This is a genomic window from Chitinophaga terrae (ex Kim and Jung 2007), assembly GCF_900107795.1.
Lineage (GTDB): Bacteria > Bacteroidota > Bacteroidia > Chitinophagales > Chitinophagaceae > Chitinophaga > Chitinophaga terrae.
On sequence record NZ_FNRL01000006.1, the window covers coordinates 1 to 115343 of the forward strand.

At 46.7% G+C, this 115343-nt stretch carries 81 protein-coding genes and 1 pseudogene (1 of these 82 running past the window's edge); 20 read left to right on the plus strand and 62 right to left on the minus strand.

Annotated elements, in window-relative coordinates; genetic code table 11:
- On the plus strand, positions 1 to 223 hold a 223-nt coding region (locus BLV62_RS28525), incomplete at its 5' end, for a hypothetical protein (RefSeq protein ID WP_457851309.1).
- Positions 224 to 312: 89 nt separating this feature from the next.
- Here BLV62_RS28525 and BLV62_RS07900 read toward each other — a convergent pair.
- The 6 genes from BLV62_RS07900 to BLV62_RS07925 all read right to left on the minus strand — a co-directional run bounded on the left by BLV62_RS07900 (position 313) and on the right by BLV62_RS07925 (position 5708).
- The gene (locus tag BLV62_RS07900) at positions 313 to 1068 is read right to left on the minus strand and encodes a glycosyltransferase family 2 protein (RefSeq protein WP_089760386.1); all 756 of its coding nucleotides are present in this window, start codon (positions 1066 to 1068) and stop codon (positions 313 to 315) included.
- Between the two features lie 3 nt (positions 1069 to 1071).
- Positions 1072 to 2319: a glycosyltransferase gene (locus BLV62_RS07905; protein WP_089760388.1), complete on the minus strand. Its 1248-nt coding sequence runs from the start codon at positions 2317 to 2319 to the stop codon at positions 1072 to 1074.
- Positions 2320 to 2322: 3 nt separating this feature from the next.
- Positions 2323 to 3318, minus strand: a complete 996-nt coding sequence (locus BLV62_RS07910) for a polysaccharide deacetylase family protein (RefSeq protein WP_089760390.1) — start codon at positions 3316 to 3318, stop codon at positions 2323 to 2325.
- A 10-nt stretch (positions 3319 to 3328) separates the two neighbouring features.
- Positions 3329 to 4021, minus strand: coding sequence for a methyltransferase domain-containing protein (locus tag BLV62_RS07915; protein ID WP_139170008.1), 693 nt, complete (start codon positions 4019 to 4021; stop codon positions 3329 to 3331).
- A complete protein-coding gene (locus BLV62_RS07920; RefSeq protein WP_089760391.1) occupies positions 4018 to 4953 on the minus strand; it encodes a glycosyltransferase family 2 protein in 936 nt (311 codons plus the stop codon). Before BLV62_RS07920 ends, BLV62_RS07915 begins: the two co-directional genes overlap by 4 nt.
- Before the next feature lie 77 nt (positions 4954 to 5030).
- A complete protein-coding gene (locus tag BLV62_RS07925) occupies positions 5031 to 5708 on the minus strand; it encodes a C40 family peptidase (RefSeq protein ID WP_168927774.1) in 678 nt (225 codons plus the stop codon).
- 160 nt (positions 5709 to 5868) lie between these two features.
- On the opposite strand from BLV62_RS07925, the gene dnaE reads away from it, so the two are divergent.
- The 6 genes from dnaE to BLV62_RS07955 all read left to right on the plus strand — a co-directional run bounded on the left by dnaE (position 5869) and on the right by BLV62_RS07955 (position 16062).
- On the plus strand, positions 5869 to 9513 hold the full coding sequence (gene dnaE / locus BLV62_RS07930) for a DNA polymerase III subunit alpha (RefSeq protein ID WP_089760394.1): 3645 nt from the start codon (positions 5869 to 5871) through the stop codon (positions 9511 to 9513).
- Positions 9514 to 9608: 95 nt separating this feature from the next.
- Entirely contained in the window at positions 9609 to 9926 is a 318-nt protein-coding gene (gene trxA / locus BLV62_RS07935) for a thioredoxin (RefSeq protein WP_089760396.1), read from the plus strand.
- Positions 9927 to 10025: 99 nt separating this feature from the next.
- Positions 10026 to 12170 carry a M43 family zinc metalloprotease gene (locus BLV62_RS07940; protein ID WP_089760399.1) on the plus strand — a complete coding sequence of 715 codons (2145 nt, stop codon included), beginning with the start codon at positions 10026 to 10028 and terminating at the stop codon, positions 12168 to 12170.
- A gap of 2 nt (positions 12171 to 12172) precedes the next feature.
- The gene (gene mqnE / locus BLV62_RS07945; RefSeq protein WP_225889543.1) at positions 12173 to 13348 is read left to right on the plus strand and encodes an aminofutalosine synthase MqnE; all 1176 of its coding nucleotides are present in this window, start codon (positions 12173 to 12175) and stop codon (positions 13346 to 13348) included.
- Positions 13349 to 13362: 14 nt separating this feature from the next.
- Positions 13363 to 13896: a DUF192 domain-containing protein gene (locus BLV62_RS07950; RefSeq protein WP_089760403.1), complete on the plus strand. Its 534-nt coding sequence runs from the start codon at positions 13363 to 13365 to the stop codon at positions 13894 to 13896.
- 258 nt (positions 13897 to 14154) lie between these two features.
- Complete coding sequence (locus BLV62_RS07955; protein ID WP_168927773.1) at positions 14155 to 16062, plus strand: DUF4139 domain-containing protein; 1908 nt, start codon at positions 14155 to 14157, stop codon at positions 16060 to 16062.
- 71 nt (positions 16063 to 16133) lie between these two features.
- On the opposite strand, the gene BLV62_RS07960 is transcribed toward BLV62_RS07955, so the two are convergent.
- From BLV62_RS07960 to BLV62_RS07970, 3 genes are all read right to left on the minus strand, one after another.
- A complete protein-coding gene (locus BLV62_RS07960) occupies positions 16134 to 16517 on the minus strand; it encodes a GreA/GreB family elongation factor (protein WP_089760406.1) in 384 nt (127 codons plus the stop codon).
- 15 nt (positions 16518 to 16532) lie between these two features.
- Positions 16533 to 18098 carry an FMN-binding glutamate synthase family protein gene (locus BLV62_RS07965; RefSeq protein ID WP_211117695.1) on the minus strand — a complete coding sequence of 522 codons (1566 nt, stop codon included), beginning with the start codon at positions 18096 to 18098 and terminating at the stop codon, positions 16533 to 16535.
- 276 nt (positions 18099 to 18374) lie between these two features.
- Complete coding sequence (locus tag BLV62_RS07970; RefSeq protein WP_089760411.1) at positions 18375 to 20654, minus strand: DUF7133 domain-containing protein; 2280 nt, start codon at positions 20652 to 20654, stop codon at positions 18375 to 18377.
- 166 nt (positions 20655 to 20820) lie between these two features.
- Between BLV62_RS07970 and BLV62_RS07975 the strand changes: the two genes are divergently transcribed.
- Entirely contained in the window at positions 20821 to 22083 is a 1263-nt protein-coding gene (locus BLV62_RS07975; RefSeq protein ID WP_089760413.1) for a NupC/NupG family nucleoside CNT transporter, read from the plus strand.
- An 84-nt stretch (positions 22084 to 22167) separates the two neighbouring features.
- Here BLV62_RS07975 and BLV62_RS07980 read toward each other — a convergent pair whose 3' ends face one another.
- The 8 genes and pseudogenes from BLV62_RS07980 to BLV62_RS08020 all read right to left on the minus strand — a co-directional run bounded on the left by BLV62_RS07980 (position 22168) and on the right by BLV62_RS08020 (position 27846).
- The gene (locus tag BLV62_RS07980) at positions 22168 to 22668 is read right to left on the minus strand and encodes a hypothetical protein (RefSeq protein WP_139170010.1); all 501 of its coding nucleotides are present in this window, start codon (positions 22666 to 22668) and stop codon (positions 22168 to 22170) included.
- Positions 22669 to 22999: 331 nt separating this feature from the next.
- Positions 23000 to 23455: a hypothetical protein gene (locus BLV62_RS07990; RefSeq protein ID WP_139170012.1), complete on the minus strand. Its 456-nt coding sequence runs from the start codon at positions 23453 to 23455 to the stop codon at positions 23000 to 23002.
- Positions 23456 to 23502: 47 nt separating this feature from the next.
- Positions 23503 to 24144, minus strand: coding sequence for a polymorphic toxin type 44 domain-containing protein (locus tag BLV62_RS07995; RefSeq protein WP_089760421.1), 642 nt, complete (start codon positions 24142 to 24144; stop codon positions 23503 to 23505).
- A 265-nt stretch (positions 24145 to 24409) separates the two neighbouring features.
- Positions 24410 to 24709, minus strand: coding sequence for a hypothetical protein (locus BLV62_RS08000; RefSeq protein ID WP_139170013.1), 300 nt, complete (start codon positions 24707 to 24709; stop codon positions 24410 to 24412).
- 2 nt (positions 24710 to 24711) lie between these two features.
- Positions 24712 to 25731, minus strand: a complete 1020-nt coding sequence (locus tag BLV62_RS08005) for an RHS repeat-associated core domain-containing protein (protein ID WP_089760425.1) — start codon at positions 25729 to 25731, stop codon at positions 24712 to 24714.
- 776 nt (positions 25732 to 26507) lie between these two features.
- Positions 26508 to 26957, minus strand: a pseudogene (locus BLV62_RS08015) (tyrosine-type recombinase/integrase); the annotation flags it as partial.
- A 31-nt stretch (positions 26958 to 26988) separates the two neighbouring features.
- The gene (locus BLV62_RS28280; RefSeq protein WP_168927772.1) at positions 26989 to 27165 is read right to left on the minus strand and encodes a hypothetical protein; all 177 of its coding nucleotides are present in this window, start codon (positions 27163 to 27165) and stop codon (positions 26989 to 26991) included.
- Positions 27166 to 27246: 81 nt separating this feature from the next.
- Positions 27247 to 27846, minus strand: a complete 600-nt coding sequence (locus BLV62_RS08020) for a tyrosine-type recombinase/integrase (RefSeq protein ID WP_089760432.1) — start codon at positions 27844 to 27846, stop codon at positions 27247 to 27249.
- Here BLV62_RS08020 and BLV62_RS08025 point away from each other — a divergent pair.
- Entirely contained in the window at positions 27747 to 28115 is a 369-nt protein-coding gene (locus BLV62_RS08025) for a helix-turn-helix domain-containing protein (RefSeq protein WP_089760434.1), read from the plus strand. The two genes, BLV62_RS08020 and BLV62_RS08025, sit on opposite strands and share 100 nt — an antisense overlap.
- A gap of 86 nt (positions 28116 to 28201) precedes the next feature.
- Here the strand turns inward: BLV62_RS08025 and BLV62_RS08030 are convergent, their stop codons facing one another.
- From BLV62_RS08030 to smc, 12 genes are all read right to left on the minus strand, one after another.
- Positions 28202 to 28477 (minus strand): hypothetical protein, encoded by a 276-nt coding sequence (locus BLV62_RS08030; protein WP_139170015.1) that lies wholly within the window; start codon positions 28475 to 28477, stop codon positions 28202 to 28204.
- Positions 28478 to 28485: 8 nt separating this feature from the next.
- Positions 28486 to 29427: an RHS repeat-associated core domain-containing protein gene (locus BLV62_RS08035; protein ID WP_089760438.1), complete on the minus strand. Its 942-nt coding sequence runs from the start codon at positions 29425 to 29427 to the stop codon at positions 28486 to 28488.
- A gap of 359 nt (positions 29428 to 29786) precedes the next feature.
- A complete protein-coding gene (locus BLV62_RS28075) occupies positions 29787 to 30257 on the minus strand; it encodes a hypothetical protein (RefSeq protein ID WP_139170016.1) in 471 nt (156 codons plus the stop codon).
- A gap of 7 nt (positions 30258 to 30264) precedes the next feature.
- Complete coding sequence (locus tag BLV62_RS08040; RefSeq protein ID WP_089760440.1) at positions 30265 to 38499, minus strand: RHS repeat-associated core domain-containing protein; 8235 nt, start codon at positions 38497 to 38499, stop codon at positions 30265 to 30267.
- Positions 38500 to 38504: 5 nt separating this feature from the next.
- Positions 38505 to 39311, minus strand: a complete 807-nt coding sequence (locus BLV62_RS08045) for a hypothetical protein (protein ID WP_089760442.1) — start codon at positions 39309 to 39311, stop codon at positions 38505 to 38507.
- Positions 39312 to 39321: 10 nt separating this feature from the next.
- Complete coding sequence (locus BLV62_RS08050) at positions 39322 to 46062, minus strand: hypothetical protein (protein WP_089760444.1); 6741 nt, start codon at positions 46060 to 46062, stop codon at positions 39322 to 39324.
- Positions 46059 to 46586: a hypothetical protein gene (locus BLV62_RS08055; protein ID WP_089760447.1), complete on the minus strand. Its 528-nt coding sequence runs from the start codon at positions 46584 to 46586 to the stop codon at positions 46059 to 46061. Before BLV62_RS08055 ends, BLV62_RS08050 begins: the two co-directional genes overlap by 4 nt.
- Positions 46583 to 47680 (minus strand): DUF928 domain-containing protein, encoded by a 1098-nt coding sequence (locus BLV62_RS08060; protein WP_139170018.1) that lies wholly within the window; start codon positions 47678 to 47680, stop codon positions 46583 to 46585. Before BLV62_RS08060 ends, BLV62_RS08055 begins: the two co-directional genes overlap by 4 nt.
- A 3-nt stretch (positions 47681 to 47683) precedes the next feature.
- Entirely contained in the window at positions 47684 to 50125 is a 2442-nt protein-coding gene (locus BLV62_RS08065; RefSeq protein WP_139170020.1) for a hypothetical protein, read from the minus strand.
- A gap of 751 nt (positions 50126 to 50876) precedes the next feature.
- On the minus strand, positions 50877 to 52151 hold the full coding sequence (locus BLV62_RS08070; protein ID WP_089760850.1) for a TCR/Tet family MFS transporter: 1275 nt from the start codon (positions 52149 to 52151) through the stop codon (positions 50877 to 50879).
- A 579-nt stretch (positions 52152 to 52730) separates the two neighbouring features.
- Positions 52731 to 53126, minus strand: a complete 396-nt coding sequence (locus tag BLV62_RS08075) for a DUF4259 domain-containing protein (protein ID WP_089760454.1) — start codon at positions 53124 to 53126, stop codon at positions 52731 to 52733.
- A 73-nt stretch (positions 53127 to 53199) separates the two neighbouring features.
- Positions 53200 to 56730 carry a chromosome segregation protein SMC gene (smc, locus tag BLV62_RS08080; RefSeq protein WP_089760456.1) on the minus strand — a complete coding sequence of 1177 codons (3531 nt, stop codon included), beginning with the start codon at positions 56728 to 56730 and terminating at the stop codon, positions 53200 to 53202.
- Positions 56731 to 56945: 215 nt separating this feature from the next.
- On the opposite strand from smc, the gene BLV62_RS08085 reads away from it, so the two are divergent.
- Positions 56946 to 59195 carry an FUSC family protein gene (locus BLV62_RS08085; protein WP_089760458.1) on the plus strand — a complete coding sequence of 750 codons (2250 nt, stop codon included), beginning with the start codon at positions 56946 to 56948 and terminating at the stop codon, positions 59193 to 59195.
- 44 nt (positions 59196 to 59239) lie between these two features.
- On the opposite strand, the gene bshC is transcribed toward BLV62_RS08085, so the two are convergent.
- On the minus strand, positions 59240 to 60823 hold the full coding sequence (gene bshC / locus BLV62_RS08090) for a bacillithiol biosynthesis cysteine-adding enzyme BshC (protein ID WP_089760460.1): 1584 nt from the start codon (positions 60821 to 60823) through the stop codon (positions 59240 to 59242).
- 222 nt (positions 60824 to 61045) lie between these two features.
- On the opposite strand from bshC, the gene BLV62_RS08095 reads away from it, so the two are divergent.
- On the plus strand, positions 61046 to 62047 hold the full coding sequence (locus tag BLV62_RS08095) for a glycosyltransferase family 4 protein (protein ID WP_089760462.1): 1002 nt from the start codon (positions 61046 to 61048) through the stop codon (positions 62045 to 62047).
- Here the strand turns inward: BLV62_RS08095 and BLV62_RS08100 are convergent, their stop codons facing one another.
- From BLV62_RS08100 to BLV62_RS08110, 3 genes are read right to left on the minus strand one after another with little or no spacing between them, the layout of a single operon-like run.
- Complete coding sequence (locus BLV62_RS08100) at positions 62048 to 63517, minus strand: glycoside hydrolase family 130 protein (RefSeq protein WP_089760464.1); 1470 nt, start codon at positions 63515 to 63517, stop codon at positions 62048 to 62050.
- Between the two features lie 13 nt (positions 63518 to 63530).
- Positions 63531 to 64802 (minus strand): glucose-1-phosphate adenylyltransferase, encoded by a 1272-nt coding sequence (locus BLV62_RS08105; RefSeq protein ID WP_089760466.1) that lies wholly within the window; start codon positions 64800 to 64802, stop codon positions 63531 to 63533.
- A gap of 21 nt (positions 64803 to 64823) precedes the next feature.
- Positions 64824 to 66239: a glycogen synthase gene (locus BLV62_RS08110; RefSeq protein WP_089760468.1), complete on the minus strand. Its 1416-nt coding sequence runs from the start codon at positions 66237 to 66239 to the stop codon at positions 64824 to 64826.
- 122 nt (positions 66240 to 66361) lie between these two features.
- On the opposite strand from BLV62_RS08110, the gene BLV62_RS08115 reads away from it, so the two are divergent.
- Entirely contained in the window at positions 66362 to 67231 is an 870-nt protein-coding gene (locus BLV62_RS08115) for a DUF72 domain-containing protein (protein WP_089760471.1), read from the plus strand.
- A 123-nt stretch (positions 67232 to 67354) separates the two neighbouring features.
- Complete coding sequence (locus BLV62_RS08120; protein WP_225889542.1) at positions 67355 to 70282, plus strand: FAD-binding and (Fe-S)-binding domain-containing protein; 2928 nt, start codon at positions 67355 to 67357, stop codon at positions 70280 to 70282.
- 16 nt (positions 70283 to 70298) lie between these two features.
- On the opposite strand, the gene BLV62_RS08125 is transcribed toward BLV62_RS08120, so the two are convergent.
- The 4 genes from BLV62_RS08125 to BLV62_RS08140 are packed head-to-tail and all read right to left on the minus strand — an operon-like array spanning position 70299 to position 76809.
- Positions 70299 to 71051, minus strand: coding sequence for a class I SAM-dependent methyltransferase (locus tag BLV62_RS08125; RefSeq protein ID WP_089760474.1), 753 nt, complete (start codon positions 71049 to 71051; stop codon positions 70299 to 70301).
- A 16-nt stretch (positions 71052 to 71067) separates the two neighbouring features.
- Entirely contained in the window at positions 71068 to 74250 is a 3183-nt protein-coding gene (locus BLV62_RS08130; protein WP_089760477.1) for an efflux RND transporter permease subunit, read from the minus strand.
- Positions 74251 to 74274: 24 nt separating this feature from the next.
- The gene (locus BLV62_RS08135; RefSeq protein ID WP_089760479.1) at positions 74275 to 75423 is read right to left on the minus strand and encodes an efflux RND transporter periplasmic adaptor subunit; all 1149 of its coding nucleotides are present in this window, start codon (positions 75421 to 75423) and stop codon (positions 74275 to 74277) included.
- A 36-nt stretch (positions 75424 to 75459) separates the two neighbouring features.
- Entirely contained in the window at positions 75460 to 76809 is a 1350-nt protein-coding gene (locus BLV62_RS08140; protein ID WP_089760481.1) for a TolC family protein, read from the minus strand.
- A gap of 140 nt (positions 76810 to 76949) precedes the next feature.
- Here BLV62_RS08140 and BLV62_RS08145 point away from each other — a divergent pair, with 140 nt between their 5' ends.
- Positions 76950 to 77654: a TMEM175 family protein gene (locus BLV62_RS08145; protein WP_168927769.1), complete on the plus strand. Its 705-nt coding sequence runs from the start codon at positions 76950 to 76952 to the stop codon at positions 77652 to 77654.
- 19 nt (positions 77655 to 77673) lie between these two features.
- The gene (locus BLV62_RS08150; RefSeq protein ID WP_089760485.1) at positions 77674 to 78705 is read left to right on the plus strand and encodes a hypothetical protein; all 1032 of its coding nucleotides are present in this window, start codon (positions 77674 to 77676) and stop codon (positions 78703 to 78705) included.
- On the opposite strand, the gene BLV62_RS08155 is transcribed toward BLV62_RS08150, so the two are convergent.
- Together BLV62_RS08155 and idi are read right to left on the minus strand one after the other, a co-directional pair.
- Complete coding sequence (locus tag BLV62_RS08155; RefSeq protein ID WP_089760487.1) at positions 78673 to 79662, minus strand: terpene synthase family protein; 990 nt, start codon at positions 79660 to 79662, stop codon at positions 78673 to 78675. The two genes, BLV62_RS08150 and BLV62_RS08155, sit on opposite strands and share 33 nt — an antisense overlap.
- Positions 79663 to 79834: 172 nt before the next feature.
- Positions 79835 to 80374, minus strand: a complete 540-nt coding sequence (idi, locus tag BLV62_RS08160; protein WP_089760489.1) for an isopentenyl-diphosphate Delta-isomerase — start codon at positions 80372 to 80374, stop codon at positions 79835 to 79837.
- A 138-nt stretch (positions 80375 to 80512) separates the two neighbouring features.
- Here idi and BLV62_RS08165 point away from each other — a divergent pair, with 138 nt between their 5' ends.
- Together BLV62_RS08165 and BLV62_RS08170 are read left to right on the plus strand one after the other, a co-directional pair.
- On the plus strand, positions 80513 to 80989 hold the full coding sequence (locus tag BLV62_RS08165; protein WP_089760854.1) for a GAF domain-containing protein: 477 nt from the start codon (positions 80513 to 80515) through the stop codon (positions 80987 to 80989).
- Between the two features lie 55 nt (positions 80990 to 81044).
- Positions 81045 to 81794, plus strand: a complete 750-nt coding sequence (locus BLV62_RS08170) for a tyrosine-protein phosphatase (protein WP_089760491.1) — start codon at positions 81045 to 81047, stop codon at positions 81792 to 81794.
- On the opposite strand, the gene BLV62_RS08175 is transcribed toward BLV62_RS08170, so the two are convergent.
- The 22 genes from BLV62_RS08175 to BLV62_RS08280 all read right to left on the minus strand — a co-directional run bounded on the left by BLV62_RS08175 (position 81780) and on the right by BLV62_RS08280 (position 111151).
- Positions 81780 to 83318 (minus strand): T9SS type B sorting domain-containing protein, encoded by a 1539-nt coding sequence (locus BLV62_RS08175; protein WP_089760493.1) that lies wholly within the window; start codon positions 83316 to 83318, stop codon positions 81780 to 81782. The genes BLV62_RS08170 and BLV62_RS08175 overlap by 15 nt on opposite strands.
- 39 nt (positions 83319 to 83357) lie before the next feature.
- Positions 83358 to 84488 (minus strand): DegT/DnrJ/EryC1/StrS family aminotransferase, encoded by a 1131-nt coding sequence (locus tag BLV62_RS08180; RefSeq protein ID WP_089760496.1) that lies wholly within the window; start codon positions 84486 to 84488, stop codon positions 83358 to 83360.
- A gap of 18 nt (positions 84489 to 84506) precedes the next feature.
- The gene (locus tag BLV62_RS08185; protein WP_089760498.1) at positions 84507 to 85100 is read right to left on the minus strand and encodes an acetyltransferase; all 594 of its coding nucleotides are present in this window, start codon (positions 85098 to 85100) and stop codon (positions 84507 to 84509) included.
- Positions 85093 to 85707 (minus strand): sugar transferase, encoded by a 615-nt coding sequence (locus tag BLV62_RS08190; RefSeq protein WP_089760500.1) that lies wholly within the window; start codon positions 85705 to 85707, stop codon positions 85093 to 85095. Before BLV62_RS08190 ends, BLV62_RS08185 begins: the two co-directional genes overlap by 8 nt.
- On the minus strand, positions 85682 to 86959 hold the full coding sequence (locus BLV62_RS08195) for a glycosyltransferase family 4 protein (RefSeq protein WP_089760502.1): 1278 nt from the start codon (positions 86957 to 86959) through the stop codon (positions 85682 to 85684). Before BLV62_RS08195 ends, BLV62_RS08190 begins: the two co-directional genes overlap by 26 nt.
- Before the next feature lie 2 nt (positions 86960 to 86961).
- Complete coding sequence (locus BLV62_RS08200) at positions 86962 to 88848, minus strand: alginate lyase family protein (RefSeq protein ID WP_089760504.1); 1887 nt, start codon at positions 88846 to 88848, stop codon at positions 86962 to 86964.
- Positions 88841 to 89962, minus strand: coding sequence for a non-hydrolyzing UDP-N-acetylglucosamine 2-epimerase (gene wecB, locus BLV62_RS08205; RefSeq protein ID WP_089760507.1), 1122 nt, complete (start codon positions 89960 to 89962; stop codon positions 88841 to 88843). Before wecB ends, BLV62_RS08200 begins: the two co-directional genes overlap by 8 nt.
- A 59-nt stretch (positions 89963 to 90021) precedes the next feature.
- The gene (locus tag BLV62_RS08210; protein ID WP_089760509.1) at positions 90022 to 90987 is read right to left on the minus strand and encodes a glycosyltransferase; all 966 of its coding nucleotides are present in this window, start codon (positions 90985 to 90987) and stop codon (positions 90022 to 90024) included.
- Positions 90988 to 90993: 6 nt separating this feature from the next.
- The gene (locus tag BLV62_RS08215) at positions 90994 to 93009 is read right to left on the minus strand and encodes a hypothetical protein (RefSeq protein ID WP_139170022.1); all 2016 of its coding nucleotides are present in this window, start codon (positions 93007 to 93009) and stop codon (positions 90994 to 90996) included.
- A gap of 10 nt (positions 93010 to 93019) precedes the next feature.
- Complete coding sequence (locus tag BLV62_RS08220) at positions 93020 to 94390, minus strand: hypothetical protein (protein WP_089760514.1); 1371 nt, start codon at positions 94388 to 94390, stop codon at positions 93020 to 93022.
- A gap of 7 nt (positions 94391 to 94397) precedes the next feature.
- Positions 94398 to 95543, minus strand: a complete 1146-nt coding sequence (locus BLV62_RS08225; protein ID WP_089760516.1) for a glycosyltransferase family 4 protein — start codon at positions 95541 to 95543, stop codon at positions 94398 to 94400.
- A 16-nt stretch (positions 95544 to 95559) separates the two neighbouring features.
- Positions 95560 to 96639 carry a polysaccharide pyruvyl transferase family protein gene (locus BLV62_RS08230; RefSeq protein WP_089760518.1) on the minus strand — a complete coding sequence of 360 codons (1080 nt, stop codon included), beginning with the start codon at positions 96637 to 96639 and terminating at the stop codon, positions 95560 to 95562.
- The gene (locus BLV62_RS08235) at positions 96636 to 98156 is read right to left on the minus strand and encodes an oligosaccharide flippase family protein (protein WP_089760521.1); all 1521 of its coding nucleotides are present in this window, start codon (positions 98154 to 98156) and stop codon (positions 96636 to 96638) included. Before BLV62_RS08235 ends, BLV62_RS08230 begins: the two co-directional genes overlap by 4 nt.
- A gap of 42 nt (positions 98157 to 98198) precedes the next feature.
- Complete coding sequence (locus BLV62_RS08240) at positions 98199 to 99515, minus strand: nucleotide sugar dehydrogenase (RefSeq protein ID WP_089760523.1); 1317 nt, start codon at positions 99513 to 99515, stop codon at positions 98199 to 98201.
- Positions 99516 to 99624: 109 nt separating this feature from the next.
- Positions 99625 to 102000 (minus strand): GumC family protein, encoded by a 2376-nt coding sequence (locus BLV62_RS08245; protein WP_089760524.1) that lies wholly within the window; start codon positions 101998 to 102000, stop codon positions 99625 to 99627.
- 17 nt (positions 102001 to 102017) lie between these two features.
- Positions 102018 to 102833, minus strand: a complete 816-nt coding sequence (locus BLV62_RS08250; protein WP_089760526.1) for a polysaccharide biosynthesis/export family protein — start codon at positions 102831 to 102833, stop codon at positions 102018 to 102020.
- Between the two features lie 14 nt (positions 102834 to 102847).
- Complete coding sequence (locus BLV62_RS08255; RefSeq protein ID WP_225889541.1) at positions 102848 to 104596, minus strand: polysaccharide biosynthesis protein; 1749 nt, start codon at positions 104594 to 104596, stop codon at positions 102848 to 102850.
- 941 nt (positions 104597 to 105537) lie between these two features.
- Complete coding sequence (locus BLV62_RS08260) at positions 105538 to 106104, minus strand: LutC/YkgG family protein (RefSeq protein WP_089760529.1); 567 nt, start codon at positions 106102 to 106104, stop codon at positions 105538 to 105540.
- Positions 106104 to 107483 (minus strand): lactate utilization protein B, encoded by a 1380-nt coding sequence (locus tag BLV62_RS08265; RefSeq protein WP_089760530.1) that lies wholly within the window; start codon positions 107481 to 107483, stop codon positions 106104 to 106106. The genes BLV62_RS08260 and BLV62_RS08265 overlap by 1 nt, the downstream gene beginning before the upstream one ends.
- Complete coding sequence (locus BLV62_RS08270) at positions 107464 to 108219, minus strand: (Fe-S)-binding protein (protein WP_089760532.1); 756 nt, start codon at positions 108217 to 108219, stop codon at positions 107464 to 107466. Before BLV62_RS08270 ends, BLV62_RS08265 begins: the two co-directional genes overlap by 20 nt.
- 171 nt (positions 108220 to 108390) lie before the next feature.
- A complete protein-coding gene (locus tag BLV62_RS28905; RefSeq protein WP_089760534.1) occupies positions 108391 to 110619 on the minus strand; it encodes a helix-turn-helix domain-containing protein in 2229 nt (742 codons plus the stop codon).
- A 340-nt stretch (positions 110620 to 110959) separates the two neighbouring features.
- Positions 110960 to 111151: a cold-shock protein gene (locus BLV62_RS08280; RefSeq protein ID WP_089760857.1), complete on the minus strand. Its 192-nt coding sequence runs from the start codon at positions 111149 to 111151 to the stop codon at positions 110960 to 110962.
- 261 nt (positions 111152 to 111412) lie between these two features.
- Here BLV62_RS08280 and BLV62_RS08285 point away from each other — a divergent pair, with 261 nt between their 5' ends.
- Positions 111413 to 112696 carry an MFS transporter gene (locus tag BLV62_RS08285; protein ID WP_089760537.1) on the plus strand — a complete coding sequence of 428 codons (1284 nt, stop codon included), beginning with the start codon at positions 111413 to 111415 and terminating at the stop codon, positions 112694 to 112696.
- Here the strand turns inward: BLV62_RS08285 and rpiA are convergent.
- Positions 112662 to 113363 (minus strand): ribose-5-phosphate isomerase RpiA, encoded by a 702-nt coding sequence (gene rpiA, locus BLV62_RS08290; protein WP_089760539.1) that lies wholly within the window; start codon positions 113361 to 113363, stop codon positions 112662 to 112664. The genes BLV62_RS08285 and rpiA overlap by 35 nt on opposite strands.
- Positions 113364 to 113519: 156 nt before the next feature.
- On the opposite strand from rpiA, the gene BLV62_RS08295 reads away from it, so the two are divergent.
- Together BLV62_RS08295 and BLV62_RS08300 are read left to right on the plus strand one after the other, a co-directional pair.
- Positions 113520 to 115145 (plus strand): M28 family metallopeptidase, encoded by a 1626-nt coding sequence (locus BLV62_RS08295; protein WP_089760541.1) that lies wholly within the window; start codon positions 113520 to 113522, stop codon positions 115143 to 115145.
- Positions 115145 to 115343, plus strand: the beginning of a protein-coding gene (locus BLV62_RS08300) for a M90 family metallopeptidase (RefSeq protein ID WP_089760543.1). The gene runs 590 nt beyond the window's last position; the window shows 199 of its 789 coding nt (coding positions 1-199); it begins with the start codon at positions 115145 to 115147; the stop codon falls past the right edge of the window. Before BLV62_RS08295 ends, BLV62_RS08300 begins: the two co-directional genes overlap by 1 nt.

Here is a 115343-nt window from a genome sequence, read left to right on the forward strand (position 1 = left end):
ACGAAAGGCCTTTTACCTACCCGCTTTATCCGTTATCAGAAGTGATGATCACTTTAAAGATATATTTAATAAACTAGTTGCAAGACATGGTATAAAAAAGAAAGCTATTGCTGCTATACAAAGGAAATTGTTGGAGATGACCTTTATTATCTTTAAAAAGCAAGTTCCCTACGATAAACTATACTATAAAAAATTAGAGAGCTGTACAAGTACAACTCTCTAAACAGGCTAACTTAGGTTGCCTTATAGACTACTAAGTTAAATATTATTTGGTTTTAAACACAGAATCTTTGCGTGAAACTCCGCGTGAAACTAGTATCGCTTGGAGAAGAAGTAGCGCATGCCGATAAACAGGTGATGCATGAAGTTCGGCAAGTGCCCGTAAAAATGGCTCAATATCCTGTACCGCTCCTTCCATGCCAGTTGCTGGCGTTGTTTGGAGGTGCCGCCCACCCTGAAACGCGCTACTACGATGTGCGTATTGCAGATATCTTCCGCATTTTTAAGGCACCTGATCATCCAGTCGATATCCGCGCATACTTTGTATTGCAGGTCATATAAAGGACTCAGGCTTCTTCTTACAATAAAAGCCTGGTGCGAAACCACCATACCATATTTCAGGCTTTTCCAGGTAAGTTGCTCAGGAACTTTATGAGGGGTTTGTTCAGACCTTAACCCGATGTCTTTTCCTTCTTCATCCATAAACATCGCTTCTCCATAGTATACATCGGCATTATGACAGGTTTGCATCATGTTGCTGATCACATTTTCATCTGCCAGTACATCATCTGCATTCAGGAACAGGAGGTATTCGCCGGTTGCAGCTTTCATGCCTTTGTTCATAGCGTCGTACAGGCCTTTATCCTTTTCGGAGATCAGTGTATGGATCTTTGACCGGTAAGGTGCAATCACTTCCAGGGTATTATCTTTAGACGCGCCATCTACGATCACATACTCGATATGCGGGTAGGTTTGCGCCAGTACGCTTTTAATTGTTGCTTCAATATATTTCCCGGCGTTGTAGCATACTGTAATAATGCTGACCACCGGATTGGCAGAATGAGACACAGATCAGTTGTTTTTAGGTTGAATGACTGATTGAAACAATTCGTAATACTGTTGTGCTACCACCGGCATACCAAAATGCCTGATGACATGCGCACGGGCTGCTTTGCCGAACTGCTCGCAAAGCGCCGGGTTCCGCAGCAATGATAAGGTTTGCCGGGCAAATTGTTTATGGTCACCGGGTGCGATCACATACCCCGTCTGCTGGTCCAGCACAATTTCCTTACATCCTCCCACGTCAAAAGTGATACAGGCAGTTTCGCAGCTTCCGGCTTCTATCAACACGTTAGGCAGGTTATCGGCCCGGGTAGGATAAAAGAAAATATCGCTGGCGCTGTAACACTTCATCATTTTTACAGTATCCTTCACATATCCCGTGTAAACCGGTTGCAGGTGTTTAAAAGAAACGGGCAACTCGTCCCTTCCTATCATCAGCAGGTGTACGGTGCTATCGAGCTGCTCGTCGATCAATTGCAGGATGGTTAGCAGGTCTTTCCCTCCTTTGAACTCGCTCTGGAACAGGCGTTCAGAAACAAAGGTGATCACCGCCGCATCCGCGGGCAATCCTAGTTCCTGCCGGGCCTGCAGTTTATCCTGCGGCTGGAAGTAATTGGTGTCTATCGGGTTGGGTATATGATATAAAGGTTTGTCTTTGGTGAGCGGGCTTTCCGTTGTCATCCTGTACAGCCATTCGGATGGCGATACAATGGTAAGATTGCTGGCTTTGTAAAGCTTTTGTTTTCGTTTGATGAGGAAATTACCGGTAGGCAAACCCATTTTGGGGGCATGCTTATGCTCCTGCTTCCCTACCCTGGCATTTTTCCATGAGGTATCCCCGAAGGTATGCGCGGCATTGCCTGTAATGGCCCACATGTCGTGCAGGGTCCACACGATGGGGGCAATTGCCGAGAGGCGCGGTAACAGCGCCGCATCGAAATACCCGCCATGGATGTTGTGCAGGCTGATCACATCCGGCTGGAAGTATTGCGTATGTCTTAATATCGATCCTGTCGAAAAGGGAAAGTAAAGATATTGCAAGCCAAGGCGGTTACTCAGTACATTGATCCCTCTTTCAATTACATTCCTCACTACGCCGGGGCGTGTAGACGTTACGTTTACACCGCTTACCCGGTGAACGCCGGCAAGGAAATGATTATGTGTATGATAATATTCTGCCAGTCCTTCCGCTATACGCTGCGCCGCAATTGCTGCGCCGCCGCTGTTCTCATATTTATTGATAAAAAGTACTTTCACCGCTTAATATTTAAAGAACTGTTCCATTTTGTTTTTAAATACCGGTAACTCCCAATCCCGTACCAGGATGCGGGGCAAAGCATAGGGATTGCTCCAGGTATGTACCTGTCCGTGGTAGTTGGCGCAAACCATTTTCAAATCCAGCGCTTTGGCGGCTTTAATACTATCGGCATTATAATAACGTTTGGCGCCCAGGAATTTCCGGCTTCCAAACGGGTAGGAAAAATGATCGATAGGCAAATGAAGGTGCTGTTCGAGCAGGGTTTTCGAGGTTGCTATTTCCTTGTACTGCTCATCGTAGCTCAGCACTCCTACTGCCGGGTGCCGGTGGGTATGGCAGCCGATGGTTACATAGGGCGACTGGCTCATTACTTTCAGTTCTTCCCAGGTCATTAAACGGTGAGACGACCGGCCTTCGGCGGTCACTCCCGCCCAGTCGTGCAATTGGGCCATTACGGCATCTATAACGTCCGGGGTACTGAATCGCAGCACCTGTTGCAAAGCAAAATATGTTTTGCGGGCGGCGGCAAAAGAATCTGTTGGGTATTCCCATGCCTGCCCGTTGATATTCACTTTCAGGGCAAGCGGCAGCGGGTCGGTCGCCAGCAGTATCCTCTCCAGGTCGTCCCACCACAGTTCCTGGCTTGTTCCCAGTTTGGAAGTAGTGATATAGAACAGGCCGGGTAATTCATGTTTTGCATGAACGGGCAATGCTTCATGGTAGTTGTCTGCATACCCATCGTCGAATGTGATGAACACCGACCGTTCCGGGAAGGGCTTTTTATGTTTTACATGGTACATGAAGCGGGCTGCATCCAGCACGCTATATTCGGCGGCGAGGTGGCCCAGTTGCGCATCATAGTTGGCAGGTGAAACGGCCAGCTCCTGCGGGTCCTGCTCCAGGTCCGTAACCCGGTGATACAGCAGGATCACGGCAGGCCGCTGCACTTTATTGGCAACGTAATGAACAACATTGAATATTTTTCCGGCCAGGCTCATGTAATTTCATTTATCTTTTAACAGCTCTCACAGCAATAATGATAGGATATACAGGGTCCTGGTATTCCAGTTCTTCCTTTGTCAGGTCTTCTACCGCCATCCCCTGCAAAATTGCTGTACAGGTTAATACATTACCGTAAGAGGTAATGGTTATATTATCTTCCCCAAATACTTCACCAAAAACTTTGGCAGCCGATTGGGAAGTAAATCGCCAGTAGTCGCCCCATCGTTGTGCATCGTAGGCCGATATCTGTGTGGCGCCGGCCAGGGTAGCCAGCAGCACTCCGCCCGGTTTCAGCAAATGGTAAGCGCCTTCAATGGCTGTTTTGAAATCGTATATGAAATTGAAAGTCTGTGTGCAGATAAAACAATCAATATTATCAGCCGGCAGCGAGGCTTTGTTAGTTAGGTCGCCCACGATGGTGACCTGCCTGCCTTCCTGCACATGCAGGACTTCAAAACTGGTTACATTGGTACCAAAATGTTTGGAATAACTGCTTTCCGCGATCTCCAGTACGCTTCCTTTTATGTCAGCGCGGTTCTTTTCAAGAAAGCTTTCTATGTAGTACCTGTCAACAGGCGTTCCCCTGTCGAACCCGAAAGAGGTTGAAAGAGGTTTCAGCCTCCTGAGGTTATCCCAGGGCGCGGGCGACAGTACATCCCGTTTTGCTTTCTTTAATATCTTCCGGAGCAGTTTGATCATGATCCAACGATTTTTTTCCAGTATTGCTTAAGTCTGTTCCTGATCTTTGCAGGGATGGTCATCCCGGCATGGTACCGTAAAAACCTGGCAAACACTTTTTCCATGGCCAGGTTATTTGTTACGGGAATATCTTCTACCGGTACGGGATGCTGGTAGATCTCTGTGTACAGCCAGTCTTCTTCCTTGAAATGGTGAGTGGCGGCAGCAACGTTTCCATCGTGGCGTACCAGCGATTTTACCGGGTAGAGGGTAAGCATATCGTGAATATAGGCGGTACCTCTCCACCTGATAGCCCAGGAGCTGACCTTCCCGTTCTTATGCTGATGCAGCATCCTGAAAAAAGGGTAAGCGCCCCAGAAATCGAAGGCCCTCTTCAGTTTTTTTTCCTTTATCTGTGCGATCACCTTTTCGGTATCCGGTTCAAATTTATTCCAGGCCCTTGCCCAGGTGCCCCAGCCCAGGCTTCCCGGATCATGGATCAGGAAAGTGGAGGCTGTCTGGCTGGCGGGTAAGGGAGCAGGATATAAATAACCATGTACGGCCATCACTTTTTCTTCGTTGACATATTTCTCTAATCCATCATTCATAAAACGGAGGAAATATGGGGAAACAGTGAGGTCATCCTCCAGCACGATCACACGGCCATGTTTGGCAATCACCTCTGTTACGCCATCTATAACCGCAGTGGCCAGTCCTTTATTCTTTTCTGCAGCCAGCACAATTACTTCCTTGCACCATTTCCGGCTTCTTACTATTTCACGCACTTTGTCTACCTGGGCCCGTTGTTCGGGTGTGGCGCCGGCTTTGGGTCCATCGCAATAGACATACAAAGTACTTTCTTCCGCTTCTTTATTCTGACTGAGATGTTCCAGCGTACTGAGGGTCAACTCAGGCCTGTTGTATACAAATAATACAATGGGAGCAAATTCCATGATAGGTCCGAGCAGAGCTAATGTTAAAACGGTAAAAATCGGATAAAATTAACAATAAAACAAATGTATAATAGGGGTTAAAGCCTGCCTCCTCCTGCGAAATATTTCTTCCAGTAAGGCTCGTTCAGGTCACTGATAATAACGCCTGCACTGGTGGAAGCATGTACGAATTTATCATTCTCCAGGTAGATGCCAACATGGGAGATACGGCGATGATGTATTTTGAAAAATACCAGGTCTCCTTCCTGGAGCTCTTTTATGCTTTTTCTTTTTACCTGTGTGTACAGGTCGGCCGAATTACCGCTTAAACCTAACTGGTACACGGTGTTCATCAGGGTATTTACAAACCCTGAGCAATCGATACCGGATTTTGTTTTGCCGCCCAAACGATAAGGAGTTCCCCACCATTCCTCAATAAAATTATAGAGGCGCTGGTTAGATATATCTTCGACGGCTACATCCAGCAGTTGCGCATATTTGAACTGCCAGCTTTGCGCAGCTTCCAGGTTAGCGCTGTTCCTGGTGATGTTCCTGCTGATGGAAATATCCCGCTTCTCAACAGGCTTCGAAGTATTGGTACGGGAATGATGGGTAGAGATACCATCAATAAATTCCACCCGTTTTTGCTGAGTGGATACGGTAGTTGAAGGCGTATTGTTTTTCTTACCGGATGTGGTTTTCTTCAGTGAAGCGCAAGAGCTAAGTGACAGTGCACATATCGATAACTTCACAAGATGTCCCTTTACTCTGATCATAAGCGGTCTGGCAAAATTTTCGCTAAAATACATGTCATTTATCAAACTTTTGATTTTTAATCAGTTGAAATTTATCAACATAACGCAAGGCATCTATTTACATTCATTCAAAATCGAAAATAAACCCCTACTTTTGTCGCTTGACGAAACAGATTAGCCGATGATATTTTCTCACTTACACGTTCACACCCAATTCTCTTTACTCGACGGGGCTGCCGATATCAAATCGCTCTACAAAAAAGCGATGGCCTCCAATCAACCTGCCCTGGCTATCACCGATCACGGGAATATGTTTGGCGCGTTCCAGTTTGTGGCGGAAGCGTACAACAACAAACTGAATCCTGCCGATCCGAAAGATAAACGTCTGAAAGTAAAGCCTATTGTAGGATGTGAATTCTATGTAGTGGAAAACAGGCATAAACGCACCTTCACCCGCGATGAGAAAGATATCCGTTACCACCAGGTACTGCTGGCGAAAGACGATGAAGGATACCGTAATCTCATCAAACTTTGTTCTCTTGGGTATATAGAAGGATTATACGGTAAATATCCCCGTATCGATAAGGAGCTGGTACTTCAGTACCATAAAGGCCTGATCGCTACCACCTGCTGCCTGGGCGCTTCGGTTCCCAAAACCATCCTGAAACACGGTGAAGAAGCAGGTGAAAAAGAATTCCGCTGGTGGCTGGATATTTTCGGGGAAGATTTTTACGTGGAACTGCAACGCCACGGGATCCCGGAACAGGACCAGGTAAACGTCGTACTGTTAAGGTTTGCAGAGAAATATAATGTAAAAGTGATCGCATCCAACGACTCTCACTACGTCGACCAATCGGATGCCAATGCACACGACATCCTGCTCTGTATCAACACCGGCGAAAAGAAGAGCACTCCTACCAATAAAGAATTTTCGGACGACGAATCTTCCATGAAGAACCGGAGGTTCGCTTTCTATAACGACCAGTTCTATTTCAAGACCACGGAAGAAATGACGCAATTGTTCCATGATCTTCCGCAAGCTATCGACAATACGAACGAAATCGTTGACAAGGTGCAGTTGCTGGACCTGAAAAGGGACATCCTTCTCCCTAACTTCCCTATTCCAAAAGAATTCCTCACTCAGGATCAGTATTTAAGACACCTCACCTTTGAAGGAGCCCATAAGCGTTACGCGGAAATGACCGCCGATATTGAAGAGCGGCTCAACTTCGAACTCCAGGTGATCGAAAACATGGGATTTGCCGGCTACTTCCTCATTGTGGCCGACTTCATCAAGGCAGGACGCGATCTTGGCGTATTCATAGGCCCGGGCCGCGGATCGGCCGCCGGTTCGGCAGTTGCTTATTGTATTGGCATCACCAATATAGACCCGATCAAGTACAACCTCCTGTTTGAGCGTTTCCTTAACCCGGAACGTAAGAGCATGCCCGATATTGATACGGACTTCGATGATGAAGGCCGTCAGAAAGTGATAGATTACGTAGTACAGAAATATGGTAAGAACCAGGTAGCACAGATCATCACCTACGGTACCATGGCCGCCAAAATGAGTATCAAAGACGTAGCCAGGGTAATGGACCTCCCGCTGCAGGAATCGAACAGCCTCGCGAAACTGGTGCCGGATAAACCGGGCATACAGCTCGACAGGATCTTCAACGCCCCGCTGGAAGGAGAAAAAAGCCTGGCAGATAAAGAAGGATTGGCAGGAGAAGATATAGAAAATGTAAAACGCCTGAGAGAACTGATCAAAGGCGATGACCTGCAGGGAGAAGTATTGAGAGAAGCCTGCGTACTGGAAGGTTCTGTAAGGAACACCGGTATACACGCCGCAGGTATCATCATTGCCCCGCAGGACCTCTACGACCTGATACCCGTTTCTACCGCCAAAGACTCCGACCTGCTGGTCACCCAGTTTGAAGGAAGTATTATTGAGTCGGCCGGCGTAATCAAGATGGACTTCCTGGGCCTGAAAACCCTTACCATTATTAAGGGCGCCCTTGAAATGATCCGCCAGAACCACGGCGTTGATATCGAAATAGATTATATACCGCTGGATGATGCGAAAACATATGAACTGTACCAAAGGGGTGAAACCAATGCTACGTTCCAGTTCGAGTCGCCCGGAATGCAAAAGTACCTGCGGGAGCTGAAGCCCGACAGGTTCGAGGATCTTATTGCTATGAACGCCCTGTATCGTCCGGGGCCGCTGGAGTATATCCCTTCGTTCATCCGGCGTAAGCACGGTTTGGAACCGGTGCAATACGATATCGCGGAAATGGAGGAATACCTGAACGATACCTATGGTATCACGGTATACCAGGAGCAGGTGATGTTGCTCAGCCAGAAACTGGCCGGCTTCTCCAAAGGAGATGCCGACGTACTGCGTAAAGCGATGGGTAAAAAGCAGATCGCGGTACTGAATAAGATGAAGGAACAGTTCATGCAGGGTTGCGCAGAACGGGGACATGATCCTAAGATCTGCGAAAAAGTATGGACCGACTGGGAAGCGTTTGCATCCTACGCCTTCAACAAATCCCACTCTACCTGTTACGCATTTGTGGCGTACCAGACTGCTTACCTGAAAGCCCACTACCCGGCCGAATACATGGCGTCCGTACTGAACTGCGCCAGCAACATAGAAAAGATCACCTTCTTCATGGAAGAGTGTAAGCGTATGGGCATCGACGTATTGCCGCCAGATGTGAACGAGTCGTTCAAAGGCTTCGCGGTGAACAAGCAAGGCCAGATCCGTTTTGGCCTGGGCGGTCTGAAAGGCGTTGGTGAAGCGGCTATTGAGAATTTATTGGAAGAAAGGAAGAAAGAAGGACCATTTACTTCCGTCTTCAATTTCATTAAACGGGTCAATCAACGTGCGGTAAACAAAAAATCGCTGGAGGCCCTGGTAATGTCGGGAGCTTTCGACTGCTTCCCTGAACTGCACCGCGCCCAGTATTTCCATAAGCCGGAAACTGAGCAGATGACAGGGCTCGATAAGATAGTGAAGTTCGGCCAGCAGGTTTCTGCCGGCGGCGCCTCAGCTATGGGCAGTTTGTTTGGAGATGAAGATATGCCGGATGTGGAACCGCCAAAGATCCCGAACTGCGATCCATGGCCGTTGATCATGAAACTGAACAACGAACGCGATATCACGGGTATCTATATTTCGGGGCATCCGCTGGATGATTACCGGTTTGAACTGAAGCATTACCAGATGAACACCATCCAGGAGCTGCTGGATTACCAGGCTGAAATATCGACCCCGGGCTCTACCGGCGGCCGGGCCAGGGAACGCAACTTCAGGCTGGCCGTATATATCACCAGCGCGCAGGAAAGGATCTCCAGGAATAACCGCCAGTTTGGGGTAATGACCATAGAAGATTACACAGGGAAGTTCGAGTTTGCTTTGTGGAGCGAAGACTTTATCCGTTTTGGCCCATACCTGAAGCCTGGGTTATGCCTGTTCATTAACGGCGGGTTTAAATCGAAGCGCTTTAACGACAATGAATACGAGTTCAAGGTGAACAGTATACAATTGCTGCAGGAAGTGAAGAAAACGCATACGAAACAGATCTATCTGAACACTATGCCACAGTTCATTACCAGGGAAACGGTTGATTTCCTGGTTGAGAATGTGAACAGGTACCCGGGTACTACAACCCTGCATTTAACATTGACAGACAGAGACTTACAAATGCAGGCTAAGCTACATACTTTCAATAAGAATATTGAAATGAATGACGAGTTGGCGGGTTTCCTGCATAAACAGCCGGATATTGATGTGTATATAGATTTAAACAATAAGTAAGATGCCAAAAATGCAGTAATTTGCATCCGGATCACTTATTGATCTGGTAAGGGAAAATCAAAAACAATCATTATAATAACATTAAATAACAGTATATGGCTTTAGAATTCACTGACTCGAACTTTGAAACGGAAGTACTCAAATCCGATAAATTATCAATTGTAGACTTCTGGGCAGAGTGGTGTGGTCCTTGTCGCGCAATCGGACCAGTAATTGAAGATCTCTCTAAAGATTACGCAGGTAAAGTAAACGTTGGTAAAGTAAACGTTGATCAGAATCCTCAGCTTTCTATAAACTACGGTATCACCAGCATCCCGGCCATCCTTTTCGTTAAAGGAGAGAAAGTGGTTGACAAAGTTGTAGGTGCGGTACCTAAATCAGTTTTAGAGAAAAAGATCCAGCAACACCTTTAATCATCGGGTAAAATAAAGAAATGAAAAGCGTCTCAAAATTTTGAGGCGCTTTTTTTATGCGCAGATTTTTCTCGTATCTTCAACATCAAATCTACTTTTTTGCGTCGTTATTTACTTATCCTACTTATCTCTTTCCTGGGCGTAAAAACGGTTACTGCCCAACGTAAATGCGGTACCGTTGTAGCGCTGCAGAACAGGATCAAAGAGACCCCATCTTTAAAAAAACTGGTGTTGGAAACCGAACAACGCCTGCTTTCAGGTCAGCAACAGCGTAAACTGTTACGCGCGGATGCCCTGCCCCAGCAGGTCACTATCCCGGTTGTTGTACATGTGGTGCTGGATGATACGGCCGCGGTGACCGCCGAACAGGTTATTTCACAGATAGAGGTATTGAACAGGGATTATAACGCCGCCAACCCGGATGTTTCACAGGTTCCGGCGGTCTGGAAATCGCTCGTTGGCAATACCCGGATCAACTTTTGCCTGGCCCAACGTACTCCCTCCGGCGAGCCGACCAATGGCATCGTTAAAGTAAAAACACCGGCGGGGCAAAGCTATTCTGTTACCAATGGCGCCCCCGATGTAAAATATAACAGTACCGGCGGCTCCAACGCCTGGGATACGCGCAAATACCTTAACATCTGGGTGACCCGCATTTCAAACAGTTACCTGGGCATTGCCGCACCTAAAGGATTCGGGTATCCTGCAGAACAGGAAGGGGTGGTGATACAGTATACCGCCTTCGGCACCACGGGAAGCGTAGGAAAAGTATATGATCTCGGACGCACCACTACACATGAAATCGGCCATTTCTTCGGGCTGAAACATATATGGGGAGATGATAACGGCGATTGCTCGGATGATGATGGAATAAAAGATACCCCCTTGCAGGGAGCCAATACTTTCGGATGCCCCACTTTCCCCGTAACGGATCAATGCACGCCTGCGGCCCCTGGTATTATGTTCATGAATTACATGGACTATACAGATGATGCCTGCATGCACCTCTTTACCAACGGACAGGTAGACAGGATGCGATATTTCCTTGAAAACCTGGTGGGCACACTGGCTACTTCAGATGGTTGCGTACCTCCCAACCTCTCGGACCTGGATGCCTCGCTTACATCGGTAACAGCGCCTGCCGGGAAGATCTGCGACCCTGCATTTACGCCTGTGGTGACGTTGCGCAACAGGGGCATCCAGCCGCTTACCAGTGTAACCATCGCTTACCGGCTGAATAACGGACCATTAACTTCAGTTAAATGGACGGGCAACCTAAAAACCTTCTCTGATACAGTGATCAGCCTACCCGCAGGCAATGTACCTATCGGCAGTTACCAGTTGACGGCATTCACACAGTTGCCTAACGGCCAGGCCGACCAGGATGCCAGTAACGATACCGCCTACTCGCTTTTCCGGTATGATGCAGAGGCATTGCTACCGCTGGAACAGGGATTTGAAGACGACAGCTTCCCGCCGCCGGGTTGGGATATCTATAATCCGGATAAGAGCTTTACATGGGAAAGAGTGCGGGACGTTGGACATAACAGTAACGCATCAGCCCTGATCAGGAACCTGGGTTATAATACCAACGACCAGGTAGACGACCTGCTTACGCCGGTGATCGATCCTCAGAACGCCGATTCTGTTTTCCTCTTCTTTGATGTGGCGGCAGCCGTTTATTCTGATCCGAATTCGACACAGGGCAATAAATGGGATACTTTGCAAATACTGGCGACCACCGATTGCCGTAAAACCGGCGAGGTACTCTATACAAAATGGGGCGCTAACCTGATCACAAGGAAGACGCCGGTACAAACAGAATTTGTGCCCACAGCGCAGGAATGGCGGAGAGATTCAGTAGATATTACGGCTATAGCACATAAAGGGAAGTTTCAATTAGCCTTCAGAAACACTTCAAATTCAGAAAATAACATTTATATTGACAATATAAATATTGTGGCCAGGCCGGTTAACCAACAGCTAAGGGAGAAGGGGGTTTTACTGAATCCAAATCCATCTGCCGGTATTGTTTGGCTCACTTTCTACCAGGTGCCGCAGGATCTCTTGCAGGTATCTATCTACAATGTCAGCGGGCAGCTGATCACCACTAAACCGGCATCGGCTATTGGCGCTGGTAACAGGATGACCTTTAATTTGGTAAATGAGCCAAATGGTGTTTATTTTGTAAAGTTAATTTACAGGAACGGGGCTAACACCATCAAATTATTGAAAGTAAGATGACGATGAGAAACGACACCACGGCTGTTCAAGTGCTCCTTCAGCAACCAAACCTGGACTCGGAGCTGAAACGCATTGCAGAGAAAATTCTCCAACGGGAAAGAATTACGCCCGCAGAAGGGCTCACCTTATTTGAGAAAGGTGAAATCGGTTACCTAGGCGCTTTAGCCAATCATGTCAGGGAACGACTGCATGGTGACAAAACCTACTTCAATCGAAATTTCCATATTGAACCAACGAACGTTTGCGTATTTACCTGTCATTTCTGTTCGTATTCCCGCTTGTACAAGAACCGTGAAGATGGCTGGGAACTGAGCATAGACCAGATGATGGATATCGTGAAAAGCTACGACGGGCAACCGGTTACGGAAGTGCATATCGTTGGCGGCGTTCACCCTAAAATGCAGCTGGACTTCTTCGTTGAACTCATTAAGAAGATCAAAGCGCACCGCCCCGATCTGCATATCAAAGGATTTACGGCCGTAGAACTGGATTACATGTTCCGCAAAGCCAAGGTAAGCATAGAAGAAGGTATGCGCATCCTGAATGAAGCAGGCTTGCAATCTATGCCTGGCGGTGGCGCCGAAATCTTTGCGCCGGAAGTAAGGGCCAAGATCTGCCATGATAAAGTGGATGCGGAAGGCTGGCTGGCCATTCATAGGGCCGCACACCAAAGAGGAATGCACACAAATGCTACCATGCTGTACGGGCATATCGAATCCTTCGCGGATCGTATAGATCATATGGAACGCCTGCGCAACCTGCAGGATGAAACCGGGGGCTTCAATACCTTTATCCCGCTGAAATTCAGGAACAAAGGCAATGATATGTCACATATTCCTGAAACCTCCATCGTGGAAGACCTGAAGCTCTACGCTGTAGCCCGGTTATATATGGATAACTTCCCTCACCTGAAAGCCTACTGGCCAATGCTGGGCAGGAACAATGCCCAACTGACATTATCTTTCGGCGTAAACGACCTGGATGGCACCATCGACGATACCACCAAGATCTATTCTATGGCTGGTTCGGAAGAGCAGTCGCCGTCTATGAACACCGCCCAACTGGCCATGCTTATTAAACAAGCGGGAAGAAGACCTGTGGAAAGGGATACCGTGTATAATGAAATTAAAGACTATACCGACTTCGTGTTCTCGGACGAAGAATTGGCTCATAATTAATTTTGTCACTATCTATGCAATTACATCTGAAATGTATCCTGATCGCAGGTTTGTACGCCGCCAGCTGCAATAATTCAAACAATAACAGCAACGACAGCACCACATCGTCGTCTGCTGCCACTACCACTGAAACAGGGGTTGAAACGTCCAACGGCAGTACTTTCCGGAAAGAAGGAACACTCGCATTCATTGCAAAATCAGGCGCCGATACGCTGCGGAAGATCGATATACAGTTAGCGCAAACTGATGAGCAAAGAGCAGATGGATTGATGTACCGCAAGTCCATGAGCGACGACCAGGGTATGTTGTTCATTTTTCCTGACATGGAAGAAAGGTCTTTTTGGATGAAGAACACTTATATCTCCCTTGATATTATTTATATCGACGATAATTTCGAGATCGTATCCGTTCAGAAATACGCTACTCCCCTCTCTGAAGAAGGGCTGCCATCGTTCAAGAAAGCCAAATATGTGCTGGAAGTGAACGGGGGCTTCTGCGACAAATACCACATCGCGTACGGAGATAAGATCACCTTTCAAAAAGGGTAGTTCACGCAGAGGTTTCACGCAAAGGGGCATAAGAAGCAAAGAAGCATAAGAATTTTTGACCAGAGGGAATATTAAGAAAGCAAAGAAGTAGAATTGCAATACAATCTTCTTCTTTGCTTTCTTATTTTCTTAAAAAAATATCTTATGCTTCTTTGCTTCTTATGCCCCTCTGCGTGAAACCTTTGCGTGAAACCTTTGCGTTAAACTTCGATTATGGAATTCGGGGTACTTCATGCATCATCACTGAAAATGCTACTTATGAAACGGATATTTCTTTTACCAACATTGTCATTGTTACTCTCATTTTTGACACCGGCTTTAATCTTTGCCCAGGCAAAGAAACAGACTATCAATACTACCATCAGCAAGGTGACGGTATTTACCAAAGGCGCCCAGATCACCCGTACCGGCAATATTAACCTGGGGGCAGGCAACAGCCAGGTGATCATCCCTGACGTGTCGCCCGACCTGGAAGAAAAAAGCATACAGGTGAACGGACAGGGGGACTTTACGTTGCTCGCGGTATCCAGGCAATCCAATTTCCTCCGGCAACAAACAAAGCGTACGGAGATCACTGCGCTTGAAACGCAGCAGGAAAAGCTGAAACAGCAACTGAAAAAAGAGCAAAGCAACCTGGAAGTATATACGGAGGAAAAAAATATGCTGATCAAAAACCAGTCGGTCAGCGGCACTAACGGGTTAAAAGCTGCCGACCTCAAAGAATCGCTGGACCTCCAACGGGCCCGCCTGAGCGACATCCTGGCAAAGATGCTGGAGATCAACGAAACCATCGAAAAGATCAGCAAAGACATCCGGCTGAATAAACAACAGCTTGCTGCATTACACAAACAGGATAATACCGCCACCAGCGATATTATACTCGATGTTCAGTCAAAAGGCCCTGTAACCGGTAAAATAACCGTTAGCTACCTTGTTAAGAATGCTGGCTGGTTCCCGTTATACGATATACGGGTGAAAGACATCAACAACCCGCTTTCCCTGCTTTATAAAGCAAGCGTATACCAGCAATGCGGGGAAGACTGGAAAGATGTAAAGCTATCTCTCAGCACCGGCTCGCCCGACGACGGCAGTACCAAACCGACATTGCAACCCTGGTATATCAGGTATTACAGCTCGATAGAAGAACGGAATAGCGCCAGCAGGAATGCTTCTGCAATGGGGCCAAGGGAAATTACCGGTACGGTACAGGACGAACAAGGAAACCCTGTCACCGGCGCCACTGTAAAGGTGAAGGGAAAAACCTACGGTACCGTAACAGATGCAAACGGCAACTATAAACTGCAAATACCCGCCGGTATCAATAACCTGGAATTTTCCTATATAGGATATGACAGGAAGGAACTCAACGCCAATGATAACATGACGGTGAGGTTATCTCCTTCCAAAACCGCGTTGAGCGAAGTAGTGGTTGTAGGGTATGCAAGCGAAGCATCTGCCAGCGTTGCTCCGGTATTGGAGGGAAGAGTAGCTGGTTTGGCGGCTAAACCGAATGTAAAATCTTTCAACGCAGCCATTGATATCCCAGAGGCCTATACGCCTACTACCGTCACTTTCGATATACCTACCCCCTATTCCATTCCCCCTGATGGCAAAACCTATAATGTAGGTATCAAGGAAATGGAAATACCGGCCAATTACCAGTATTACGCCATTCCTAAACTGGAAAAAGCCGCTTTCCTTACTGCAGCCATTACAGACTGGGAATCACTGAACCTGCTGGAAGGGGAAGCCAGCATCTTTTATGAAGGGACTTATATCGGCAAAACATTGTTAGACCTGCAATCAGGTTCCGATACCCTGCAAATTTCCCTGGGCAAAGACAAACAGGTGATCGTAAACCGGGCGCTGTTAAAGGATGAAAGCAAAAAACACTTCATGGCTAGCAAAACCACTTTCTCAAAAGGCTGGGAGATCAGTATACGGAATAACAAACAGGTACCTATCAATATCACCGTCCAGGACCAGTTACCGATCAAAACCAGTTCTGATATGGAGGTAACGAAAACAGAGTATGGAGATGCCCTGCTGGATAACGACACAAAGATCCTTAGCTGGAAGCTAAACCTGCCGCCGGCTACAGAACAGAAGAAACAGTTAAAGTACGCTATCACCTATCCAAAAGGCGCAATTGTGAACGCAGAGTAAGGTTATAAGATAAAAGAAGGCTGTATCAAAAGTAATTATCTTCATTACTTCCGGTACAGCCTTCAGTCATTTTATGCCTCTTTCTTTACGGCCATTTCCGCCTGGTCTACACGTAAAATATGGAGCTTGGTTTTGCCGGCGGGTACTTCCCAATCTATTACGTCGCCGGCGCTGTAGCCCAGGAGGGCAGTACCGATGGGCGACAGGATAGAGAGTTTACCCAATTGTATATTGCTTGCTGCAGGCAGCACGAGTTGCACACTCCTGACAGCGCCGGTTCTTTCGTCTTTGAACTGCAGGGTAGAATTTACCTGCACTACTTCATCAGGAACTTTTCCTTTCCTGATCACTGCCCGATCCAGTTCTTCCCTCAGCTTTTCGCTGCCGGGAGAATGGTAGCATAACGTTTTCAGAATGTCGTAATCGTGTTGCGATACTATGATTTTCTTTTTCATGATATGCGGGTTTTATCAGTTGTTAACAGATGGCCCCGGGAACAGTGCCGCGCCCCGGGCGCTTGACTGATCCGGTGCATATATTTCTTCATACGATCTTATTTCAGTTCTTGTGATACGCCTGAATAAAGCGGAAGGCTTCACCTGCGCCGTGGTCTGGAATCCGCATGCCCCCATCAGTTCTGCCAATGCAGCAATGGTGTTGCGGTGATAGTTGGCTACCCGTACACGTTTGTCGGCTACGTTCACACCCTGGTACAAGTGCGGGTCTTGCGTTGCCACGCCAACAGGACAACTGCCGCTGTCGCATTGCAAAGCCTGGATACAACCCAGCGCCAGCATCATTCCTCTTGCGCTATACGTGGCATCGGCGCCCATAGCCAGGAGTTTCAGGATATCGAACCCGGTGATCACCTTGCCGCTTGCCAGGATGCGTATATGCTGGCGTAGACGGTGATGTTTCAGCAGGTTCACAACCAAAGCCAGGGCATCGTACAGGGGCATGCCCACTGCATCGGTAAATTCCAATGGCGCCGCACCGGTACCACCTTCCGCTCCATCTACCGTAATAAAATCCGGGTAGATCCCTGTATTCACCATGGCAATACAGATCCGCTCAAATTCATCTGCCCGGCCAATACAAAGCTTGAACCCCACAGGCTTGCCGCCTGAAAGTTTTCTCAACTGTTGTAAAAAAGCCAGCATGCCATATTCGTCTGAGAAGGCGGTGTGCCCGGCTGGCGACAAAACATTCGTATATGGTTCAATTTTCCTGATGGCAGCAATTTCAGGAGTATTCTTCGCTGCCGGCAATACGCCTCCCTTGCCGGGTTTAGCGCCCTGGCTCAGTTTCACTTCAATCATTTTTACGGCAGGCTCCTGTGCTGCGGCAGCAAACAGGGAAGGTGAAAAATTCCCTTTCTCGTCCCGGCACCCGAAATAGCCGGTGCCTATCTGCCAGATCAGGTGTCCGCCTTGTTGCAGGTGATAAGGGCTAATGCCTCCTTCGCCGGTGTTATGGGCAAAACCGCCCAGTTGTGCGCCTCCATTCAGCGAAGCGATGGCCGTTTTACTGAGCGCGCCGTAACTCATAGCACTGATGTTCAGCAAACTGGCATTATAAGGTTTATCGCATTGTTCGTTCCCGATGGTGACACGGAGGTCTTCCGGCTTTACTTTCACGGGGAAGGCAGAATGGGCAACCCATTCATAACCCGGCTCGTACATGTTTTCCAGCGCCCCGAAGGCAACCGTTTGTTTTACATCCTTGGCGCGTTGATACACAACAGCGCGTTGGCGACGGTTAAACGGCCTGCCGTCGGTATCCGATTCAAAGAAATATTGCCGCATCTCCGGCCGGATCTGTTCCAGGAGATAACGCGCCCGCCCCAACAACGGGTAATTGCGCAACAGTGCATGTTTACGCTGTAAGCGGTCGTATATTGTCAGCAGGGTTAAACCAACAGCTACCGGCAATAGGAACCAACCACTTAAATAACCTCTTGAAATGCTTGCAGCAACACCTGCGTCCAGCAAAAGGCAAAGAAAATAGATTGCCCATCGTGCCATACGATGATTCATAAAAAATTGATTTTATAAGATTGTTTTGGTAAAAATGAGAATGGAATATCACTGCGTGGAATGGCAGTTAATCCCCCCGGGTACAATACGAAAAGCTATGATTGTTGCCCGGGCTTAATTGTTGAAGTCTTTAGGGCAAGATAAGAACGGCAATAGGAAACCAACCGTACCTTGAGCGGTACAGCATAACATGAATGGTAATATGTTATTTGCCGGATGCAATGCTTAAAATTCATTGTATCCGGCAAATATAAGGGAAATATTCTCAACAAACTATCAATTCGTCAATTCGGCTGCAGTAAAGGGCTTCTGGCGACCGCTATACTGCTTGCGGACCTGCTGTACATCTGCCGGCATCACTTTCCCGGCATTGTTTTTCCATGCGCCGCGCAAATACGACAGCAACTGCGCAATATCTACATCGCTGAATTCGTCGCTGGCGCCGATGCCGGGCATATCGCCGTTGATCTCAGGCGCTTTGTACACCTTACCGTGTACTTCTACCGGGCCTGTTAACCCGAACAGGACGATAGAGATCAGCTTTTTCTTATCGCCGTTCACCCAGTTGCTTTCATTCAACGGCGGCGCCATAGCGGCTATGCCCTCTCCTGCTTTTCCGTGGCAGGTCTGGCAAACAGTGGTGAACAACTTATGGCCTAATGGATAATCTTTTCTCAACTTGTCCATTTTCTTTGCATTAGCCTGGTTATCCAGGTGCTTTAAAACAGATTGCAGCTGTTTGTTTAACACCAGGGTAGTATCCGGCAACTGTTTCAGCAATGCTGTTTCCCTGCCTGCTGCATTATTGACCAATGCGGCGCTCACATAACGGTCACGGGCATACGCGTTTATCATTTTGGCTTCCAGTTTAGCGGCGGCCAATTTATCTGCCTTGCTGAGCAGCGGCAACTGGTAAGCAACAACCGGCGCGAGGAATTTATTATCTGCCAGCGTATCCAGCGCCTGCGCCAGCGCTTTAACATTAGAACTGTTCAGTACAGCAGGTAACGCGGCGAGGGCCTGCAATTTCAGTTCAGGGTCGTGTCCCTGCAGTATTTTTTCTACCAATGGTAAGGAAAGGCTATGCAAACCTTCCAGGGTCCACAGCGCATGAATGCGGGCAACCTGGTTGTTATCTGATTCCGCCATCGCTGTGAGGGCCCCGACTGCCGATTTAGCCTGGCGATCGATGAGCAGTTGCTGTGCCTTATCTCTTAATGTACCATTGGTATTTTTTAGGTATTGCACCAATGCGGCGGTGCTGGTATCCATGACCGGCAAGGCAGGGTGACTTCCTTTTGGCACTATGCGATAGATGCGACCGCAGTTCAGGGGCAGGGAGAGGTTGCGCATCTTGATCTCGTTCTTCAGGTAAGGGGTGAGATAAGTTTTATGCTGGAGGATTCCCCTGTACATATCGGTGATATACAGCGCGCCATCGGGGCCGGTGAAGAGCCCTACAGGCCGGAAACGTTCGTCGGTACTTGCCAGGAATTCTTTTCCTTTATAGGCCTGTTTGCCTTTCACTACATAACTACTGTCGGACAGGATGTTGCGTTTGATGAGATTGGCGCTTGGTTCAGCTACAAAGGCGTTGCCGGTGTAATTTTTCAGCAGCGCATCGCGATAGATCACGGGGCCGCAGGCGGCGGTGAAGTTCACAAGCCGCAGGCTGTCGTCCAGCGTTCCTTTCTGGTATCCGCGGTTGACGCCCGGCGTAGCCCTGATAGGGTAAGTATGATTGTCGGGTACGATACGCTGATCGAAGCCGGCAGCATTCTGCTGGTACGGGTTGATGCCCCCGAGGCCCGGGGAGAAGTAATCGCCCAGCAGGTTTTCGGAGTTATTATTATAATAGAGGCGTCCGTAATCGTCCTGGGTGATGCCCCACTGACCGCGGAAATGAGTAGGTTCTTTCAGCCATTTGTCGCCTTGCTTCCGGTATCTTTTATCGGATTTGGCGTTATAGATCCAGTTATCCATTGCCCGCAGCAAACCATTGGGCTGATGTTCTACGTTTCCGCCGGCGGCATATTGATCGTCTACCAGGGTACGTTTGCCCGGTTTGTCGTTATTGTTTTCAATGAACCAGAGTTTGGGAGGAGTGGCAACCAATACCCCGTTTTCTATGAGGCATATAGCCCGAGGGAGGACGAGGGAATCGAGGAATACAGTTCTTTTATCCATTACCCCGTCTTTGTTGGTATCTTCCAGGATCACTACTTTCCCGTTGGGTTGGTCTTCGCCTGTACCGGCGGTATCGGGCATGAAGCCTGTCATTTCCACTACCCACATGCGGCCTTTTTCATCGAACGTTGTGGTTACCGGGGCCACTACCAGCGGTTCAGAAGCGACCAGTTGAACTTCCAGTCCATCATCGTACTGCATTTGTTTGATGGCTGTTTGAGCATCTAAAACAGGGGAAGATGCGAATTTCTCGCGCATGGCCAGGGAATCGGCTCCGGGCTGCCGCTGATCGGCGGATCTTTTTCCTTGGTCGCAGGACAAGAGACCAAATAATAACGCGGTAATACTTAAACTATGGAATCGCTTCATTTTTATCTTGGTTGCAAAATTTAATTCGATTGCAAAAGATAAAAATACACACCTGTAGTAATTTTTATAGAAAAATTATATGAGAGGATAATTATCGAGTTTCACGACCCTAAAAAGGCTTACCTTCGTTGGCTGAACTCATACAGTTTACGATTTATTTGCATTTATGGGACGCTTTCAAGGCATTATAGGTATTGTACTTATTTTGGGTATAGCCTTTTTATTTTCCAACAACAGGAGCAAGATCAATTACCGGTTAGTTTTCAGCGGATTAGGGTTGCAGTTAGCCATTGGTTTGCTTGTATTCAAGGTACCCCCTATTACCTGGTTTTTTAAGAAGGTAGGAGAAGCAATGGGTCTTTTAGAAGGCTTTGCGGCGAAGGGGGCTTCATTTGTATACGGCGGTATAGGCGTGAAACAGTTCGATGGGGTGATTAAAGATTATGCCGGCGGGGGGTTCGTGTTTGCATTCAATGTAACGGCCACTATTATACTGGTATGTGTACTGGTAGCGGTATTGTATCATTTTGGCATTATGCAAAGAGTGGTTGCGGTGATTGCAAGGGCGATGAACTTTGTAATGCGGGTAAGCGGTGCTGAAGCCCTGAGCAACGTAGCCAGCGCCTTTGTTGGCCAGGTAGAAGCGCAGGTAATGATACGCCCTTATCTTTCCAGTATGACGAAAAGCGAGATCCTCGCATCCATGAGCGGTAGTTTGGCTTGTATTGCAGGCGGTATCCTGGTAGTATATGTAAATATGGGAGAACAGGCGGGCATGCACATCGCTCCTTTCCTTATTACGGCCAGTTTGATGGCGGCCCCCGGCGCCCTGGTGATCTCCAAGATCGTGTTTCCTGAAACCCAGGAAAGCCAGACTATGGGCAGGGTAAAACTGGAGGTAAAGAGCAACTACACGAATGTTATAGATGCGATCGTTCATGGGGCCGGCGACGGTTTTAAGATAGCCATGAACGTGATCGCCATGTTAATAGGCTTTATCGCATTCATTGCACTGATCGACTGGTGCCTGGTTCATATTGGTCACCTGTTGCATCTGGACTTCGACCTGAGCCTCGACTGGATATTCGGCAAACTGTTTATGCCAATGGCCTGGGCTATGGGAGTACCACAGGGCGATGTACAAAACGTAGCAACCCTGCTGGGCCAGAAACTAACGATCAACGAATTTGTGGCTTTCAAAAGCCTGACCAATAAAGATGTACCTGTTCTTTCAGAAAAAGGACTGGCAATCGTCACTATAGCCATTGCCGGTTTTGCGAACTTCAGCAGCGTAGGTATGCAGATCGGCGGTATCGGCGAACTGGCGCCCGACAGGAGAACAGACCTGGCCAAACTGGGTCTAAAAGCATTGCTCTGCGGTACGCTGGCATCTTATATGTCGGCCACGCTGGCGGGGATGTTGATATAAGATTTTTGAAGGCGCCATCCAGGCGCCTTTTATTTAAACAAGCGTTATTGAATAGCTTCCGCCTGCAATTCCTCTCCAGCCGGCTTATTCGATGTTGCTCCCATTCAAGATATCTTTCCGCACCAAAGCCAGGCTGTTAGCCACTATTCTTATCACTCCAAACCTGGAGCTAAACCAAAAAATAATATGGTCGCTAACCACTACCCCGCTTCCCGAGGTTTCATACAAAGTGCAGGGAATTCCAGCCAGCGAATCTCTTCCCATGTTTCTTAATTTACAGCTAACTCCATCCGACCGGATCACCGGATGCACCGGTTGCGCATGCAGGTAAAATGGTTTCCAGGCGGTTCCTGATTTGTAATACCAGTCCTGGTTCACCTGTCTGAATATATGCGTACTCGTTAGTGGATTTCCAAACAGTCCATTCTCTTTCAGGATATTATTCTTTTCATGTATCCGGTTATAGGTAAACACAACGCTGGTATCAGGGCTTTGGGGTGATTCTGCTACAAAAACGATCCGTTGAGTGGATTGCGCATAGGCATAGCTACTCAACAGGCATAGGCAAATAAATAAGTACTTCATCGACGTAATTGCTCGTTACGGATTACAAATTGGATTGGGATTTGTATTTTGGGCGCAAAGGTGAGGAAAAAGGGGGAGAGTGCAAAATGGGGGGATGTTGCCGATAAAGCCAGTGAAGCATTACATGATGCAGAGGTAATCAGGTATTTTAAAGAGATTGAGGCATTGCCCCATGAAGATAAAGACGCATTGCTGCGAGTTATTGCAGCTTTTATCAGGGATGTTAAAACTAAACAGACTTATACACATTAATTACAGAGCCGCCCCTAGTTTTATCAAGCGGCTCTGTAAGAGTTTTTCACTCTAGATTTCCAGAAAATTATAAGGCTGTTTAATTATAAATCTTGTGAAAAATTATAGAATCTTTATTAGTAATATATATTTCAGAAATATCTCTATTATATTCTTTTAAGAAATGATTCAAAACCAGCTCACCATCAAAATTACTTACCTCCCTCTGATCTATTTCAGCCAGATATAGAGTAACAAATGATTTTGTTCCCTCCTTCCACAAAGAAACCGAACATCTTTTCACATTAAATCTTTTTTTTGCAAATTGCTCTAATTCAGTGGGGCAACCAATATACCTTCCTTCTTGAACAATTTCATCAGCTAAACCCTTTATATACCAATCACCTAATCTATATCCATTTTTAAATGTAGACATACTAGCCGTTTTCCCATTCGCAAATCGTACAATCACCTTTCCTGAATACGGACGATCCGTTTTTTTTAACATTATTTGATCATTTACTAAGTAAACATCATTTTCCTCTACCGTTGGCATGCAGCTATAAAAAAAAATGATAAGAATTATAAATAGCCAATTGTTCATTATTTCTTTTTCTCTTGATTATATAAATTAATTCCCATAATAATCGACTGCTTAACCCTCGGCTCATCGCCTGTACCCTGAGTTGTTTTACCATTCTTAGTATCTTGATTCTCATCTGATCTCTTCAATAATAAAGCAGGGCTAAATCCTTTAAAGCGTCCCCAATAACCATAAGAAATATTTCCATAATCATCATATCTTGTCAACCTCCCTCTCCATAAAGTCCATTCCCCTATTTCTACTGCAGCGAATGAGGGTAACTCCTTCAGATTATTTCGCTTCCTACTTTTTAAATCAAATGGTCCATCGTCTGTAACATCTTTCGCAAACCCAAATTGCTCTATCCAACTATTCTCGGGCATCCCAGGCATTGGTTGAAATTTATTTTTATATTTAACCAAAACTTGATCAAAAAAATTGGTCATATCATATAAATCGCTTTCATATACGGGTTCTCCGGCAACTGTGCCACCTATCCCTGTTTGAGGATTATAAACTAAAGGATGATCTGCTCTCAAAGATTGGCCAGTTATACCTTTCTTTGCTTTAGGATCTTTAACATCTTTCCCAACCATATACTTTAAAAGTTCTGCCGTTTTCCATGGATTCTTCTGGTTGAAATCCGATTTGCTTTCATCCACTATATAAATTATGTTTCTTTTATCCCCGCCTTTCTTTGTTAAACTACCATACTTATTCCCAGTTGTGCCGCATGAAGATAAAGATGCACTGCTGAGGGTGATTGCGGCGTTTATCAGGGATGTAAAAACTAAACAAACATACACTCATTAGATTATAAAACAGTAAAGTCCAATCTAAGACTGGACTTTACTATATCTAATTACCTAACAACTGCTTTTTGCAACACAGGTTAAACTCTTATCCCTCAATTAAGTAAAATGATTTCTACAGAGAATAATAATCCACATTTTCTGATAAATCATCCTGGACAATCAATCTTACATTTTGAGGCTCTTCCCAAAAAACATTAGATCTGAGATACGTGAGAAAATGCTCCAGATTAAAATGATTATATGCTCCACACAACATAAACCTGGGGAACACATCGGGATATGGCTTTCCATTGACGTCAATCATGCTAAATGCCCTTCCGTCTTCCATCTTATAGCCATTAACCTCTTCCATCCTTTTGCTTAAATTCTCTCCTGGAGAAATAAACAGTATAATAGATGTGTAACTACTCATTTTTATTGCTTTTTATTTTTCAACCACTCCCCGCGAGTAAACGTTTCATCAAACCCTTCTCCAACAACCCGTATAAAATCCTTTGATGAGCCTTGACCAAAATATCTTGAAGCCGCCCGCTTGGCCACTTCTAAGGTCGCACCTGCTTGTTTAGTAACATCTAAGATAATTCCAGTACCTTGTCCCGTTGATTTAGTTATCACTTTCGCCAAAGCGCTGGACAGATCATCAACGCCAGTCTTTTTTATATCTGATATTTCCTTAAGATCCATCCATTTCCCGTTTACAATAAAATCAGAAGTCCTTAAACCGTCTTTCGAACGTTCAGCAAGAATGATAACATTATTACCTTCATCCAATAATTTTTGCGCCCACTTACCTTCTCCATTTTCAAACTTTGCCCCCTTTTCCATCAAAAAGTGTACAATCTTTCCTCTGCTCGTTTTCAACGCCCAGTTTAAAGTTTCCGCTACTTCATCTCCTGCACCTGGAAAATCAACATGTGTGCCAGGATCAGGATTTAATAAATTAAAAGTAAAACCAGCCGCAGAACTAATTATCAATTGATTCGATGGAACTGATAACCATGTTGCTCCTGTAACCAAAGAATACAAGCTGGCCCCGGTTAAAAACGCAAATGAAGCACCAGCAACCATTGCTCCTCCTACTGCGGCAGCTCCAATCTTGTTTCCTCTTGAATAGTATGCAGCAGCTTCCTTTTTACTCATCCCCTGCATATTCCTACGGATGATTTGCTGAGGATATACATATTCAGTAAATTCTAGGCCATCTAAATCTATACCATCAATCGGTCTATTACTTGCAAACTGATACGGAGTTAATTCCGGATATTTCGCAGTTATTGGATCAACACTTAAGAACTTCCCTATCCTCGGATCATACACCCGCATCCCATAATCCTGCTGGTTCCCCACTCCCTTCACCTCATTATCATTCTCCTTACCATTAAATCCGAATCTATAGCTATTAGACAGCTTCCACGCCCTTCCCGCCAACTGCATCCCAATGGTGCATAATCAAAGAACTCCCATAAATATATCCTTTTTTCTTTCATCTGTTTTTTCATTTGAAAGAAAAAAATATACGCGGGTCATCGGGTAGGTTACCGTCCTGGTAGATAGATGATGTGTTACTGCTGCTGATGGTATATTCTACCGATGGCCATAGAACTACCGTCCAGCCTATATTCTGTCGCTGATCACATCATCTGTCTGCCAGGACGGAAGCAAGAGAGTACAACAGTTGATCAAGGTACTGACGCTGGTGTTCGCGCAGTCGTATTCTCCCCACCATCCCACGATTAGAGGCGATAACCCTAACGCATACACTATTGCAATAACCGTTTATCAGCAGCCTCACTGCCGTCCCCACCGCCATTTCCCACCTGGCCGCTGCGGCGGCAGCCAGAGCGCAGGCCCTGTAGCGCAGCGGAAGGGCCCAGCGAGGGCGAGCTGCAGCAGGCCGCGCCTTCGTCCTCTATCTCGCCGGGAGCGCCAGCGGACAGCAAATCAAAAATGGAAGGCCAGGTGGGACGGCGGGCATTAAAACGACCTCGATTTAAAACAGCCCACAGCCAGACCGGGAGCTGGACGAACAAAGGGCGAAGGGAGCGCAAAAAGCGTGACAGGACGTAGCGCAGCCCTGTAGCGCAGCGGAAGGGCAATCGTAGGACTGGCGCGTCTTTTTGCCGACCTAGCCCGCAGTGAGACCGCTTTTCCTCTAACATAAAGTCTTTACAATGATTAAAAGCAGCATTGCATATCAGTAACAACCGCGATTACCGCATCGGATGATACTGTTCTATCGCAGCTTTCAGCGTTTCAACCCCGCTTTGTTTATACCGCTCCGTACTCGATGGATATTTATGGCCCGCGAACTGCTGAACCACACTTATATCATGGCCATGAGCCAGTAAGTTAGCTATTACGCTGCCACGTATAGCCTGCGCCGTTACGGATCGTTCAGGATAAGTATTTTTATAACTCCTGATTACGTGCTTTACTATATCATCAGCGCTCATAGGCTTTGATCTGTGGCCGATCAGCAGCACATCACTATCAGCTCCCTTTAATAACCGCGGGCGTATCTCCCGCAGCCAGGTGTATAACAACAGGATCTGACCCGGTTTTAACGATAAAGTACGGCTGTTGGTAGTCGGAGTAGATTTTATGTAGATGCTACCCGCTTCCAGATTAATATCTGTAACGCTTATTGCGGCCATTTCCTGCGGCTTTAATCCCTATAGACCAATAGCCCCATTAATACCCGGTTACGGTAATATAACACCTGATAACGCTCTTTACGATCCAATAACCTTTCCAGCTCTTCCCCCGTAAAAAGATCCTGTAACTGAACGTCACGGCTACGCTGATCACGCAACAGGATAGAACGCGCAGGATGATCATTGCGGCTGCCGATACAACATAAATAATCATAGTACACCTTAATACTGCACAGGATGCGGTTTAACGTAGCAGCATTATTATAACGCTCCCGTAAAACACCTAGGTAACTAATCAGATCCGCATAACTGCCATAGGCGCGGCTGTATAGCTACTTAAAAAGATAGATATTTCACGATGATAACTTTCCGCCGTAGCGGGTGTGTAGCGGCCTTCAAGATACTCATATAGTGTCATAAAACTTGTAATTGATAGGATCCGGGCCGCGGTGGATTCAAGGCATTTATGACCTAAAAAGTCACGTACATACTCCATGCTCATACCGCTTTGCAAAAGATGCGTAGCTATACTATGCCGCAGGTAATGAGGGCTGATATGCTTACGCATACCCGCTTTGCGCAGTAAGGATTTAAGCAGGGCTACATAACTATCTCCCCGCATAGCCCTACACTTACTGTTAAGCTTAAACGCTGTACCGGTATATCTGGCCGTGCCTCGCTCCTGTAATACATACTGCTCCAAACTATCCGCTACCTTGCCTGTTAACGGGATCACGCGGCGCCTGGTGCCTTTCCCTGATCTTACATACAATAACCGGTGCCTGAACTGAACATCTGGTAAACGTAGCCACACGGCCTCACTGCGCCGAACAGTTTCGCAAAAAATTAAGAGCGGCCAGAGAAGCCAAAGGCTTCTCCCAGGCAGAGTTGGCAAGACAAATAACCTCTCATCACTCTATTATCGGTAAGTATGAACGCGATGAAGTGAAGCCGACTATCGACGTCATAAAAAAACTTGCTGATGTCCTGGAGACAACCGTTGGATATTTATTGGGCGAGTCAGAAGATCGGGAACTTTTAAAAGATCCCTCTATGCTTAAACGGTTGAATGATATTTCTAAATTCCCTGACCAGGATAAAAAATGTATCCTCTATGCTCTTGATGCTATGATCAATAATGTAAAGTTCAAAGCTATTCAATAATTAAGTGATAGCAGCCATTAGGTTGCTCGCACTTAAAAAATCAAGGATCAAGTAATTCTTAATCCTTGATTTAACTAAATTCATTTTTACAAAACCAAATCTTTATTCTGAACTGCATAATATTCTATCTTGTCTATATTTTGATTCATTACAGTATTTAACTCCGATCCGCAAAATGGACAATAACTTATTGCTTGTTGCAAAACGGTTAACCGCCCCTCTTTCAATTCGATATCTTGATTACGTCCTTGTAAAAATACAGTATAACTATTATCCTCATACTTCTTAGGCACTGCTGAAAAACCTTTTTTCCCAGCAGCAGAGAACCAAGTACTTAGCTGAGAACAACAAAAATTAAGCATAATCATCTTTATTTTATCATGTATTTATTTAAATCATCTGCTACCTTCGGGTCAAATCGTATCTCTTCATTTCTTACTCCAGTAACATAATCGTAATCTTGCCAAGTACTCGCTAATCCTCTTCTTGTCCAGTCATTATACACATTTTTAGGTATCTTAAACTCATATAAAGTACCTTCTCTAATTGAATTTACTGCTGCACGATCTGTTCCTGTAGACAACAAACGCGTAGTTGATACTTTCCCTCCACTTAAATTTCCCTTATGATAAACAGTCTGATACTCTTCAAAATCAAAATTAGCCCATTTATCCTCAGAAGCTTTTGCTCCTGTCTTTGTTGCTGCTTTATTGCCACCTTGAGCAGCAGTAATTTGCTTATTAACAGAAGTTGTTGGGGTATTAGCCCTACGAACCGCCCAAGCAACAGTAAAGCCATCTTGAAATAAACTAACGATCTCCTTTTCGTGCTCTGCTTCTCTCTGCATTGCAACTTGTGCCGTAGTTTGTTTACTTCCCAAAGACTGATCTAATTCGGCCTCTGTTTTACCACTAAACTGCTCCATAGCATTAGCCGTAACAGATCCAACACCTAATCTCTTCATCCATCCGGGAGCTTCATCTCCAAAATAATACTCATTCCCCTTATAATTCCAATAAGGATGCTCACCAAAGAGAGTCCATTCTTCCTTAGTCAAAGTAACCTGACTCTTTCCTGTTTTCTCGTTAAATGAGATGAGATAATATTTATTCTCTTCTCCATCTAAGTCTATTGCCTGTATTGGAGTATTATTAGCATATTGATATGGCGTTAATTCAGGGTAAGACTTCATTAGTGGATCAACGCTTAGGAACTTTCCTATTCGTGGATCGTAGGCACGCATTCCGTAGTCGATCTGATTCCCCTCCCCCTTCACTTCATTATCATTCTCCTTCCCATTAAACCCATTCAGCTATACCCTCGAACCTTCCCCTGCCCGACTTACAGCACCATCAAAGAACTTTCATAAATATATTATTTTTTCTTTCATCTGATTTTTCAGTTGAAAAAAAATAATTAATCATACCTGGTATTCAGTTGTTTTTTTCATTTGAAAGAAAAAAAATAATAACACGCGGGGTAAAACAAAACAACCGACTACAGGATAAAAGGATGGGTTACTATCGCTTAATCATTATTCTGTCGCTTAATCGAGGGGGTAACGTCTAAACCTATATTCTACCGCTTAATCCCATCCTTTTATACTTATAAATAAAATTGGGGCTCACATTATGATGCAAGCCCCATGATAATTTTCTTCAACAATTATTATTAGTAAAGCCCAGGCGGTAAATTGCCACAATGCTTCCTTATAATTTTAAGCCAGCTTGAATCGTATCTCAACTCTACTGCACTATCCAAGGATGGAGATAAATCCATTAATTTTCCAGTTTCCAGATCAAAGTTTAATATCCCCATTAATGTACTATCGTTGCCGTGAGTATGATAAATCCGAATACCTAATGCCGAGTCGCCTGGTTCACTAACGTGTATTCTATAATCAGACAGGTGCAAGTTAGTATCCGGGCGGTAGTTACTTGTCTGAAACATTCGATTTAATACCTCATCACAATCCATAACACTTGATTGTTTTTCTGTGACATCTGACCTTCTGGTAACGGTGTCCGTCTGGTTAGACGCAACGATTATACTATCACCTGTAACAAGCGCTTCTTTTCCTTTAGGTGCCTGATTACATGCCCAAACACCAAAGCAAAAAAATAAAAAATAACATTTATTCATTAGAGATTTATTTAGTCTTAACACTCACTTTATCTTCAAGCGCCTTCATTAATGAATCAACAACTTTGGAACTATTCTTCTCAATTGTTCTTCTATAATTCTCCTGTTCGGGTGCTGAAAGTGCCCCCCAACGTGCCCAATTACCATTATATCGTTGGATATATTCAACCTTATACATCATTGCTCCTTCAACTGATGGGAAAATAATAAAAGGTTTAGGAGCATTTGTAACCTGTTTATTGCCGCCATGTCCACTCATGCCAGGCCCCTCAAACAAGGGATTAAGTCCTAAAGGTGTATACTCAGGATGTCGCTTATAAAGGTCTTTACCTGCCCAACCATAATAAGGAGGCTCGTCTTCATGCCCTTTCAATGCCTCCATTCCTCCTGTACCTGTAGCACGATATTGTGCTGACGTAAAAACTCCGTGTCCATATTTTTTCGGGTTCGCAGATGTCGTCTCTGACACGTACATTTTTTCTACAATTCTAGCCATATCAGGTCCATAAAGGCTCAAAACCTGTTGTAATCCTGCTACTCCATCACTATAGTCAAACTTCCCAGGTAAATGACCAGTGGCTGCAATTTCCTGTTTAATAATAGGAGATGGAGGAAGGGCTCGATAAGCAACATTTCCTTGTGCATCAGTTGTCCGATATTTATGGATTTCGATTACAGCCTTAGTTGGAATCCAAAATACATTTGATACCTGATATAGTACAGGAGTATTTGACTTAGCATAAAAAGAGGTAACAACCTTAACTTCCTCACCATCTAAATCAATGCCTTGTATTGGTGTATTACTTGCGAACTGGTATGGTGTTAATTCAGGATACGATTTCGTTAATGGATCTACGCTTAGGAACTTCCCTACCCTCGGATCATACACCCGCATCCCATAATCCTGCTGGTTCCCCACTCCCTTCACCTCATTATCATTCTCCTTACCATTAAATCCGAACCTATACCCGCCCCCTGCATTCCAACTCCTGCCAACCTGCATCATACCAAAAGGTGTATAATCTGTCATGTTATACACTGTAGCCGGCTGGTCGGATATAGCTGCCAAAACGTTGCCTAAATGGTTGGTAAGCTCATAACGGGTACGGTTACTTTGATTCCAGAGCACTTTTGCATCACCGGGAGTACCGCTCACCTGCATTTCAGGTAACCACATCCCCAAACGACTGCTTCCATAAAGGTGTTGTTCCTTCCAGAAAACCTGGGCGCCACTATTATTTCCATAAACTCCAAGTGTATTGCCTTGCGGATCCCTTACATACCAGGTTTTAACTGCCGCTTGCCCGGATTTGGTATATTCCTTATAAATGCGGTTGCCGGCAGCGTCGTACTTATATAACAAAGAACTTCCATCAGTAAAGTTAATATTTTTAATCTTTCCATATACTGTCCAACCAATATTTGAAATATTAGCTTTAGTGTCTTTGATTAAATTACCGATTTTATCGTATTGATAGTTATCAACCGGCATGTTATCAATATCAACGGAGTAGTTGTTGTCTGGTACATTGTCGGTGATATGCCGCAATGTATTGGCAGTTAAGTTACCGTTTGCATCTCTCGGATAAATGTATTTCAATTCATCCATCCTGATGTTTGTACTGGCTATCCCTTTTCTTTCGTATGCGAGGATATTGCCGTTTGCATCGTACCTGATCTCTTCCCGGTAATCCTCTGTCCGGGAAGTTGCGTCCCAACTGCTTGCACCCGCCGCCGGCTTGTGCTGGTACATTCTTACCAGCCTGTTTAACTGGTCATAACGATAGCTGTACCCTACCGGGTTGCCGCTGTTAAACTGGGTCATTGCCATGGTAGTTCTGCTGGTATTACCATTGTACAGGTTCTGTCCAGTTACGTCGGCTACATTATTTACATACTTCAATCCCAACGCCGTTGCGGTAGTTCCGCCAATTGGCTTAAAATCGCCGGTATAATAATCAAGCGAGAAGGCCGCCTGGTCTTTAGCGAAGGTGCTTCTGGCACCGCCGCTCATCGCATCTTGCCCCATATCGTTGGCCGGAGTTAAACCGGTTCCATTGACAGCCTTCAGCCAGCCTTGCAAGGTATAGGCGTAATCGATACCTTGCACAGCGTTTCTTCCTATTTCTGTGCGGGCAAGCGGACCATGCTTATAGTAAATATAGTACGCATCCTTGGTGCCCTGGTTAGTTGCTCCTCTCGGAGGTACCGTCCAGTTATCGCCATTATGGGTTACCCCGCTAAGAGCAGCGACTATCCTGTTTTCTGCGTCATATTCATAATTGTAAAAGAACTGGTCCGGCTTTCCAAACTGATAACGCAAGGCATCTACCTTTCCTCCAACTAAATCATACTTATAATCCAGGCGCTTCATGTCGGTATCCGCCCATCCGTAGAGTTTCTGCCATAAGGTTTTAACGTTACCCAATAAATCATAACTGTAATAAGTTGCCTGTTCATCAGTTCCTGCAACCTGCTGGAAAATGCTGGCTGCTACCCGTTTCCGCAGGTTCTCCTGCGGATAGGAGGCCGGTGATAACACCGGTGCATCATATACCGTTTTTGTGATCTGGCTGTTAGTGCCGCTGGCCACAAATAATTGTACAGAGTCGGCAGGCACAAAGTGCGGAACAGAAATATTAAGCGCATTCGCTTTCTCTCCTACTTCGACTATTCTTCCCTGGCCATCATATTTTGTATAGCTGAACACATTGCTGCCTAACATCTGGTTTGCATTCCGGCTGGCAAACAACCGGCCGAGCTGATCGTACCAGAAATAGCTGCTATTGGCATCAGGAGATGACTGCTGTACAACAGCGCCCAACGAGTTATAAGCATAATCTGTTGTTAGCCTGTGTTTTGGATAAATAGAGGTAGTCTGTACTTCTACTGTTCCTCCATCAGGCAACGTAGTTGGCGAACCTGCCAATGGTACATTCATCCTTCCCCAGGTGAGCGTATCTCTTAACAACCCTGTTGCATAAGCTGCCGCAAGTCCCATACAGTTTTCTTTTGCATTAGCGGCTATTTCAGCGGCAGTCATTAAGCGTTTATACATGCGGATCTGCTTCAGGTACGCAAGGTTCTGGGTGTAGGACGCATTGCCCGTGGCGGCAGATGTTATTTCCCATCCGCATCCGAGAGCAGGGGCATTGGATACAACCGGGCAAGCCACTCCATTGACATATACACTGATTGCTCCGCTGCTATCCAGGTCTGGTCCCTGTAGCACAATATGTGTCCAGACATCCAACGGCGCTACTGCGCTAATATTAACATCTACCTGGTTTGAGGCGGTAATATCCACCCCACCGGGATTTACCGGATTAAGTTTGTAGATATCTGCATGCAAATAAGTACCGTCCATACAAACATTCAGATAGGCTTTGTTGCCGGCATTGGCAGCTACCTGCATCGCCCCGCCGTCGGGATTGTATACCCAGAATTCAATGGACTGGTTCGTGCCTGTCAGGGCAGTACCTAACTTGTTTAATGTCGTATCTACATTAGTATTGACCAATGGCCCATTATAGGAACAGTTGGTGTAAACTGCCCTTCTGGCCTGATCCACCTGGTCCAGCAAGGCCTGATCTTCAATAATATCTACTCCTTCCGGCGGTACTGTTCTTAAAAGGTTGCCTGCCTGGTCGTAATAGTATAAAGTATAATGATAGATCTGCTGGGAGGTATTTAATGTAACCTTATTTTTAGCTCCACTGCAGATATTTACATATTGTTTCCTGAAGTCAGTTTTAACTGAGTCGATATATTGAAGATACAGGCGTCTGCCTCCCTGAACAGCGCCATCTATCAGGTTATACATGCAAGTATAAGGGTCTGTTTTTTCAACAGAATAAACAGGACTATTGCATAATAAAGCGCCGGGCGTTGACTGCAATAACCTGCGATAGTTATCATAATCGGTAAAGCCTAATGTAAAGCCCCATCGCTGGTTCAGGTAATTTGTATATACTGCTTCGTAGTTTGCCTTGGTGCTGTCGAGCGTATTATTCAGATCCGTCTTCAGGTTGGCACGGGCCGCCCAGAATTCGGCAGCGGTAATGCATCCCTTTGCTTTCCCGTCTAAAAATACAGGCAGTGTTACTTCCCTGTCTACCAGGTATTTACAGTTATTGCAACCCTTCATTAAGGCGTCCAGCTCTGCTGAGCTAAGCTTCATAGCACTACCGTACTTACTAACCAGGTAATTGAAGAAGGTAGATGTTGGAGCGTTGGCCTGCTGTTCTGTTTTCAGGTCGCTCAACCGCTTGCAGATATCAGGGGATGTCCGGATGATCTGTTTGGTCATCAATTGCTGCTCCACGTTCGCCGCAGTTGGCGCATCGGTGAGCCATGGATTGCAATCCTGTGTAAAAGTAGTCAGATAACGTTTCAGTACCTGTTGGAACGAACTGTCGCCGTCACTGTTCTTTTTGCCGCCCAGTGTGGAGCTTGAGCCAAGCATATGGTACTCGTCCGATCCCAGCATACATATCTCGGCCAGTTTAGTCCGTATTGTTGCTTTTTGTGTAGCAGTGGCGCAGGTCAGCTTATTAACGATCTGGTCAATATATACATCACAGGATGTCCTGAATTGTTTATTAATGGAGTCTTTACCAGGAAGCAGGTAGTAGTTTGAATCGACGGGTAATGTTTCGGAATAGTTGATAGATCCTATCCTGCTTACCTTGTTTTTATAATTTGGTGAACAGTTTGGTCCTATATCTGGTGTCCCTTCACACTCCAAACTTAGTATTTCAAATGAGCGGTATTCTTCTGGGAAATAGATATCAAGACGTTCGGTACCGGGATAATAATAGAATGTCCGAATAGTCGTTTCGCCTCTCGATTGCATTCCTTCCACCTTACCAACAATTCGCAATCCCGGCGCCAAGGGAGCAGTACCTATATATCTTAAATGAACAATATTATAGTTAAGATCATAAGGATCAACGGTCAATTCAAAAGGATATCCGTTGGAACCGACAAAATCAGAGCAAACCAGGTAATTTCCTGGCGACGGTGTCGGGTAGGTTATTGTGCCAGAAGCGGACCTGATTCCTCCTACTATACACTTTCCCTTACAATACGTGGTACTTTCGTTCATTACCAACTGATAGTACTTCTGCTTCAGTTCCAGGTAATAGCCGGCATACATTTGCCACTGCAAGTCCGGCACCCTGCAATTTGCATCAGGCGTACAACTATTCCAACGGGTTAGAAAATCAGCTTTGCTGCCAGTATTTGTGGTTCCCGACGAATCATTGCAATATAACTGATAGTCGATATACTGACTCAGGTTCTTGACGTTGTATCTTGAGTCATTAACCCCCATTATGTTTTTAGAGAAATTAGACAGGTCCGTTTTAAAGGCATCTGCATATGCTGCTCCCTTTCCTCCTGTTGCGAAAAAAGGATCTGCCGCAAACAACCACAACGCGTTGGTAGTACTATAAGCCAACCCGGATTGAATCTTAGGAATATCTGCCGCGTTAGTATATATCTCTCCTACCTTCTTATCCCAGATCTTCGACGCACTATTGTCGATACAGAAGTTTAATGCACAAATTTCGGGATGATTATTAAGGAATTTCTCCGCCCACTCCGACTTCCAGTACCGGATTAACTGTTGCAATGTGAAGTTAGAATCGTAAGGAGAGGTAATACTGCCATCCTCCCGCGTTATGATATTTGCTTTATAATCGGGGTCCGACGAACTTTTTACCGGGAATGCAGTACGCCAATTCTGGTAAATCACATTTATATCAGTTTCCAACGGCTGACCGGTTGAATCGAACAGCGCATACTGGCCTCCCGGGCTTACATCCTGCAGCATCTCATTTCTGAGCTCATCGCATGGCGATAGGCAGGAAGAACGAACCGCCTGGCAGTTGCTGTACAACGAGTCATAAAGCGCCCCAGCCCAAAGATTGATAGCCGCCAGGTTGGCTACGGTATCTACGCCATTTTTTATGAAACGTATTTTTATGCTCCGCATAAAATCAACCTTCTCCCCAAGCGCTTCCACACAGGTCCGGCATTCAGAAAAACAACCGCTAAAGTTCTCCTTTTTCAACTGATCCAGGATAAACTGGAATTCAGTTCTAAGGTTGGTATTATTTTTTACAAAATCTTCGGTGTAAGCATTGATAACGTCCCGGTTCAATGCCATTTCAAATGTGAAATAATACTCACCGACTTTCTCCAGCTTTATATTGAATGTTGAATCGAAATTCCCGCTAACGTTACAATTGGCCAATGCGCTTCCCCTGCTTAGTCCTTTGAGGTCCAGGATGGTATTATTGCAATCATCCTTTACACTGACAGTCACATTGTAGTAGCAGTTGCTGCAAATAGTCACGCTACCCTGTGAATACTTTTTAACCAATTGTTGCACACTGAATACAAAAGAAGCCGAAGCGTCGGGAACCGAAGCCAGGTAGGTAGTGGTAGCTGTCAACTTCAATGCCTGTGAATCGAATACAAATCTATCCGGCTGCAGCAAAACAATGTTCTTTTTAATGGCGGCTGGCCTGGATTCCAATGGCAAGAGGGAAGTATCCGCACTTCCACCTGCCAAAGCGGTAGCAATTGTTTTACCGGCGCTGTTCTGGTAAGAGATACTGATCTGCCCATTGGGGTCTATCACCATATTTTTCAGATAGTGATCAGCAAATCCCACATCATTTCCAAACAGCCTGTCGAGTTCCCATTGTTCCGGTTTACCATAATAGTTACGGGTAGTATGATTACCTGTAGGCGAAGCAGTAGGTTGAAAAGCAAGTCCCACGCCTCCGGCAACCGCTACGCGCCCTGTATTATCAGGTGTATAGGAAGTAACTGCCAAAGGGTAACCTTCTGCGTCCGGAATGTATTTATTATAACTGGCGGTATTGATAAACGGGTTTCTTCCCGAATAATACCTGGCTGCTCCTGACGTGTTCTTTAGAGAGTCAGGGACGCCTATGCAAGCTCCTGTAGTGCCTTTGAAAACATTGCTGTAATTATATGCCTGGTTGGCTGTATTAATATTAAACTTTGGATAGAAAGTCAAAAGGTTGTTGTCTGTTGGCGCAGGTAAAATACTGGCTACAGGCCGGCCAAACTGGTCATAGATATTTTCCTGTACCACCGCCACCTGCTCTGTATTATTAACTGTTACCATTTGCCTGTTACGCAAGGTTCCGTCGAAATAATTCACTATTTCCTTCTTTTTACCTTCTTCCGCATACGTAGCGTTATATTGCCAGTTTAGTCCCGGCTGATGCCAGGTATTGGGCAATATCACCACTCCGGGAACTTCCGTTCCTCCCTGGTTGATCTTGTAACTCCAGGGGCCTTCCACCCTCGTGTCTCCACTTTCGTCAACCGTCCGCATACGGAGCAACAGGTACTTTTGGTTATGGACCAGTGTAATCGTGTAGGTATTTTGCGATAAACTAACCCTGGTAGCATTGTTCCTGAACATCTTTGCCAGGACCGTTGCAGAGGTACCGGCGCCTGACTGGTTCAGAATCGCCCCGTTGGCAGATTCTTCATCAACAAATGTCCATTCCAGGTCCACCTTCTGGCTACCGGCAGTGGTCCATGTTACCGTAACCGCATTGGCGGTTGGCGTAATGGCTGCCAATGAAACGAAACCGCCACTGGGTTTAGGGCCTTCATCTTCAACAAATGATACAAAAGGAACTATGGTTTGATCTCCGGCAGGCAAATAATCCCTGTTTACAATAATACCCGCTTGCAGCACAAATATGTCGGGCAGCTCTTCCAACTCCTGGCTACTGATATCATTGATCGTAACTTTTACTTTATAGGCGTTGTTAAAATCGTATTGGGCTATTTGCTGGAAATTTGCTCCAAAGGCCGTATCATAATTCACCTCCAGGTTAACGTGTTCCAGGGTGATGGGTAACTGCTGGTCTGGCTGGCTCCAATACTCGATCTTTAAGTCTGCCTTGCACCTGAACGGCTTGTTCACGCTTAAGGCTTTTTGGGTATTGATGCTGAAATAAATTGTATTCAATACGCTGTTATTTCGTATCTGGTTCCAGTTATAAGATGAATTTTCAAATTTTTCATCTTTGATGAACAAACTATCTCCCTTCTTCAGCTTCCCTTCGAGCTTTTGCATATAAGGCTCGGTCGCTGCAAAAGTATACATGCCAGACAAACAGGTACAGATCAGCAACAACAGTATTTTGGTTACTTTTCCAAGGTTCTTAAACAATGCCATAGTCATAGGTATCAATTGGCGTTAACATTTAGGTAATTGATCAGTTCATATCCGGCATAGGCGGCGGAAGGCTGAATGCGGTTACCTTGCAGGTTCACATAAGTTTGCGCCTTAAGCAGGTTTACAGGAAGCTTCTTCTCCTCCCATTGATCAATTGTCACTTTTATCATTTTATCCTTTGCTGTATTTAGCGGATCATTCAGGTCGGTCAACCTCATGGAAAAAGCGGACAGCCTGTTATTCTTTACTTCAAAGTTGTATTCCTTGCAGTAGACATGCTCAGGACAAAGAAAACGGATAGATGTTCCATTATCATTGTCGTCATATTCCATCTTATAGCTATCGTTCTGAAATAAGGCAATCAGGCTATCGGCCGGTACCAGGAAAGGTGAAACAATTGTTTTGGGTTGGTTGACCAAAATCTTCCTGGCATTATTGCTTATAGCCAGGTACATATCTTTTAATGCAACCATTTCGGATTCGTCTGTCTGGTAATACAGTTCATCAAACTTCCTGCAATATTTGAAGGTTGTATTCAGGTTCTGTGAACTGTCTGAAGGATCGATGCACGTCATCTTTCCAGCCATAAAAATCTCTTTACACGAATCAATATGCGAGTAAATAGCCATCAGTTCTTTAAATTTCGCCTTCTGCCCGGGAGTGTAGGTGATCTTCTCTTCCGGGGGTAAGGCTGCATCTTCATCAGCAGGCCTGGCTGCAAACTTGATCCATTTTGGTGCTGCAGCAAACGTAATTACAACGCCAATCAATAATATTATGGTAATTACCAGCTTATATGACCAGGTAATTTTTTTCATAGTCAGAGATTTAATAGGTTTTTTTGAAGACAGAGCGACTTTCCTTTAATGTCATGATTCCCCTGTCTGTTTCTTTTTTCACCCGTATTAAGGTACCTTCTTCATCATATTCATAGAAAGTGGCAAAATTGTTTTCATCCATTTCTGCCATTAAACGCAGGGTGCTTTCATCGTAGGCATAAGACTTCATCGTCGCATCAAATGGAAATATCCTGAGGTCGTCGACTAACGCATTTCCTGAAATAACGAATTTGAGTCCGTTTGCGGCGTTAGGAATAGAAGCAATGTTGACTACTGCTTCTATTTGCTTCCATCCTTCAACAATTGCCTTGAAAGTAAAGGTCTGTGTAACGTTGTTAACCTTAAGATCAAAGTTCGGAAGCGTTTTACCGCTTGTACCATCTTTTACCCAGGCAGAAAATATATAGGTGCGGTTGGTTTGCGGAGCAAAGCCTTGTGGATATAAACCTTTGATAGGTTTCCTGTTATATTGTCCTAAAGCGTCTTTCGACAGATAAACACCGTCGCCCGGTTGATGCTTCTGATCATGCGCCAATGTTTTCAGTTCTATACTCGTATTTACTTTCAACGAATATTTTCCAGAATGGGAGTCATCCGAGTTCAATGCGCCAGGAAGACTTGCTTTGAAGGCTGTCGCAATGTCGAAGCTGTCTGAAATACAGGCTTCAGGAGTAACATTACAAGCTGTTTGATATTTATAATCCTCGAATCCGTCATAAAAAATTTCCCTGTTCATTGCATTTCCGGCAACGGCAGAAGGTAGTGCGCCTCTAAAGGAATAGAGTGCGCTACTATAGATGTTCAGGGCATTTTTATTTTCCAACTCCTGCCCATATCTATCGAATAAAGTGGCCGACCGCTTGGTTACCCATTTATCGCCTCCCGCAACGCTGGCCCACTTAACTCCGGCTGCATCGTAATACCAATATGACTTAAAGCCTGCCAGATAACCACTATTTTTCAAATTCAGTCCTTTTCCTTTGTTCTGGAAAATCTGTTGATCTACCCGGTTTACTTCGTACACTTTTTCTTCTGCTACCCGCCAATTGCCAAGAGCACCGATCACATAAGGATTTCTCACATCGTTAGGCGCTATACTTTCACAAGGAGCCGCCAGATTGCAGACATTAACGACGCCTCCATTTCCACAACTATACTTGGCAATCCTTCTGGTACCATTCTGGTTCAGAATGTAGGTATTAGTGACCTTATCGTCGTTATTTGGCAGATTTTCGTCTGGCAAAGCCGAAGTTGTAAAAACCCGTTGAAAGTCTGTCAGGTTTGAGGAAGAACTATTTGCTATAAAGTCGGATGACACGCCATAAATCTCCACTCCTATGGCGGCTTTATTTTTATCCGGGCTATTATATTGGGAAGGTCTGTTATAATACTCCATTCTCAACCTGTGCTTACCTACAGTTAAACTTACAGGTATTATGTTCCAGTACTTATAGTATATCGCACTGGCATCTTCTCCCAATTCGGGTGTATTCACTATCGCTACATCATCGATGTAAATCCTTGCCAAATCGTCAGCGCCCCAGCCCAATGAATAGGATTTACTTTCAGTTATATTAAAGCAGTATTCTATGCCCATCCAGGTACCGAGATAAGCGGTTCCTGTGTTCTTGAGACAAATTCCGGTACGGTTTAACCTGCCGCACGTAAAATATGGGTCACTTCGCCTGACTGATTGAATTCCGCCTCTTGGAATCCTTGCATGGCTGCTTGTATTTGACGCATAACTATTTCCGCCTTTCGAAATATATGAAGCGTTTCCGGCGGTACAATCCGTTCCTCCCCATAAATCATTTTTCTTGATCACCTCCGACGCGTCAGATTTTTTTATTTTCGCGCCAAACATACTGTATAATGAATCTTCGGGCGCATTAACGATCCGCAAAGAATCATTGGCATTAAAGACAGGAAACGTTTCACACCTGTTGATAGCAGGATTATAGACAGAACCCGGAGGGCAAAGACTACAGATCCTTGGAGCCCACTCCTCTTCATATAGCACCGCCGAAGCGTCTATAACTTTATAAGAAGTCAGATCACCGGCCGACAAAACCGCCAGCTTATTTCCCGCAACGGGATTTTTAAGTGTCACTATAGATGCCACTGAGGCCCCCAACTGGTTCCGGTACCCTGATCTCAAAACCTTTACTTCTCCCGAATAGTTCTTTGCAACCTGCCCCATAACATCAATTACCCGGGTACGAACAACCGGATCGGTTGATGTTGGCGTATTAATTACCCATAATCGTCCGTCGGTTGTATTTAAAGCATACAACTCGTCTCCTGCTGTCATCAGGCTGGCATTTTTCGTTACCACCCCGTTGGCATCAGTTTCCAGGCTTACAGTAGCGCCTATATTTTTATAGGCTCCCGACATTCTCGGGTACTTCCACCATGCCGGCATATTAACCGCGTAAACCGGGTCATTAAACTCATTGGTTGTACTGGTAACAACAGGTTGCCCGGTAATTCTGTCGAAAATTAAATTGGCGGCCGTTACGGAGGAACCGTTAATCATCTTCACCACCTTATCAACAATACCAACCTGCTGAATGGTTTTTAATACGCTGGCAGATCTGAATAACCTGTAATCATTATTCTCCCTTCTCGGCCAGTGAGGGATCGGTAATGTACCTATGAACGGGAACGGAATAACATCCACCCCTATCTGGATAGTAGTGCCATCAGTTCTGCTCTCCTGTTCTCTCATATCTGTTACCATCTCAATTTCACGGCCTATAACCTCCGCAGGTCTGATAGTCCCGGTTTCATCAATAGTGGCAACTTTATTATTGAGTTTGAATTTCCCGGCATCGATCGCCTCAGTCTTATAATAAGTAACCGTAGAGGATATTTCATTCCCACTTTGGTTGAATATTCTTTGCGCTTTAGGCTTTCCATGCATATCATTCAGCCAGATCGCATAGCCTTGCGACATCGCCAGCTCATATACCTGGTTACCTCCCCTGAAATTGGCCCAGCCCGCAGGCCCCTTCTGTCTGACGTCTGGTCGGGCCTGCGATTCAACGATCACCGGGAAATCCTTCGCTGTATAAAATTCTTCCTGTATCCAGCCGGTTGATTTGGCTGGATCTGCCTTTCCTGAAGCGTCAATATCCCTGACGATCACTTTGCTGTATCCGATCTGAGGTGCAGGGAACAGCATTTCTCCAAAAGGCTCTTCCAGGTAAAAATAGTTTGTAAGCGTACCTCTCGACTCCTGGCTGTAAGGAACAGGCATACGCATTGGATTCTCATCACCTCCAATATTAGGCTCATAAGAGGCTACCCCGCTGCTGATAATTTTATCGCCTTCAGTTGTCCGGTACTCATACTCCTGCCCATATTGTGCAGAAGACGCCGATCCTCCGCTCAATACGTTCCATTCATCCGTCATCCTGACCCTCTTGACCCTTACCGGCCCTCCCAACTTTATTCCATCAGCTTTTACCAAACGGGCATATGATTTTCCCAGGTTTACAGCTGTTGCAAACCTCCGATCCCGCGCCCGTTCATTAAAATTCTTCCTTATTTCAGCAAGGTTTCCAATTGCATGCACCAATGCATTCAACGCCCTTTCAATACCAGATTCATCTTTGATCCTATCTTCATACCCGGGGTAAGCATATTTTGGATACTCCAACCGCATCTTCTGCCATGCAGCCATGATCAATGGGTTAGCCGAAACGCCTCCTTCAGATACATCCTTGAACATAATACTATAAATGCCTCCGCCCTCGTCTTTAACGCTGGTGATCTCCGCGTAGCAGGAGATATAATCAAACCGGTCGTCAGACGACTGGTTGTCTACCATATCAGTTACGTTAACGTTCATTTTAACGTAGAAATCATTCCTTCCATTCAGGTAATCATCCACGAAATTTTTGAGTACCTGGGCGCTATTTGCACCTCTTAATGGGCCCGGGGCTTTAATTTTAATTCCTTTCGCATCCAGCAAACTGGAGGTAGCAACGCCACTTCCGTTTACCAGTCCCTGCACCTTGTACATCTGCATCGCCTTGCGATCCTGTACATAGGCATAGTCTCCCGCTTCATAGTCAACATTAATGGAACCGCCTGTAGGAAGCGAAATCCTGGTAAGGTTCCACATACGGGCATTCCGGTTAGCTACCGCTGTATCCTGTACAGCATAAGGATATTCATCATTTTTCAGTGCGGCAAAATCGCCGGTATTCGAAGGCTTGTAAACACCCCAGCGGTCCGTAACCTGCGTATCATATCCTGCACCTGTTGCATAGTCGAATGTATAACGGTGATGTTGTCCCTTAGTTGAACTGCCATAAGTGAAATACACCGACTTCAATGTCAATTTCCCTTCGTTATTCAGGCTGTTCGGCAGGTTCCCTTTACAGAGATCATAGGTATAATTGAAATGTGCGGTCTTGATGGGTTTCGACAAATCGCTTTTGGAATAAAGCCTTATCTCTATAAGGCGCTTCTGCTTTATGGAGTTGTCGATATTTCCCTTAATACCTGTTACCCCCAGCGCATCGTTCCTATCGCCTAAGATGAAGTACGCGATCTTTGTTTTTGTTTCGATAGAATTCAGGTACCACAGCTCTTTTCTTCCGTAAGTTAAAAGTCCTTTATCATCATCCTCGTCCGCATTTAAACCGCGGTTAAAGAACGCGGAATCTTTATTGATCGGGGTACGCCAGCCGAAAGTACCGTTCAATTTTGTGTAATTGAACTTAACGGCAGTACCAAGATCATCGTCGGTTATACCGTCGCCTTTCACATCAACATAGTCTGGACTTAATAACTGGGTCAATAAATAGGTAGTGGCATATGGCGCCTGTTTTTGACGCTGGTAGAATTTATTTTTGCCATAATTGTGATCTATTTCCGTTCCTGCGGCATTTGTCGTAAACGCGAGCAATTTTTTGCTTTTTGCCCCCGGCACGTTGGCAGGATTTGCGGAAAATGTATGTTCTTCCTGTAAAACGTTGTAAACAGGAATTCCATAAACCGCTCTTTTGCCATCCGGCTCCGTTACAGTGATTTCGCTGATATGATGGTACTTTCTCAGGCCGTCCTGCGAATATGCAAGTCCCTGTGGCGTAGGCCCGCATGATGGTGCAGCGATCTGGGCAGAATCGTTCAACGCATATTTAAAGGTTGGCTTCATGAAGTTCATGATTAGCGCCTCACGGCCTGTCAGGTAGCTGACAGTCGTATTCCTGACCTGGCGGCCGCTTTTCTTGAGTGGAACGCCCGGCGCATATATATTTCCGGATTTGTCATGAAACGACGCCCGCGAATTCCTTTCATCCAGGTTCACCGTTACCAGTTTTTCGCCCTGGATGCTGTTAACGTAAGACGCATCTTCTGCCGTCTGTTCTCCCATCATTTTGAAATAGGCCGGCTGCTCCTCGGGTCTGTCCGGGTCCGATTTATAGTCGGCCAACGAGAGGAAATTGTTTCCGTTCTTCCATTTGCCGGTAACGGAAGACATGGACTGGTCGTAAATATGAACACCTCCATGGAAGATAGTACCTATGCCATAGTCGGCGCCCAGTGAGAAATAATCTGATTTATCTTCCGCATTCGGATCGAATACCACACCGCTGCCATTCCTCTGTAACCTGAATTGTCCACTTCCGGTCTGGTTGGTATATGAAAAAAGATCCGGCGTGCTTACCGGCACTCCTAAATTCGGAAGATTAGGAATAATTGGATTATCCTTCTCCCTCATAAAATCCATTAATGCGGATTTATCGTTCGTCCCCCGGTCGGCATACAAGTATCCGTAAGCGAGGTTGAAGTTATTATTATAAAGAGGGGCCTGTTTTGTGAAATATCCGGTGAGCGCGCCGCCCATAAAATAAATCGCAACGGCGCCACCAACAGAAATTGAATAGCTCTGGCTCGTGTTTTTGTAACCGAATCCAATCCTCGGGTAGAAAGGGGGCGTATTATAAACATACGTTGCTCCTAATTCTGTAGTCAATTTCTGAAGCCCAAAAGATGTACCTAAAGTCAACTCCTGGAATCCTCCTCTTGTATTATAACTGAGATCTGCCGATGCTCCCGCATTTACTGCATTATGTACTGCCAGGAGATCCAACGACAAACCTCCTGTCAGGGTCACTCCATTGCTGGTATTTGAATTAATCCCGCCCTTCAGCGAACCGGTAAGCATACCGCCGTTGACCAAAGACACTGATAACCCGGCATTAGCCCCTAACTCAGCGCCAATCCCTGTATAACTGTCACTAAAAACACCCAGGCTCAGGCTACCCTTTAATTTGGGGATATCAATTCCTTTCAGTTCGAAGTTTCCGGTAAGTTTACCACCATATGTATACCTTGGCGCTGTTTCGTATTTCGTTTCAACCGGGTCGCCGGCAAAATCATCCGGCACCCCCCGTAACTGCCTGTTGATCGCCCCCACATTCAAATTCCATCCGAGACCCACCCAACTGGCTTCATCATCAATGCCGACCCCTGACGCATAGTTCAGGTTCAACGGGTACCCATCTACATCCATGATGGGTATATTGTATTTAAAACTTCCGCTGAAGAGGTCTACCATATTATTGGTGCTATAGGCTTCAAACTGTTTGTTTTCCGGTTGTGAAGGCCCGGAGGTCAACGCCCAGGAACGAAGCGGTAACAGGGTCTCTACAGTCAGCACAGACAAAAAGAAAATGGCCAGGGTCTTCTTTACTTTAATACTTTTTATGATCATAGCCCACAACTTAAAGAGTCAGATTTTTGGAGGAATTTTTTATCCAATGGAAATAACAAACGGGTTGATGTAAACAGCCAGTCTTTGAAAATAAAAGTGGTTTGCTGAACGGGCGCCCAGGACCTTCGTTCAAAGATCACCAGGTATTCAATATCGTGTTGCGCACCGTTCGCAATACGTTCAGCCCCTATTGGCGCAAGCGTATCCCTGTTCAGTACCAATTGAAACAAAGTATCTACTCCGTAACTGGCCGACTGTTTTTTCAGATCAGCCTCGTTTAAATGATGAACGTTTACTTTAAAACATATTTCGTCATCATTCCTTTCAGCGTTTTTATTATTAACCTGCTCCCAGCAAAGCGGCAAGTAGGTAACATTTACGATAGTAGCGCCAACCTGTTTTTGTTGTACCAGGCCGGAATAGGGTTGTTTCATCACCTCAACCAGCTTCGCTTTCCTATTGTTTTTGCAGGCGCAGAAGAAAACAATTGCCAGCAACATTGTATTTTTCATCACTTTTCTCATTCGGGATCGCTTTTAAACAAGAACCTTAATTGCTTTTTATCGCCATCCGGCAGTTTAACCGAGAGCTGGTAATAATACCCGTCTACAAATGCCTTGTTATCATTCAAATCGATATCGATGTGGTTATTACCCGTTTTTAACTTTACCTCCGGCAGTTTCCTGATCTTCATTTCAGGTTTGCTGGTACAGGTAATAGTATATTCCAGGGTAGCGGGGCCATAGGTATTATTTAATGAGAACAGCAACCGTCCCTTAGCCAGGTAGAAGTTACCTTTCACTAGATCGTCGATATTCCGGTAACCGTCGGGTGTTATCTTAGGTATGGTGTCATTACATTTTACTTCAAATGCCCACATTTCAGAATTTGCAAGCACCATTTCGTTCCTGTATGCCGTTACCTGCCAGACATACTGATGCCCTTCTTCCAATTCCCTTGCTGTGGAAGGATAGAATAACATCGGCATGCTGATGAATTGCTGGTTGATAATGGGAAAATTGTAGCGCAGGGCTTCCGCTCTCGCCTGCCCGGGTTTCAATTCTGTCAGGAACAACCTATACTGCATGCCTGGTATGGAAGGCAGTAATGGCTGCCAGTATAATGTCGGACGTTTATCACAGATCAGATCCTGGTCCATCGGACTGGTAAGGATCAAAGGAGAAAATGGTTGGAGATGATAATCAAAGCACTGTGTACCAACTGTCTCACCGGCGTGACTACCCTCTCCCACTAATTCGAAACAATACTCATAATCGTCTTCCGGAAAGTAACCGGACTGGCGGCATAAAGTAGCCACTTTTGAGGTACCGAAATTAACGGCAGCCCCATTCAGCAAACCCGGAGGCAGGGCATTCACTCCGGCATGCAGATCAAACCCCGGAGTAGTGATTGTCACAACTCTCCCTGACGATGCAGTAACAGTGATCTGGAGTTTGGCCCTCCCTGCCTCGGTTGGAGGAACATTTACCCGGAGTTGGAAAAGGCCATCCAAGGTCCTGCCCTGAACTTCCGGTAAGAAAATAAAAGACACCTGGGCTGTAAGTGATGTGCTGACAAACAGTAACACAAATAGCAAACAATATTTTAAACAATTCATATCCTATCTGTTAAGCTGATAATTTAGAGAGAGTTGTGTGTTGAAATTGCCAAACAGGTAATTCTGCGGAGTATTCAGGAGCTGCTTCCGTATATCTATATACCAGTTTGCCTGCAAACGTTGCAATAGCGTAACATTGATGCTTTGGCGGACACCTGTCTGTCTGACCACGTTGGCGTTATCAAGGTAGTTAATACCGCTGCTGCCACTGATATTCCTGGTAAGCGGATAACTCCAAGCTGTTTCGGCAGTAAAAAGATTGCCATATACCGCCTGATCTTTCACATCTTTATTATAGAACAGGCTAAGGGTGAGAATATTTGTGTTGACTACAATGCTATGGTTCATATTTATATTCAGCAGCAAACTCTTTGCATCAGCAATATGCATTTGCTGAAATCCTAATCCCAGGTTATTCGTCTGAAGAAGGTCGAATAATTTTCCGCTAAGCTGAGAGCCAACGTTGACTTGCCTGTTGAGGAACGCGGTATATTTACCTGTTTCATCTGCACGTTTCATTACTGATTGTCCTACCCTTGCGGTTAACGAAAGATTCTTCTTTAATTTCCATCTGCTGTCTATGGCATACTGCCGGTTATGCCAGCCACTATTTGCGGAGGCAGATGTTTTTGTATCCTGCCTGTCGGTTCTGACGCCAACCATAAACCTGCGTTTATTCCAGGTTCGTCTTACGTTCAAACCATACCTCACTGTTCCCCGGGTACCGCCAGTGGAAGCCGGGTTGTTATAGGCCATTCCTGAATAACTGAAGTAAACACGCTGGGTAATCCCTGCTTCTTTTATTTCCCCGGCATAATCCAAACCGGCAGAAAATGTTTCCCAGAAATCATTGAACAGGCCAAACGCCGCGGTTTTAGAGGAAAGGGCATAACTGTTTCCTACGGCAGCATTATTAAACTCTGTATTTGATTTTGAAATATCGGCTGTAATGTTGCCATACTCGCCCAGGCTGATCTGTTCCGAGAAAGCTCCCACAAAAATATTGCGCTTCAGAGAAGCGGCATCAAACTGCCGGAATTGTTTGTTCTGCGTCCTGGCATTCACCAGGGCAACATGGCTATGGGATTCATTAATATCACCAACCCCGGTTTGGAGGAACTGTATTTTGTATGCCCCAGGATCCAGCGAAGAAGTGAATTGCTGATCTTTAATATCGCCTCCCATCCGGGTGCTACCCAGACCCAGCATCAAAAATTTGTCTTTATTCAGGAAAGCTCCTTCGGCGCCCGACATAAACAGGTTGTTTGCTCCTCCTTTGCTGCCACCGGCAGCAATATTTCCTATATTAAGATGCTTGGCTTGCAGTAATACTTTCTGAAGAAAATTAAGGGGAAGTAATTCCTTGATGTTTCGTTGCTGCATTGCAGGATCGCTTAACTGCTGGCTAATCTTATTAGTCGTATTTTGTTGCGCAACCAACATCTCTTTAGCCTGCAAACCCTGAACTACACTTCGTTTGAGGGCCAAAACCCTGCTTATATATTGTTGCGCCGCCAATACCGTGGCCTCATGGCCATTGATGCTATCGGTTACTTTTCTCTCAAGATCGGAGGCTGAAAGTTGCAGCGCGCTGTTGCTGATCAAAAGCTGTTTGATCTGGCTGCTGTCTAACCAGATCAGCTCATCGGGGCTTACCAGGTTTTTTAACGTACCGGCCTGCAAGGGATCTTTTACCACAGCGCTCATCTCCTCCTGCAAATCCTGCAATTGCTTGCTGGCAAAAGATTTAACGGCAGACCCCAGATTAATGTCCTGTAGAAAATATTTGTTGAGATCATAACTCTTGCTTACATAGCCGTTTAATCTTTTTAAATAGGCGTCTTTATCAAAAGAGATCTTTTTCAGATGCTGGCTTGCCAGGTCGTTTAAATTTGGAGTAGTTCCGGATAAGTTATCGTAAACGATGTTAACAGGAATATTTCCGATCACCAGCTGATCCTCGAAATGTACGCCGAATGAAGATTTCAACATAGCGCCGGGACTATTGTCGTACCGGGCGGTAGCTGATAGCCCTTTAAAATGATTATCATAGGCGGAAGCCTTCATAAGAGTAAGCGCAGATGCCTCATTTTTCAATGCATAGAATCCTCTTAGCCGTTCGGTGAGATAGCCGGATAGTTTATTACCTTGTTTAAAAAGTTGATAATTCTCATTGACCTGTTGCAATTGTTTCTTACCATATACAGCAGAAACATGCTGATAGAAAAGCTTTTTTACAGTATCGTTCAATACCGTAGGGGCAACGCTATGAAGGTTTACAGCGGCAACATGATTTCTTGTGTTTAAAGAATCAATCAGTGCTTTTTGTAACGCGGGATTAACCTGTAACAGGCTATTATAATCGGGTTGCTTTATTCGTTGCTGGCTGAATAAGGCAATAGGGAACAACGTCGTTAGCGCAACGACGATTAATCTTCTAGGCATAAGGATCAACTTATTTGAACACTAAAACACAGGCGCAATAATCCCATAACCAATGTTATGAATGACTCATAATAACATGGTTACAGCAACATCACTTGAGTTTTACACTGGAAAACAATTGGTTAAGTCGGGACAGTATAAAACAGGCTACATGAATTAATTTTTACTACGTTCCACCTGTTATACAGTCATAGGTATTATCAGGGCGGCACGGATTAACAAAATAATTCTCAACAATTATTTACGGCACTAAAATAATTAGACTTTTTGGAAAATCAAAAACATATGCATGTAATTTCTTTTTTGGGATAACAATTTTTATTATCGTAAAATTTGATAAAAAGATACAACTGAGAGTTTTGGGTAAACAAACAAATAATTGTTCTTTTCTACTGTTGTGCAATTTAGAAAAATATCTTCAATCGCAACATTCATCTCTAAAATTTTTCGCCCACACACATCAGCCATCTGTCTAAAATCCGCGATAGATTAGCTTTATTTACGCCTGTCTCCAGGCACGATATAGCGATTCACAAAATACAGCATTCTGAAACCAGGCAAAAATTATCACGACCAGTGATATGGTACTTATGTGAATGAACCTAACGATTACTCCGGCTATCTTCACTGCTGATCTCACCTGTGCGCTGAACTTCCTTCTTTACAAACCTGCTGATGCGGAAAAAATAAACAGGACCGGCCACAATAGCCAGTCCTGTTTACTGATACAAATATCGTTTAACCGCTCCCGTTAGTGCATAGGCGTATTGCTTAAATCTTTATTAAGCACTTCTGCCAGTTCGGGATGTTCCTTCTTTTCACGGGAAAGCACCTTGTAAATAATAACAATGCTGAGTAATATAAACACAGCGCCGATTAGGAAATGTACGCCAGGCAAATGGAACGGGGCCTTGGCAGAGGTAAAATAAGCAAAAGCGCCGTTCATAATCAATGGGCCGATAATGGTGGTAAGACTCATCAGGCTGGTAAGCGCTCCCTGCAGCTCCCCTTGCTGGTTAGCAGGTACATGACCGGATATCACGGACTGTAAAGAAGGTCCGCAGATCCCGCCCAGGCAATAAGGAACCAGGAACACGAACATCATCCAGCCCTGTGTGGCAAAGCCAAATAATACCAGGCCCAATGTGTACAGCGATAAGCCGAGGTAAATACTTTTTTCGTTACCTATCTTGGGGTTAATAACCCTGGTTAAACCCGCCTGTACGGCGCCTACGAGCACGCCTACAACGGCCAGGGAAATACCTACCATTTTTTCACTCCAGTGGAAAGTATAGATGGTAAAGAAATTCCAGTTGCTCTGCACGGCCTGTGCGCCAAGGTAGATCAGGAAGAACCCGAATGCCAGTCCACCTATTTCAGGGTGCCGGGTTAAAAATTTCAGTGATCCGAAAGGATTGGCGCGTTTCCAGTCGAACGGCCGGCGATTTTCCGTGCCCAGCGATTCCGGCAGGAAAAAGTATCCCCAGATGCAGTTTCCCAGGCAAAGTATTGCAGCGGCGTAAAAAGGCGCCCTGATGCCCCAGTTGGCCAGCAATGCACCCAGCGCAGGACCCAGCACAAATCCCAGCCCAAAGGCGGCGCCTATCAACCCAAAATTCTTTGCCCTGGATGTTTCATCGGTGCTTACATCCGCTATATAAGCGGTGGCCGTAGTAAAACTGGCCCCTGTGATACCGGCAATGATACGGCCGGCAAACAACCAGCCATAGGCCGGCGCCAGCGCCAGGATAATGTAATCGATCCCGAAACCCAGTAAGGAGAGCAATAAAACAGGGCGGCGGCCATATTTATCACTGAGGTTTCCGATCACCGGGGAAAATACAAACTGTGTGATCGCAAAAACAGATAAGAGCAATGCGCCATAAGTACTGGCTTCGTTAACCGGGATGTGCTTTAACTGTGCAATAAGATCTGCCATCACGGGAATGATCAATCCCCATCCCATTACATCAATGAGCAACGTAACGAAAATAAAACTGATGGCAGCCTTTCTGGATGGGTGCATATAGATAGATGGTTTTGTATGTTGATGATTTTCGGATGTTTTTCTTCGCAACGGACTTCCCTTATCCAGGGCTCAAATATATACCCCGCAGATGCGCAATAGAAAGCTTTTTCCGGCCAGGATCATTTTTCTGCCGGTAAAACCAAATGTTTTACCGGTAAAAAGACCGGTCACAAAAAGCTTGCAACTGTTGCTGCAGGGCATGTTTTAGGCAGGAAATTTATATGTTACCACGTTAATTGCGGTAATAATACTCCTTGTCCACGGAGTTGTGTATTTAATATTTCATAAGCGTTGCTATGAAAAGCGTCTTTCTGGTAATGCTCCAGTACAACGGTCGTTTTTATAACGGAAACACGCCATAGATCGTGATAGCCTAGCTGTTTCCTCGTCAATATTGCCGGCACTAAACCTATTCTATTTCCAATAATGTATCCAATTGGCCCTAAAAACTAAATCCCCAGGCAATACTTCCCTGGTGGATCCCTCCAAAATACAAAATTGAAAACCCACTTCCTAATAATCAACATATCAAAAAAGCCGTACTCCAATGAATACGGCTCCGATATAAATAACTTGCTATTCCAAACGCTTTATTAACCCTTGCTCCACTGCTAACCAGGAATCAAGGCTGCCCTCCTGCTCCCAATAATCTTTCATTCCGGAAGCGGCAGTGATCTTGTTTACAGCTGTAATCGCCTGATTTCTCAGTGCACGGGTAGCGATCAGGTTCAGAATATCCAATTGATCTAACGGATCTTCAGGGAAATCTTCGCTTGGCTTGCCAACTAATGCTGCCACCGTTTCTGCAGCCGCCAATGCTTCTTCGCAATCCGAAACTTCCAATGGCTCATGATTATTGATAACACGTGCCAATGTATCCGAAACCAATCCCCCATCCTTATTGTCTATCAGATCAAATATCCAGTCCTGTGATCCATCATTTTCAAAATTCCTGGTGCCCCAAGCGCCCATAGTAATTATGTTTTTTATTTCTGTAATAAAGATATTAGTCTTTAAGTTTTTTTACAACAAACAATACCCGGGATCAGTTCAAACTTCTGAAATCCACCGGCACCAGCTTACTTACTCCCGGTTCCTGCATGGTTACTCCATAGATCACATCCACAGCGGCCATTGTTTGCTTGTTATGTGTAACGATTATAAACTGAGAATTGTCAGAGAACTTCCTGATCATGTTAGTGAATTTGCCCACATTGGCATCATCCAGCGGAGCGTCTACCTCATCCAGGATACAGAAAGGGGCCGGTTTGATCAGGTAAATAGCAAACAACAACGCGGTAGCCGTAAGGGTCTTTTCGCCCCCGGATAACTGCGTGATCGCTGCCGGGCGTTTACCCTTTGGCTTGGCAATGATCTCTATTCCTGTATCTGCCAGGTTTTCAGGATCGCTCAATATCATATCGCACTGGTCTTCTTCTGTGAACAGCGCCTTGAACACCCGGATAAAGTTTTCCTTTACCTGGTTGAAAGTATCCAGGAACTTCTGGTTAGCGGTAGATTCCACTTCCTGGATGGTTGCCAGCAACGAATCTTTCGCATTCACCAGGTCTGTTTTCTGCTCTAATATAAACTCATACCTTTTCTTCATTTCCTGGTAAGCTTCGATGGCTGTAGGATTGATCTCTCCCATATTCTCCATCCGCTTTTTCAGCCTTTCTGCACTGGCCTGCAATTCATCTACCGGCAGCTCTGAACTGCGTTGTTCATCTATGATCTCGTCCAGGTTCACCTTGAACTCAACGCTCAGCCGCTCTTTCATCGAGGTCAACTGAAGTTTCAATTCGTTCACCTTGTCTTTGATGGTATTGAGCTGTTGTTCCAATTGTTCCTTCGCCCTTTGCTTTACACGCAGCGCACTTTCCAGTTCCTGCAAATGGTTGCGGAAGTTGTAGTACTCCTGGTCTTTTTCATTGAGCGCCTTTTCTTCTTCTTCCCTTTTACGGAACAGCTCCACTAATCCATCGTCGGCATGACTCAGTTTCTCCTGCGCAATTTCAATATTCAACACCGCATCTTCCAGTTGTGCTTTGTTGCTGGTGATCTGCTGGTGTAAATCCGATAATTGTTTGCGTTTGAATTCCAGTTCCTGTTTCAGCGCCTGCACTTTACTCTGCTGGCGGGTATGCTGCAGGTTCTGGTTATTGTATTGCACAGTGGCCATATTGAACTGTTGTTCGGCTTCCTGTGCGGTCTTTTCTGCTTCTGCAATGCCATCCTGCAATTCCAGCACCCTTTCGTTCAGGCTTTCCAGTTCGTCTTTCACGCCGGAAATACTTTCCTGGTTGGTAGCCAGCGACTGCTGCATTTCTTCCAGGCGTTTATCGCCTGCTTCTATCAGGTGATGAAAGTTTTCAATGCGGTTCTGCAAGCCGAACAACTGGTTGCTCAGCTGACTTACCTTTTCCCTGGCGGCATTGATATTATTTTCATTCAGCTGGCTGTTATAGCCCAGTACTTCGTTATGCTTTTCCTGCAAGGCTGTACGAAGCTGTCCTACAACGGATTCCAGGTCTTTGATCTCCTGCTCTAACTTTTCCAGGTTCTTGGCCCTTCCCAGTTTTTTCCCTTCAAACAGCCCGACAGAACCTCCGCTGATATTGTATTTACCGCGGTGCATGCGGCCTGATTTTTCTACCAGCAACATGCGGTCGTCAGACAGCTGGCTGAATTCCAACCGGGTCAGGTCCTCGCCCACAAAGACTTTTCCTAAAAGGTGTTGTCCAAGGCCCTTGTATTTTTCATCTATCTCCACTACGTCGAGGGCTGCGATAGTGCCCGGAGGCGCCAGCGGCGTATTCTCGGTCGTTTTGAACTGGTCGAGTATAAAGAAGTTTGCTTTCCCTTTTTTATTGCTGTCGAGCAGTTGGATAGCCTGTATGGCTTCCTGCACGTTGTTGACAACATAATAGCTTAAATATGGTTCCAGCAGGTTCTCGATACAGGTGCGATATTCTTCTTTACAGAAGAAAATATCGCTGAGGATCGGAGCCTCATTGTTCCAGTCGGGGTTCTTTTTGAGGAATTTAATACTCTCGGGGTAGCCTTCGAGACTATCGACCAATGATTTCAGCAGGTCGTATTCGTTCTTTTTGGCGTCCAGGCTCCGGTTCTCGTCTACGAGGCGGTCCCTGAGTCCTTCGATGTCTGACTGGGTAGCCAGGATCTTGGATTTGGTTTCTTCCTGGAAACGCACCATTTCATCCAGCGCATTTTTGCTGTCGGACAAGGTGGTTTGCAACGCTTCCTTCTCTGTTTCCAGCTGGGCGATTTGTGATAACCGGCTGGTTTTCTCTTCCTGTAACTGCTGGATGCTTCTCTGCAGGTTTAACACGGAGGTATCGGCAACGGCTACTTTCTTTTCGGCTTCAAACTGTTGGCGTTGCCAGCGTTGCTGGTCATTGCGCAATGTTTCCAAAGCCTGTTTCTTCTGCTGGAAACGCTCTTTCTTCTCCTCTACCATGTCGCGCAGGGTTTCCAGTTCGTCGGCCATGGTGTCGAAGATCTCGGTTTCTTCCACTACCTGTTTTTCGGTGAATTCTATGGAAGAAGAGAGGCCTTGCAACTGTCCTTCCGCGCCGGCGAGGAAGTCTGTAATATTTTTTTCCCGCTCCCTCAGGTAAGTTAACTGCTGGGTAGCGAGGTTTTTATCGTTTTCTTTGGTACGGATAGCGGCTACTACTTCGTTGAAAGACTTCTGCAATACCTGCAGTTCTCTTTCCTTTGCTACGAAGTGCAGTTTATCCTGTTCTACTGCTGCTTCAGCAGAGAGTATTTCGGTTTCCAGGGCCAGTTTGCGGTCGCTTTCCGCCTGCTGGGTTTCTGTCAGGTCTTTGAAGGTGATGTTAAAGCCTTCGAGCGCTGCTTTTGCCAGCTCTATGCTCACTTCCCTGTATTCCTTCTTTACTTCATAATACCTCTCGGCTTTCCGGGCCTGGCTTTCAAGAGTTTTCAGGTTGTTATTGATCTCAAATAACAGGTCCTCGATCCTGTTCAGATCGCCCTCTGTTGCGTCCAGCTTGGTTTTAGCCTCTTTCTTACGGGTTTTGTAGATAGAAATACCGGCGGCTTGCTCCAGCATTCTTCTCCGGCTGTTTTCCTTATCCTTGATGATGTCATCTACCATCCCGAGTTCGATGATGGCGTAGGAATCGGTACTTACGCCGGTATCCATAAACAGGTTATGAATATCTTTTAACCGGCATGCTACATCGTTGAGGCGGTATTCGCTATCGCCATTCTTGTAGAATTTGCGTGTAATTGTAACCGTAGTAAATTCAGTGGGTAATACGTTCTTGGTGTTCTCAAAGGTGAGGCTAACTTCAGCCATACCGCTCGCCGAACGGCTTTTGGATCCATTGAACACTAAACCGGCCTGATTTTCTGACCTCAGGTTGCTGATCTTGTGCTCTCCGATCACCCAGCGAATGGAGTCGATAATATTGCTTTTGCCGCAACCATTTGGCCCAATCACACCTGTAATTCCCTCATCAAACTGCAATACGGTTTTATCCGCAAAACTTTTAAAGCCTTTAATTTCTAGTGTTTTTAAGCGCACGTCGTACTCCGAGGTTTTTAAGGCGTCAAAGATATAATTTTACCCGAAACGAAAAGTAATATAATGCAATTTAGATGTCCGGGGTTTTATGAATTTATGAAATTTACTGCACAACTATTTCACAATTAATGCACATACGAAAATCGAAAAACAGGCGTTTCCCGGAAATCAGCCGGGCAAACCTTATCTTTGCGGGACTAAAAACCCATTAACGTTTGCGCAAGGAACAGCTGATCAACGACATCAAGAATTTCCTCTATAGTTATCATTTCAGCAACGGTATGCGTACTACTATCAGCGTAGTGGTGCCTTCCCTTGTTTTTGCCGCCATGGATCAACTGGTACTGGGTATCGCCGTATCTATGGGCGCCCTCTGTACCGCCCTCAGCGATGTTCCCGGCACTATCATCCATAAACGCAATGGGCTGATAATCAGCACAATACTAATATTCTTCACCGCCCTGATCACCGGCCTCCTGGTGCCCTACCCCTTGCTCATGGGGGCATGGATAGCCATCTGCTGTTTCGTGTATGCCATGTTCCTGGTCTACGGCATCAGGGGCGGCAACATCGGCATGGGATGCCTGCTCGTCATGGTATCCATCCTGGGAGAAACCAATCTCACCCCTTCCCTTACCCTCCTGCACTCCTCCATGGTGCTGCTGGGAAGCATCTGGTATGCCATGCTGGCGCTCATTCTCTGGCAGATCCGTCCATACCTCAATGTACAACAGGCGTTGGGCGATTGCATCATCCAGACAGCCAAATACCTGGAACTAAGAGCTAAATTCTATACCCCCGGTATCGACGTTACCGCAAATTATAAAGAAGTACTTGAGCAACAGGTCATTGTAAACGAGAAACAGGAAAACGTAAGGGAACTCCTGCTGAAACGCCGTTCCGCCCAACAGGGCACTACCAGCATCAGCAAAAGTATGGTGCTGATCTTCCTGGATATGGTAGACATGCAGGAGCAGATCATGGCCTCCCAAACCGACTATAACGCCCTGCAAAACGATTTTAAAGACCAGGACGTGCTGGATAAGTTCCATGACCTGATCCTGGAGTTCGCGCAGGAACTGCGCAATATCGGGCTGGCAGTGGCTTCCGGCCAGCGCTCTCTCCCCAAAGCCAATCTCAAATACGAGATGGAAAAAGTGAAGACGGTGATCTCCGATATCACCCTCCAACTGCCTACTTTAAAGGAAAGGACCAAAACCATCCCCCTCACGAATATCCTGCAAAACCTGCAGGACATGGCCCAGCGGATCTATAACCTTCACAGGCTGACAAGATTGGAGAGAGTGAAGGAAGAAGTGATAGACCCCAAGCTGGAACTTTCGAAATTCACTACACGCCAGAAATACGATGTAGAAACATTCAGGAATAACCTCACTTTCCAATCGCATATTTTCAGGCATGCCATCCGTGTAAGTATTGCTACCGTAGCGGGATATGCGCTGGGCATGATCTGGCATCTCGACCGCGTTTACTGGATCCTGTTAACTACCATCGTCATACTCAAACCCGGCTTCGGACTCACCAGGTCCAGGAGCATACAACGGGTGATAGGTACAATAACAGGAGCCGTTTTTGCCGCCATCCTGCTGCATTTCACAGAAAACAACACGGTGATATTCATTACCATGCTGCTTTGCATCCTGGGCGCATACAGCTTTATGAGCATCCATTATACGGTCAGTGTATTTTTTGTAACGCCGTTTATTATATTCCTGTTGCACCTCCTGCACCCGGCAGACCTGTACAATGCCACTCAACGGGTACTGGATACTTTTATTGGCGGAAGCCTGGCGTTCTTCGCCAACATGCTCCTATGGCCGGCCTGGGAACATAATTTCCTGCCCGACTATATGACTAAAATGCTGCAGGCCAACAGGAAATATTTTGAAACCGTGATGAGAACCTATTCCAACGAACAGGTATCGGTCACCGATTTTAAACTGGCCAGGAAAGAAACTTATGTAGAAAGTGCGAATATGATGTCGGCCTTCCAGCGGATGTTGTCTGAACCGAAGAGCAAACAAAAACGGGCATCCCAGGTTTATCACTACGTAGTACTGAACCATGCCCTTACCTCTCATACAGCCACCCTGGGGGCTTACAGCATGAACCACGGGGTGCAGTTCCCGCGACCCGAGTACCGGGAGATCACCGACTTCCTGTTAAACTATATGAACCAGTTGCTGCTCATGATAACGCAGGGCGATGTTGCCGCTCCATCCACTCATGTTCACGCTTTCGACAGGCTGGATGCTCACCTGGAAGACCTGGTAACTGCCAGGCAACAGGAGATCAATGAAGGGAAAGGGCCTACGCCAACGAGGGATGAAATGCTGGAAACCAAGCAGGTGAGAGATCAGCTCCGGGCAATCCTTTCGATTGTAAGAGATATGGCAAAAGCGTTGTCCAATGCGCCAAAAGCAGAGGAAGAAGTAAAGGCTTAAAAGAAGAAGGCCCGAAAGCAATTGCTTTCGGGCCTTCTTCTTTTCTATTCCTCTAAAATAATAAATTGATCTGTTACCGGTTTCAGGGCTTCATACACCCTATCTAAAAATGCAGGACCTTCCTGCGCATACCAGGGCATAAAGTTCTCTTTACGCTCCTGTAAAGAATTCCCGGGGAACAACCGGCTTCTTAACTGCCTGATCTGATCGCCCTGCCATGCAAATTTCTTTTTCTCCGCTTTCAGGTATTTATGTTCCAGCTTCCCGATAGATTTCAGCGCCCGTTTCCTTTCGGCGCCCACGCTGGCAACCAGCGTGATATCTATACTACGGGCTTTTTCTTCCAACCCGTCATACAACTTCTCTATCGCCTCATATTCATCTTTTAAAACCAGGGCAGTATTGGTATGCTTCTTTACAAAGCTCGTCACTATTTCCTCTGTAGGCTGAAACAGGTCTGTTACCTGCAATTCCAGTTTCTTTAATCGTTGTTGGGAGAATTCATCTACCAGTAACAACGAATTTCTCAGCAAGAGGATAGGATACGGCACTTTATAGTGTTCAAACAATTGCTGTAATTCAAGCCAGTAGGCAATTTCGCCGCCTCCGCCAATAAATGCGATATTAGGCAGGATAGTTTCCTGGAACATTCCCCGGAGGATCACATTAGGACTGAATTTTTCAGGATGTTCAGTCAGTTCCTTTTCGAGGGAGGATTCATCAAATGTCAACGCAGTGTGTAAGACTTTCCACTCATTACCCTGTTTTACAATCCTTTCTCTCAATCCCTTTTCTAAATAAAACAGGTTAATTTCTCTTGGATTTGCCTGGACTTTATATTGTTCGGGAAGTTTTGCCAATGTATCGTTAACGATGCCATATGAAACCTGGTTCAAAAGCTCGTCCCTCATTACAGGTATGTAAAGCTCCTTCAGTGCCGGGTTATCAGGAACCAGCACTACCAGTCCAAACCTGCCAAACAACTCGTTTACCAGGTACAAGGTAGCTGTTTGAATAGAATCGTGTTCCAGGTAAGCCTTCTGTAATAATTCAATCAATTCGGCGGCATGAGGGGCATAGCCAAGGGCGTTTTTCACCGAGGTAATAAGCGGTTCCAGGCTGGCCGGCTCCATTTTCCCTACTGGTCCCTGCTGGTCTGTAGCCCAGGTAAGGGTTTTGCCATCTATATAAATGCTGCCCAATTCATCCAGGTCGGCATCTTCGCTTCCCATATAATACACGGGAACAAAGTGACGATCGGGGTATTGTTCCTTTAATTCTTTGGCCAGCTTAATGGTTTGCAGGATCTTATAAACAAAATAAAGATAACCGGTGAAGATATTCGGCTGATGAGCCGTACAAACAGTAAAAGTACCGGGTTGCAATAAGGAGCTTATGTTATCCTGCACCTGTTTGCTGGTATTTAAACCGCTGTACTGTGCTGTTAATGCCTGTACCAGTGCTGCTCTTGGGGTGTTAAATTGCTCGCGGGCCGCTATGGCTGCAGAAAAATCCGGGCGCGTAGGTGAATATTTGTAGAAAGGCCTGATCTGTTGACATTCTTCTAAAAAATCTGTTACCAGCTGCGTAAAATAACCTGTTTTCCCATAAGGAATATACTCGAGCATAAATAGTTCGCAATTTCAAATTACCAATTTTCCTGATGCAGTGCCAATACATCGAAATTTTTGAATGTACGAAGTTAAAGGTTTCTCGTAGATTTTCACGCAAAGGGGCTAAGAAAGGCAAAGAGGCGTAAGATTTTTTTGCCTTTCTTAGCCCCTTTGCGTGAAAACCCACGAGCGGAATTGGCTTCAGATTTGGATGAAGGTCCGTAAAGTTTACTGACTATGAAGATTGCTGTTCTTTCTCCGATCGCCTGGCGAACACCCCCACTGCATTATGGCCCATGGGAACAAATGGCTTCCAACCTGGCCGAAGGTTTAGTCGAAAAAGGCCTGGACGTAACTTTATTTGCGACCGCCGACTCGGTCACCAGGGGTAAATTATCTGCTATTGTACCCCGGGCGTATGAAGAAGATAAGTCGGCAGACGCTAAGGTAAGTGAGTGCATGCATATCAGTTACCTGATGGAACAAGCGGGCAACTTTGATATCATCCACAATCATTACGACTTCCTGCCCCTTACTTACTCCCGTTTGATAAAAACGCCTATTGTAACCACCATACATGGTTTTTCATCCCAGCAGATCGTTCCGGTGTACAAGCGGTATAACGACATAGTAAAATACGTTTCTATCAGCAATGCCGACCAGCACCCGGAGCTGGAATATGCCGCCACCGTATATAACGGGATCAAAACCGGCGATTTTGAGTTCACCCCCGAGCCGGATGATTACCTCCTTTATTATGGCCGTATCCATGCGGATAAAGGTACCCATGAAGCGATCCAGATCGCGCTGCATTCCAACAGGCAATTGATCATTGCAGGTATTATACAGGATGAGGCGTATTTTAATGAGAAGGTAAAACCGTATGTCGACAATGAACAGATCCGGTATGTAGGCGCTGTTGGCGGGGAAGACAGGAAACAGCTGCTGGGAAAAGCCAAAGCATTGCTGCATCCTATCCTCTTCAAAGAGCCCTTTGGATTGAGCGTTGCGGAAGCAATGTATTGCGGCACACCGGTGATCGCCTTTAATAAAGGCGCCATGCCGGAGCTGATCAAAGACAGGAAAACCGGTTTCTTAACCAACGATGTGCTGGAAGCTACAGCGGCAATAGAGGATCTCAGCCTGATAGACCGCCATGAATGCCATATACATGCGAAGGAAAATTTCAGTGCAGAGAAAATGATAGAAGGATATTTAAAGGTATATGATCAGTTATGATCATATACCATCTTCCTTGATCTGGTTCAGCAGTTTTTGCAGGTTTACAGTGGCAAAACCTGAGGCATAGTCAGACAAGCCATAAGGGATGATAAGCTCGTCGTTATGTATGAGCGCCCCGCAGGAATAGAGTACGTTTGGCACATACCCTTCTCTTTCATCTTTATTCGGCATCAGCAATGGCTCTTTCAACCGGCCAATTTCTACAGAAGGATCATTCAGATCCAGCAGACTGGCGCCGATGCAATAAGTACGCATAGGCCCTACTCCGTGGGTCATTATCAGCCAGCCTTCAGGCGTTTCTATTGGAGAACCGCAGTTGCCCACCTGTACAAACTCCCATGGATATTTAGGGGTTTGCAGCAGCTGGGGATTTTCCCAGATGTTGATCTTATCCGAATACATGATGTAGCCGTTGATACCATCGATCCGGGATATCATTACATAACGCCCGTTTATTTTGCGCGGGAAGAGCGCCAGGTTCTTGTTCTGCGCTCCCTCTCCATACAAGGGCATGATCTTGAAATTATAGAAGTCTTTCGTTTGCAGGAGTTTGGGCTGTATAGTAAACCCATCGTAGGCGGTATAAGTAGCGTAATAGGTCACACTTCCGTCTTCGCCGGTGAACTTAACGAAACGGGCGTCTTCTATTCCTTTTCTTTCTGCGTCGGAATAGGGGAAGATCACCCTGTCGGAAAGATCGGTGTCTAAAGAGAAATTGAGTTCGTAGTACGAATCGGCCAGCCACAGCACTCTTTCAAGCCCTTTCTTCAGCAGGTGATCCATCTGGAAACGCTGCTGCATTTCACGGATCACTTTTTTCAGGGAAAGATAATCGAATTCGTCGGAGAGGTTATTGGCAATCTCGTTTCGGACAGAGTCGGGCAAACTGATAGACACTGCGCTCTGGAAGAAAGTGTCTTTATTATACATAGAGTTGCGGATCACTTCCGCCTCATCTACGTAATTACCCGGTGCAGTCAATGTAATTTCATTGTTCTTGTCTATCACACCCGATCGGAAAGCAATGGAGGATACGTGTCCTTCCCCTACCGCCCGGAAACTCATGATAACGCGTTTCTGTCCTTCTTCCAACCCGCTCTGGTCAATATCTTCCACGATGCAAGGGTTAAAAAAAGCGGCAGATTCGATTGAATATTCATTGGTGAAATAAGATCCGGTCAGGAGCTTGCGTTTGAGGGAGAGACTATCGAAATCGATTTGCAGGCCGGGGTATAGATGCCTTAACCGGCCTGCATGTCGTTCGAATATCCTGGTGATGTTCCTGTGTCTTCTTGAAAATTCTCTTAAAATAGGCATTACCGTTAGATCCACTTCCTCGTCACTCATTGCGGACACTTGTTGAATAATAGATTTAGCCCTGGCCTCTCCGTTGAAAAAAAATCTAGCCACCACCCTTTTCAGATCAGGATAAATTTTAGTGGTTTTCCGCTCAATTGACAATCGCATGTGAATCGTTTTGTTAAATACTGAATCCGTCTTCTAATACACTGCCCTTTTTCACAACAACAATGCCGTCTTTCACGGTGTATTTTTCAAAATCTCCATCTGCGAGGTGCTTGCCCCCGTTTATATGTACGCCATTCCCGATAGCGCAGTTTTTATCAATTATCGCGTTGCTGATCACGCAGTTTTCGCCTATTCCCATGGTTGGTCTGCCTTCCTGTTGCGCCTTTTCGATTTCTTCCAATGTCTGGTAGTAATCGCTACCCATAATATAGGCGTCGTTGATCACGGTTCCTTTACCGATACGGGTACGGATACCCACAACCACTCTTTCGAGCCTGTCTGCCATTATAATACAACCGTCGGCGATCATTGTTTTGTGCATAGTGCCTGAAATTTTCGCCGGAGGAAGCATGCGCGCCCTGGAGTAGATGGTATTAGCGTTATCGTACAGGTTAAAAGGAGGTATATCGTCTGTGAGCCGGATATTGGCTTCGAAGAAGGAATGAATGTTCCCGATATCTGTCCAGTACCCTTCATACTGGTAGCTGAAGATCCTTCTTTTCGATTCAATGGCATGCGGGATCAGCTGTTTGCCGAAATCGGCCGCCTCAGGCTGATTGTTCAGCAATTCCTGCAATACATCCTTGTTGAAAATATAAATACCCATGCTCGCCAGGTAAATACGGCCTTCCTGCTTCATCTCTTCGCTTACTTCGGAAGCCCATGGCGGCAATACGGCCTGGGAAGGTTTTTCTGTGAACGAGGTGATAGCGCCGGATGCATCTTCTTTCAAAATACCAAAGTCTGAGGCTTCCTCTGCTTTCACCGGGATGGTGGCAATAGAGATCTCAGCGTTGGAATCGATATGATGCTGTATCATCTTTTTGAAGTCCATCTGGTACAACTGGTCGCCCGACAGGATCAGGATGTACTTATAGTCGAAGTTCTCCAGGTGATGCATACACTGTCGTACGGCGTCGGCCGTTCCCTGGTACCAGGTAGGGTTGTCCGGGGTTTGTTCAGCAGCGAGAATATCGACAAATCCCTTATCGAAGTTGCTGAAGTGATATGTATTCTTAATATGCTTGTTTAGAGAAGCAGAGTTGAATTGAGTAAGCACAAAGATCCTATTCAATTCGGCATTGAGGCAATTGGAAATAGGGATATCTACCAACCTGTATTTACCGGCCAGAGGTACCGCAGGTTTAGAGCGTCTACGAGTCAGCGGATACAACCTGGTGCCGGCTCCCCCTCCAAGAATGATTGACATTACATCGTTAGTCATAATGGGAATTTTAAACAGAAGTTATTTCATATTACTATACATATCCAGATAACGTTGTGCTGAAGTGCCCCATGCGTGGTTTTCGTGCATTCCGCGCTGTTGCACTGTCCGGAAATTCGGTTGGTCATTATATAACTGAACCGCCCTTCTCACCGCCGCACAGGCATCCCAACCAGCCGGTTGTACAAATCGGATACCTACGCCGCCGGGATCTCCAAAATCTATTACGGTATCTTTCAGTCCACCCGTACTTCTCACTATAGGAATGGTTCCATAGCGAAGGGCATACATCTGGTTAAGGCCACAGGGCTCGACCCGCGATGGCATTAAAAGAAAATCGCTGCCGGCATAGATCAGGTGACTCAGGGATTCGTCGTAGCCTATATGCAGGTTAAATCCGTGGCTTACAAGGTATCGGGTTTGCTGCAACGACCACTCTATATGTGGATCGCCGCTCCCCAAAACGAGGAAATTTACTTCTCCGGGAAAATCGTAGATGGTTTTGCCGATGATCTCAGGCAGCAGATCCGCTCCCTTATCTCCTACCAGTCTTCCGATAAAAGAAATCAATGGCAGGGAAGTGTCGAAGCCGAACCGTTCGCATAACAACTGCTTGTTCGCTGCTTTTCCTTCCGCTACCTCCTGGATATCGTAAGTATGGTTAAGCATATGATCGGTCGACGGATCCCAGATAGCGGTATCTATCCCGTTGAGGATGCCTACCATCTTGGCGCTTTCGTGCCGGATAAGGCCTTCCAGTCCCGCGGCATTTTCGTGCAGTTCTTCCATGTAGCCCGGCGATACAGTAGTTACCCTCCACGCGCATTTGATTGCGGCTGCAAGAGGGTTAATAGCGCCGTTCCAGTCGAGCTGCCCCGACTTCCACAGGTCAAATGCCGGCAGCAGGTACAGTTTATCCCATCCGAACTGGCCCTGGTATTGGGCGTTATGAATGGTCAAAACAGTTGGCACCTCTTTCAGCCGGTCGTATTTATATCCATAAGAAAGCAGGAAAGGGATTAAACCGGTGTGGTGATCATGGCAATGGATCACATCGGGGAGATGGTTCCATTCATTGATCCAGTCGAGCACCGCTATCTGGAACCCCAGGAAGCGTTCCGTATCATTGCTGTACCCATATACGCCGGGGGTATCCAGCAATCCAGGTATCTCTACCAGGTACAGGTCAAAGCCTAACTCGTTACTCCTTTCTTTCAAAACATTGAAATGGTACCAACCATGGCCCATCCACATGCCACCCTGGTGTACTACATCGAATTCGTGGGTTTCGTAGTAGCGTGTACGATAGGCCGGCACTATTACTTTCGCAAAGTTGCCTAACTCCTGCTGGTACTTGGGAAGTGCTCCAACTACGTCTCCCAGTCCTCCGACTTTAGCCACCGGGTAACATTCCGCGCTGACGTGTAAAATTTCCATGCTAATTAATTGATAATCCTATTTAAGTTACCTTGGAAAAATAAGAAAACAAAGGTTGAGCCGGAAATTATTTTGAACGACCTTTAAGGTAAGATTGTTATTTCCAAAAATGTGAATGTTTTATGGATTTTGGTCGCGTTCCTACCGCTGCCCTGGCGGATATAGACTTTAAGCTCCCCGCCGAGCCGGTATTCAATAAAAAAGTGCTGAAAGGCAAGCCTGTTAAAAAACCGCTGATCTATACCGGTTGCGCCAAATGGGGCATCAAGGAATGGGTAGGTACTTTGTACCCGGCCGGCACCAAAGAGTCCCAATTCCTGGGCGAATACGTTCATCACTTCAACAGTATTGAGCTGAATGCCACCCATTACCAGGTTTACGGGCCTTCAACCATCGCCAAATGGGCGGAAAAAGCCAAGGGGCGGCATTTCAAGTTCTGCCCCAAGGTTCCGCAAACCATCAGCCATTTCAGCAACCTGGTCAACGCCGGCGACAAAACTTCCGCCTTCCTGGAGGGAATTATGGCGTTCGGAGAACACCTGGGTCCTATCTTTCTCCAGCTGAGCGATAAGTTCAGCCCGGCCAAAAGAGACAACCTGTATGCCTATTTGCGCAGCCTGCCTACCGATCTGCAGTTCTTTGTAGAGCTGCGGCATCCCGAATGGTTTGCCGATGAAGCGATCCGGATGGAACTTTTCGAGACCCTGGCGAAGCTGAAGATAGGCGCGGTTATAACCGACGCCGCCGGGCGCCGGGATGTGCTGCATATGCACCTGCCCATTGCCAAGGCATTCATCCGCTTTGTGGGCAACAGCCTGCATCGTACCGACTACGAACGGATAGACGACTGGGTTAACCGCATCAATTTCTGGGTTGAGAACGGCCTGAAAGAATGCTACTTTTTCATGCACATGCACGACGAGGCCACTTCTCCGCAATTGGCGGCGTATGTAGATAAAATGCTGACAAAAACGCTGACCCTGGCGAAGTAAGAGGGAAAGCGCCGCCGGATATATAATTATTCTTCCTACTATGTCGTTCGCCTGAAAAACTTTGCCTGCAAAAAACGCGATTCATATATTATTTTCGCCCTTCGAAACAATTAGGTAAATACCATGATGCGCGACAAGCTGGAACAATTAGCCGGAAAACTGGATGGGATCCTCTATACAGATGAAACGATGCGAACCCTCTATGCTACGGATGCGTCGGCGTACCGGGAAATGCCATTGGCAGTGGCCATACCGGAACACACAGAAGACCTGAAAACTCTTATCAGTTTTGCGCGTGAAAACAAAACCAGTTTAATTCCACGTACTGCCGGCACCTCGTTAGCCGGACAGGTTGTTGGTAACGGGATCGTTACCGATGTATCCAGGACTTTTACAAAAATATTGGAACTGAATAAAGAAGAAGGATGGGTAAGAGTGCAGCCGGGAGTGATCCGGGATGAACTGAACATGTTCCTCAAACCTCACGGGCTTTATTTCGGCCCCGAAACTTCTACTGCCAACCGCGCCATGATCGGCGGAATGGTAGGCAATAATTCATGCGGCTCCAACTCCGTTGTTTACGGCAGTACCAGGGAACACCTGCTGGAAGTAAAGGGATTGCTCAGCAACGGCGAAGAAGTGACCTTTGGCAGTATGGACGCCGAAACCTTCCACCAGAAGTGCGAAGGCCCCGATACCCTGGAAACCAGGATATATAAACAGATCCGCTCCCTTCTAAGCAATCATAACAACCAGGAAGAGATCAGGAGAGAATTTCCTAAAAAGAGCATTCCGCGCCGCAATACCGGCTATGCCGTTGATATGCTCCTGGAAACCAATCCTTTCACCGCCGGAACGGAAGACTTCAACTTTTGCAAACTGATCGCCGGCTCCGAAGGTACCCTGATGTTCCTGACCGAAATTAAACTGCATGTAGACCCGCTTCCTCCGAAGGAAACAGGTTTATTATGCATACATTTTAACAATGTAGATGAATCACTGCGCGCCAACGTGCTGGTAATGGATTTCAAACCAAGCGCCAGTGAACTGATAGACCATTATATCCTGGAATGTACCAAAGATAATATTGAACAGAGAAAGAACCGTTTCTTCGTACAGGGCGACCCTGGAGCTATCCTGGTGATCGAGTTTTGCAGGGAAACAAGGGAAGAGATAAAAGCCATGGCCGATAAAGTGGAAGCTACATTACGCGCTGCCGGCCTGGGTTATCATTTCCCGCTGCTATTCGGCGAAGATACCAAGAAGATATGGGCGCTCCGGAAAGCGGGACTGGGCTTACTAAGCAACCTGCCGGGCGATGAAAAAGCGGTACCGGTGATCGAAGATACTGCTGTGGCGGTAGAAGACCTTCCGGACTTCATCAGGGACTTCAACGATATTCTCAAACAATACAACCTGTATGCAGTGCACTATGCGCATGCGGGAAGCGGCGAGATACATCTTCGCCCTATCATCAACCTGAAAACAAAAGAAGGCAACCTCCTCTTCAGGAAAATTGCAGAAGAAATTGCCACGCTGGTTAAGAAATATAAAGGCTCCTTAAGCGGAGAACATGGCGACGGCCGCTTACGCGGAGAGTTCATCAAACAAATGGTTGGCGACAAGAACTATGAGCTGCTTCGCCAGATCAAATATACCTGGGACCCGGAAAATATCTTCAACCCGAATAAGATCGTAGACACGCCGTCTATGAACAGCATGCTGCGGTACGAACCGGGGCAGAAAGTACCGGCTATCCCCACTATCTTCCGTTTCCCCGAGCAAACCATCCTGCAACATGCAGAGCAATGCAACGGGTCTGGCGACTGCCGTAAAACGCAGTTGAGCGGCGGCACCATGTGCCCAAGCTATATGGCCACCCGTAACGAAAAGGATACCACCCGCGCCAGGGCCAACATCCTGCGCGAATTCCTTACCCACAGCCATAAAGAGAACCGCTTCGATCATAAAGAGATCTACGAGGTGCTGGATCTCTGCCTGGCTTGTAAAGGCTGTAAGTCAGAATGCCCATCGAACGTGGATATGGCAAAACTGAAAATGGAATTCCTGCAACATTATTATGATGCCAACGGGGTACCGTTACGCGCCAATATGGTAGGAAATTTCAGCAAGCTATCCAAACTCGCTTCTCTTGCGCCAGGCATCTACAACGCCAGCGTAAACAGCGCCGTGATGGGAGGCCTGATCAGGAAATTCTCCGGTTTCGCCAGCAAACGCTCTTTGCCGACCTTACATCATATCACTTTACGCAAGTGGTTCAATAATAAATGGCCGAAGGAAAAAACCAATACGGCCACCGGCAGGAAAGTATACCTGTTCTGTGATGAGTTCACCGATTTCAACGACACAGAAATTGGTATCAAAGCCGTGAAGCTGTTACACAAGTTAGGGTACGACGTGCAGATGGTTGAACACCCTGAAAGCGCCCGCGCATACATGTCTAAAGGTTTGCTGCGCAAAGCCCGCGTACTGGCGGACGAGAATGTGCGCATATTCAGCGAGATCATTTCCGCGGAAACGCCTTTGTTAGGCATAGAACCTTCTGCAATCCTGAGTTTCAGGGACGAATACCCCGACCTGGTATCAGAACCGCTGCGACTGAAAGCAAAATCGCTGGCCCCGCATGTTTACCTGATAGATGAGTTCCTGGCTAACGAAGCAGACAAAGGACATATCACCGCAGCACAGTTCAGGACCGACAAACAACATATCAAACTGCATGGTCACTGCCAGCAGAAAGCGTTATCGTCCGCTCTTTTCAGCAAGAAGATGTTGTCTATTCCCCAGAACTACAGCGTGGAGGTGATCCCTTCCGGCTGTTGCGGAATGGCAGGTTCCTTCGGTTATGAAAAAGAACACTACGACCTCAGTATGCAAATTGGAGAGATGGTATTGTTCCCGGCTGTAAGAAATGCGAAGGAAGGGACTATTATCGCGGCTCCCGGCACCAGTTGCCGCCACCAGGTTAAAGACGGTACAGGCGCTAAAGCCCTGCATCCTGTAGAGATCCTATATAACAGTTTAGCATAAACGATTTGGGAAGGGCTTAAACCCTTCCCAAATACAATGCAGTATCGTAATGAAATGTTACCATGCCGTTCTGCTGGTATTTATTGAAGATATCTTCCAATGCTTTAATCATTGGCTCGTAGGAAGGATGACCTTCTTCCGGCACATAGGAAGACGATAGCATTCTTCCCTTCAATGCGGTGAAATCAAACGCCTGGGTATTCAGGAACCTTTTCTCTACCAGCGTACCGGGTATAAAGAAATCTACCAACTGCTCCAGCCCTACATTACGGTGATCCATATCTTTATAGTTGATAGCGTATTTATGCAAAATATCTTCATACGCCTTCTCAAAAGGCAATTTTGATTTTCTTACATTCCACATTAATACAACCCAGGCATCTTCCTTCCCTATTCTCCTGAACTCTGCGGTTGCTGCCGGCTGATCGAACCAGTGGAAAGCGGTGCCGACCACGATCAGGTCTACAGACGCATCGGGGAGTTTGGTATCTTCCGCACTGCCGTCAACCGCTTCAAAATTGGGGAAGCGGCCCAGCAGTTTCACAGCCATCTCTCTCATTGCCTTGTTGGGCTCTACTGCATATACCTTATTCCCATTGTCGAGGAAGGGTTGAGATGAAATACCTGTTCCTGCGCCGATATCAGCAATAATGCTGTCTTTCTTCAACCGGATCTCTTCCTGTAAAAAAGGGATCACAGCTACCGGGTAATGCGGCCTGTATTTTACATAGTTCTCTACTCTGCTGGTAAACCTTTCTGTGTTTTTCATATTTATAAATGTACGGCTATTCACCTAATCCTTTAGGCTTTTTCTGTTCATTGCCATAGGTTTCCAGGTCGGCCAGTTTCTTTTTACCATAAGAATACTTAGTGATCAGTACATACAGCACCGGTACGGTAAAGATACCCAGCAGAGTGGCTGCCAGCATACCTCCTACCACCGTAAACCCGATATTGACACGGGATGCGGCGCCAGCGCCTTTGGCCAGGCAAAGCGGGAGCACGCCCAATATGAACGCGAAGGATGTCATCAGGATAGGACGCAAGCGGAGTTTTACCGCTTCGATCGTTGCCGCTACCAGCGGCATTCCCCTGTCGACACGCTCTTTTGCAAACTCCACTATCAGGATTGCATTTTTTGCAGCCAGACCAATGAGGGTGATCAATCCGATCTGCGAGTAAACGCTGTTGGCCTGTTTGGAGATGAACAATGCGAAGATAGACCCGAACAATGCCAGCGGTACGGCCAGCAATACCGAGAAAGGTACAGACCAGCTTTCGTACAACGCCGTCAGCAACAGGAATACGAAGAGGATAGACATGCCGAAAATAAGCACGCTCTTGTTACCGGCTTCAATTTCCTGGAGTGAGATGTTTGCCCATTCGTAGCCGAAATTATCCGGCAATACCTGGGCTGCTACCTCTTTCAGGGCATTGATCGCATCGCCAGAACTGTAGCCTACCTGGGCGTCGCCGTCGATCTCCACGCTCCTGTAAAGGTTAAAGTGGTTGATAACGGGCGCCCCTGCAGCTTTTTTGGTAGTGATCACTGCGCTGAGCGGCACCATTTGCCCTTGCATATTCCTTACATAGTAAGTGTTCAGGTTATTGATAGAAGAACGATAGTTGGAATCTGCCTGCAACACTACCCTGAAACTGCGGCTGAACCTCGTAAAGTCGTTTACATACACGCCGCCCAGGAAAGTTTGCAGGGCTGTAAACACATCACTAACGGGAACGCCTAATTGTTTACACTTGTCCCTGTCTACATCCAGGTTGAACTGGGGGGTGTTGGCACTGAAGAACGCGTAGGCCCTGGCAATTTCAGGCCGTTTATTTGCCGCCATGAGGAACTGTCCCATCACCTGCATGAACTGGTTGATATCCGGATCGCTGCGCTGCTCCATGATGAACGAGAAACCGCCGGAGTTACCCAACCCGCGCAGGGTTGGCGCCGGGATACAGATCACCGTAGCTCCCAGGATGCGGCCTGTAGCCGCCTGTAGCCGGCCTACTACCTGGCCGATGTTATCGCCTACTTTATAACGGTCGTCCCAGGGCTTCAAGCTCACGAAGAAAGTACCGGAGTTGGGTTTCGTAGCATTAGCCACGAAGTTGATACCTGCAATTCCGAAGAAATGCGAGACTGCGGAATCTTTTCTAAGTATATCCCCTATCTCGTTTACCACTTCCTTGGTACGTTCCGTAGAAGAAGCTTCCGGCAATTCCAATGCGATGAATAAGGCGCCCATGTCTTCCTGCGGTACGAAAGTGGTCGGCGTTTTCTTAAACAGGTAGAAAGCCGCTACCAGCAGGATGGCCATTACGATAAGGATAACCGGCGTGCGTTTGATCGCATGCGATACCAGGTTGCCGTACCTGTTGGTGAAACGCTCGAAATATTCGTTGAACTTGGCGAAGAACTTATTAATACCCCTCGGCTCTCTTTTATCCTTCATCAGGTCGGCCGGCCGCAACAGGATTGCGGTTAGTGCAGGCGTAAGCGTTAGCGCCAGGAAGGCCGACAACAATACCGAGAAAGCGATCGTTAATGCAAACTGCTGGTATAAGCGGCCCGATACGCCCGGGATAAATGCCACCGGCACAAACACCGCCGCCAGGATCAGGGCAATGGCGATCACCGGCGCCTGGACTTCCGACATAGCTTTGAAAGTGGCTTCCAGCGGCGACATCAGGTCGGCGTCTATATGGTGTTGCACCGCTTCCACTACCACAATGGCATCATCCACCACTATACCGATCGCAAGTACGAAACCGAATAATGTTAAGGTATTGATAGAGAAGCCCAGCAACTGGAAGAAGATGAATGTACCGATCAGGGATATAGGGATCACCAGCACGGGGATCAGCGTAGCCCTCCAGTTCTGCAGGAATATAAATACTACTACGATCACCAGCGCCAGCGCTTCGAGGAAAGTGTGTATTACTTCGTTGATGGATATTTTCACGAAGGAAGTGGTTTCAAAAGGCACCAGCCAGTTCACATCTTCAGGGAAACGTTTGGCAAGTTCGGCCATCTTGGCCAGTACCACGTCGTTCACATCCAGGGCGTTGGCGCCTGGCGAGAGGTAAATTGCCATACCGCTACCTGTTTTTCCGTCTGCCTTGGCTTCAATGGCATAAGTGAATGAGCCCAGGTCTATTTTCGCCACATCTCTCAGTCTTATCAGTCCGCCGTTCGCACCGGTCGCCACTACTATGTTCCCGAATTCTTCGGAGGTGGCTAAACGGCCTTTTACGCTCACGGTATATTCAAATGCCTGTTTGTTACCCATGGGAGGCGCGCCAACGCTACCGGCGGGCACCTGCCTGTTCTGTTCTGTAATAGCGGCGGCAATATCGCCAGCCGTCAGGTTAAGGGCAGCCATCTTATCCGGGTTCAGCCAGATGCGCATGCTGTAATCCTGCGAAAAGGCGTTTACGTCGCCTACTCCTTTGATACGGGCAATTTCAGGTTTCAGGTAAATGTTGACGTAGTTGTCCAGGAACTCCCTGGTATGCGTTCCTTTGGGCGAGTTGAGGGCAATCACCATCAACATGTCATTGGACCTTTTTTTAACGGTTACGCCTACCCTGCGTACTTCATCAGGCGTGCTGGGTAAAGCCAGGCTAACGCGGTTCTGTACATCGAGGGTAGCAATATCCGGGTCGGTGCCCAGCTGGAAGGTGACGGTAATACTCATTGAACCGTCGTTTGCACTCACCGACTGGATGTACATGGCGCCGGGAGTACCGTTCACCTGGTTTTCAATAGGCGTGGTCACGGTTTCTTCTACGGTCGTAGAGTTGGCGCCTACGTAGTTGGCCCTCACGTCGGTTACCGGCGGCGCAATATCGGGCAATTGCGCAATTGGCAGGTTAAACATGCATATGAGCCCAACGATCACGATGATAATCGCAATTACAATCGTCGTATTTTTCCGCTCTATAAAGGTTTTTGAGATCATATCCTGTTGATAATTTTGTTAGGATTATTTACCTCCTCCGGGCGCCGGCGCAGGTCCTGCTCCCGCCACATTCACAGTATCTCCTGGTTTTACTTTTTGTATACCATCCACCACTATCCGGTCGCCCGCCTGCAAGCCTTCTTTCACGATAAGCATCGTGTCGGAAACTGGTCCGGGTACGATATGTTTGGATGAGGCGACATTATCTTTAGACAGCACCCATACGCTGGTTTCAGAGAGGTTCTGGACAATGGCCTTATTTGGAATGGCCAGTTGGGTGGCCGGTGTGGCATATTCCATCACTATTACAATGCTCATCCCGGATTTCAGCATCCCGTCCTTGTTCTGGAATACCAGGCGGACTTTCATCGTTCCGGTAGCCGGATCTACGATATTGTTGAGCGTTTCTATCCGGCCAGGTTCGCTGTAGCGGGTACCATCGCCGAATTGAATAAAGAACTTTTGTCCATCGCCCTGCCCTTTCTGCATCCTGGTGAATTCGGGGAGCCTGGCCTGGGGTACATCCATATCGGCGTACATGGGATGTTCGTTCACGAGGGTGTTGATCACTGTTTGGCCTGCGTTCACGATATCTCCTACTTTGATCTGTACGATACCGATCTTGCCGGCAACGGGCGCTTTCACTATTGCGTGGCTGACGTCAGTGCCGGCCCGGGCAACGGAGGCTTTGGCCGCGGCCACATTGGCCTTGGCGGTCAATACGGCGGTATATGCCTGGTCTACCGTCTGTTTGGAAATAGCATCGCGTTCCAGCAGGGTTTTATATCGTTCGTAGTCGCGCTGTTTCTGGGCGAGGTCGGCTTCGGCCTGTTGCTGGGTTGCAGCTACCTGGCCGTATGCCGCCTGGTAACGGCTCATATCAATATCATAAAGGGGCTGTCCTTTTCCAACGGTGCTTCCATCGGCAACCCGGATCCTTTCCAGGTACCCGGTAACGTCTGAACGCAGTTGAACAATATCATGGGCTACCAGGGTAGCAGGGAACTTCTCATCAACCGTATAGGAAGAGGGCTGTACGGTGTACGTAGTTACAGTTGGCTTCATCATAGCCATCATGGCTGCCTGCTGTTGCTGTTTCTTACTGTTTCCGCAGGCTACACAAAGTACCATTCCAGCTATGTAAAGGGTCCGCTTATAATTGAATAGATACATATAAGAGATTAATTGCGTATTTATGAATGCTGATACTTATCTGATTTTACCCATGGCCTTATCCAGGTCGGTTTTACTGATCAGGGTGTTGAGTAACGCGGTTACATACTGCACCTGTGCATTTTTCAGTTCACTTTCAGCCGATGTCACATCGAGGCTGGTAGCAACTCCCTGTTCAAACTTCAGTACGATCCGTTCGTAAATGCCCTGGGTTAGCTCCATATTCTCTTTCTGGGTATTATATAGCGCTTTGTTGTTCAGGTATTGGGTATTGGCATTGGCCACTTCCACCTTGATCTGCTGGCTCAGGTAGGCCAGGTTGTTCCTCGACTGGTCGAGGGTAATTTGCAGCTCCCGGATCTGGTGTATCCTTTCCGTGCCTGTAAAAATGGGCCAGGAAAGGGATAACCCTAATGCAGATGCGCCATAGCCGTGTTTATAAAGGTCGCCGAATGAACCGGCGAAATAGTTCCAGCCATAGTTGATATACCCGCTTAAAGACGGGAGGTACTGCATTTTTTTGCTCCGGAGGTTCAATTCGTTCAGGGCGATCTGGGTATTTTGAATCCCGTATTCGATCCTGTCTTCCACCCGGTAATTGACCGTATCTTCTATATAATTACTGTTAACGGAGAAATCCTGGACTGTTTCCGTTAATTCCAGCCTGGCTTCCTGGGGCATGCCCATCTGGAACTTCAGTAACTGTGTTGAATACACGAGCAGCCGGATATTATTTTCAATATCGGTGACCACGTTGTTATAGGAAACCTGGATCCTGTCTACATCTATCCTTTCAGCTACCCCCACGTCATACCTTGCTTTGGTATCTTTCAGGGTTTTGGCCAACTGCTCCATATTAGACCTGGATAAACGGATGTTTTCCTGGTTGGCGAGTACGGAGTAGTAAGCCTTGGTAATGGCTACCCGGGTATCGATCTCGGTACGTTTATAGTTCCGCTGGGCGAGATCTTTATACACCCTGGAAGCTTTTAGCCCGATAAAATAATCGCTGTTAAAGATGGTTTGGTTGATCTGGCCGGTAGCGGAAGAAGCGAACCGGGTACCAAACTGAACGGGGATCTTGACATTAGGATCAGGCCCCGTGAAATCGGGTATCAGCTGGGTGGCCAGTTTCAGGTTGTCCACGAAGTTGGCGTTGATCTCACCATGGGGAAATAACCTGGCGGTAGCTTCCTTTATCTGTTCCTGCGAATACCTGACATCCAGCCGGGCATTCACCACATCGTTCTGATGTTGCAATCCATATTGTATGCAGTTGGCCAGGTTGAAGGCATAGTTTCCCGGTGTCAGCGTATCTGCCTGCCCGTAGACCACTGTTCCCGACAGTAAAAGAAGGAAGGGAAATAGAAAAATACGACGATGCATACTTATTATTTGAAAGAATATGGTGATCGATAAAGACCTAACAAATAAGCATTAAAAAGGTTGTATGGGTTAGCTTATTCATTCTGTTCACAAGACCGGATTTTCGTATATTTCAGGAAAGTTCATGTTAACTAATGTCTATGTCTGTTATTAAGGAGCCCAAGGCATCGCACCGCGAGTTTGAACTGGAGCGACTGATCCTATTCAGCGATGCTGTATTTGCCATCGCCATAACTTTATTGATCATCGAAATCAAACTACCCGCTTTCCCCGCCAGGTATTCATCCCAGGACTATTGGGAATTATTGAAACCCACAGCAATGGAATTCTTTGTTTTCACAGCCAGCTTTGTTTTTATAGGGAATTTCTGGATAAGGCACCTGAACTTATGTCGTTTTCTTCAACACTATGATAACGGGTTAATTCACAGGAATCTTTTCTTCCTGTTCTTTATCGTGTGCTTCCCTTTTTCGACCAGCGCCCTGTTGAAAACCAACGCTCATTTCATGCTGCCGTTCTTTATTTACCTGTGCAACCTAGCGGGTTGCCTGGCCGCCCTTTTCTGGATCAGTTACTATGTTTTCCAGCGGAACCCCGACCTGGCGGCTCCCGGCCATCAAACCGAAAAAGAATTGTTATACCAGCGGTGTAAATATGGTTTCCTGACAATGGCAACCGGGTTTACCTGTATTGTGCTGATTTATTTCTGGTATCCTGAAAATGCCGCCTACCAGCGGGCCAGCTACTTCGCCATTCCTTTACTGGCTGTTTTCAACCACTTCCGGCTAAAGATCAAAAAAAGAAATACCCTGAGACTTGTTCATAAGATGAGTTCTTCCCAGTAGCTCTATAAACGAAACGCCTATGTTGGAACTGAACAAAAGAGATGCAGAATTAATTGAAAATGCCATCAGGTCCTGGCAACAGGAGTCCTTGATCAGTGAGGAACAGGGCAGATCATTAAAACAGTCTATCAAGGTAGTGAGCGCCGACTGGCAATCATTATCCCTTTATATTTTTATAGGGGCGGTATCCTGCGCCCTGATGTCTTTTGGCGCATTGATCCTGGACGAGAAATGGATAGAGATCTTAAAACGCAAGCTGTCGTTAACCGATGGGGTGATAGCAGGGTTGTTCCTGTTACTCAGCGCATTTCTTTGTTACCAGGGTTGGAAAAGGAATAAACAACAGTCTTTTTATTCCTTCAACCGGGAGCTATTCTGGTTATTGCCGGTATTGAGTATAGGCGTTTTCGTTGTATACGCCGGTAAAAGTGTGGGCTATTTCGATAAAAACTATGGTCTTTTCTGGTTGCTGGCAACATTTTGCTATGGCATAACGGGGATCGTGTTCAGATCCAGGCTCTTATGGCTGGCCACATTACTGTCGCTGATCCCTTCCTATGTGAAGTTAAGCACCTGGATCTCCCACGATGAGCATTTGTTCCTTGGCATGAACCTGCCCTGCCGCATGGTGTTGCTGGCGGCGCTGATCATTTTGCTGGGCTGGGTCCTGCGCCGGCAGCGGGTATATCAGCCCATCGCCGACATGACCTGGAACGGGGGCTGGCTGTTATTCCTCGTTTCCGGCTGGCTGATCTCCATTTTTGGCAACTGCGGCACCTGGGAAGAATGGCAGCAACTCCGGCAGGTTCACTTATTGCAATGGGTGGTATGGTATACTATCCAATGCATAGCGGTACTGCTATTGGGTTCCAGGCTGAAAGACGAGTTCCTGCGCGACCTCGGCATGCTCTTCCTGCTGCTGGACCTTTACACCAGGTATTTTGAATACCTCTGGGACTTTACCAATAAAGGACTATTCTTCGGAGTGCTGGCATTGCTTGGATGGTGGACGGGCAAACTAGTGGAAAGAAGAATGCGCAAGCGGAGCTGATACCGCCGGCAACTGGTACCTGCCGGTATCTTTGATACTCCAGTCTGCATTCCCGGTGATCCAGGCATGTAACACCGCTACGAACCTGATCAACTCATAGTCCGACTCCAGTCCTGTGAGCGGTAATAATTTCTCCAAAGCCACAAAAATTGCAGTTTCTTCCTTCAACATTCCCCAGGCTTCGTTGATGGCTTCCTGCAAAGAGCATTGCCTGTGATGCTGCAGCACCAGTACCAGATTATGTACATCTCCCTGCCTGCTTTCTTTGATGCAGGAGAAGATGTCGTTCGTCCAGCAAACCAGGTTATTGCAGGCCTGGATCATTCGTTGCAACAGGGCCTGTTCGGCAATTGCCCTGGGTAAACTGATCTTTTCGATGATCTCGACAGCTTCGATATCGGCCAGTAAAGCGCCGGTATAAGGGCGCATGCGGGTGTAATCTTCCACTGATGGAATTACGTCCCGCTCCCTGTTTTCGGCTTCCCAGATGCAGGCGGTAAAATAGTCTTTCACCGTCTGGATGAAACGCAAACGCCAGCCGGGAGTGCTTAATGCGCGCATACGTTCCCAGATGCTGCTGAGAGCAGCCGATAAAGGCTGTCCGTCGCCGGGCCTGCAATACGCATTGGTTTGCAGGATGTCTGTTAACCCGGCCATGATGCTACGGAGGTAATCCGACTTCCGGCCTTCTGCAGCTTCATCACATTTGTCGTCGAGGATGAAAAGCCAGGTGTTGAAATCTGCTATCAGGCAGAGTTCATGCAGGGCCGCATCGGGGAATGCCCTGGCTGCCAGGTAGGCAAATTTTGCTTTGTGAAAACGCTGCCAGGCTTTTTCTGTGTTCAATAAACCCATTTCCTGCACCCATGCGGTAATGTGCTGCTGTGCAGCTTCAGCATGTTGATTAATACGTGACGGAAAGGGATAGCGGATTGCTGGCATTTGAATGTTGGTCATAGTTTTGAGGGTTTATTGGTTAACTTTTGGGCAATACATGGTCAGGTCGTTTCCGACAGTTGGGGCGCAAACCTGCACAAAAGATCATTCTCTATGCCGTTAGCATAAAAGGTGCAAAGTATCCGGTTAACGGTGATTCAACATCAGTTGCTAAAAGTAAAGCGCAGGACTGTTATACTTTGGCAGTTCCAACGTTAACGTCTATATGTTGCAGTAAAAGCGGCCAGGCATGATGAAACCAGGAGGTAAAGGAAGAAGGATCGTTCTCTATTTCTTCCATGATGCGGGATACGGAGAGGTACCGGTAATCGGCAACCTCGGCGGGGTTGGGTTGTATATTCCCGTTATAAGTGCCCAGCAGCACATGATCGAACTCATGTTCGGTAAGGCCATTGTCAAATTCTGTCCGGTAAGTAAAAGAAAATAATTCAGTTAACGCGCAATCAAATCCCAGTTCTTCGTGTAATCGGCGATGCGCGGCGGCGGCTACAGATTCACCGGGAAAAGGATGACTGCAGCAGGCATTTGTCCATAAACCGGGAGAATGATATTTATCAAGCGCCCGTTGCTGCAGCAATATTTCACCGGCATCATTGCGGATAAAAACTGAAAATGCGCGGTGCAGCAATCCTTTGCGATGAGCTTCCATCTTCTCCATCGTGCCTATCTCCTCGTCATGTTCATTCACTAATATTATTTCCGGTGAGTTCATAGCAGCGAATTTACGAATTTATGTGTTTATGTATCAATGATTTTTGAAGTACGGCTCTGCATCTGCAAGCCGTAAAGTGCCATGCCTGTAAATGAGAAATTTAAGACTTATTTTTGCATTTTAATCACAGGCAGATATATGGCGGAAGACTTACATATTGTCAAGGGCGACAAAACAGAACAATACACTTCTTTACTACCACAAATAAAAGGATTGCTTACAGGAGAACCGGACCTGGTAGCCAACCTTGCGAATATGGCCGCTGCACTGAAAGAGCAGTTCGGATGGTTCTGGGTAGGCTTCTACCTGGTAAAGGGCGACGAACTGGTACTGGGCCCCTTCCAGGGACCGGTAGCGTGTACCCGTATCCGTAAAGGGAAAGGCGTTTGCGGCACCAGCTGGGCGCAGGCTGCAACCCTGATCGTACCGGACGTGGAGCAATTCCCCGGGCACATTGCCTGCAGCAGCTTGTCGAGGTCCGAGATCGTTGTTCCGCTGATGAAGGATGGCGAAGTATGGGGAGTATTGGATGTAGATAGTTCAGACCTTGCAACTTTTGATGAAACAGATAAAAAATACCTGGAAGAAATTGTAGCCTTGTTGCCGGGGAATTGATTTATGGCACTGTATATGTGTGATTAGGACATCAATTCATCAGTAATTTTAAGCTATGTTCCTTTTCAGCAAGCGCTCTGCAAAACCAGATGCACTGTCTTCTGTTCTGTCGTTCATGCATACCGACATTCATTCTCACCTCCTGCCGGCGGTAGATGACGGGGTGCAGGATGTGGAAACTTCTATCCGCTTTATCGAGAGGTTACAGGAAATGGGTATCCGGAATGTTATTACCACTCCGCATGCGATGATGGATAGGTATCCTAATTCCAGGGATACGCTTGCCGGCCCGTATGCAGCAGTGGTGCAGGCGCTCAGGGAAAAGAAAAATTCCATTCCCGTGCAGTTTGCCGCAGAATACTACCTCGATGAACAGTTTGTACCATTGCTCCAGGCGCCGCTCCTGACCATTGCAGGCAATAAAGTATTGGTAGAGATATCTTTCATTTCTGCACCTCCGCAACTGCACCAGTGGCTGTTTGATATACAGGCTGCCGGCTATCAGCCTGTGCTGGCCCACCCTGAAAGGTACCGGTACTACCACGAAAATACCAGGCAATATTATCAATTGAAAGAACTCGGCTGCCTGTTGCAGGTCAACCTGCTTTCGCTTACCGGTTATTACGGTAGAAGTATAGAAAAAACAGCTCACCTGTTATTGGAAGAACAACTGGCCGACCTGGTTGGCACCGACCTGCATCATGAAAAACATATGCAGGCCATTGAGGCGATCGCCCAGAATAAAAGGCTGAGAAAAATACTCGATTCCTATCCTTTCCAGAACGCAGGTTTACTGGATCAGTAGCACCGTTCCCGTTTGTTTACGGCCCTGTTGCTTGCTGTCGGTATATGTAAGCACCCATACATAGGTACCCGGCGACTGCAATTGTCCATTCACTTTCCCATCCCAATACCCGTAAGGGTCTGTAGTTGCAAATACCCGCTGCCCCCATCGGCTGTATACATCCAGCCTGTAATCTGTTACATCATCATGCACTTTTGCCCTGAAGTAATCATTCTGCCCGTCGTTATTCGGCGAAAAAGCAGTTGGCACAAATACCGCACATTCCCGGATGTTGCGGATGATGGTAGCAATACTGTCGATCTGGCAACCATTGGCATCTTTCACTTTATAGAAATATTCGCCTTCATTCAACTTGCTGAATACGCTGTCGCTTTGCCAGGCGCCATTGTTCAGGTTATAACTGTAAGGAAGGGTACCTCCCCTGGGGATCACCGTTATTCGTCCGTCCATCACCGTTGTGCAACTGATATCCCGGCGCCATACCTGGTCGAAAGCCAGTTTATCAGGTTCCCGCACAGCGATCGTCGATATGGATTCGCGGCATCCCTCTTCATCCATCACCAGCACATTGTAATCACCCGGTGTGAGTTTTTCGAAAACATTGCTGTAGCTGGCATGCTGCGAATGGTTGAGGTAATACCTGTAAGGCCCGGTGCCGCCTGTTGTTTCTAACCTGATACTATTATTATTTTCCCCGTAACATGCGGAGGGGGTTACAGTAACATTGCTTCTCAGTTTCCAGTCTTCCACGGTTACATTCAGCACGGCGGTAACGCCGTTCGGATGCTGTACAGTTGCAGTGTAAGTACCTGCAGCCAGGTTTTTCAGCTCTGTAGCGTTGCTGTTGATGGGGCTCCAGCTAACAGTGCAGGGCACACTGACGCCGGCTATCTTTAGTTTGATAGATCCCTGTTTTTCGTTTTCACAGGTCTTATGCACATCCGCGCTCAGCTGGGGCGTTTCCCTCAGCGAGGCAGAAAGATTATCCATCAGCACCGCGGAACCGTAGGGGCTCTGATCGCAGGGCAGGTCTACTCCTGCCATGAAAACGATGTATTTGTATTGTTTTTTGGGAATGACATTGAAAGTATATCGCCTCCAGCTGGTATGATACATGGGGACTGAACTCCAAAGCCTTTCCAGCGTATCGCGGGGCGAGTTGGCGCCATAAACATTGAGCAGGCCATAACAGGCTTTATAAGCGTAATTAGGTGCATAGGCCAGGTCGGCCGACAGCTGGTAAGACTTGCCTGCCTGCAGGTTCACTTCCTGGCTTACAGATTCCAGGTAGGTAGGTCCGCTATGCAAACCAATATAAGATTCCCCGTCCGTAGGTTGCTGAGTGATATTTAATGCGCCGGGCTGCACGTCAGGCGTATTGCGGCCCAGCCACTGGGGTGGCACTTTACCTGCCCCTCGCTCGCCTTCCAGGGAAGGGTTTTTCAGTATAATATCTTGCGCGCACAGGGAAAAACAGGTGCATAGTAAGCAGCAGATAAATATAGGATAGCGCAAAAGTTTCATGGATATCTGTTTAAAAAAGCATTGCCTGTTGGCAATGCTTCATGCAGTATTGGATTTGATCACAGAAACAACTTTTGCCAGGTCCGCCTCCGACAAATTGGAGCCGCTTGGCAAACAAAGTCCTTTATCGAATAGTTCTTCTCCAACTCCGTTCACATACGCCGGGTGGTTGGCAAATACCGGTTGCAAATGCATTGGTTTCCATAATGGCCTGGATTCTATATTCTCTTTCTCGAGGGCCAGTCGTATCGTTTCCCTGGTAAGGCCTCCCGCTTCCGCAGGATCAACCAGGATGGTTGTCAGCCACCGGTTGCTGAAGTAACCTTCCGGCGCTTCCTGGAAACTGATACCCGGCAGCCCGCTCAACTCTTTATAGTAATATTCAAAGTTCTTTCTTCTTTCAGCCACTCTTGCATCTATTACCGTCATCTGCCCACGGCCAATTGCAGCAACAATGTTACTCATCCTGTAATTGTAGCCGATCTGGCTATGCTGGTAATGCGGCGCAGCGTCCCTGGCCTGGGAAGCAAGAAAACGGGCCTTGCTGATCAACTCCCCGTCATTCCCCAATAAAGCGCCGCCTCCGCTGGTAGTGATTATTTTGTTCCCGTTAAAGCTAAGCACACCAAAGTTTCCAAAACTGCCGCATGCCTTGCCATGCAACTTAGACCCTAACGCTTCAGCAGCATCTTCTATTACAGGGATCTCATATTTTTTTGCTATCGCCATGATCTCCTCCATCTTTGCCGGCATGCCGTAGAGGTGCACCGGAATAATGGCGCCTATTTTCTTCCCTTTCGCCAGGCGTTCTTTGATCGCTGTTTCCAGCAATGTAGGATCCATATTCCAGGTATCTCTTTCACTGTCTATAAACACAGGCGTTGCTCCGACATAAACAATAGGATTTGCGGAAGCGGAAAAGGTAAAGCTCTGGCAGATCACTTCATCGCCGGGCTGTACGCCGGAGAGTATAAGCGCCAGGTGTAAAGCCGCCGTACCGGCAGACAACGCCGCTGCATGCCTGGTGCCGGTGTAATTGGCCAGCTCCTGTTCAAACCCATCTACATGAGGCCCCAGCGGCGCAATCCAGTTAGATTCAAATGCATCCTTTACCAGCTCCAGTTCTGATCCTTCCATGTGAGGAGATGATAACCATATTTTTTTGTTCATCTTTTCTTCTTTTAAAAATTATTTAATTCTTGCAGGATTACCTGCTACAACTGTTTCAGCAGGTACCGGTTTGGTTACAACCGCCCCTGCTCCTACAACCGCCCATTCGCCTATTGTTATTCCCGGCAGTATCACCGCGCCTGCGCCAACATGCGCGCCTCTGCCCACTTTTACGTTGCCGCAGAGCGCCGCGTTAGGAGAAATATGTACAAAGTCTTCCACTACGCAGTCATGATCTACGGAAGCATTTGTATTGATAATACAATGTGCCCCTATCCTCGCATCCGCATTGATACTGGCTCCAGCCATCACCACTGTTCCAATTCCCAATTGCGCAGTAGGCGAAATATTGGAAGAAGGATGGAAGGCAGTACTAAACGCAGCGCCTAAACGCGCTACTACTTTTTCCCTGATCCTGTTGTTGCCAATTGCCACAATGAAGCAGTCATCCGCTTTCGCCGAAGCGAGTTGCGTAACCGGGTACTCCCAAAGGTTTTTCACATTGGGATTATCATCAAAAATGCCGGCGATCGTGCGCTGGTGTGATTTCAGTATTTCTATGATCACCTTCGCATGCCCGCTGGCTCCGAATATGTAAACAGCATTACTCATTGCTTCCTGTAAATCGTTCCATGGTAGCGCTGCCTTCCGCATTAATGCCTTCCGGCTTCACCACCTTTAAAATTGTTTTCGCGAGGATCTTGGCATCCAGAGCCGGGCTCAGGTTATCGACATAATAAACATCGTAATTAAACTTCTGCTCCCAGGAAATAGCGTTACGCCCATTCACCTGCGCCCACCCGGTGATACCGGGTCGTACCTCATGCCTTCTGCGCTGTACATTGTTGTACAGGGGAAGGTATTCAACCAGCAAAGGCCTTGGGCCAACCAGGCTCATATCTCCCTTTAATACATTGATCAGCTGGGGGATCTCATCCAGGGAGGTTTTTCTAACAATCTTCCCGATGGCGGTTAACCTGTCTTTGTCGGGCAGCAACTGGCCATCCGGGCCTCGCCTGTCGTTCATGGTCTTAAACTTGATCACCCTGAACACCTTCCCGTTCCTGCCAGGTCTTGGCTGCGTGAAGAACGGCGTTCCTCCGTTTGCAATACCCAACAGCAGCGTAAGCAACAGGAAAACCGGCAGCAATAGCAACAAGGCTACCAATGCCACCAAACGGTCGATGAATGGTTTAATTAGATTCCTGTACCAATTCATGGGTTGAGAGAATTTTACCAGTTATCTTTTTCTGTATCTCTTCCAGATACCGGTCAGCCAACACCTGCCTGTCGAAATGTTTTTTTGCATAATTGAAACCACTCTCTCCTTCCCGGATAATCCTTCCAGGATCGTTCAGATACGCCCTGATGATGGTATTATAGGCCTCCGTATTTTCAGGTTCCACATAACAACCGGCTTCCGCGGTTTCCACCAGCTCCCTGGATACCCCGTCAATAGCCATGAGTATAGGCTTTTTGCATGCCATATAATCGAATGTTTTGTTGGAATAAACTGTCTTGAAAGTATCTACCCGTTTCAATACAGATGCGCCCATTTCAGAAGCAAGTATATACTTGAAGACCTCCTGTTTCGGTACTGCATCCAGGAAGCGGACATTCTTTACATTCATGGAAGCGGCGAGCGACTGCAAGCGGGCTTTCTCCATTCCCTGCCCTATCAGTTGAAACAATACAGGGGTATCTTCCAACACTTTTCCTGCTTCCAGTATCTGCTCCAGGTGATTGGCCACGCCATGCGCGCCAACATAAGTGATCACAAAACGGCCATCCAGTCCGCGCTCTTTCCTGAACGCTTCCCTATCAAAGGTTTCCAGGAGGTGATCGGAAAGAGAGAAGTCGGCCGCATTTGGTACGAAGATCAATTTCTCTACCGGCACAGACTTTTTATCTCTCAATGTATTATAGAACGCAGGAGTCAGCACATTGATGAGCGCCGCTTTGCGGTAGATAAAATCCTCTACCCAATACGCCAGTTTAATGACCAATTTATTCTTCAATACGCCTGTATCGATAGCTGATTCAGGCCAAAGGTCCCTTACTTCAAAAACAAAAGGCACTCCTTTGATGCGCGACAGCAAATAACCTGCAATACCAACAAACAAAGGCGGGGAAGTAACTACCACCACATCAAATTTTCCTTTCGTTTTAAAAAGGCCGGCCCATAATGCAGAGAACATGAAGGAAAAATATCCCCATAGCCTGCCCAGGAAATTCTTGTTATAGGATTCAGAAACATGGCAGCGCCAGACATCTACCAGCCCCTGTTTCTTTTTCACATAATATTTCCCTTTGTATTCAGGCCGCTTCTCAGACCCGTTGTAATGCATCATCCCACCCAGTACCGTTACTTCGGCGCCCTGGCTGGTCCATTGCTTGGTGATCTCGTTCCACCTGGAACCGCCCGGGTCGTCCTCTTCCAAAAAATACTGGTGTATCAATAGAATTTTCATAGTCAGTTAATTGTGATTTCCGTGATAATGGTATCTACTTCCGAATTGAATATAGTTGTGCTGTTCTCTTCTTTAATACCGTAGAGCGATGCATGCATACCGGGCTTGCACAGGGGCTGCAAAATAGCGCCGCTGCTGTCTTCCGCCTTCAGGATCAGCCTTCCGGGCTGCGTGGTATGCCATAACTGGCGCATTAAAGTATGTGATGGTTTATGCTGGATATGGTCTTTTACAATCCAGTTCAGCTCATTCTTCTTTTTCCTGACCTGCCTGATATGTACGATATCTGCACCCAGCTGCTGGAACGCTGTAATAGCTCCTTCCCATATATACTCATCCGTTGTCTCGTATAGCCGGGCACGCGAGCACTGCGACCAGTTGTACCAGATAAACCTGGGGCCTTTCTGCATCTGGTCATAATCGTCGAGCATCACCGTATTATGCGAAGCGGTGCCCATAAAATAGCGGAGCGTGTTTTCGTCTGTATTGTATTTATACGAACCCGCATCCATCAATATATTTTCGTTCTTCACCCAGATGTCGAGGTGCAGGTTATCTGCCTGCGAAGGTCTGTCTTTATGGCTGCCGCATCTGAGGAAAGTAAGCGTATCATTTTCCCTGCAAACAAAATATCCTCCATCCGGGAAAGAGTACATATGCTTATCTTTCTCCAGCAGCTCCCCGATATTTCCCTGGTCCGGAATCCCGTACCAGTCAGCATCTTCGTAGGTTCCGTGAAATGAAGGATCTAACTGCAGAAGCTTTGCAAGGGCATGCAGCTGCGGCCTGTAATCCCTGTAGGGGTTATCATTCAGTTTAAAGAACAATGCGCCATCGTTAGCCCCGTAATTAGGCAACCAACCGGTGGCATCGTTCATGCATACACGCAGGAAACGCAGCGACTTCTCCGCCTTGTTTTTTACTACCGGCGCAAAAGTTTCTCCGTTCAGGGAGGCTAACTGTATGGCCCAGGTCAGCAACTGGATCACCACGCGGTGGTAGTTCATGGAGAACTGGAGGAAACTGCCGTCGTCGTAGATCTGGTAAGCCACTTCTTCTTCGAACCAACGCTTGCCATGTTCTTTCCAGGTGGCAGCGCCGGGCAGCGAAGGATAGAGCAACCCTCCCAGGTACAAAGCCAGCGTTTCGGTGATCGCATGGTTATTCCGTACGGCGATCCTTGAAAAATTGATATTATGATAAACATGGTGCAGTTGCCAGTAAATAGCATACTGTATTTGGTCGAACACTTCGGTGGTCAGCGCAGGAGAATTGCGGTAGAAGTACAGGGCGAACGTCCAGTTCAGTACCCGTAAACTGATCTCCTGGCTGCATTTGTAGTGCGGACCGGTATTTACTTTATTGCTGCGGATCCACGACAGGATATCTTCAAATACCCAGCTGGCGTTATCCTGCTCAAAATGATAATCATACCTGATGATATCGTACAGGTAGGCGAATCGTGCCTTTTCCCACACGAACTTGATGTCGCCCGCTTCAGCAGAGAAATCGTTCACCATTGTCCAATGCAGGGTTGCATCGTAGGTATATCCTGAGTCGGGGTTCTTGAACCATCCTTCCACGGGTTTTATTACCCCATTGAACAGGGGCAGTAATCCTTTTTGCAGGAGTTCAATCCGTTGCTTCAGTTCCGGGCTGGGATTGCGTTTTATTTTCAGGGCTTCCCGGCTCTGGAAAAAGAATAAAGCCGGTTGTTGTTTCCATTCGTCTAACGACAAATAACGCTGAAACGGCGGATCTTCGGGGAAACGTTTTTTCAGTCTCCCCGTTCTCCGGTTCAGCTCATGAACAGTACGGAATGCCACATATCTCCATCCCATGTTCTTCATTACCTTCAGTCCATTTATTATCGTATTCAAACTACTCATACACCACAACTGGTTCTTGCTTAACAGCGAATAATTCAATTAATTTTTGAGTGATCCTTTTAGCAGTATTCCCATCCCATAATGCGGGGATAGCGCCTTTTTTCCATTGGCCGCTGAAGAGTTTATCCATTGCCGGGGCCAGCGCTGCAGGATCGGTACCCAGCAGTTCGTTGGTTCCTGTAATGCAGGTTTCAGGCCGTTCGGTAGTATCCCTCAAAGTCATGCAGGGAACACCCATTACGGTAGTTTCTTCTGTAATACCACCCGAATCGGTAACAACAGCTTTAGCTCTTTCCACCAGGTAATTGAACTCGAGGTAACTTAATGGCGGAACGAGGAAAAGGCGTGGATGGTCTACCGCAATTTTTTCCAGGTTTTTAGCAGTACGCGGATGCACCGGGAAGATAACAGGCAGGTCCCTGGTGTTTCTCATGATCTCTCCTATCAGCAAAGCAAGGTTGGCTTCTTCATCCACGTTGGCAGGGCGGTGAAGGGTCATTACAATGTACTCCTTCGGCTGAAGTTTAGCGGCTTCCCAGATAGGAGGCGCAATAAACCTGGCGCGCTGCTGAAGCAATGTATCGATCATGGTATTGCCCACGAAGATGATCTGCTCGTTGGTTTTCCCTTCCTTCTGCAGGTTGGTATTAGCGATCACGGAAGTGGTAAAGAAATAGTCGGTGATCGAATCGGTGACCAGGCGGTTGATCTCCTCCGGCATGGTAATATCGCCCGACCTGATGCCGGCTTCCACATGCGCAACTTTGATCTTCAGTTTTTTGGCGACAATAGCGCAGGCCATTGTTGAGGTTACATCACCTACTACCAGGATCATATCACATGGATTTTCTATCAACTCCTGTTCAAACCTCACCATGATACTGGCTGTTTGTTCGGCCTGGGAACCGCCGCCGGCAGAGAGGTTAGCGTGGGGAGCGGGAATGCCCAGCTGTTCGAAAAATGAATCGCTCATGTTCTTATCGTAATGCTGTCCTGTATGCACCAGGCGATAGCTGATACGATATCCTTCGCGTTTTTTTTCTTCAATAGCCGCGATAATGGGCGCGATCTTCATAAAATTCGGACGCGCCCCCGCGATGATGGTTAACTTCATTTCGATATGGTTTTAATATGTTTGCATTGCAACCCTACAGTTGCAATGTGGTTTTTCTTCTATGCTACTATCTTCCTGTAAATTCCTAACATGGCTACTCCGCCGTGCGATTGTTCAGCTACATCAGCAATCACCTGCCGCTCTTCCAGCTTGCTGATAGCCGACCTGATGGCCGCTTCATTCAACGGCACCAGCTGTGTTCCTACCGGCCTGTCTACCACATCAGTGGCAATTACCTGTTTGTTCAGGAACAACGCCTCTTTAACAGATAACGCATCTCCGTCGGTTGTCGTGATCCGCAGCAAGACATCGGAGAGTTTCAATATCTCGAAAAACGACTGCGGCCCGCTAATCAGCAGTATATTCTCATTCATCCTGCAACCCTGCTGTTCCAGGTAGCTGGCATACCTGCCTGTTGGATCAACGATCAGCAATCCGGCCTGTACTTCATTGAATATCTTCACCAGTAATGAGATCTGGTAGGTTTCCCGTCCTTCTTTATCAAACGATACGGTAGATGCATTGGTGGCATAGATCCTGTCGTATCGTTGCCGCAACCCGGTTATAGCCGCTTGCACATCAGTTGTCAACGTTTCTGTTACCTGCGGCGGTATAAAAGCGCTGATCAACTGAGTGCGGCTGTTCCATCTCAACCCTTGTTCCAGGCTTTTCCTGTTCAGTACAACAGGCAGGTAAGATAACCTGAAAGAGAACTGGTCTAACAAGTTCAGCGCCCAGGTGTGGCGACCTACATTTCCATGAAATGTAAAGAGCATCTTTTTACCAAAAATTGTACCTAAGAGAACCAGCAGGAACCTCACAGCCGGATGGTATATATGGAAGTGGATAAAGCGGTGTTTATTGATCTGCGCGAGTATCTCCTTCTTCGGCGTTCTGCGAACGTCAACGAACGTATACCCGTAACCGTTATTATCAAGGAATTGTAATAACCGCTGGATATGAATAGTCACCCCGCCGATCGGAGGAGGTATGGTTGCCAATATCAAAATTCCCGGACGCTGCATCTTCTTTTATTTTTCTAATGCTGATATAATATTTTTTCTTGCCTGTTCTCCTGTATACGGGTTACCCGCGTTGCTCAGCACTTCGTTGCAGATCTTCAAAGCCGCGCCGTTCCCGAATTTCTTTGCATACGCCTGCAACAGTATATAATCATCTACCCCCGCCTTAAATGCCTCCCAGCGGCGGCTGCTGATAACGGCGGGGCCGTTGTCGTACACCACGTTATAATCGGCCGATTGCCCATCGAAATCATCCCACAGCGAGGTAGCGCCTTTGTCGTGCCCCGCGTCTGCATATTGCCAGAAACCAAATCCAGTAAGGCCGGAGGCAAAAGCCTTCCAGCCCATCAGGCGGTAATAGCTGTACGGTGGTAGTGATTTGGTAGGTTTCTTTGTATCGTACAACCAGATCTGCTGACCCGGGCGTTGGTTGGATTTTGCTGCGGCAATGAGCTGGTTATTGTTATAAACCTGTACGATATCTGTAAGCGGCTGTACCAGCGACAATGATTTGATATCGGAAATGGTTGCAAAGAAACGGGCATCCGGAACGCCGGATTTCACCCACTTCACAAAATCTGCATACAACGCTCCCTGTGCAGGTTTCACTTCATCAACCGGGTAGAGGTAAATGTTGGAAGAAGCAATACCCTGCTGCCCTAATGCCCCAACCAGCGATTTATACCAGGCGATGAACCGCTGCCTGTTGCCGGGAGTCCAATAGTCATCTTTTCTTGCAGGAATATTAAGGAAGAGCAATACCTGTTTGAAGCCTTTTACCATTGGCAGCATGTCTGTTAACCTGCTGTTTTGGTTAAGCGGTTTTTCAGGAGCGAGGATGCCTGGATGGAAAACAAAGGTAGTAGCACCATGCGCCAGCAGGTCTTTCTGCGCAGCGGCTGGCCGGTCTTTCAGCAATGGATCGTTAAAATAAGCCCATACGTTTACATCCGGTGCATATTTAGAATAGGCGCTGAAAGACGAAGGATTTACAGATAAGGAGACGGTTTGTTCCATGGAACCTGCCTTCAGCTTTAATTGCTGGTTGCCGCTTTTTGAAGGTTTGATCTTCACTACCAGGACCGCCGATTCTCCCGGTTTCAATTGTAACGACTGCCCGTTGTCTATTGGCATCAGCGCGTCAGGAACTGTTTTGAAATCGCGGCTTCTTACCGGTTTAGCCCAATACACAGCGGTACTTCCAATTCCACCGTCCGTAAGGGTTACGGGTATTTGCTGCGCTTTGCCTGTTGGGTTACTGATATTGAAAGTAGCATAAGTTGTTAGTCCTACCATTGTAGTAACCGTTGCCTGTTGCCCGCTTTGATCAGGATTTGAAAACGCCGTGATCAAAGGACTCAATGTCAGGCTTCCGCCTCCTGCTATGGCAGCGCCTTTCGGGGCGGCAGCAAAACGCCGGTCGATCATTGCCGTTCTGCGGCTTTTCACAACCGTATCAATAGCGTCTGTCGACATATCCGGCTGTAATGCCCGGGCACTATTACTTTTCGCAAAAACGGATATTTCGTCGGTGAAGAAGTAAGCCCCATTTGGCACTACTACCAGTTTAAGGTAGCGTAAAGACCTGTCGACCTGTTGAGTCAGGGAGATGATATTATAGTAAGCATCTTCAACTTTGTTGTTGTCCATCATATCGCCTAACTGCTGCCACGACTGCTGGTCTTTGCTGCCAAATACCATGATGCTGAGCGGCAGGTTCACCTGGGCTTTCTGCCCGGTAACTGTGTTCAGTTTAATGAAATCAATATTCGTCAACGCCGGCAGGGTAATATTAATAGTGATCTTATTTACATTCTGCCATCCCAATGTTCCGGCATCTTTCCAATACATAGTCCCGGTAGTGTACTTGCCATCTGTCAGCGAAGCAACATTGCTCATGCTTTTGGTAAGGCTGTAATTCGGAGCCGGAGCCACATCTGCACGCAGTCCTTTCATGGGCTGTTGCCCGATAGCCGATGCCACCAGCAACAGTAAAAAGACCTGTATTTGAAATATCCTCATCATCTCCTGCATTTTATTTTATGAGAGAATAAGTAAGTATCAGAACCGAATAGCCCAGCAAACACCCTATTACCAATCGTTTCCGTTCGCCCAGCGACCTGGATAAAAACGCGCCCGCGAAAATGACATATACGACGGGATATACCGCCATGATCCTCCTGGTATCGGCATTGGAACTGGCGCCCAGTATCAGCAGTACGGCAACCAGGAAAAGGAACCTCCATTCCTTTACCTGGAAAAGCGGGTTTTGAGGTTTGAATACCAGGCTGTAAATGATCACACCCCATATTACAAACCAGAACAACGCAGCTATCGACCATGGGAAAAAGAAAGGCTGATCTTCCAATACCGCGTAGAACGGGAAAGGAAGGGTTTGCGAGAAAAGCCCTACCGCTACATGTCGTACGCCAAACGGCAGCTTTAACAACATATTTCCGAAAGATCCCAGCCCCGCGTTAGACATGGAAGAGTCCAGGTAGTTTTCGCTGGTCGACTGGATCGTATTGAGGCCCTCCTGCAATACCACCACCTGCGTAAGCGCACATAAACCGAGCAACACAAGGATGGGAATTTTCAGTTTATTCAGTGTCGGGTATTTGGCATCTGTTACCAACAGGTAAACATACAGCAACAGGAGCGCTGCCGAGAAATAGCCGTGCTCCGGTCTTACAAAATAGATCATCACCGTAAGCATCAGCGCCAGCAGGATTCCTGCAAATCCTTTACGGTTAAGGATCAGCAGGAAATACAAACCAAACAGCAGGCCTATATGCACATCCCGCAGGTAAATAGCAGAGAAAAAGAAATTGTAGGAAAAACAGGCATAAACGACTGTGAGCTTCTCGCTGTAATCTTTCCTGATGTAGGAAGATAACATGCTGAAAAGAATTACCAGGGTAAACGAAGTGCAGAATACTATCTGTAGTTTCTGCAGGATAATATTGTTATTATCGATGGCTTTGGCCGCATAGCCGATGATGCTAGACAGCCAGGCAAAACCTTTCCAGTCGGACGAGAAGAAATCGGTACTGTAAAATTTCGTGATCTCTTCTATACTGCGCATACTGGCGGCCCGGTCTATATAGGTAAAGAAGGTGATAGAGTCTTTTGCATAGAAAGTGTCGCGGAACGGGTCCTGCACATAAATGGCATTAGTGACCATCATGAATATGCCATATACCAGGAAGAACACCAGGAAGAGTTTCAGCCCCGTCTGCCGGCGCTCTGTTTCTTTAAACATCAGCGTGGTTCCTACTGTTCCGATAGCCAGCAGCAGCACGTTGAAAATGAAAGTGGCTACGCTCACCGACACGAGGCCGGCGATACAAGCGAATATAAAATTCAGCAGGTACAACAAATTAATATAGCCGTTTCTTTGTCTCATTTGCACATTAACTTACAATTCTGGCTGCCATCGCCGTATTTGAAAATGATCCGAGCGCCCGTTCATAAGCCGCAGCCGATAATTTGTCTCTCAGTTTATCATCGTTCAGCAGGGTAACGATCCTGTCTGTCAGCGCCGCTCTTGAGAACGGGTCAATGAGATAACCTGTTTGCTTGTCTGCCACCGCTTCGCTGGTGCCTCCCCTGTTGCCTGCAACAGCGGTTTTGCCGCATGCAGCCGCCTCCAGGTATACCAGGCCAAACGATTCCTGGAACTGGCTTGGCAAAACGAATACATCGCAGATGGCAAAATATTCTGACAGTATGGTCCGGGGAATCCCTCCTGTAAACAGTACTTTCTTTTCCAAGCCCAATACTTTCACCTGCTCTTTCAATGCAGGCAGGTAGTTGCCGTCGCCGGCAATGATGCAGAGCGTATCAGGGCTCTGTAACAGGATATCCGGCATGCAGGCGATCAGCAGTTCCTGGCCCTTTTGTTTCACCAAACGGGAAGCGGAAAGAATGATCTTCTTGCCCGGATCAATCCGTAGTTTTGCTTTGATAGCCGATATTTCGGCAGGCAGTCTTTTATAGAATATCTCGGTGTCGATACCATGGCGTATCAACTGCAGTTTCTCCTTCAGGGGGCTATTCTCCCACAAGTCGTATTCCGACCTGCTAACTACCACTATGCGTTGTTGCTGCGACAAAAACCGCATCATTTTGCCGGCAATACCCGATAGTTTCAGCAACCTGGAAGGTTGATTAAAGAAGCTGTTTTGCTCGCCTCCATGCAATACCGCAACAGAGCGGTCTGCAATCCGCTGCAGGGAAGACGAGAACAATGCTCCCATCTTCTTGGCACGGGCGTCGCTAAAGATTATCAAATCAAATTGTTGCTGTTTAAGCAGGTTAACAAGCCGGAGATACAACTGGTAAAAATGTATGACCGGGGTACCCGGGATGGTATGACAGGTAATATTGTAAGTTGCTGAAAATTCGGCCAGGAACTTAGCATTGGCAGGGGTTCTGTAGGTCAGCAAACTTACCTGGTGCCCATTCTTCACTAAGCCAATGGCCAGGTCGTGCGCATACACGCCCGCGCCTCCGATAATGGGCGGAAATTCGTAAGATATGATTAAAATGTCTTTCATCTCCAATTGATGGCTGTTAACTGTCTGCTACCAGCTCGTTGAATGTTCGCCTGATCTTATGGCTGTACTCCATACTCATATCAGGTATAATATATTCTTCGTTAAATGATTTCAATTTTTGAGAGATCAGGTAAGGTTTTACTTTGCACTGATGCTTCATAGCCAGGATGAGTGCATGCATCCTTCCTGCGTATACTTCAGAAGCTTCCATGTACAGGTTCTTCAGTTCTGTGACCGTGGATAACTCGGCAACCGGAAGCTCTTTCCCGTACCGTTCTCTCACATAGTCCCTGAACAACACTGTTTCGGCGGCATCCGTGATAGTGGTATAAAACAGTTCTACCGCCAGTCCCTGGTCTTCGTACTGTTTTACGATTCCGTACCATTCATCGTAATACTCCTGTTTCGATTTTGCATTGGCGGCGTTGTAACGCAGGTATACTTCCTGGTAGCTGGTAATTCCTACCAGCGCTTTCCTGTTCGTATTGGCCTGTTCCATGCTGTTCCTGCTATTATAGAACGCGATGTCGGGCGTCAGGATAGCGGAGATGCCGAATTTCTCCTTTAATACGGATTGGGAGAAGGAATCGCGGACCCAGGCGATGTCGACCCTCGATAATGCCTTGCTGAACAACTCCTGTTCCTGTTTATTGAAGGACGTGCCAACGCCTACGCCTATGAGCCAGATCTTCGCTTTACTGTGTTCTTTGATGAGGCGTGTCCACCAATCGATCGCTATTGCAAACCGGCTGGTGAACGAGCGGCGCGACGATTCTATCAACTGTCCTCCTCCTATCACTACTACATCATAATTTCCTTCTTTCAGAATTTTCACCATGGCTTTATAATTCCTGGCTATCCAGTACCAGCGTGAAAATTTCAGTTTAGCTAACTGCAGCGCCGAGAGTTCTTTCTGGGGAACGGGTACTGCCGTCAGGTAATCGTATGATGGCAGCTGGCGAATGCCAGGATTGGTGAAATAGGCAAAATTGGTGATATAACCACTGTCCTGCAACAGGTTGGTCATACTCTCCCTGATCGCCTGGTCGCCCAGGTTATTAGAGAAACCTTCGTTTATAATAAGCGCCTTTTTCATATATACTTTCTTATCAGTTTAAGGACCAATGAGCGGTGTTCCTGTTGCAGGGTCACAAACCATGCAAAAGGAATACTGCATATCCCTATTACTATAGCCCACATAAATAAGCTGAACCAGGACCCCGGAACAACCAGGTGACGGGCGCCCCACGATAATATCAATACCCAGATGAACAACGCCGTTCCGCGCATGATCGACGGGTAGTACAGCCACGCTGGTTGGCCCAGCGTTTTAGCTGCGTAGGTTGGCGTAAACACCAGGTTCTTCAACGTCAGCAATACAGCCGAAACAATAGCCACGCTGTAAATTCCCCAGTCGAAAAGTTTGATGACCGCGATGCCTATCACCAGGTTGAACACCCCGCATACAAAGGAGGTTAGGCCCGGAATTTTTACTTTGTTGTAAACAGAATTGATTGATAAAATGGGAAGGACGGCAAGGTTAAAAATGAGATGCCCTGTTAACAGGATCATCAGGGGGTAGAACTTTACGAAATGCGATCCTACCCAGAGTTTCAGGATTACATCGGAGTATGCAACCACGATCCCGATAGGTATGGCCAGCACCAACCCCATCACCACTACAGAGTACTTGGAGAACTTCAGCAGGTTGCTGAAATCCTTGTCTGCGTAAAACTTGTATACTACCGGCGTGAAGATGGCGACAAACACCCCCGCGAAAGAACGCAACAGGGTATGCCACTGCGCCACGGTGCTGAATTCACCGGTCATGGTTGGACCATAATAGTGGTTCAGCAGGATGATGTCGATATTGATGAAGAGCAGCGTACCTATCTGATTTAGTACCAGCCATAGGCTCATAGAAGCCATATAGCCTACTATCTCTTTGTTAAAGGACGCTGCCTTCAATCGCAGGAAAGGAAACTGACGTTTGATCCAATACAGGGCCGCAGTGAATGTGACAACGGAAGCGGCGAGAAAGGCGATGCCGATCCAGCCGAGATCTCCCGAGATATTCAGCAATACAAATACCAGCACAGTTCTCACTACGATCTCCATTATGGCAATAATTCTCTGGATATAGATCTTGTTGGCTGCGAAGGCCGGCACCAGGAACAGGCCTCGCAGGAAGGTGAGTACATAGGAAGAAATGATAGCGGCAAAAACCCATCTCATTGCTCCTGTACTCTGCCCGGTGTAGGACACCATTTTATCAATATCCCATAAAAACCAGGCTAATAGCGGCGTTAAGGCCAGAATAAGCAGGGAGGCTGCGATCACGGAAGACGAATAAATCGCGTTCGCCGTGTTTTCATCGTTGCCCCTGATAGCCAGCGTAAAATTCCGGCCTACCGCCGCGTCGATGGCAATGGTAATGATAGACAGGTAGGAGCTGAAAGAAGTGGCCAGCGCGATCACGCCATACCCATCCACACCAATCCTGCTGATGTAGAATGGTACCACTACCAGTCCGAGAACGATATTTAAGATCAGGGCAAGGAAATTAGTTGCCAGGTTTAATGACATCTCATAGCTCACCCCTTTCGTTGACATTGCTATCAATTAACACAAAATTTATATGTATAAAATTATTTACTAGAGTCGGCCATCCACAATCGATCTGTCTACACACGCCTTGGTATCAAAGATGACCCCATTGTTACGGCGGTATTTGAGATAATCGAATTGCTGGAATTCTTTATGAGCCACCGCAACAATGATGGCGTCATAAACGGCGCTGGCATCAACGGTATTGGAGATATGCAGTCCATATTCTTCCTCTACCTCCGCACAGTCAGCCCACGGATCATAGATATCCACGTTGAGGCCGAACTGCACCAGTTCGTGATAGATATCTACTACCCTGGTATTCCTTACATCCGGGCAGTTCTCTTTAAAGGTGATACCCATGATGAGCGCCCTGGAGCCTTTGATCTTATGATCTTTATCGATCATCAGTTTCACCACTTTATTGGCAACAAAGTGGCCGATATGGTCATTTACCCGGCGGCCGGAGAGGATCACCTGCGGGTGATACCCAACGGCTTCGGCTTTATGGGCCAGGTAGTACGGGTCTACGCCAATGCAATGACCTCCTACCAATCCCGGTTTATATTTCAGGAAGTTCCATTTTGTTCCTGCTGCTTCGATCACATCGTTTGTGTCGATCCCTATCCTGTCGAAGATGAGGGCCAGTTCGTTCACAAATGAGATGTTTACATCGCGCTGCGCATTTTCGATCGCTTTAGACGCTTCCGCCACTTTAAGGCTGGGCGCTTTATGCGTACCCGCTTCTATGATAGAGGCGTATAAAGCATCTACCTTATCGGCGATCTCCGGTGTTGAACCGCTGGTTACCTTTTTAATTTTAGTCAGCGTATTCACTTTATCGCCCGGGTTAATTCGTTCGGGAGAATAGCCGACAAAGAAGTCGGTGTTGTATTGGAGCCCCGACACTTTTTCCAGGACTGGTACGCATACTTCTTCCGTACAACCCGGGTAAACTGTCGACTCATAGATCACGATATCTCCCTGTTTCAGCACTCCTCCCAGCATTTCCGATGCTTTCACCAGCGGACGCAGGTCGGGCGCCTTAAACTCGTCGATCGGGGTCGGAACGGTTACAATGAATACGTTATATTTTTTCAGATCATCCACAGTTGAGGAGAAGCTCAGTCCTTTAGCGCTATCCGTGCTTTGGCCAAGCGCTATTACAGCGCTCAGGTCTTCCAGGTTGGCTTCACGGGTCCTGTCTGCACCGGCAGCCAGTTCTTTCACCCTTTCCTTGTTGATATCAAATCCCAGTACTTTATACTTCTTTCCAAACTCGATGGCCAGCGGTAAACCAACATAGCCAAGCCCTATCACTGCCAATTGAACATTTTCTACGCTGTCGCTATTCTTAAATGTCATATTTTGATCTGTCTTTAATCTCTTTTTTACTTTTTTTATGGTTTTTCCTCTCTAAACCCTTTCTTAGAGCGGATATATACACGAATATACATCTATTATCGCTACCTTATCAGTCGTTCAGGGCCGGCTTTTTACGCCACCTGCCCATAAAGCGTTTTTTGGCTGGCTGCGTGCCGTATCCGTACCCATAGCCGTAGCCATACCCGTACCCGTAGCTGCTTTGAGTTTTGACGTCGTTGATGACGATATTGATCCTTGGCAATTTGTGTTGTAAATACATATCCTTGGTGATTTGTAACTGCTGTTTGAAGGTCACGCCATGCCTTACCAGGTAAAGGGTAGCATCCGCGTACCGGGCCAGTACCTGGGCATCTGTTACCAGTCCTATAGGCGCCGAGTCGATAATGATATAATCAAATTGCTCGTTCAGGAACTTGAACAGTTCCTCCGTTCTTGGCTGCAACAATAATTCGGTCGGGTTCGGAGGCACCGGGCCAGACGTGATCAGGTAACAGTTATCATGAATACCTGATGGCTGTATGAGTTTTGGTAAAGGCGTTTTACCTATTGCATAGGTACTGAAACCTTCCCTGTTATTCACTCCCAGGCGCTCTGCGATCTTGGGTTTCCTCAGGTCCATTTCCATCAACACCACTTTTTTCCCGGAAAGCGCCAGGATAGACGCCAGGTTGGTAGATACAAAGGTTTTACCTTCCCCGCCCATACTGGAGGTTACCATTACGCATTTGCTGGTAATGTCTGACAGTACGAACTGCAGGTTGGTACGCAGGGCCCTGAACTGTTCGGCCACCGGGGTACGGGCTTCCACGCCTGTAGTTACCAGCACTCCATTGCCATGCCCGATCTCTGCCAGCACCGGCACAGGGGTATTGTTGGTGACATCTTTCTTCTTCAGTACCCGCCTGCTGAACAGTTCTCTCAGGTACAGCCAGGCGGCCGGTATAGCTACTCCCATTATCACTCCCAGCAGGAGGATGAGGATGCGTTTAGGCTTAAATGGCAGGGCGTCGCTCTTTGCATCGTCTATTACCCTGGCAATAGCCATGTTGGAGGTTTTAGAGATGGCAGATTCCTCTCTTTTCCTTAACAGGAAAAGGTAAAGTTCCTGCTTGATAGATTGTTGCCTAGAGATATCCAGGAAGATCCTTTCCTTGGCCGGTACCTGGCTTATCTTCTGGTTAATGGCTGTTGCGTTCTTCTCCTGTTCGTTGATGGTTACCTGGATACTTTGTTTCAGCGAATTCAGGTTGCTCAGCATATCGCCCCGCAAACTGCTCAGTTGCTGATCAATATTCACCACCGCAGGGTTGGCAGCAGTACTCGACATCATCAGTCTTTCCCGCTCCAGTTGCAGGTTATTATATCGTTGTACCAGTCCTACAAAGGTCGGGTCCTGAACGACGAGGGAAGAAGGAACCACTCTTTTATTATTGGTTTCGTCTCTGATATATCCCAGGAGGGTATTCACTACATTCAACTGTACCTGTTGTTCCAGCAACTGTTTGCTCGCCTCGCCGCTGCCTTCTACCAGCAATTTGGACTGGGCGGCGATATCGGCAATTTCGTTCGACTGCTTGAATTGCTGGATATTCTTTTCGACTCCCGACAATTCCTGTGTGACTATTACCAGGCGGTTATCGATAAACGCGATAGTGCTGTCGGCTATCCGGTTTTTATCTTCCACGCTGGCTTTCAGGTAAGTGTTCAGCAAAGTATTCAGCACCTGTTCGCCTTTTTTCGGAATACGCGTATTCAGGCTCATGTCAATGGTGCTCACCTGCTTATTCGGGATGCGTACATCCAGTTGCTGCTGGTAGCTGGCCACTGCATCATCGATAGATGTTACTTTTACCCGGTAAGCATTATATAAAAACGGCAATCCGCTCTTTTCCACTTTTACCACCCCTTCCGGCAGGTGGAGGGTATCATTCCATGAGGCTTTTCTGCTGTCATTACCTCTTGTCAGTTCAAATTGTCCCTCACCTACCGGTGCGATGGTATAAATGGTTTTCTGAATACTGTCTTTCAGTGAAAGCCAGTGTAACGTAAAAGGCAGGTTTCCGTATTGTTCGCTTTCTTTTATGCGCCCTTCTACAAAATAGGTAGTGTTCAGTTGCAGACCTGTTACCACTTTTTGCATGAGAGTGCGTGATTTAAGTATTTCAACTTCGTTATCTACGCTGCTTTTATTTGAAAATACAGCCAGTTGCTGGAGTATCTCCTGGCCGGGAATATCTCCGCCCTTTTCATCGTCTTTCACGAGGATCTTGGCGCTCACCTTATAAACCGGGGTGCTGTACCTCAGGTAGCCCCAGGCAGCGGCGGTACATAGCACCACAAAAATGAGGAACAGGTACCAATGCTCCAGGAGAGCGTCCAGTATATACCTTGGGTTAGGTCCGTTGTCTTTTTCGGGTTCACCGACGATATAACCGTTCCCCCTTGTAAATATTTGATCTGCCATACTTCCGATTTAAAAGGTTAAAAACTGATTCTCGACGCCGCCACTATCAGGAGGGAAAGAATGGATGTCATGATAGAAATCCTTTTCACCTGCGCCATATCTGTACTTGCCACCTTCGACTTGTTAGGCTCCACATAGATCACGTCGCCCTGGCGGAGGTAATAATACGGAGAAGTAAAAAGGTTGCTTTCGTTCAGGTTAAATCTTACAAACTCTTTAGCTCCATTCTTTTCTCTGATCAACAAAACGTTTTCTCTTTTACCGTAAATCGTCAGATCCCCGGCCATACCGATAGCGTCGAGCAACGTAACTTTTTCGTTCGGCATTACGTAGGTAGAAGGTTTTGCAACTTCTCCCAATACCGTCACTTTAAAGTTGGCGAAGCGTACGTTCACCACCGGATCTTTATAAAAAGCTGCTGCTTTGGTTTGAATTTCATCCCTGACAGCATCTGTTGTTTTACCTTTTACCTGCACTTTGCCTATCAGCGGCAGGATCACATATCCGTCTTTATCCACCAGGTACCCGCTTGTTGGCGCAGCTGTGGGCGTAGCAACAGTACTGCCTTGCGGGGCGGGTTGATTCAGCATGGCGGTTGCAGCCGGGTCCAGCGTCTGTACAGTTACCTGCAGGATATCGTCTGGCTGGATAACAGGCGTATAGTATGCAGCCTGTTGTATTTCTTTTTGTTTGATCGTATCCGGTACATCTCTGAAATAGGTTATATTCTTTGGTGCAGAACAAGCTGCCAAAAGCCAGATCATTACTATTCCAATAACTCCCTTTAACCGGGTATATGTGCGCTGCTCCATAGATCGCTCACCTATCATCATTACTTATATTTTATTTAGATAATCATTGTGCCTTTGTCTAGCTCCTCGTACGCTGAATTTTTGCTGATAAATTCAGGCACCAGCTGTTTCATCTTGGCCACAGTCGGCGTTAAATAATGTTTCCTTGCCGATTCTATCAGTTGGTCTACCTGTTGATTCACCTCTGTAAAATCTGCCGCTCTTACTTTGGCGATCATGATCTTTTCGTGGTAGGTAGGCATTGTATTTTCAGCATTGTTCAATAACTCTTCGTAGAGTTTTTCTCCGGGTCTTAAACCGGTGTATACGATCTGTATATCCTTACCGGGTTCTTTACCTGCCATGCGTATCATTTTCCTCGCCAGTTCAGCGATCTTCATGGGCTTACCCATGTCGAACACGAAGATCTCTCCTCCTTTGCCCATTGCGCCGGCTTCCAGCACCAGCTGGCAGGCTTCCGGAATGGTCATAAAGTAGCGGGTGATCTCGGGATGGGTAACGGTGAGTGGTCCGCCCTTTTCCAGTTGCTGTTTAAACCGCGGGATCACCGAACCGTTGGAGCCCAGCACGTTTCCGAAGCGGGTAGTAATGAAACGGGTTGGAGGCGTTTCGTATACAGGTCCGTGTTGCAGATACCGTTCGTTCAGGTAATTGTTATAGGCCTGTGAGAAGATCTCTGCAATACGTTTGGATGCACCCATTACATTAGTCGGGTTCACCGCTTTATCTGTAGATACCATTACAAATTTTTCCGCTCCGTGTTCTACCGCCAGTTCCGCCACTACTTTGGTTCCCAGCACGTTGTTCATCACAGCGATGGAAGGGTTCTTTTCCATCATGGGCACATGTTTGTATGCAGCGGCATGATAAACGATGGCCGGTGCATAAATTTCAAACAGCTGTTGCATGCGTATGCGATCGCAAACGTTTCCAATGAAAGGAATGATAGGAATGGAAGTACCTTTTTCTGCTATTTCCAGTTCCAGTTCATGCAGGGGCGACTCGGCCTTGTCGCAGAGCACGATCACGGAAGGTTCGTAGTTCAGCAATTGCCGTACAATTTCGCTGCCGATAGAGCCGGCGGCTCCTGTTACCAATATGCTCTTGCCCTTCAGTTCCTTGCTCAGCTGCTTATTCTTAATATTAATAACAGATCTTTCCAGCAAGTCTTCGATATTAATATCTTTCAAGGCGATGCTTTTATTGTTATGATTTCCTTCAGCCCACTGGCTTACAGGGATGATTTTCTTAACACGGATATTCAGCTCCATACAGGCTTCAACCAGGTCGTTGAGCACAGCCGGGGCTATGTGCTCGTCGGGGATGAGCAACAAACTGGCTTTCGCATTTTTCACGAGCTTATACATTTCATTTCGATGAAAACCGTATACAGGCAAGCCTTCCAGCGATTTACCGTGGATGTTCCTGTCTGTAAGGAATGCAGTGATGCGGATATCGCTATCAGGGTTATCGCTGATAGCTCTTCTTAATACAAGGCTGGAGTGGCCTGTATAATATATGACTGCTCTTGCCCTGTTAACTGCTTTAAAGTTGTTATAGTATTTGAAGGTCCATTTTACTATCAGCCTGTAGGACAATAATAAGCTGGTGTTAATAAAAAAGTTGATGAGGACAACAGATAAGGGGAACAATGGTTTACCGGGGATGGGTTCGTAGCTGGAATCAGCTACCAGGTAAACAGCGCTGCTGATCAGGCACAAAGCGGCTATCCTGCTGATATCGGCGAGACTGGTGAATCGTACGATGCCGCGATACGTTCGCAAACATAATGATAAGAATACGCTCACTGCACCGGAGATCAATGCAATACTTGCCAGGGGAAACGTTAAGTATTCTTCTACATCAAAATTTAACCTGAGTAAAAAGGCAAGATTGATAGCTATGACGGAGCACCCCAGATCTAACAGCAGTATAAGCCATGAGGGGGTAATCCATGATGAATTACGCACCATAGTTTTTCAATAATAAGATATGGTTATAAAAAAATGAGAACGTTCTTCTGATTAACTAATCCACAAACATCGTAAAGCTCATTAGCCACAGCTAAAAATTCGGAACGTTGGGTTTCTTGATATGGTTCTAGGTTTTCAAAGTTATTGCAATGTAATAACTAAATTTGATATGTACTGTTATCAAAACGTAAAGTGTGGATAATTTTTTTTATTCGCACACCCAGGTATGACAACGACATCCCCGAACCGACTGATTCAATCGATCTTTCGTTCGCTTACCCCTTCAGCTTGCTGGCTATTCCCGGTAACTAATAAGACTATACGAATATTGAACGTTGCTACTTACATGCTGTTGGTGACAGTAAACAAAAATCATTACTGCTAACAATACCTTTCTTTGTTAACGATGACGACAATAAAGAATACAATTGATTCCCGGGCTCTAAAGTGATTAAATCCTGATACATGGTCTTTCAATTTTCGGTTAACGCAGTCAGATATGGTGGTTAAAAAGCTCCTGCGCTTTGATTTTTTAGTTCGCGAGATTCGAACAAACATTATACCAATTTGGTACAACTTATTTAATACGCGACTATTAAATTAAAATATTTAAAATGAAATGAAGAAAATATTAATGGTTAACAAATTCAAAGTGATGCCCTAAAGGCGCAAAACAGCAATAGCATTGATCTATATTTTGCCCATAAGATATTCATGCTGCCTTACGCCTCTGAAGCACTACGCGGGTAAATTTATTGGGTGATAAAAACAGTTAAGCTTTTAGCGCCGTGAGCGCCCAGGACTAATGATTGTTCTATATCCGCAGTTTTCGACGGCCCTGCAATAAACACACCGAAGCCGGTATTGATCACGCCGATCACATCATAAGCATCATGCATGGTAGCCAATATATTAGCGGCAGGAAGAACGATCGACAAATGCTGGCTGATAAAAGGCAATACCCTTGCATGCAGGTCTTCTTCCGCCAACCATATCGCGCCATTCTCTGCTACGCCCCATTGGCCATATACGATAGCCATATCAATATCCGATAGCTGATGCGGATCTTCGTGGGCCCACGACCGTGGTGTTTCCTTTGTATCGATCACCCGTTGCAGGTCCGGGAACTGTTCTTTCAAAATAACAGGTATCTCTGTTAACGCTCCTATCTCATATACTTTGCCGCCTAATCCCTCCAGGACTTTTCTATAAGCCGCTACAGTAGCGGCCATACTTCCGGAAAGTCCGTCCAGCTTCGGCAAAGCGGTTGACTCAGGCTGGTTCTGCTTTATTGCCGCCAGTATTTTCTCTCTGCTCATTATTTGGACTGCTTATTTTTTTGATACCATTCAGAAAAGGATTGTGCAGGCGGCGCGGGCATTTCCCTTTGTTTTGCCCATGGGTTCAGCCGGTTATTGGCCATCGCCGGGAACGCCTTTAATACCCAGCGTCCTACCTTCCCGGCTGTACGATAAGCAGCGGGTTTAGACAGCACACCGGTCATCAGCTTCATTGCCATCGTTTTACCGGTTGGCGTATAGCCTTCCTGTACCAATACCTGTCGCCACTTATAAAGTTGCTGATGGATGTCGATCTTTACCGGGCAAACATTGGAGCAGGACCCGCAGAGCGTGGATGCAAACGGCAGATCTGCATTCGCTTTCATGTCGAGGTTCGGGGCCAGGATAGAGCCTATAGGACCGGCAACCGCTGTATGATAGCTATGCCCTCCGCTTCGCCTGTAAACGGGGCAGGTGTTCATACAGGCGCCGCAACGGATACACTTCAGCGAGTTCCTGAAGTCTTCCCGCCCCAGCTGCCTGGACCTGCCATTGTCTACGATCACGATATGCAGCTCCTGCCCTTCCCTTGGCTTGCGGAAATGACTGGAATAAGTGGTAATAGGTTGACCAGTTGCGCTGCGTGCCAGCAAGCGAAGAAATACGCCCAGGTGTTTACGTTGTGGAATTATTTTCTCAATGCCCATACACGCAATGTGCACGTCGGCCAGGTGGGCCCCCATATCTGCATTTCCTTCGTTGGTACATACTACCATCTCCCCGGTTTCGGCTACGGCGAAATTCACGCCTGTAATAGCCGCTTTTGCCTGCAGGAATTCAGCTCTCAGGTGCGCTCTTGCCGCCGCTGTAAGAAACTGCGGATCGGCGTTGCCGGCGGGCGTTCCAAGGTGTTCATGGAACAACTCTCCTATTTCCTCTTTCTTTTTATGGATGCAGGGCAGAACAATATGACTCGGCGGTTCTTTCGCTAGTTGTACGATCCTTTCTCCCAGGTCTGTATCTATTACTTCAATCCCGTTGGCTGCCAGGTGCGGGTTAAGATGGCATTCTTCCGTGAGCATGGATTTGCTCTTTACGATCCGTTTGGCGCCATGACGTTGCAGTATTTCCGTTACTATGCGGTTATGTTCTGCTGCATCGGCCGCCCAGTGTACCTTAGCGCCATTCAGGATAGCATTTTCTTCAAACTGTAACAGGTAATCATGCAAATTACCCAACGCATGACGTTTGATATGAGACGCCGTTTCTCTCAGCAACTCCCACTCCGGGATAGTCCAGGCCATGCGGTCGCGTTTTGCCCGCACCCACCAAAGTGTTTCATCATGCCAGTTCACTCTCGGCTCGTTGGCATTGAACCTGTCGGCCAGCGTTGCGTGATCAGCTGTTTGCTTGTTCATGGATCGGATTATTGAGAATTTCAGCGATATGCATTACTTTAACGGGAGAACCCTGCCGGCGCAGAATTCCTTCCAGGTGCATTAAACAACTAACATCCGTACCGGTGATCACCTGTACGCCATGTTTAACGTGATCGGCTATACGATCTTTACCCATCTTAACAGATACTGCTTCTTCCGTTACACAGAAAGTTCCTCCAAAACCGCAGCATTCATCCTTACGGTCGAGTTCTACTATTTCAAGTCCTTCAACCATCTTCAGCAACTGTTCGGGTTTGGAGAATGGCGATGCTACCAGCTCGCTCATCTGCGCCAGCCCCAGGCCTCTTTGCCCGTGGCAGCTCTGGTGCAGACCGACCTTGTAAGGGAAAACGGCGGATAAGTTCTTTACCTGCAATACATCTGTCAGGAACTCCGTCAGTTCGTAGATGCGTTGACGTATGCCTGTTGCTGCGGCTTCTTTTTCCGGATCATGCAGATGATCTTTGATATGAAGCACGCAACTGCCCGAAGGGCCAACGATATAGTCGTACGATGCAAAATGATCAATAAATAACCTGTTGCAGGCATGGGTAAGATGCTCATACCCCGAATTGGCCATAGGTTGGCCGCAGCATGTCTGTCCTTTCGGATAATCAACTTCGCACCCTAGTTTTTCAAGTAACTGTAACGTGGCGATACCTACCTGCGGGTAAAACTGGTCGATATAACAAGGTATAAATAGTCCTACTTTCACTGTTAAAATTGTTTAATAGTCATGCAGCCGTGCAAATTTAGCTGCCAACACCATAGTATTCCTTCCTCTTTTTTACCGGTTAATGGCTCAATTTTCACAGATAAAAATAAAAAACCGGGTTGTTGGCAGCAACCCGGTCTGTCCTGCTTCCTGCGAAGCGATGTGTTATAATCAGTTATCGTTCATTATTTTCTCTTCCTGTTTCTTTTTAAGATACCATTGTACTACCCGGATTTCCGCGTAACTGGCGGCATCGCCTACCCGTTCTTTGATAGGCCCGGCAGCCGTGGCTCCCAGTTCTCCTATATGTTTCAGGATAAGCCGCATGGTATTTTCTGACACAAATTTATCGATATCCATTTCCCCTGCTTCTATGCATTGGGCCAGGTGGCTTTCGATGGTGCTGACTGCCAGCTGCCTGCTGGCGGCGATATCGGCAATAGATTTCCCTCCCAGGTAAAGTTCCAGCGTTCCACGCCTGCTGCTGCCTTTTTCCAGCTTCCCGGATGCTTTTTCCTTTGCCGGTGGCGTTGCCGCTTCGGCGGCGCCCTCCCTTAGTTGCAGGTAGTTTTTAAGTCCTGTCGTAAAATCCAGGTCTGCATAGGCTATTTCCCAGATATGCCGTAGTTTGTTCCAGCAATCGCCTTCCAGGGCCATTAACTGCAGAAGGTATTTCTTTGCTTTGGCCTTCCGGGTGGCTGCAATTTCGGCCTGTACCGGAACGATAAGATCTTCGTATATGCTTTGTGTGAAGTAGCCGATCGCTTTGTTCACCCTTTCCCGCAAAGGCTCCATCTCTCCTGTTTGTACAGCGGTATCCAGCAATTGTTGCAGCTGCAATACGAATTTAGCGGCGACTTCCGACTGTTGCTCCGTTTTTGCCGCCAGGGTCCGGCTGAGTTTAAGGGCGGCTTCGAAATCCGGCAGTTTTTTGTCCTGGATCCACACGGCAAAACTGCGGACAGTGGTTTGCATACGGTACCAGTCGAACGATTGCAGCAAAGCGGTTGCCTGGTACTTCTTCTTCTCCATTTCCAGCAACACTACCAGTTCATTAGGTTCATTTTCCTTTTCTGCAAAAGCTACTACCTGCCTGTCGGTCCTGATACTTCCGTATCCTATCCTGGAATGCAGTACCAGTCCTTCAAGCGAGGTACACCGGCTGAGGGCTACATACACCTGCCCCGGTGCAAAAGCCTGCCCTGCATCGATGATCGCCTTTTCGAAAGTAAGCCCCTGGCTTTTATGTATGGTAATAGCCCAGGCCAGGCGGATAGGGAACTGGGTGAAGCTGCCTATTTCTTCTTCTTCAATACTATTATCTTCCGGGTTATAGGAATAGCGGATATTTCGCCAGGTTTCTTTACCCAGTTTCAGTTCTTCGTGCGAGCCGGCCAGCATCAGGGTGATCTCTTCTTCCTCTATGGCCTTTACAATGGCCAGTTTGCCATTGTAATACCTGCGTGGCTGGGCCAGGTCGTTTTTCAGGAACATTACCTGCGCGCCAACTTTCAGTTGCAGCAGCAGTTCCGTAGGCAAGGCCTTGTCGCTGAAATCTCCTTCTATCTTGCCTTCAAAGCGATATACTTTGCCCGGCATATCGGCCAGGCGGCGGGCGTTGATCTCATCAGCTTTCCGGTTATGGGTAGTAAGCACGATATACTCCTCATTTTCCCCTTTAAAGGTTGGCTGGTACCGTTCGTTCAGCAGTTGAAGATCGGTATGCAATACTTCACTGTTGCGCACCCGGTTCAGCACATCGATAAACAGTTGTTCGTTCTGGCGGTATATCTTTTTCAGCTCTACATACAGCGGCGGATGTTGTTCGATCACTTTAGCGGCAAAAAAGAAGATGCTGCTGTAATATTCAGACAGCATGCTCCATTCGCTCTCCGGCACTACGGGCGGCAACTGGTAAAGGTCGCCTATATACAGTACCTGTACGCCTCCGAAAGGCAGTAAAGGTTTGTTCCTGAAATGGCGCAGGATCACATCGATGGCATCCAGCATATCTGCTCTTACCATACTCACTTCATCGATGATGAGCAGTTCCATTTCCTGCAGCAATACCTTTTTTTCGTTGGTGAAGCGGATATTCCTGAACAGGCTGTGTTTATCAGTGGTATTTACATCGTCTGTAAATCCTCTTTTGGTACCGGGAATGAAAGGTCCAAACGGCAACTGGAAGAAGGAATGCATGGTTACGCCGCCTGCATTGATCGCTGCTACGCCGGTAGGCGCTACTACGATAGTATTTTTCCTTGTATGTTCCTTGATGTATTTCAGGAACGTGGTTTTTCCTGTGCCGGCTTTGCCAGTCAGGAATATATGGCGGTTCGTATGATTTATGAAGTCTGCCGCCAGGTGAAAGATGATATTTGAACTATCTGGTTGGGGCATTATTGGTCATATTTGAAAACAGCGAAGATACGAGGTTTCACGCAAAGGCGCAAAGAAGCAAAGTTCGCAAAGGAATTTTTTTAAGGAAAATAAGAAAGCTAAGAAGCGGAGATTATATATTGTTATATTATTGATAATTATTGTATAACAAAACATGATCTTCGCTTCTTAGCTTTCTTATTTTCCTTAAAAAAAATTCCTTATGCCTCTTTTGCCCCTTTCGCGTCTTTGCGAGAAACCTTTGCGTGAAAAAAAAGCGAAGACTGTTTAAAAACAATCTTCGCTTCGATCGAAAAACTTATTTTATGTTCTCCCTGCTTTTTAAGAAGCAGAGAATATACTAAGCTAATCTTACGTTTACAGCATTAGGTCCTTTTCTACCTTCTTCGATATCGAATACTACTCGGTCATTCTCACTGATGCTTTCTTTGATGCCAGATACGTGAACAAAAATTTCCTGTCCAGAACCTTCGATTTTAATGAATCCAAAACCTTTAGTTTCATTAAAAAATTTTACTACACCTGTTTGCATTGTATTATTATATTTAATTGTGAACACATTGTTGTGTGCCTTTTGATAAACGGGCGGCAAACCTAGGGCAACTAGAAGAAAAACTGTAAAAAAAAGCTGAACGTGAGAGAAATCTTACAACAGAATTGAAATACAATATCTTTAAGAAGCGCTACGAAGATAGGTTTTTATTAATTACCGCCCAATTTATTTTTCCTTTTTTTCCAACCCTGCTTCAGGCTGGCGTATAATTCCCTATTAAAATATATTTTAGCGTCATATATGAAACATCCTGACGCCTGGCGCATAAAAGCTATTTTGACCGGCTCTGCCGGCAACCTTGTGGAGTGGTACGACTGGTATATTTACAGCACTTTTTCGCTGTATTTCGCCCCGGTTTTCTTCCCGAAAGGCAATTATACCGCCCAATTACTGAACACTGCAGCCATATTCGCCGTAGGCTTTCTCATGCGCCCTATCGGCGGCTGGTTCTTTGGCAGGATTGCAGACAGGAGCGGAAGAAAAGCAGCCATGATATTATCTGTTTTTTTAATGTCGATGGGGTCCCTGCTGATCGCTTTCACCCCATCGTTTGACACGGTTGGCGTATCAGCTCCTATACTGCTGCTGGTCGCACGATTGATACAGGGGCTCAGCGTAGGCGGCGAATACGGCACTTCCGCCACTTACCTGAGCGAAGTGGCAACCAGCGACCTGCGCGGCTTTTACAGCAGTTTCCAGTATGTTACCATGATAGGCGGGCAACTTACCGCCCTCGGCGTGCAAATGCTCCTGCAGAAGCTGTTCCTGACCCCGGACCAGTTGCATGAATGGGGCTGGCGGATACCATTTGTTATTGGCGCCGCCCTGGCATTTTTTGTATTATATCTCCGCCGCCACATGCAGGAATCGGCGGCTTACGAAAAGATCAGGAATGAGCGGGATAAAGGCACCCTGAAACGGCTGTTCAAGGAACATCCAAGAGCGGTATTGACAGTGGTAGGCCTCACCATGGGCGGAACCCTGGCGTTTTACACCTATACTACTTACATGCAGAAATTCCTGGTGAATACGGTTCATTTAACGATAGAACGATCAACTACCATTACTTTCTTCCTGATGCTCATTTTTGCCTGCCTGCAACCGCTTTTCGGATGGATCTCCGACAGCATCGGGCGCAAACCGCTGCTGATAGGCTTTGGCGTAGCAGGCATCTTATTCTCTGTTCCTATTTTAACAGCCGTCAGCCATGCTTCTTCCGAATGGACAGCTTTCTGGCTTATCCTGGCGGCGCTGGTGATCGTAAGCGGGTATACTTCTATCAACGCGGTAGTAAAGGCAGAGATGTTCCCTGCCGAAGTAAGGGCTTTGGGAGTGGGATTCCCTTATGCTATTACCGTTGCCCTGTTTGGCGGAACAGCAGAATCTGTTGCATTGTATTTTAAGAAGATAGGGCACGAACCGCTTTACTATTGGTACGTGACCGCATGCATCTGCTGTTCGCTGCTGGTATACGTATTTTCTGTAGATACTAAAAAGACTTCGTTGCTGGATAAGGACGTGTGATCTCTTTGATGGTGCCGTCTTTATACCCTACGATCACCGCACTGGCGTAGTTGAGGAACAAACCATTTTCCACTATGCCGGGTATTTCTTTCAATTGCGTGTTCAGTTCCACTGCGTCTGTTATCTGCCCGAAAGAGCAATCCAGGATATAGTTCCCGTTATCGGTAACAAAGCGCTCGTTGCCCAGCATCCTGGTAACAGGATTAGCGCCCAGGGCAACCAAATGACGGAAAGTCAACTCCCATGCAAACGGGATGATCTCAACCGGCAGCGGGAATTTACCCAATGTCTTCACCAGTTTATTTTCATCCACTACTACTATCATTTCTTTGGAAGAAGCTGCAATGATCTTTTCACGCAGTAAAGCGCCGCCGCCTCCTTTAATTAATTGCAACTGGTCGTTCACTTCATCTGCTCCATCTATGTCTATATCTATAACCTCCACCTGGTCGAACGGTACCAGCGGGATCTGTTCCAGCTCTGCCAACCTGGCCGATTCTTCGGAAGTTGCAACGGCCCTGATAACCAGGCCATCCCTCACCATGCCGCCTATACGTTTGATGGCGTAATAGGCAGTACTGCCTGTGCCCAAGCCCACGGTCATTCCCGGCTGCAGGAAGTCGACAGCTCTTTCCCCTGCCGCTTTTTTACCAATATTTATATCCATAATTCAACTGCGTGTTTATTGCATTACAAAAATATAACGATCTCCAATTTATTTTCCCGGAACCTGATGAATAAGCGAATTCCGACAAGGTTCCCGATTAGTTTTGGAATTTAGTACGAACTCCCCTAATTTTTACAAAATAAATGTACCACAACTTTGAAAAGATCGATATTCTTTTTAGCCATTACAGCAACTATCTACAATTCCTGTGCAAATGCACAGAACAATGAAGCTGTAAATGCCATTAACGCCGGCAACCTGTCTGCCCATATCAAAGTACTGGCCAGCGATGCCTTTGAAGGAAGGAAACCATTTACAAGAGGGGAAGACAGCGCCATCAACTACATAGCCGCTGAGTTTAAAAAAATGGGATTGCAGCCGGGCAACAACGGGAGTTATTTCCAGGAAGTACCCATGGTCAGCATCCTGTCGAAACCCACCGACTTCAGGATACAGGGAGAAAAAGGCAGTCTTACTTTCCGGTATGGAACTGATTTCGTGGCAGCTACCCGTCGCATTCAGCCACAGGTGCAGCTGGAAAACAGCGAACTGGTATTTGCCGGCTACGGGATAGTAGCCCCGGAATACGGGTGGAACGACTATGCAGGTCTTGATGTAAAAGGAAAAACAGTGATTGTACTGATCAATGATCCTGGCCAGCTTTCGCCGGGTCAGTTCAGGGGAAAGAATATGACCTATTATGGAAGATGGACATATAAATTTGAAGAAGCTTCCAGGCAGGGAGCCGCGGGGGTTATCATTATCCATAACGAGGCCGGCGCCAGCTATCCCTGGTCGGTGGTGCACAACGGATGGGCAAACAGCAAACTGCACCTGGAATCGGCCGATGGCAACACGCACCGGACAGTAGTAGAAGGCTGGTTTTCGCAGGACGCCGCAAAACAGTTGTTTGAACTGGCAGGCGTATCTCCTTCCATCATGGAACAAGCCAGGGAAAAAGGCTTCAAACCAGTGGACCTTCACCTGAAAGCATCGGTGCTGATCAACAATACCATACAGCAATCCACTTCCCATAATGTTGTGGCTACCCTACCCGGCAGCAAACAACCCGACCAATGCATTGTTTACTCTGCACACTGGGACCATTTTGGCATAGGCCCTGTGATCAACGGCGATTCTATCTACAACGGCGCCGTAGATAATGCTACCGGAACAGCAGGGCTGCTGGCCATTGCCAAGGCCTTTACCAGCTTAAACAAGCGCCCTGAAAGATCTGTCGTTTTTCTTTCAGTGACCGGTGAAGAACAGGGACTGCTTGGTTCTGAATACTATGTTCAGCATCCCGCATTTAAAATGGAAAACACAGTGGCAGATATCAACCTGGATGTTTTAAATACTTTCGGCAAAACATCGGATGTCACTATTATCGGTTATGGACAATCGACCCTGGATGAATATGCCAAAGCGGCAGCTTCAAAACAAGGCAGAATTATTGTACCCGAAGCGCATCCGGAAGGCGGCTGGTTTTTCCGTTCAGATCATTTCAATTTTGCCAAGAAAGGGGTGCCGGGTTTATATATAGGCCCCGGCACAAAAGTGATTGGCAAACCTGAAGGTTATGGAGCAGAACAGATCAAACAATATAACAGTACCAGGTACCATACTCCAAAAGATGAATACAACCCTGCAACATGGGATCTTTCAGGAATGGTGACAGATGTAAGGTTATTATTCCTTGTAGGCTACAGGCTATCGAACGAAAACAGCTTTCCTAAATGGAAGTCCGGTTCCGAATTTAAAGGAATACAAAAGAACAGATAATGGTACTATTTGGGTTGATCTTAATTGCGTTGATATTATCGGCGTATGCTGTCAATATTTTTAAAAGAATCAATAAGAAGAAAATAGCAGTACCTGACGATTTCAGGTCATTATTGCAGGAGCATGTAAGGTATTACCAGTTGTTATCGGACAGCGATAAAACAAGGTTTGAAGGAATGGTACAACGATTCCTGAAAA

Coding starts and splice junctions, on each gene's coding strand:
- BLV62_RS28280 (WP_168927772.1), bottom strand. CDS start 27,165: ATGATTATTTATGTTGTATCGGCAGCCGCAATGATCATCCTGCGCGTT.
- BLV62_RS08235 (WP_089760521.1), bottom strand. CDS start 98,156: ATGTCAACGAAAGGGGTGAGCTATGAGATGTCATTAAACCTGGCAACT.
- BLV62_RS08040 (WP_089760440.1), bottom strand. CDS start 38,499: ATGACTATGGCATTGTTTAAGAACCTTGGAAAAGTAACCAAAATACTG.
- BLV62_RS08170 (WP_089760491.1), top strand. CDS start 81,045: ATGTTCCTTTTCAGCAAGCGCTCTGCAAAACCAGATGCACTGTCTTCT.
- wecB (WP_089760507.1), bottom strand. CDS start 89,962: ATGAAGTTAACCATCATCGCGGGGGCGCGTCCGAATTTTATGAAGATC.
- BLV62_RS08100 (WP_089760464.1), bottom strand. CDS start 63,517: ATGCGATTGTCAATTGAGCGGAAAACCACTAAAATTTATCCTGATCTG.
- BLV62_RS08150 (WP_089760485.1), top strand. CDS start 77,674: ATGTTGGAACTGAACAAAAGAGATGCAGAATTAATTGAAAATGCCATC.
- BLV62_RS08135 (WP_089760479.1), bottom strand. CDS start 75,423: ATGTATCTATTCAATTATAAGCGGACCCTTTACATAGCTGGAATGGTA.
- BLV62_RS07990 (WP_139170012.1), bottom strand. CDS start 23,455: ATGCCAACGGTAGAGGAAAATGATGTTTACTTAGTAAATGATCAAATA.
- BLV62_RS08145 (WP_168927769.1), top strand. CDS start 76,950: ATGTCTGTTATTAAGGAGCCCAAGGCATCGCACCGCGAGTTTGAACTG.
- dnaE (WP_089760394.1), top strand. CDS start 5,869: ATGATATTTTCTCACTTACACGTTCACACCCAATTCTCTTTACTCGAC.
- BLV62_RS07980 (WP_139170010.1), bottom strand. CDS start 22,668: ATGAAGTACTTATTTATTTGCCTATGCCTGTTGAGTAGCTATGCCTAT.
- BLV62_RS07915 (WP_139170008.1), bottom strand. CDS start 4,021: ATGATCAAACTGCTCCGGAAGATATTAAAGAAAGCAAAACGGGATGTA.
- BLV62_RS08195 (WP_089760502.1), bottom strand. CDS start 86,959: ATGAAAATTCTATTGATACACCAGTATTTTTTGGAAGAGGACGACCCG.
- BLV62_RS08200 (WP_089760504.1), bottom strand. CDS start 88,848: ATGAGTAGTTTGAATACGATAATAAATGGACTGAAGGTAATGAAGAAC.
- BLV62_RS08155 (WP_089760487.1), bottom strand. CDS start 79,662: ATGACCAACATTCAAATGCCAGCAATCCGCTATCCCTTTCCGTCACGT.
- BLV62_RS08140 (WP_089760481.1), bottom strand. CDS start 76,809: ATGCATCGTCGTATTTTTCTATTTCCCTTCCTTCTTTTACTGTCGGGA.
- BLV62_RS07965 (WP_211117695.1), bottom strand. CDS start 18,098: ATGAATCATCGTATGGCACGATGGGCAATCTATTTTCTTTGCCTTTTG.
- BLV62_RS08175 (WP_089760493.1), bottom strand. CDS start 83,318: ATGAAACTTTTGCGCTATCCTATATTTATCTGCTGCTTACTATGCACC.
- BLV62_RS08285 (WP_089760537.1), top strand. CDS start 111,413: ATGAAACATCCTGACGCCTGGCGCATAAAAGCTATTTTGACCGGCTCT.
- BLV62_RS08125 (WP_089760474.1), bottom strand. CDS start 71,051: ATGAAAAACACAGAAAGGTTTACCAGCAGAGTAGAGAACTATGTAAAA.
- BLV62_RS07960 (WP_089760406.1), bottom strand. CDS start 16,517: ATGAAAAAGAAAATCATAGTATCGCAACACGATTACGACATTCTGAAA.
- BLV62_RS07975 (WP_089760413.1), top strand. CDS start 20,821: ATGGGACGCTTTCAAGGCATTATAGGTATTGTACTTATTTTGGGTATA.
- BLV62_RS08030 (WP_139170015.1), bottom strand. CDS start 28,477: ATGCTTAATTTTTGTTGTTCTCAGCTAAGTACTTGGTTCTCTGCTGCT.
- BLV62_RS08260 (WP_089760529.1), bottom strand. CDS start 106,104: ATGAGCAGAGAGAAAATACTGGCGGCAATAAAGCAGAACCAGCCTGAG.
- BLV62_RS07955 (WP_168927773.1), top strand. CDS start 14,155: ATGAAACGGATATTTCTTTTACCAACATTGTCATTGTTACTCTCATTT.
- BLV62_RS08115 (WP_089760471.1), top strand. CDS start 66,362: ATGGATTTTGGTCGCGTTCCTACCGCTGCCCTGGCGGATATAGACTTT.
- BLV62_RS28905 (WP_089760534.1), bottom strand. CDS start 110,619: ATGCCCCAACCAGATAGTTCAAATATCATCTTTCACCTGGCGGCAGAC.
- BLV62_RS08265 (WP_089760530.1), bottom strand. CDS start 107,483: ATGAACAAGCAAACAGCTGATCACGCAACGCTGGCCGACAGGTTCAAT.
- BLV62_RS08095 (WP_089760462.1), top strand. CDS start 61,046: ATGAAGATTGCTGTTCTTTCTCCGATCGCCTGGCGAACACCCCCACTG.
- bshC (WP_089760460.1), bottom strand. CDS start 60,823: ATGCTCGAGTATATTCCTTATGGGAAAACAGGTTATTTTACGCAGCTG.
- BLV62_RS08230 (WP_089760518.1), bottom strand. CDS start 96,639: ATGAAAAAGGCGCTTATTATAAACGAAGGTTTCTCTAATAACCTGGGC.
- idi (WP_089760489.1), bottom strand. CDS start 80,374: ATGAACTCACCGGAAATAATATTAGTGAATGAACATGACGAGGAGATA.
- BLV62_RS08220 (WP_089760514.1), bottom strand. CDS start 94,390: ATGAGACAAAGAAACGGCTATATTAATTTGTTGTACCTGCTGAATTTT.
- BLV62_RS08245 (WP_089760524.1), bottom strand. CDS start 102,000: ATGGCAGATCAAATATTTACAAGGGGGAACGGTTATATCGTCGGTGAA.
- BLV62_RS07925 (WP_168927774.1), bottom strand. CDS start 5,708: ATGATCAGAGTAAAGGGACATCTTGTGAAGTTATCGATATGTGCACTG.
- BLV62_RS08240 (WP_089760523.1), bottom strand. CDS start 99,515: ATGACATTTAAGAATAGCGACAGCGTAGAAAATGTTCAATTGGCAGTG.
- mqnE (WP_225889543.1), top strand. CDS start 12,173: ATGAGAAACGACACCACGGCTGTTCAAGTGCTCCTTCAGCAACCAAAC.
- BLV62_RS07950 (WP_089760403.1), top strand. CDS start 13,363: ATGCAATTACATCTGAAATGTATCCTGATCGCAGGTTTGTACGCCGCC.
- BLV62_RS08000 (WP_139170013.1), bottom strand. CDS start 24,709: ATGAGTAGTTACACATCTATTATACTGTTTATTTCTCCAGGAGAGAAT.
- BLV62_RS08075 (WP_089760454.1), bottom strand. CDS start 53,126: ATGGGCGCTTGGGGCACCAGGAATTTTGAAAATGATGGATCACAGGAC.
- BLV62_RS08130 (WP_089760477.1), bottom strand. CDS start 74,250: ATGATCTCAAAAACCTTTATAGAGCGGAAAAATACGACGATTGTAATT.
- BLV62_RS07920 (WP_089760391.1), bottom strand. CDS start 4,953: ATGGAATTTGCTCCCATTGTATTATTTGTATACAACAGGCCTGAGTTG.
- BLV62_RS08005 (WP_089760425.1), bottom strand. CDS start 25,731: ATGCAGTTGGCGGGAAGGGCGTGGAAGCTGTCTAATAGCTATAGATTC.
- BLV62_RS08055 (WP_089760447.1), bottom strand. CDS start 46,586: ATGAGAAAAGTGATGAAAAATACAATGTTGCTGGCAATTGTTTTCTTC.
- BLV62_RS08250 (WP_089760526.1), bottom strand. CDS start 102,833: ATGATGATAGGTGAGCGATCTATGGAGCAGCGCACATATACCCGGTTA.
- BLV62_RS08215 (WP_139170022.1), bottom strand. CDS start 93,009: ATGATGAGGATATTTCAAATACAGGTCTTTTTACTGTTGCTGGTGGCA.
- BLV62_RS08185 (WP_089760498.1), bottom strand. CDS start 85,100: ATGAGTAATGCTGTTTACATATTCGGAGCCAGCGGGCATGCGAAGGTG.
- BLV62_RS08065 (WP_139170020.1), bottom strand. CDS start 50,125: ATGCCTAGAAGATTAATCGTCGTTGCGCTAACGACGTTGTTCCCTATT.
- BLV62_RS08070 (WP_089760850.1), bottom strand. CDS start 52,151: ATGCACCCATCCAGAAAGGCTGCCATCAGTTTTATTTTCGTTACGTTG.
- BLV62_RS08210 (WP_089760509.1), bottom strand. CDS start 90,987: ATGCAGCGTCCGGGAATTTTGATATTGGCAACCATACCTCCTCCGATC.
- BLV62_RS08165 (WP_089760854.1), top strand. CDS start 80,513: ATGGCGGAAGACTTACATATTGTCAAGGGCGACAAAACAGAACAATAC.
- BLV62_RS28075 (WP_139170016.1), bottom strand. CDS start 30,257: ATGAATAAATGTTATTTTTTATTTTTTTGCTTTGGTGTTTGGGCATGT.
- BLV62_RS08180 (WP_089760496.1), bottom strand. CDS start 84,488: ATGAACAAAAAAATATGGTTATCATCTCCTCACATGGAAGGATCAGAA.
- BLV62_RS08225 (WP_089760516.1), bottom strand. CDS start 95,543: ATGAAAGACATTTTAATCATATCTTACGAATTTCCGCCCATTATCGGA.
- BLV62_RS08060 (WP_139170018.1), bottom strand. CDS start 47,680: ATGAATTGTTTAAAATATTGTTTGCTATTTGTGTTACTGTTTGTCAGC.
- BLV62_RS08105 (WP_089760466.1), bottom strand. CDS start 64,802: ATGACTAACGATGTAATGTCAATCATTCTTGGAGGGGGAGCCGGCACC.
- BLV62_RS08190 (WP_089760500.1), bottom strand. CDS start 85,707: ATGAATTGGTACAGGAATCTAATTAAACCATTCATCGACCGTTTGGTG.
- BLV62_RS08280 (WP_089760857.1), bottom strand. CDS start 111,151: ATGCAAACAGGTGTAGTAAAATTTTTTAATGAAACTAAAGGTTTTGGA.
- rpiA (WP_089760539.1), bottom strand. CDS start 113,363: ATGGATATAAATATTGGTAAAAAAGCGGCAGGGGAAAGAGCTGTCGAC.
- BLV62_RS08050 (WP_089760444.1), bottom strand. CDS start 46,062: ATGATCATAAAAAGTATTAAAGTAAAGAAGACCCTGGCCATTTTCTTT.
- BLV62_RS08045 (WP_089760442.1), bottom strand. CDS start 39,311: ATGAAAAAAATTACCTGGTCATATAAGCTGGTAATTACCATAATATTA.
- BLV62_RS08110 (WP_089760468.1), bottom strand. CDS start 66,239: ATGGAAATTTTACACGTCAGCGCGGAATGTTACCCGGTGGCTAAAGTC.
- BLV62_RS07910 (WP_089760390.1), bottom strand. CDS start 3,318: ATGAGCCTGGCCGGAAAAATATTCAATGTTGTTCATTACGTTGCCAAT.
- trxA (WP_089760396.1), top strand. CDS start 9,609: ATGGCTTTAGAATTCACTGACTCGAACTTTGAAACGGAAGTACTCAAA.
- BLV62_RS08120 (WP_225889542.1), top strand. CDS start 67,355: ATGATGCGCGACAAGCTGGAACAATTAGCCGGAAAACTGGATGGGATC.
- BLV62_RS07970 (WP_089760411.1), bottom strand. CDS start 20,654: ATGAAGCGATTCCATAGTTTAAGTATTACCGCGTTATTATTTGGTCTC.